Origin of the sequence: Chryseobacterium gregarium DSM 19109 (assembly GCF_000430845.1) — a bacterium.
In the GTDB taxonomy this organism is placed as follows: domain Bacteria; phylum Bacteroidota; class Bacteroidia; order Flavobacteriales; family Weeksellaceae; genus Chryseobacterium; species Chryseobacterium gregarium.
Genome location: NZ_AUMU01000010.1, coordinates 115,344 through 197,189 on the forward strand (window position 1 = coordinate 115,344; position 81,846 = coordinate 197,189).

77 protein-coding genes, 1 tRNA gene and 2 pseudogenes (1 of these 80 cut by a window edge) are annotated in these 81,846 nt (G+C 38.6%); 24 read left to right on the top strand and 56 right to left on the bottom strand.

From position 1 onward, the window contains the following. From ftsA to mraZ, 14 genes and pseudogenes are all read right to left on the bottom strand, one after another. A protein-coding gene (gene ftsA, locus H561_RS0112615; protein WP_027387344.1) for a cell division protein FtsA crosses the window boundary here: on the bottom strand, nucleotides 1–249 show its start. It extends 1,143 nt beyond the left edge of the window; 249 of the gene's 1,392 nt are visible here — the first part of the coding sequence; it begins with the start codon at nucleotides 247–249; the stop codon falls past the left edge of the window. An 88-nt stretch (nucleotides 250–337) separates the two neighbouring features. Next, entirely contained in the window at nucleotides 338–1,300 is a 963-nt protein-coding gene (locus tag H561_RS0112620; protein ID WP_027387345.1) for a cell division protein FtsQ/DivIB, read from the bottom strand. An 85-nt stretch (nucleotides 1,301–1,385) separates the two neighbouring features. Next, nucleotides 1,386–2,756, bottom strand: a complete 1,371-nt coding sequence (gene murC / locus H561_RS0112625; RefSeq protein ID WP_027387346.1) for a UDP-N-acetylmuramate--L-alanine ligase — start codon at nucleotides 2,754–2,756, stop codon at nucleotides 1,386–1,388. Between the two features lie 49 nt (nucleotides 2,757–2,805). Beyond that, complete coding sequence (gene murG / locus H561_RS0112630) at nucleotides 2,806–3,909, bottom strand: undecaprenyldiphospho-muramoylpentapeptide beta-N-acetylglucosaminyltransferase (protein ID WP_027387347.1); 1,104 nt, start codon at nucleotides 3,907–3,909, stop codon at nucleotides 2,806–2,808. A 10-nt stretch (nucleotides 3,910–3,919) separates the two neighbouring features. Next, on the bottom strand, nucleotides 3,920–4,162 hold the full coding sequence (locus tag H561_RS0112635) for a hypothetical protein (RefSeq protein WP_027387348.1): 243 nt from the start codon (nucleotides 4,160–4,162) through the stop codon (nucleotides 3,920–3,922). A gap of 11 nt (nucleotides 4,163–4,173) precedes the next feature. After that, nucleotides 4,174–5,412 (bottom strand): FtsW/RodA/SpoVE family cell cycle protein, encoded by a 1,239-nt coding sequence (locus tag H561_RS0112640; RefSeq protein ID WP_027387349.1) that lies wholly within the window; start codon nucleotides 5,410–5,412, stop codon nucleotides 4,174–4,176. Nucleotides 5,413–5,467: 55 nt separating this feature from the next. Then, nucleotides 5,468–6,805 (bottom strand): UDP-N-acetylmuramoyl-L-alanine--D-glutamate ligase, encoded by a 1,338-nt coding sequence (gene murD, locus H561_RS0112645; protein WP_027387350.1) that lies wholly within the window; start codon nucleotides 6,803–6,805, stop codon nucleotides 5,468–5,470. 77 nt (nucleotides 6,806–6,882) lie between these two features. After that, nucleotides 6,883–8,124 carry a phospho-N-acetylmuramoyl-pentapeptide-transferase gene (gene mraY / locus H561_RS0112650; RefSeq protein ID WP_027387351.1) on the bottom strand — a complete coding sequence of 414 codons (1,242 nt, stop codon included), beginning with the start codon at nucleotides 8,122–8,124 and terminating at the stop codon, nucleotides 6,883–6,885. Nucleotides 8,125–8,151: 27 nt separating this feature from the next. Beyond that, nucleotides 8,152–8,427, bottom strand: a pseudogene (locus tag H561_RS23645) (four helix bundle protein); the annotation flags it as partial. Nucleotides 8,428–8,585: 158 nt separating this feature from the next. Next, the gene (locus H561_RS0112665) at nucleotides 8,586–10,046 is read right to left on the bottom strand and encodes a UDP-N-acetylmuramoyl-L-alanyl-D-glutamate--2,6-diaminopimelate ligase (protein WP_027387352.1); all 1,461 of its coding nucleotides are present in this window, start codon (nucleotides 10,044–10,046) and stop codon (nucleotides 8,586–8,588) included. A gap of 75 nt (nucleotides 10,047–10,121) precedes the next feature. Continuing rightward, a complete protein-coding gene (locus H561_RS0112670) occupies nucleotides 10,122–12,113 on the bottom strand; it encodes a penicillin-binding transpeptidase domain-containing protein (RefSeq protein ID WP_027387353.1) in 1,992 nt (663 codons plus the stop codon). Continuing rightward, on the bottom strand, nucleotides 12,097–12,462 hold the full coding sequence (locus H561_RS0112675; protein ID WP_027387354.1) for an FtsL-like putative cell division protein: 366 nt from the start codon (nucleotides 12,460–12,462) through the stop codon (nucleotides 12,097–12,099). Before H561_RS0112675 ends, H561_RS0112670 begins: the two co-directional genes overlap by 17 nt. Before the next feature lie 64 nt (nucleotides 12,463–12,526). Next, entirely contained in the window at nucleotides 12,527–13,420 is an 894-nt protein-coding gene (rsmH, locus tag H561_RS0112680; RefSeq protein WP_027387355.1) for a 16S rRNA (cytosine(1402)-N(4))-methyltransferase RsmH, read from the bottom strand. Between the two features lie 42 nt (nucleotides 13,421–13,462). Then, nucleotides 13,463–13,921, bottom strand: a complete 459-nt coding sequence (gene mraZ, locus H561_RS0112685; protein ID WP_034762142.1) for a division/cell wall cluster transcriptional repressor MraZ — start codon at nucleotides 13,919–13,921, stop codon at nucleotides 13,463–13,465. Nucleotides 13,922–14,193: 272 nt separating this feature from the next. On the opposite strand from mraZ, the gene H561_RS0112690 reads away from it, so the two are divergent. The 3 genes from H561_RS0112690 to H561_RS0112700 all read left to right on the top strand — a co-directional run bounded on the left by H561_RS0112690 (nucleotide 14,194) and on the right by H561_RS0112700 (nucleotide 16,089). Next, nucleotides 14,194–14,955, top strand: coding sequence for an alpha/beta fold hydrolase (locus tag H561_RS0112690; RefSeq protein ID WP_027387357.1), 762 nt, complete (start codon nucleotides 14,194–14,196; stop codon nucleotides 14,953–14,955). Nucleotides 14,956–15,023: 68 nt separating this feature from the next. Beyond that, nucleotides 15,024–15,647 (top strand): ribosome biogenesis GTP-binding protein YihA/YsxC, encoded by a 624-nt coding sequence (gene yihA, locus H561_RS0112695; RefSeq protein ID WP_027387358.1) that lies wholly within the window; start codon nucleotides 15,024–15,026, stop codon nucleotides 15,645–15,647. Continuing rightward, nucleotides 15,640–16,089: a GNAT family N-acetyltransferase gene (locus tag H561_RS0112700; RefSeq protein ID WP_027387359.1), complete on the top strand. Its 450-nt coding sequence runs from the start codon at nucleotides 15,640–15,642 to the stop codon at nucleotides 16,087–16,089. Before yihA ends, H561_RS0112700 begins: the two co-directional genes overlap by 8 nt. A gap of 76 nt (nucleotides 16,090–16,165) precedes the next feature. Here the strand turns inward: H561_RS0112700 and H561_RS0112705 are convergent, their stop codons facing one another. From H561_RS0112705 to H561_RS0112775, 13 genes are all read right to left on the bottom strand, one after another. Next, nucleotides 16,166–17,008: a hypothetical protein gene (locus H561_RS0112705; RefSeq protein ID WP_228372267.1), complete on the bottom strand. Its 843-nt coding sequence runs from the start codon at nucleotides 17,006–17,008 to the stop codon at nucleotides 16,166–16,168. Nucleotides 17,009–17,076: 68 nt separating this feature from the next. Further along, nucleotides 17,077–18,417 (bottom strand): beta-carotene 15,15'-monooxygenase, encoded by a 1,341-nt coding sequence (locus H561_RS0112710; protein WP_027387361.1) that lies wholly within the window; start codon nucleotides 18,415–18,417, stop codon nucleotides 17,077–17,079. A gap of 4 nt (nucleotides 18,418–18,421) precedes the next feature. Next, nucleotides 18,422–18,829 carry a hypothetical protein gene (locus tag H561_RS0112715; protein ID WP_027387362.1) on the bottom strand — a complete coding sequence of 136 codons (408 nt, stop codon included), beginning with the start codon at nucleotides 18,827–18,829 and terminating at the stop codon, nucleotides 18,422–18,424. Beyond that, nucleotides 18,822–19,238 carry a DUF6804 family protein gene (locus H561_RS0112720; RefSeq protein WP_027387363.1) on the bottom strand — a complete coding sequence of 139 codons (417 nt, stop codon included), beginning with the start codon at nucleotides 19,236–19,238 and terminating at the stop codon, nucleotides 18,822–18,824. The genes H561_RS0112715 and H561_RS0112720 overlap by 8 nt, the downstream gene beginning before the upstream one ends. 2 nt (nucleotides 19,239–19,240) lie before the next feature. After that, nucleotides 19,241–19,462, bottom strand: a complete 222-nt coding sequence (locus tag H561_RS0112725; RefSeq protein ID WP_027387364.1) for a TM2 domain-containing protein — start codon at nucleotides 19,460–19,462, stop codon at nucleotides 19,241–19,243. Between the two features lie 3 nt (nucleotides 19,463–19,465). Further along, nucleotides 19,466–20,092, bottom strand: coding sequence for a PH domain-containing protein (locus tag H561_RS0112730; RefSeq protein WP_027387365.1), 627 nt, complete (start codon nucleotides 20,090–20,092; stop codon nucleotides 19,466–19,468). A 16-nt stretch (nucleotides 20,093–20,108) separates the two neighbouring features. After that, nucleotides 20,109–20,600 (bottom strand): SH3 domain-containing protein, encoded by a 492-nt coding sequence (locus H561_RS0112735; protein ID WP_027387366.1) that lies wholly within the window; start codon nucleotides 20,598–20,600, stop codon nucleotides 20,109–20,111. A 3-nt stretch (nucleotides 20,601–20,603) separates the two neighbouring features. Continuing rightward, on the bottom strand, nucleotides 20,604–21,674 hold the full coding sequence (locus H561_RS0112740; protein ID WP_027387367.1) for a type I restriction endonuclease: 1,071 nt from the start codon (nucleotides 21,672–21,674) through the stop codon (nucleotides 20,604–20,606). 2 nt (nucleotides 21,675–21,676) lie between these two features. Beyond that, nucleotides 21,677–22,018 (bottom strand): YegP family protein, encoded by a 342-nt coding sequence (locus H561_RS0112745; protein WP_027387368.1) that lies wholly within the window; start codon nucleotides 22,016–22,018, stop codon nucleotides 21,677–21,679. Between the two features lie 365 nt (nucleotides 22,019–22,383). Continuing rightward, complete coding sequence (locus H561_RS0112760; RefSeq protein WP_027387370.1) at nucleotides 22,384–23,049, bottom strand: response regulator; 666 nt, start codon at nucleotides 23,047–23,049, stop codon at nucleotides 22,384–22,386. Between the two features lie 124 nt (nucleotides 23,050–23,173). Beyond that, nucleotides 23,174–23,836: a DNA-binding response regulator gene (locus H561_RS0112765; RefSeq protein ID WP_027387371.1), complete on the bottom strand. Its 663-nt coding sequence runs from the start codon at nucleotides 23,834–23,836 to the stop codon at nucleotides 23,174–23,176. A gap of 16 nt (nucleotides 23,837–23,852) precedes the next feature. Further along, on the bottom strand, nucleotides 23,853–25,493 hold the full coding sequence (locus tag H561_RS0112770) for a tetratricopeptide repeat-containing sensor histidine kinase (RefSeq protein WP_155845789.1): 1,641 nt from the start codon (nucleotides 25,491–25,493) through the stop codon (nucleotides 23,853–23,855). Nucleotides 25,494–25,565: 72 nt separating this feature from the next. Beyond that, nucleotides 25,566–25,781, bottom strand: coding sequence for a hypothetical protein (locus H561_RS0112775; RefSeq protein ID WP_155845790.1), 216 nt, complete (start codon nucleotides 25,779–25,781; stop codon nucleotides 25,566–25,568). 397 nt (nucleotides 25,782–26,178) lie between these two features. On the opposite strand from H561_RS0112775, the gene H561_RS0112780 reads away from it, so the two are divergent. Beyond that, nucleotides 26,179–26,997 (top strand): hypothetical protein, encoded by an 819-nt coding sequence (locus tag H561_RS0112780; protein ID WP_027387374.1) that lies wholly within the window; start codon nucleotides 26,179–26,181, stop codon nucleotides 26,995–26,997. A gap of 79 nt (nucleotides 26,998–27,076) precedes the next feature. Next, on the top strand, nucleotides 27,077–28,867 hold the full coding sequence (locus H561_RS0112785) for a metallophosphoesterase family protein (protein ID WP_027387375.1): 1,791 nt from the start codon (nucleotides 27,077–27,079) through the stop codon (nucleotides 28,865–28,867). Nucleotides 28,868–28,988: 121 nt separating this feature from the next. Here the strand turns inward: H561_RS0112785 and H561_RS0112790 are convergent, their stop codons facing one another. Then, a complete protein-coding gene (locus tag H561_RS0112790; protein WP_027387376.1) occupies nucleotides 28,989–30,059 on the bottom strand; it encodes a phosphatidylinositol-specific phospholipase C1-like protein in 1,071 nt (356 codons plus the stop codon). A 326-nt stretch (nucleotides 30,060–30,385) separates the two neighbouring features. On the opposite strand from H561_RS0112790, the gene H561_RS0112795 reads away from it, so the two are divergent. After that, complete coding sequence (locus H561_RS0112795) at nucleotides 30,386–33,430, top strand: SusC/RagA family TonB-linked outer membrane protein (RefSeq protein ID WP_027387377.1); 3,045 nt, start codon at nucleotides 30,386–30,388, stop codon at nucleotides 33,428–33,430. A 16-nt stretch (nucleotides 33,431–33,446) separates the two neighbouring features. After that, on the top strand, nucleotides 33,447–35,213 hold the full coding sequence (locus tag H561_RS0112800) for a RagB/SusD family nutrient uptake outer membrane protein (RefSeq protein WP_027387378.1): 1,767 nt from the start codon (nucleotides 33,447–33,449) through the stop codon (nucleotides 35,211–35,213). Between the two features lie 79 nt (nucleotides 35,214–35,292). Here the strand turns inward: H561_RS0112800 and msrA are convergent, their stop codons facing one another. Both msrA and H561_RS0112815 read right to left on the bottom strand, forming a co-directional pair. Further along, the gene (msrA, locus tag H561_RS0112805) at nucleotides 35,293–35,847 is read right to left on the bottom strand and encodes a peptide-methionine (S)-S-oxide reductase MsrA (RefSeq protein ID WP_155845791.1); all 555 of its coding nucleotides are present in this window, start codon (nucleotides 35,845–35,847) and stop codon (nucleotides 35,293–35,295) included. A gap of 287 nt (nucleotides 35,848–36,134) precedes the next feature. Continuing rightward, nucleotides 36,135–36,329, bottom strand: a complete 195-nt coding sequence (locus tag H561_RS0112815) for a hypothetical protein (protein ID WP_155845792.1) — start codon at nucleotides 36,327–36,329, stop codon at nucleotides 36,135–36,137. A gap of 303 nt (nucleotides 36,330–36,632) precedes the next feature. Between H561_RS0112815 and H561_RS0112820 the strand changes: the two genes are divergently transcribed. Further along, complete coding sequence (locus H561_RS0112820; RefSeq protein WP_027387381.1) at nucleotides 36,633–36,908, top strand: hypothetical protein; 276 nt, start codon at nucleotides 36,633–36,635, stop codon at nucleotides 36,906–36,908. Between the two features lie 3 nt (nucleotides 36,909–36,911). On the opposite strand, the gene H561_RS0112825 is transcribed toward H561_RS0112820, so the two are convergent. The 9 genes from H561_RS0112825 to H561_RS0112865 form a co-directional block, all read right to left on the bottom strand. Beyond that, complete coding sequence (locus tag H561_RS0112825) at nucleotides 36,912–38,624, bottom strand: helix-turn-helix domain-containing protein (RefSeq protein ID WP_027387382.1); 1,713 nt, start codon at nucleotides 38,622–38,624, stop codon at nucleotides 36,912–36,914. A gap of 146 nt (nucleotides 38,625–38,770) precedes the next feature. Next, nucleotides 38,771–39,739: an ROK family protein gene (locus tag H561_RS0112830; protein ID WP_027387383.1), complete on the bottom strand. Its 969-nt coding sequence runs from the start codon at nucleotides 39,737–39,739 to the stop codon at nucleotides 38,771–38,773. Nucleotides 39,740–39,825: 86 nt separating this feature from the next. Then, complete coding sequence (locus tag H561_RS0112835) at nucleotides 39,826–41,037, bottom strand: PepSY-associated TM helix domain-containing protein (RefSeq protein WP_027387384.1); 1,212 nt, start codon at nucleotides 41,035–41,037, stop codon at nucleotides 39,826–39,828. A 48-nt stretch (nucleotides 41,038–41,085) separates the two neighbouring features. Next, the gene (locus H561_RS0112840) at nucleotides 41,086–43,203 is read right to left on the bottom strand and encodes a TonB-dependent receptor (RefSeq protein ID WP_027387385.1); all 2,118 of its coding nucleotides are present in this window, start codon (nucleotides 43,201–43,203) and stop codon (nucleotides 41,086–41,088) included. Further along, complete coding sequence (locus H561_RS0112845) at nucleotides 43,203–44,423, bottom strand: PepSY-associated TM helix domain-containing protein (RefSeq protein ID WP_228372268.1); 1,221 nt, start codon at nucleotides 44,421–44,423, stop codon at nucleotides 43,203–43,205. Before H561_RS0112845 ends, H561_RS0112840 begins: the two co-directional genes overlap by 1 nt. 17 nt (nucleotides 44,424–44,440) lie before the next feature. Then, on the bottom strand, nucleotides 44,441–46,609 hold the full coding sequence (locus H561_RS22445; protein WP_051349371.1) for a TonB-dependent siderophore receptor: 2,169 nt from the start codon (nucleotides 46,607–46,609) through the stop codon (nucleotides 44,441–44,443). Between the two features lie 149 nt (nucleotides 46,610–46,758). Further along, a complete protein-coding gene (gene secA, locus H561_RS0112855; RefSeq protein WP_027387387.1) occupies nucleotides 46,759–49,833 on the bottom strand; it encodes a preprotein translocase subunit SecA in 3,075 nt (1,024 codons plus the stop codon). Between the two features lie 123 nt (nucleotides 49,834–49,956). Continuing rightward, a complete protein-coding gene (locus H561_RS0112860) occupies nucleotides 49,957–50,178 on the bottom strand; it encodes a DUF2795 domain-containing protein (protein WP_027382805.1) in 222 nt (73 codons plus the stop codon). 142 nt (nucleotides 50,179–50,320) lie between these two features. Beyond that, nucleotides 50,321–51,343: a GDP-mannose 4,6-dehydratase gene (locus H561_RS0112865; protein WP_027387388.1), complete on the bottom strand. Its 1,023-nt coding sequence runs from the start codon at nucleotides 51,341–51,343 to the stop codon at nucleotides 50,321–50,323. An 88-nt stretch (nucleotides 51,344–51,431) separates the two neighbouring features. Here H561_RS0112865 and H561_RS0112870 point away from each other — a divergent pair, with 88 nt between their 5' ends. Together H561_RS0112870 and H561_RS0112875 are read left to right on the top strand one after the other, a co-directional pair. Continuing rightward, nucleotides 51,432–52,229 carry a DUF2797 domain-containing protein gene (locus tag H561_RS0112870; protein ID WP_027387389.1) on the top strand — a complete coding sequence of 266 codons (798 nt, stop codon included), beginning with the start codon at nucleotides 51,432–51,434 and terminating at the stop codon, nucleotides 52,227–52,229. Nucleotides 52,230–52,253: 24 nt separating this feature from the next. Next, nucleotides 52,254–54,929, top strand: a complete 2,676-nt coding sequence (locus H561_RS0112875) for a hypothetical protein (RefSeq protein ID WP_027387390.1) — start codon at nucleotides 52,254–52,256, stop codon at nucleotides 54,927–54,929. Nucleotides 54,930–54,946: 17 nt separating this feature from the next. On the opposite strand, the gene H561_RS0112880 is transcribed toward H561_RS0112875, so the two are convergent. Beyond that, complete coding sequence (locus tag H561_RS0112880) at nucleotides 54,947–55,291, bottom strand: hypothetical protein (RefSeq protein WP_027387391.1); 345 nt, start codon at nucleotides 55,289–55,291, stop codon at nucleotides 54,947–54,949. A 167-nt stretch (nucleotides 55,292–55,458) separates the two neighbouring features. Between H561_RS0112880 and H561_RS0112885 the strand changes: the two genes are divergently transcribed. Together H561_RS0112885 and H561_RS0112890 are read left to right on the top strand one after the other, a co-directional pair. After that, nucleotides 55,459–55,653, top strand: coding sequence for a hypothetical protein (locus H561_RS0112885; RefSeq protein ID WP_027387392.1), 195 nt, complete (start codon nucleotides 55,459–55,461; stop codon nucleotides 55,651–55,653). Nucleotides 55,654–55,780: 127 nt separating this feature from the next. After that, on the top strand, nucleotides 55,781–56,827 hold the full coding sequence (locus H561_RS0112890; protein ID WP_027387393.1) for a PA0069 family radical SAM protein: 1,047 nt from the start codon (nucleotides 55,781–55,783) through the stop codon (nucleotides 56,825–56,827). 96 nt (nucleotides 56,828–56,923) lie between these two features. Here H561_RS0112890 and H561_RS24180 read toward each other — a convergent pair whose 3' ends face one another. Next, nucleotides 56,924–57,088 (bottom strand): bacteriocin-like protein, encoded by a 165-nt coding sequence (locus H561_RS24180; RefSeq protein ID WP_170207314.1) that lies wholly within the window; start codon nucleotides 57,086–57,088, stop codon nucleotides 56,924–56,926. A gap of 656 nt (nucleotides 57,089–57,744) precedes the next feature. Beyond that, nucleotides 57,745–58,695 (bottom strand): isopenicillin N synthase family dioxygenase, encoded by a 951-nt coding sequence (locus H561_RS0112900; protein WP_027387394.1) that lies wholly within the window; start codon nucleotides 58,693–58,695, stop codon nucleotides 57,745–57,747. An 84-nt stretch (nucleotides 58,696–58,779) separates the two neighbouring features. Here H561_RS0112900 and menD point away from each other — a divergent pair, with 84 nt between their 5' ends. Beyond that, on the top strand, nucleotides 58,780–60,456 hold the full coding sequence (menD, locus tag H561_RS0112905; protein ID WP_027387395.1) for a 2-succinyl-5-enolpyruvyl-6-hydroxy-3-cyclohexene-1-carboxylic-acid synthase: 1,677 nt from the start codon (nucleotides 58,780–58,782) through the stop codon (nucleotides 60,454–60,456). Here menD and H561_RS0112910 read toward each other — a convergent pair. Together H561_RS0112910 and H561_RS0112915 are read right to left on the bottom strand one after the other, a co-directional pair. Continuing rightward, a complete protein-coding gene (locus H561_RS0112910) occupies nucleotides 60,453–61,079 on the bottom strand; it encodes an aminotransferase class IV (protein ID WP_027387396.1) in 627 nt (208 codons plus the stop codon). The two genes, menD and H561_RS0112910, sit on opposite strands and share 4 nt — an antisense overlap. Next, the gene (locus tag H561_RS0112915) at nucleotides 61,063–62,040 is read right to left on the bottom strand and encodes an aminodeoxychorismate synthase component I (protein WP_027387397.1); all 978 of its coding nucleotides are present in this window, start codon (nucleotides 62,038–62,040) and stop codon (nucleotides 61,063–61,065) included. Before H561_RS0112915 ends, H561_RS0112910 begins: the two co-directional genes overlap by 17 nt. A 46-nt stretch (nucleotides 62,041–62,086) precedes the next feature. Here H561_RS0112915 and H561_RS0112920 point away from each other — a divergent pair, with 46 nt between their 5' ends. The 4 genes from H561_RS0112920 to H561_RS22450 all read left to right on the top strand — a co-directional run bounded on the left by H561_RS0112920 (nucleotide 62,087) and on the right by H561_RS22450 (nucleotide 64,972). After that, nucleotides 62,087–62,809, top strand: a complete 723-nt coding sequence (locus H561_RS0112920) for a hypothetical protein (RefSeq protein ID WP_051349372.1) — start codon at nucleotides 62,087–62,089, stop codon at nucleotides 62,807–62,809. Between the two features lie 72 nt (nucleotides 62,810–62,881). Next, nucleotides 62,882–63,619: a hypothetical protein gene (locus H561_RS0112925; RefSeq protein ID WP_027387399.1), complete on the top strand. Its 738-nt coding sequence runs from the start codon at nucleotides 62,882–62,884 to the stop codon at nucleotides 63,617–63,619. Then, nucleotides 63,619–64,704 carry an AI-2E family transporter gene (locus H561_RS0112930; RefSeq protein ID WP_034762151.1) on the top strand — a complete coding sequence of 362 codons (1,086 nt, stop codon included), beginning with the start codon at nucleotides 63,619–63,621 and terminating at the stop codon, nucleotides 64,702–64,704. Before H561_RS0112925 ends, H561_RS0112930 begins: the two co-directional genes overlap by 1 nt. Nucleotides 64,705–64,717: 13 nt before the next feature. Further along, nucleotides 64,718–64,972 carry a DUF3820 family protein gene (locus H561_RS22450; RefSeq protein WP_051349377.1) on the top strand — a complete coding sequence of 85 codons (255 nt, stop codon included), beginning with the start codon at nucleotides 64,718–64,720 and terminating at the stop codon, nucleotides 64,970–64,972. 50 nt (nucleotides 64,973–65,022) lie between these two features. On the opposite strand, the gene H561_RS0112940 is transcribed toward H561_RS22450, so the two are convergent. The 4 genes from H561_RS0112940 to H561_RS0112955 form a co-directional block, all read right to left on the bottom strand. Next, nucleotides 65,023–65,400, bottom strand: a complete 378-nt coding sequence (locus H561_RS0112940; RefSeq protein WP_027387401.1) for a VOC family protein — start codon at nucleotides 65,398–65,400, stop codon at nucleotides 65,023–65,025. Nucleotides 65,401–65,443: 43 nt separating this feature from the next. Further along, nucleotides 65,444–67,435, bottom strand: a complete 1,992-nt coding sequence (uvrB, locus tag H561_RS0112945; RefSeq protein ID WP_027387402.1) for an excinuclease ABC subunit UvrB — start codon at nucleotides 67,433–67,435, stop codon at nucleotides 65,444–65,446. Between the two features lie 138 nt (nucleotides 67,436–67,573). Continuing rightward, nucleotides 67,574–68,995 (bottom strand): M56 family metallopeptidase, encoded by a 1,422-nt coding sequence (locus tag H561_RS0112950; RefSeq protein WP_027387403.1) that lies wholly within the window; start codon nucleotides 68,993–68,995, stop codon nucleotides 67,574–67,576. Beyond that, on the bottom strand, nucleotides 68,992–69,363 hold the full coding sequence (locus H561_RS0112955) for a BlaI/MecI/CopY family transcriptional regulator (protein ID WP_027387404.1): 372 nt from the start codon (nucleotides 69,361–69,363) through the stop codon (nucleotides 68,992–68,994). The genes H561_RS0112950 and H561_RS0112955 overlap by 4 nt, the downstream gene beginning before the upstream one ends. A gap of 107 nt (nucleotides 69,364–69,470) precedes the next feature. On the opposite strand from H561_RS0112955, the gene H561_RS0112960 reads away from it, so the two are divergent. Then, nucleotides 69,471–70,670, top strand: a complete 1,200-nt coding sequence (locus tag H561_RS0112960) for a PQQ-dependent sugar dehydrogenase (protein ID WP_027387405.1) — start codon at nucleotides 69,471–69,473, stop codon at nucleotides 70,668–70,670. 50 nt (nucleotides 70,671–70,720) lie between these two features. Here the strand turns inward: H561_RS0112960 and H561_RS0112965 are convergent, their stop codons facing one another. The 3 genes from H561_RS0112965 to miaE form a co-directional block, all read right to left on the bottom strand. Continuing rightward, nucleotides 70,721–72,097, bottom strand: coding sequence for a tryptophanase (locus H561_RS0112965; RefSeq protein ID WP_027387406.1), 1,377 nt, complete (start codon nucleotides 72,095–72,097; stop codon nucleotides 70,721–70,723). A gap of 87 nt (nucleotides 72,098–72,184) precedes the next feature. Next, a complete protein-coding gene (locus tag H561_RS0112970) occupies nucleotides 72,185–72,802 on the bottom strand; it encodes a DUF502 domain-containing protein (protein ID WP_034762155.1) in 618 nt (205 codons plus the stop codon). Nucleotides 72,803–72,810: 8 nt separating this feature from the next. Continuing rightward, entirely contained in the window at nucleotides 72,811–73,392 is a 582-nt protein-coding gene (gene miaE / locus H561_RS0112975) for a tRNA-(ms[2]io[6]A)-hydroxylase (RefSeq protein WP_027387408.1), read from the bottom strand. A 158-nt stretch (nucleotides 73,393–73,550) separates the two neighbouring features. Here miaE and H561_RS0112980 point away from each other — a divergent pair, with 158 nt between their 5' ends. After that, nucleotides 73,551–73,790 (top strand): hypothetical protein, encoded by a 240-nt coding sequence (locus tag H561_RS0112980; RefSeq protein WP_027387409.1) that lies wholly within the window; start codon nucleotides 73,551–73,553, stop codon nucleotides 73,788–73,790. A 10-nt stretch (nucleotides 73,791–73,800) separates the two neighbouring features. Here H561_RS0112980 and H561_RS0112985 read toward each other — a convergent pair whose 3' ends face one another. Both H561_RS0112985 and H561_RS0112990 read right to left on the bottom strand, forming a co-directional pair. After that, nucleotides 73,801–74,892 (bottom strand): acyltransferase family protein, encoded by a 1,092-nt coding sequence (locus H561_RS0112985; RefSeq protein WP_027387410.1) that lies wholly within the window; start codon nucleotides 74,890–74,892, stop codon nucleotides 73,801–73,803. Between the two features lie 112 nt (nucleotides 74,893–75,004). Continuing rightward, nucleotides 75,005–75,889 (bottom strand): neutral zinc metallopeptidase, encoded by an 885-nt coding sequence (locus H561_RS0112990; RefSeq protein ID WP_027387411.1) that lies wholly within the window; start codon nucleotides 75,887–75,889, stop codon nucleotides 75,005–75,007. 179 nt (nucleotides 75,890–76,068) lie between these two features. Here H561_RS0112990 and rplU point away from each other — a divergent pair. The 4 genes and pseudogenes from rplU to H561_RS24230 all read left to right on the top strand — a co-directional run. Further along, nucleotides 76,069–76,431 (top strand): annotated as a pseudogene (gene rplU / locus H561_RS0112995) (50S ribosomal protein L21); the annotation flags it as partial. A gap of 53 nt (nucleotides 76,432–76,484) precedes the next feature. Continuing rightward, entirely contained in the window at nucleotides 76,485–76,742 is a 258-nt protein-coding gene (gene rpmA, locus H561_RS0113000) for a 50S ribosomal protein L27 (RefSeq protein WP_027387413.1), read from the top strand. 662 nt (nucleotides 76,743–77,404) lie between these two features. Then, nucleotides 77,405–77,572: a bacteriocin-like protein gene (locus H561_RS23970; protein WP_155845794.1), complete on the top strand. Its 168-nt coding sequence runs from the start codon at nucleotides 77,405–77,407 to the stop codon at nucleotides 77,570–77,572. A gap of 106 nt (nucleotides 77,573–77,678) precedes the next feature. Further along, a complete protein-coding gene (locus tag H561_RS24230) occupies nucleotides 77,679–77,864 on the top strand; it encodes a bacteriocin-like protein (RefSeq protein ID WP_027387414.1) in 186 nt (61 codons plus the stop codon). Nucleotides 77,865–77,920: 56 nt separating this feature from the next. Here H561_RS24230 and H561_RS0113010 read toward each other — a convergent pair whose 3' ends face one another. Then, complete coding sequence (locus H561_RS0113010; RefSeq protein ID WP_051349373.1) at nucleotides 77,921–80,446, bottom strand: DUF5686 family protein; 2,526 nt, start codon at nucleotides 80,444–80,446, stop codon at nucleotides 77,921–77,923. Between the two features lie 295 nt (nucleotides 80,447–80,741). Here H561_RS0113010 and H561_RS0113015 point away from each other — a divergent pair, with 295 nt between their 5' ends. After that, on the top strand, nucleotides 80,742–80,972 hold the full coding sequence (locus H561_RS0113015; protein WP_027387416.1) for a hypothetical protein: 231 nt from the start codon (nucleotides 80,742–80,744) through the stop codon (nucleotides 80,970–80,972). 47 nt (nucleotides 80,973–81,019) lie between these two features. Here H561_RS0113015 and H561_RS0113020 read toward each other — a convergent pair whose 3' ends face one another. Together H561_RS0113020 and H561_RS0113025 are read right to left on the bottom strand one after the other, a co-directional pair. Next, on the bottom strand, nucleotides 81,020–81,649 hold the full coding sequence (locus H561_RS0113020) for an SOS response-associated peptidase family protein (protein ID WP_027387417.1): 630 nt from the start codon (nucleotides 81,647–81,649) through the stop codon (nucleotides 81,020–81,022). Between the two features lie 109 nt (nucleotides 81,650–81,758). After that, nucleotides 81,759–81,832: transfer RNA gene (locus H561_RS0113025), tRNA-Asn, on the bottom strand. Nucleotides 81,833–81,846 lie beyond the last annotated feature (14 nt).

Sequence of the window (81,846 nt, forward strand, 5' to 3'; positions counted from 1 at the left end):
TTTTCCTGCAATTCCTACCGTTACTTTACGGATCGGAACTCCTGCGCTGGTCTGTGCTTCAGAAACAGCCGCTTTGATTGAATTAATGGTCTGCGAAATGTTATTCACAATACCTTTGTGAACACCAAGACTCTTAGCCTTCCCTACACCGAGAACCTCTATTTTCCCGTGTGCATTCCTCCTTCCGACAATCGCGACAATTTTCGTTGTCCCGATGTCCAGACCTACTGAATACTCTTGATTTTCCATTGTTTATACCGATTTGATTTTTTATTCTTTTTTCAGATGTAACAGTCTATTGTCCTATCCTTTTTTAATTGTCCCTAACTGACAATTATTATTCAATCTTAACTTTTGCTTTTGTTTTCGGTTTTTCAACCGGTATTTTTTTCTCTTGTTTTTTTGTTTTCTTTGGCTTGACTATGGTTTTTGGTTTTTTTGAAATGGCAATCGGTTTTTTAGTCTGTTCTTTGACTTCAGTTGATTTCGGCTTATCTTCTGTTTTTTTCATAGGAATAAGCGGGACTTTCGCAAACTCTTTATTCCCCGCTTTTAAAATACTGTCATTATCCTTAAAATAAGGATTCAGCGTAGTGACAATCTGATTCTGATATTTTACGGATACCATATTGTATTTTTCAGGGTCCTGAAACACCAGATATTTTTCCACAAATGTTTTAAATCCTTTTACTTTAAATTCAATATTGTCTAAATCTCCTATTTCCACTTTATAATTTCCTTCACTGGTCAGAAGATTATAATCGCCGTTGTCTTTTGAAATCCCGATGAAATATTTTTTGCTGAAATCATCTTTATCGATTTTCTCAACGAGTTCAGCCAGCTTTTCATATTCATCTTTTTTTATATTCCCTGTTACCAGCATGCAGGGATGAGAATAGGTTTTCGAGATTGGAAATTCGGTTCCTTTTTCATCCACATAAAAATCCCTGCCGTTTGTATTTAACCTGAAAACCGGAACTCTCTGTATGATGTCGAGGTTTAATTTCCCGTTTAGGTTTAAATATACATTAGCACTGTCTACGGCCGGAAGTGCATTGATTTTCTTTTCCAGTGCGGGGATATCTAAAGCCCCGACTTTTCCTGAAGGGTTTTCTTTTTTTACAATTTCGCGGATATCTTTTTCATCAATAAAGTACACCGGCATCTTGTCACTCATTTTTACAGAAATTTTATCGTCCGTAATCTTCTGACCGCTGAATTTTTTCAGAGAGAAGCTCAGCAGAAACCCGAGAATGATTACTGTGACGGCAATTTTTAATATTCTGTATTTATTCTTCATAATTTATGTACGATTCTTCCGCGTACAAAGCATAATGTAATTTATATAATTTATTTCTTTCCGCTCCCGTACAAAATGTTTTTTTTTACAATGTACTCTCTGCGGAATTCAGCCATCCGTAAATAGGATCATACAGGGTGTCTATGTTTCCTGCACCTATCGTGAGAATGATCTCAAATTCTTTTTCTTTTATTTTACCGAAGGCATCATTTAATGAGGATACTTCCTTTTGGCCTAATGTTATTTTTTCGGATAACCATTCGGATGTAATACCCTGATAGTTTTCCTGAAGCTCGCGCGCCGGGTAGATATCCAGCAGAATCAATTCATCGGCCTGGCTTAAACTTTCTGCAAATCCGTCTGCAAAATCCCTTGTCCTGCTGAACAGGTGCGGCTGGAAAATCACCAGTAATTTCTTTTCAGGATAAAAAGTCCGGATCGAGCTTATGACAGCATTGATCTCTGTAGGATGATGCGCATAATCGTCGATATATATTTTACCGTTTTGGCAGTTGTGTTTTGTATATCTCCTTTTAATTCCTTTAAATCCGGCAATGGCTTTCTTCAATGTTTCAAAATCCACTCCCAGATTATGAAGAATAGCCAGCGCTACCGTTGCATTTTCAACATTATGGATTCCGGGAATCTCCCAGATAAAATCTTTTACCGTTTCTTCAGGGGTATGGAAATCAAAATAGATCTTGTCATTCTCCATCCGTAGATGATCAGAATAATAGTCGGCTTCTTCGTTCACGGCATACGTCAGATGAGGTTTTCCGATTTCAATTCCTTTCCTGACAAAAAGCTGCCGGTCATTCGGAACCAAGGCTGCAAATTGTCTGAAGCCCTCTTCAATGGTATCTTTATCACCGTAAATATCAAGATGGTCAGCATCAGTAGAAGTAATTACCGCCCAGTCCGGCAAAAGGCTCAGGAAACTCCGGTCGTATTCGTCCGCTTCTACTACAGCATATTCTGAGCCGTTATACAGGAAATTTGATTTAAAATTCTCAGAAATCCCTCCTAAAAAGCATGAAAAAGGCAGATCTGCTTCTTTGCACAAATGAGAAACCAAGGTAGACGTTGTGGTCTTCCCATGGGTTCCGGCAACGGCAATACAGTCTGTGTTCTCAGTAATCATCCCTAAGACTTTCGCACGCTTAAGCACTTCAAACTGATTTTCAGTGAAATAATTCAGGATGTCCAGCTTTTTAATGGCGGGAGTATAGATGACCAATGTGTTTTCTTGCTGAAGTGAAGTGATGTTTTCATCAATGACATCTTCAAAAACAATATCAATTCCTTCGTTCATTAAAACCTGAGTAAGCTTGGTATTAGTTTTGTCATAACCACAAACATTTTTGCCCGAAGCATGGAAATAACGTGCCAAAGCACTCATTCCGATACCTCCGATTCCAACGAAGTAAAAATTCTGATATGTTTCTAAACGGTTCATTATATAAATTCGATATTTTTAGATTCAAGATTTGAGAGTATTCCCTGTCTCATACCTTTAGGCCTATTTTATTTATGATGTCATCCACAATCTCTTTTGCAGCATCAGGCTTGGCAAAATAGGTGAGATTTTCAGACATTTCTTTTCTTATATTTTCATTTTCGCAGATTTCTGATAACGTATTCCAGAATTTTTCCTGCATTTCAGAGTCCTTTACCATTCGGGCGGCATCTTTTTCCACCAGATTCATGGCATTCTTAGTCTGATGGTCTTCCGCTGCAAAGGGGAAGGGAACCAATATGACCGGCTTCTGCGCTACGGTCAGCTCTGAAATGGCGATGGCACCCGCTCTTGAGACAATAACATCGGCTGCTGAATAGGCGGTTTCCATATCTTTGATGAATTCTTTCAGCTGGATGGATGCCGGAAGCTGCAGGCCGCAAGATAACTCATTATAGTCCAGTTTCCCGGTCTGCCAGATCAGCTGATATCCTTTTTCTTTAAGACGTTCAAGATTTTCTTTCCAGCCGTTATTCAATGTTCTGGACCCTAAAGAACCACCGACTGAAAGAATCGTCAGCCTGTCTTTATCAAGGCCCATTTTTTCTTTTGCCTGAGCAGTAGCCTGCATTCCTGATACAATCGCCGAACGGATCGGATTGCCCAGAAACCTTATTTTATCAGCCGGAAAGCCTTCAACTTCAGGATAAGCGGTAAAGACCGTTTTCGCTTTTTTACTTAAAATCTTATTCGTTACACCTGCATATGCATTCTGTTCCTGAATAAAAATAGGGATTCCCAGCCTGCTTGCTTCATATAATGCCGGTCCGCTTGCGAAACCGCCGGTCCCGATGGCAAAATCCGGAGCGAATTTTTTAATAATTCTTTTTGACCGGGATAAGCTCTTTAAAATTTTAAAAGGCAGACCCAGGTTTGAAAGCATATTTCCTCTGTTGATTCCTGCGATATCGATTCCTTCAATGGTATACCCGGCCTGCGGAACTTTTTCCATTTCCATTTTTCCGTTGGCCCCGATGAACAAAAACTCAGCATTCGGAAATCTTTTTCTGATCTCGTCTGCAATAGCAATAGCCGGGAAGATATGTCCTCCTGTCCCGCCGCCGCTCAATAATACTTTTAGTTTTTTATTCATTGTATCGGTTTTAAGCTGTAGGCTGATTTTCAATCAGATCAATAAATTCTACATCGACCAAAATTTCATTTTTACCATCAATATTCTTTTTCGATATAACTTTTACGGTATACATACCATCATTAAGCTCTATAACTTCGCCGACTTCCAATTTAAAAGTCTCAAGAAAACTGATGATATTTTCGCTGGTGTCAATCACCACCGGGTTTTCTGAATTTTTGTTATCGGTAAAAGTAATTTTTCTTATGTCCATTTTGTTTTTTTTTAAGCGATATCGTTTATTTCTGCAATGCTTTGTTTTTTGCCCATGCCTTCTTCATCGTAAATCTGTATTCTTGAGCTGATATTTAAAATAATTCCCAGCTGCAGATAGGTGACAAGCATTGAGGTTCCTCCGTAACTGATCAGGGGCAGCGGTTGTCCTGTCACCGGAATCAGATTAACGGCAACGGCAATATTGACCGAGAGCTGTATGAAAATCATCACACCGAGACTGAGTACCAGCAATGACCCGAAGAAGGCCGGCATTTTGCTGGCGATCATGACAATACGGATCATCATAATGAGATATAAGCTGACCAGGAATGCGGCACCGATTACCCCGTATTCTTCAACAATGACTGCGAAAATAAAATCGGATGCCGATTGCGGAAGCATCTGTTTCAGAGCGCTTTTTCCTGGGCCCATTCCTGTAATCCCACCATGAACAATGGCCGCTTTTGCCTGCATGACCTGATAATTCTTTGCTTTTAAGCTTTCATCGTCAACATCGGCTGTTTTTGCTTTGCTTGAGGTAAAAGTCTCAATACGGCTCATCCACGTGTGGACCCGGTTTCCGCCGATTAAATTGGTATTTAAGGCAATGATCAAGAACAATACAATGGCGATAAATGATGAGGAAATAAACCCTGCAATATATTTCCAGTGTAACTGTCCTACTATCAGGACGATAACGGAAACCAATAATATCATTAAGGCTGTGGAACCGTTATCTTTGGCAACCAGTACAAAAACCAGTAAAATAGGCCCGAAAATATACATAATGTTCTCAATCGGAAGCCTTTCCCGGGTAATTTTCTTTGTCAGATACCGGCAGAGATAAATAATCAACATTAAAAATGCGAAAGAAGACGGCTGGAATGAAATCGGGGTCCCGGGAATTTTCAGCCATCTCGAAGCACTGGCTCCGTCAATGGTCTGCCCGGTGAACATCGTGATGATTAAAAGCACAACCATTAAGCCGAGCATGATGCTGCTAAGCTTGCCGATGTATTCATATTTCACCATTCCGACTACCCTCATGATCGCCAGTCCCAGGACAACAAAGAACATATGCTTGATCACGTGACCGGTTGTGGTCCCGTTATTCACGATATATTCCAGATTTGAACTTGCAGAATATACCGGGAAGATAGAGAAAATGGAGATCACAAGAATGACCATCCAAAGTACTTTATCGCCCTTCAGGAATTCAAATCTGTTGTCTGTGTCTTGTTCGTTCATAATACTGTATTCATGTAAACTGTCAAAATAAATTGTATTTTTTACAACCGACATTTTACATTTCGCTTATTTTTGATACCTGCTCTTTAAACTGACGGCCCCTGTCTTCATAGCTTTTGAATAAATCAAAGCTGGCACAGCAGGGAGAGAGTAAAACGGTATCTCCTTTTTTAGTCAGCGATTTTGAGATCTTTACGGCTTCTTCCATGCTTGAGGTATCGTATATAAATTCTTTCTTATTCTTAAAGAAATCTATAATCTTCTGGTTGTCGATTCCTAAGCAGACAATGGCTTTTACTTTTCTTTTGACTAAATCTTCAATTTCGGTATAGTCATTCCCTTTATCCAGACCTCCAACGATCCAGACCGTCGGCGTCTTCATGCTTTCTAATGCATAATAGGTGGCATTGACGTTGGTTGCCTTACTGTCATTGATATATTTTACACCGTCGGTTTCGGCAACAAATTCCAGCCGATGCTCTACTGCCTGAAACGTCATTAATGAATTCCTGATGCTTTCATTGTTGATTTCCAGTATTTTACCGGCAATAGATGCGGCTAAGCTGTTCGCTACGTTATGGTTGCCCAAAAGAGATAATTCTTCCGCTTTCATGGAAAACCTGTCCTGCAGCTGTACCACAATCAGATCTTCATCGATAAAACCTCCTTCAGACAGTTTCTCCTTTGTTGAAAAAGGGATCATTTTTGCTTTGATTTCCAGCTTTTCCAGCAGGCTCTTGCTCATTTGATCATCCTTATTGTAGACGAAAAAATTATCATTTTCCTGGTTTTCCGTAATCCTGAATTTCGCCAAAGCATATTCTTCATAATTATAATTGTACTGATCCAGGTGATCCTGAGACAGATTCAGCAATAAAGAAATATAAGGCCTGAAATTCTGAATGTCATCCAGCTGGAAAGAGCTTACTTCCAGCACATAATATTCATGGTTTTCATCGGCAACCTGCTTTGCGAAACTGTAGCCGATGTTTCCGCCTAACCCTACATTAAGACCGTCATTTTTCAGAATATGATAGATGAGTGACGTTGTTGTTGTTTTTCCGTTGCTGCCTGTGATCGCAATGATTTTAGCATCTGTAAATTCAGAAGCAAACTCAATTTCAGAAGAAATCCTGATCCCCTGGTCATGAATTTTATAGATGATCTCCGCTTTTTTCGGGATTCCCGGACTTTTTACGATCCAGTCTGCACTTAAAATTTTTTCTTCGTTGTGATTCCCTTCTTCAAACTCAATGTCATTGTCAGTAAGAAACAGCTTATAGTTATCCTTAATGGCTCCTTTGTCTGAAAGAAAAACTTCCAGGCCCTGTTTCTTGGCCAGATAAGCAGCTCCGCATCCGCTTTCCCCTCCTCCTAAAACAACTATTTTCATATTTATTTTTGATTTAATGACTGAAAAATTTAAATGATTCAAAAATTATTAAATGCTTAAATATTTCAATTAATTTCTTATCTCATTTTTAATGTAATCAAACATACAATGGCCAGCATAACACCAATGATAATCATCCTGTTAACGATTTTACTTTCGTGAAAACCACCTTTCTGATAATGATGGTGCAGCGGTGACATTCTGAATAACCTGTTGCCCTGGGCATATTCTATCCCGAATTTTCTTTTTCTGTATTTAAATACAATAACCTGAAGCATCACAGAAACATTTTCTATCAGGAAAATCCCGCATAATACAGGGATCATTAATTCTTTTCTTAAAATAATGGCTAAAACGGCAATCACGCCGCCCAGCATCAAGCTTCCTGTGTCGCCCATAAAAACCTGGGCAGGATAGGTGTTGTACCAGAAAAAACCGATGACAGCTCCTACCATCGCGACCACAAAAATGGTGGTTTCCCCCATATTCGGAAGGAACATGATGTTAAGGTAATCGGCGAAAATAATGTTTCCTGAAAGATAGGCAAACAGACCCAGCGTCAGTAAAATCACCGTACTCGTCCCTGCAGCCAGACCATCAATCCCATCTGTAATATTTGCACCGTTGGAAACGGCTGTCACAATGAAAATAACAATCGGGATAAAGACCACCCAGGCCCATTCGTGAGCATCCTTATCATTCATCCAGAATAAAATCCCGCTGTAATCAAACTCATTGTTTTTAGCAAAGGGCACCGTAGAGACGGCAATTTTCTCCGTAGGCATAAAATTCTGCTCTACATTATTGCGGTTGACCACTTTTGCATCCGAATATTTTCTCTTTACGGTAATATCAGGATGGAAATACATCGTAATGCCTACAATCAGTCCCAGACCGACCTGTCCCACGATTTTGAATTTTCCGCTTAATCCGTCTTTGTTTTTCTTAACCTTTTTCAGATAATCATCAAGAAAGCCGATAGCACCCATCCAGATCATCGAACCCAGTAAAAGGACGATATACACATTGGTAATACGGGTAAACAGCAGAACGGGAATAAGCGTCGCTATAATAATGATGAGCCCTCCCATGGTAGGCGTGCCTTCTTTCTGCTTCTGACCGTCCAGCCCTAAATCACGAACCAGTTCACCCATCTGCTTTTTTCTCAGGAAGCTGATGATTCTTTTTCCGTATACCAAAGCAATGATCAGGGAAAAAAGCACTGATATGCCTGCACGGAAAGAGATGTATCTCAACAGCCCCAATCCCGGGACATGGATCCCCTGACTTGTTAAATATTCGTATAGGTAGTATAACATTTCTTTTGATTTGAAAATTTAATTTATTTAAAAATTTAAAGATTGAGGCCGCTCCATATTTTCACTCAAATATTTAATAAAATTTGAGATATTAGAAGAAATCTCTCTCGACAGATTAATTATTTCTTCGGCATTATTTTCATCTCCTAACTTTAATCTTTTACTTACAATCATCATACTTCTAACTTCGGCACAACTGCCTTTTGCAATTTTTAAATATCTAATAAACTGTCGGTTATTATTATATTCTGAGCCTTCCGCAATATTGTTTGATATTGAAAAACTTGCTCTTTTTATCTGGTTATTAAATTCAAATTATTTTTCAAGGCTTTTGTTATGAATGAACTGATAAACTTTTTCTATTAAATCTAAACTTTTAATGTAAACCGGGAAATTTTCAAAATTTTTTGTCATCATTAAATTTTTAATCTTTAAATCAATTCAATCCTTAAATCAAGCGTCTACTTACTCATTAATTTCCAAAGCTCATTGATGACTTCCTTATCATCAAAATGATGTTTCACCCCATTGATTTCCTGATAATTTTCATGGCCTTTCCCGGCTACCAGAACAATATCCTTCGGTTCTGCAAACTTTATTGCCATTTTTATGGCTTCTTTCCTGTCCGGGATTGAAGTGTACTTGCTGAAATACTGAGGTTCAACACCGGCTTCTATTTCCCTGATAATCTGTGCCGGATCCTCCGTCCTCGGGTTGTCTGAGGTAATGATGGCCAGTGTTGATTTTTTGCTGGCAATATTGCCCATTTCAGGCCTCTTGGCATGGTCCCTGTCGCCTCCGCAGCCAAAAACAGTGATCAGTCTTTCATTTTTTGTCCGGATATCATTAATGCTGTCCAGAATATTTTCCAGTGCATCCGGCGTATGTGCATAATCTACAATGAAGAAAATCCCGCCGTCTGACTTAAAGGTTTCAAACCTTCCGGAAACTCTTTTCAGCCTGCTGATCGCCTGAAGGATTTCTTCCTGTTCAAAGCCCAGCTCAGAAGCAATGCCGAAAACCAGCAATAGATTATAGACATTGAATTTCCCGGTTAGCGTGGTCCAGAATTCTTTTCCGTTGAAGTTCAGCAGCATTCCGTTGAAATCAACTTCCAGAAGTTTCCCGTGGTAATCTGCCATCGTTTTCAAAGCATAAGACTTTTTCGTTGCCTTAGTGTTCTGGAGCATGACCGTACCGTTTTTATCATCGATGTTTGTCAGGGCAACCGCATTTTCATTCAAGCCGTCAAAAAACCTTTTCTTGGTCTTTAAATACTCATCAAAGGTTTTGTGGTAATCCAGGTGGTCATGGGTAAGGTTGGTAAAACCTGCTATTTTAAAATGAAGCCCTTCGATTCTGTTCTGCGCGATTCCGTGGGAACTTACTTCCATGAAAGCAAAGTCACAGCTTTCTTCAACAGCCTGAGCTAAAATTTTATTAATCGTAATCACATCCGGCGTGGTGTGGGTGGCAGGAATTACCTGATCTCCGATCCGGATTTCAACGGTAGACAATAGAACAGACTCATAACCTAAATTTTTGAAAACATCGAAAAGCAAAGTGGAAACAGAAGTCTTTCCATTAGTTCCCGTAACCCCGATTAAATGAAGTTTTTCGGAAGGGTTCCCATAAAAATTAGAAGCTAACTGCCCTAAGGTTTTTGAAGAATCTTTTACTTTGATATACGTGATATTTTCATCCTGAGTTTTGGGAAATTCTTCGCAGACGATTGTTTTTGCCCCTTTTTCAACAGAAGCCGGGATAAAAGAGTGTCCGTCCGAAACCGTTCCTTTCATCGCAATGTAAAGACAATTCTCTGTGACCTTTCTGCTGTCAAATACCAATTCTGAAACCTCACGGTTGTCATCGCCTTGAATTTCTAAGACCGGAATTCTTTTTAGTAGTTCTGTTAATACCATTTTTATATGGATGGGATTTCTCCCGTTTATATTTTTATCAGGCAGGTTTCATGCTGCCATGTTTTCAACTTTATTTTAATTCTGCAGAGATAAATAAATTCTCTGGTTTTTACTGATGACGGTGCCTTCCAAAGGAAACTGCTCTGTGATTCTTCCAACCCCTTTGAAATCCACACGGTATCCTAAGTTTTCCAGCTGCGGAATGACATTTTTCCCAATCAGCCCGACAACGCTTGGCATCTGTTTATTATTAACTGCTACTCTCACATTGGGTTCAACCATTTTGTTCAGGTTTACCTTTCTGTCAACAAGCATTTCTTTCTCAATATTCTGAGGGGTTTTGAGGAATGTTTTTCCTGCAATCTCTTTAAATACCGGTGCGGAAACAGTTCCTCCGTAAAATCCCTTTGCGGTATTTGGCTCGCTGATCATTACATAACAGGTATACTTCGGCTTGTCGGCAGGATAGAAGCCGGCAAACGATGCACGGTACTTCATAGGGCCCGGAAGCCAGTATTCAAACCTTGCAGTTCCTGTTTTTCCCGCCATTTTCAGGTTCGGGGTGAAAATGCTTTTCCCGGTCCCTTTTTCTACGGCTTTTGTCAGTGCGCTGGTCATCATCTTAATTGCCTTTTCTGATGCCATTTTATTCACCATGACTTCGGGTTTGGCAGTGTACATCAGCTTTCCGTCCTTCATGATCTTATCAATGAATAAAGGCTTCAGCATTTTACCGCCATTCGCCACCCCGTTGTAGAATGAGGTTAACTGTAATAAGTTAATGTTTGATGAATATCCGTAGGCAATTGACGCTAAAGTTGCGGCATTCCATCTTTTATTTTCAGGCGTTACGATTTTCGGTTTGGTGATTCCCGGAAGCTCGATGTCCATTTTGTCAAACAACTTCCACCGTTTCAGGTGGTCGAGGAAAATCTGAGGTTTCTCTGCATAATATTTTGTAATCAGTTTCGCGGTTCCTACGTTGCTGGATTTTGCCAGCACATCACTGATGTCATAGGTACCGTGGCCGTGGCCGTCGGAAATTCTTTGCTTGGCATAGACCCAGACTCCGTTTCCTACGTCTACCGTGGTGTTTTCATCGATAAAACCGTCATCCATTGCCGCCAGGAGTGAAATGGTTTTGAATGTAGAGCCCGGCTCAATATTATCCTTTAAAGCATAGTTATAGGAATCTACAAAGTCTCCGTCATCATTGCGTCTCAGGTTTACCAAGGCGCGTACTTTTCCGGTCTCCACCTCCATTACGATTACAGTTCCGTGCTTGGCTTCGAAATTGATCAGCTGTTTCTCCAGAGCCGAATGGGCGATGTCCTGAATCCTAAGGTCTAATGTGGTATAAACATCTTCGCCGTCCACCGGTTCTTTTACTTTCCAGTAATCAATCGGCTTCCATTGGGAGGAGTTGATCCTCTGTTCCAGTCTCTTCCCGTCGGTTCCCCTCAGGTATTTTGAAAAGGCGCCTTCGAGCCCTGAGCTGTATTCGCCGTTGTCCATCCCGATGGTTCCGGCTCCGATTTCCGAAGTGGCAAGTTCCCTCTTGTAATTCCTATCTACAATAAACCCTCCTTTATTTTTTCCTCTTTTAAAAATCGGGAACTTTCTGATCCGGTCATACTGGTCAAAATCAAGGCCTTTTACCAGTGTGTAATACTGGTTTTTCTTTTTTCTCTGCTCGTCGAACTTCTTTCTGAATTCCGCCCGGGATTTTCCGAACATTTTGCTCAGGGAGTCGGTTAATGCCCCGATGTTGTTGGTATAAACGGTATCCTTCATGGTCTTGAAGTCAAGATAGATATCATACCGCATAACGGTTGTTGCGAGAATGGAGCCGTCTGAAGCAAAGAGGTTTCCGCGGGCAGCCTTTAAGGTTGCTTCCCGGTAATTTTTATTGATGTAATCATCTTTAATCTCCTGCACATTGGTATTCTGAAGAATGACAATCCTCGCCAGGAACATCACAAACACGCACAAAGCCACCACTGCGAAGAGGTAGCCCCATTTTAGCGTATTCTTACGCTTGTTGTCGTATTCATTTGTTTTTTGCATCTGTACTGTCCAGTTTGATTAGCAGTTTATGAGGATGGTTTTCCAGGGTCATCAGAGAGTCCCTCGCTACTTCTTTCCCCAATTGAGATTCCATTTTTACTTTGATCAGCTTACTTTGTGCGTAAGCGTTTCTTGATTTATATTCTTCGGTTTCTTCCTTTAACGCGTTGACGATTTCTATTTTTTTATTAACCAGATGGTTGCTGTAGATTATGGCCATCATCAGGACAAACAACAATAAAAAATACTTGTAGTGTATTTTTACCTCATCACGATTCAGGAAATTGCCTTTTACAATATCTATAAAAGTTAATTTCTTCTGAGGGCGGTATGTTGTTCTTTTTGCCAATGTATTTTATAGTTGATGATTGATCAATAACAGGTACCATCGCCTGTCATGTATTGTTAATCATTTATAGTTTTATTCCTGTTCTCATTTTTGCACTTCTGGCTCTTGAGTTTTCTTTGATTTCCTTATCATCAGGAATGATCGCCTTACTTTTTACCAGCTCAAATGCTTTTTTATAATTTCCGTAAATGTCTCTTTCCGGTTCGCCCTCAAACATTCCGTTTTTCAAAAACCTTTTGACCAGCCGGTCTTCCAAAGAATGATAGGAAATAACTACCAGCCTGCCTTCCGGCTTTAAAATATTATAAGACTGAACCAGCATTTCCTTCAGAGCTTCAAGTTCCTGATTAACTTCAATTCTTATCGCCTGAAACAGCTGGGCGTAAAACTTGTTTACCTTATGGGGCGGAAGATAATTGAATAGTTTTTTCAGATCTTCTGTGGTATTTATGCTTTTTATCTTTCTGTGGTACACAATATCCCTTGCCAGTTTCCTGGCTTCCCTCAGCTCGCCATAGTAATAAAAAATATCTGCAAGCTGTTCCTCATCATAATCATTGATTACTCTTTTGGCATCAAGCCCCTGCATAACGTTCATCCTCATATCCAGCGGTGCGTTGCTTCTCGTTGAAAAGCCTCGTTCTGCCTGATCGAACTGATGGGAAGAAACCCCTAAGTCTGCCAGGATGCCGTCTACCTGTGAAATCCCGTGCATCAGTAAAGAATTCTCCAGAAACCTGAAGTTCTGGTTAATCAATGTAAATCTGGGATCTTCGATCGTATTTTTAAGAGCATCCAGATCCTGATCAAAGCTGAACAGTCTTCCGTTGTCTGACAGCCTGCTAAGGATTTCCCTTGAGTGGCCTCCACCGCCAAAAGTACAGTCCACGTATGCTCCGTCCTGATTCGTCACCAAATCATCAACACTCTGTCTCAGCAAAACGGGGTTATGATACATGTTAAATTGTGTTTTTTCTTATTTTATTAATATTCAGCGTTTTTATTCTTCATTAAATGCGCCCATTACGTCTTCCGCAAGACCGGCAAAATCTTCTTCATTGGTAGCAATAACCTTTTCATACGCTTCTTTATCCCAGATTTCAAATAATTCTCCTGCGCTGGTAATCACAATATCTTTCCGGAGATTTGAAAAATGAGTCAGATCCTTGGAAATCTGCAGTCTTCCTGCGCTATCCAGTTCTGCTATTTTTACTCCAGCCGTAAACATTCTGATGAAATCAGCATTTTTTTTAATGAATCTGTTCAGCTTATTAATCTTACCCATCACTTTATCCCATGCATGCATAGGATACACTTCAAGGCAGGGTTGGAACACGGATCTTTTAACTACAAATGCCCTGTCATCGCAGTCTTCCATCTGTTTGATCAGAGATGAAGGAACTTTTAAACGGCCTTTATCGTCAATTTTACACTCATATGTCCCAATGAAATTCTTCATTTGGGACAAATTTATATAATAATTTCCAAAAGCTCCCACTTTTCCCCACTTTTTGCCTTAATGTTAATAAGTTTTATTATAAGATCATTTTATAAGGGTTAATAAATTGATCATGTGACCATTATAGAAGTTGTTATTCAGGTCATAACAAAGAATTCAATAAAAAAGCAAAGAAAAAAGAGTTTGGTATGTTATTTTTATTTTAAATTAGGGTTATCAAAATATTTTTGAGGTTTAATTTGTATTTTTGCAAGGCTTTATTAAGGCATTATATGATATTTAGTACGAAAAAAGAAAAGAAATATACCTTTGTTGAGGCGGGAGAAGGACATCCATTGGTGCTGCTGCACGGTTTAATGGGTGGTTTAAGTAATTTCGATAAGATGGTGGATTTTTTTTCTAACCGGGGATTCAAAGTATATGTTCCTCAGTTGCCGATCTACGATTTGCCGGTACTTAATACGAATCTGACAACAATTGCCAAATATATTATTAAGTTTTTAGAAAGTCATATTGAGGGTCCTGCTACCATAGTGGGGAATTCAATGGGAGGTCATGTGGGTCTTATTTTGACGCTGGCAAGACCGGATCTGGTTAATAACCTGGTGCTTACAGGAAGTTCGGGACTATACGAAAGGACTTTCGGTGACAGTTTTCCCAGAAAAAATGACCGTTCCTATATCAGAAAAAAAACAGAAGACGTTTTTTATGATCCTGCTGTCGCTACTGAGGACCTTGTTGATGAAGTTTTCGGGGTGGTAAATGACCGGATGAAGGGTATTAAAACGGTAATGCTGGCAAGAAGTGCCATCAAACACAATATGCTGCATGATTTGCCTAAAATTCTTACCCCGACATGTCTTATATGGGGTAAACAGGATAATGTAACGCCGCCTGAAGTAGCGGAAGACATGCATAAATTCATTCCGAACTCAGAACTGTTCTGGATCGATAAATGCGGGCACGCGGCAATGATGGAAAAGCCAGACGAATTCAATGAGATTCTTTACACCTGGGTAAAAGATAAAGTTTAAATAAAAATTAATATAAATAACCATTAAGAACTTCTTAATGGTTTATTTTTCTAAACATATTTCAAAAAATGGTTATTAAAACAGCAACGTTTGTCAAGAGCAGCGGAAGATGGCAGGACTGCCCTGAACCAGACCTTCCCGAGTATGCGTTTATCGGCAGATCAAATGTAGGAAAGTCTTCATTAATCAATGCGATGATGAACCATAAGGACCTGGCCAAAACTTCAGGAACGCCCGGAAAAACGCAGCTTATCAATCATTTTTTAGTAAATGAGAACTGGTACCTTACCGATTTACCGGGATATGGGTATGCCAAAGTTTCCAAATCCATCAGGAAAGACTTCGAGAAACTGATTACCAACTACATCCTGAACCGGAGAAACCTGGTGAACCTTTTTGTTCTGGTTGATTCAAGGCACAAGCCCCAGCTGATTGACCTGGAATTTATCCAGTGGTGCGGTGAAAGCGGAGTGCCGTTTTCTATTGTATTTACCAAAGCGGATAAACTGAAGCCTAATATAGTAATCTCCAATGTGGAAGATTATAAAAAAGAACTGCACAAGACCTGGGAAGACCTTCCGGAGCTGTACGTAACGTCTGCTGAAAAAAAGGAAGGCGGCGACGAAATCCTGAAATTTATCCAGAAGACCAATGAATTCCTAACATTAAACCATGTGACTTTTGATGAGTAATATGGTCTGGAAGATTAAGTCTTTTGATGAATTTACCGTTCCCGAATTATATGCTGTCCTGAAAGCTAGAATTGATGTCTTTGTTGTGGAGCAGAACTGTCCGTATCCTGATCTGGACGATTACGACCAGAAAGCGGTTCACCTCTGGGCGGAGGAAGATGGGGAAGTCCTGGCCAGCTGCCGGATTTTCAATAAAGGAGTCAAGTATAATGAAGCTTCTATCGGAAGGGTTTTAACTACAGAACAAGCAAGGGGCAAAAGCCTCGGGAGACAGCTGATCCGATATGCAGTAGAAACGATTGAAAATCGTTTTCATACTTCTGAAATCAGGATCTCCGCACAGGATTACCTGCTGAAGTTCTACAGCGATTTCGGATTTGAAGATACGGGAAAAAAATATCTTGAAGATGACATTCCGCACACGGAAATGCTTAGAACATAAAGAAAATAAAAGCGAAGACATGATGAATTCATTCTTCGCTTTTTTAATGATATATATGGAGTGTTTTTTGTGGTTTTTAGTTTTTATCTGAAATAGCCTTTAAAATAATAGGTTCGAGATTAGATGGTAGGTCAGCAGATTTTATCTGATAGTTTTTGATCTTCATTTCTTTAAACCAATTTTCCCAGTATTCTTTGATCACGGCTTCTTCAAAAGGGTTTCCTTTTTCAGGATTGATACCGAGCACAATAACTTCAAGATTATTCAGGTTATCATTGGCTTTTACGAAACCATATCCATTTTTTTCCATGTCTGTCTTAAAATTGGAAGTCGTAAGGTTATTGGCTTTGATCAATTTACTGGTGAGATAAGATGTTTTATAGGAATTCTTATTCTTTTCCTCAAATTTGGAATCTGCATGATACATATAGCCGTCGGTCAGGATGAAAAGGATATTCCTGCGGTCATTTTTAATACAGTAATCCTTCACTTTGTTTTTAAAAAATTTCCAGATATCCGAACCTATATAATTTCCGTCTTTAATGGCTGACTGATAAATGTATGAGGGGATTTCAGCATATTTCTTTTCAACTGATGTAAAATAATCTTTGGAAGTATTTTTATCAAAGGAAACTTTAAGGTCTTTCGTAAACTGGTTGATTTTCGGGTCGGAAGGTTCCGGGTTGAAAAATACCTGCATCTGGTCGTCATAGGTAATGATCTTTTTTGATTTGAGATGATCAATAAATCCTTTTTGGATAGCTCTGATGTATTCCATATCTCTCTGAAAATAGGGCATGGCAGGATTCGGATTGGTATCCGGGTCAATTCTGTCTGACAGGTCAATCAGAATACTGACATTGATGTTGTTTGAATCAACAATAACTGAATCCTTTTTTTTAGGATCTGTTTCATTCACTTTTTTATTACAACAAGACACTAAGCAAATCATAAAAAACAGGTAAAATATTTTTTTCATAATTCTGATTATAAGGATGATAAATACACTAAATTCTGATTGTTGTCGTTGGCTCCCACAATATCCAGATTGCTCGTATACGTGTCAATACAGCTGTCGATCATGGTCTGTTTTTCAATTCTTGAAACGGCTATTTTTTCACCGATGAACGTAATCCAGCCCTGGACATATTCCGAAGCGTACATTTTATAATCTTTTGTGGGAATAATCACTCCGTCAATGATATTCTGAAGTTCTTCAATCCTGCCCCGGGTTTTGATCACCGATTCTTTAATGCTGCCGATATTGGCCTTAATGTCCTCAATTTCCTTTTTCAGGGCATTGATCTTTTCTGTCAGGAACTCTACTTTCTTCTGCCTGATCTCCTGTTCGTTTTTAATCCGGTCTTTTTCCCGGTGCTCTTTCATCACAAAGTCAAATACGAGCCCCCAGATAATGTATACAATGAATCCGGCGAAAATAATACCCCAAAACTGGTTCTTGGTAAAAGCAATTTTAAGGTTAAATGGGGGAGACTCAAAAGTCTTGTTAAGTTCGTATAATTTAGATTCTATTTCATATGCTAAAATGGCATCGAAAATAAAAGTTACCACAAATAATAAACCCAGCTTTACGTAATTGACTTTTGTTTTATTTTCACCGAACATATGAATCAGAAATCCCAATCCAAGAAATACAAACGGGATTAAAGTAACAAAAGAAACTTCAATAAAGCCGTCAGCCCATGCTTTTGTCCATGCATTGGCATCCAAAACACTCTGTATGACTGTACTTTTTGCATCAAATGTTTTAAAAAAAGCAGAGTAGGATGTGGAAATATAAAATGTTGCCAAATATAAAGTTATCGGAACCAGAAGGATAGCACCGATCCAGAATTTTGTAGAGGCACCTCTTGTCGCTTTTACGTTGTACTTTTCAGGGTTTCTCGGCAGATCAAGGATTTCCGCTTTTAAAGTTTCAGCATTCTGCTGGTGGCTTTCAATTTCTATATTTTTATTTTTTGCCTGCTCTTCTTTGGTTTCTGCGGAAACAGTAAGTGCTTTGATTTCCGTTTCCCGGTTTTTCTGTTCATTGACATAGGATTCTTTCAGCTTCTGCTGTTTTTCCACCATTTCCTTTTCCTCATTCTGAAACCTGGAATATACCGCATCCAGGCAGATGGATAAAGTCGAATGGTTCCCGCTGGTTCTTGAACTGTCTCTGTAGCCTGATTCATGATAGGTCCTTTTCCTGCTTTCTTCTGGAGATTCTTCATCCGGGTTTATTTCTGTTTTCGGAAGTTCTTCCTGTATGGGTTCTGCCGGAAAGGATTTTAGTTTAAACAAATTTTTTATACTGGTCGTATCCATGGTTTTAGTGTTTTAATTCATATAAAATAGCATTCTTATTTTTGCCGGTTTGTACGGCTTCAATCAGGTAATCAACAATTGCCTGTGCATTTTCTTCTAAAAATCCGAACATGATCACGTACTTTTCCATTGCGGCATGTTCATTAGGAGTGACAATCCCGTCTGCCCACATCATTACGGTAAGATCGTATAAATAGTCTACTTTTTCTTCTATAGTTCGAGGAAGCAAAGACTTGATATTGATCGGGTGTGAAAGGATTTCATCTAAATTCTTCGGAGAAATTCCTCTTTCTTCAGCGCATGTATAGAGCATCTTCAGCTCCAGGGCACTGAAATCATCATCACAGATGGCCATCTGGTACAGCCTTAAAAAATGAGCTTTGAGGTTTTCGGTTATTTGGGTATTATCCATGATTGGTTTGTTCTTCTTTAGGGGGTCTGGGATTAATGATTTTGTCTCTTGAAACAGTTCTGTGTTGTACTGATAATGGATGTTCCGATGTATCTTCGGTAATTTCCTCTTCCTGTTTTTGGGCCGGCTTTTCTATGAAACTGATCAGCAGAAATAAAATTCCCGTGATGGTATCAACCGGAATCCATAAACTTTTCCGGTACAGGTAAATGGGAAAAACAGGGTTGAAAAGGATGAGGATAACAAGAAACACGATGCTGAAATAGTGTTGCTTAAAACTTACCGTATTGTATAAGACCATCAAAGCGCCGATGGAGACAAGAATCCTTAAAAAAGTATAATATTCTATAGGAAGCCTGAAGATACCGATGAAACAGCATAATGCACAAAAAATGAAAAATGGTTTCATAATTAATGTTTAAATCCTTTCTGAAAATTGTATTTAAAATTAAATCGGTCTTCTGACATAAAGATGAAGACAAAAAAATCGATGAGGGCTATCAGAGAAGGGATAAAGGTCCAGCAGAAAATAAGATAGAGTATTCCGGTCATGGTCTGTCCCAGATAAAATCTGTGGATGCCTAACCCTCCCAGAAAAAAAGCAAGCAGTGCGGTGGTAATTTTTGATTTCATAGGTTATACTCTGGATAAAATTTCGTTCTTCTTCTCTTCAAATTCTTCTTGGGAAATAATCCCGTTTTCCGCTAAACCTTTTAGCTTTTGCAGCAGGGCAAACGGATCTTCATTTTCTATCATCAATGGTTTTACCTGCTGAAAATGTTGTGGTGAAGTAATAATCGGTGTGGCATTATTTACGGTAACGCCTCCTCCTGCGGATGCCCTTCTGGTTTCCAGGTCTTTTTCCCTTCTTACGCTTCTCATGCGCTCTTCAATTTCCTGTGCATACTGATACAGTTTTCTGGCCTGTGCTTTGGGAAGGTAATCCATCATGTTGGTAAAACCCATGGTCGTTCTCATTATAAAAGTAGACCCGATAATTCCTTCTTTAATATGACAGTCTGCCACATCAACCCAACTATAGTCCTGGAAACCCATGGACAAACCGAAATTTCTGGGCCTGCAGAAAATAATTCTTCTGTTGGTAAGGGCAATGCAGTCTGAAGACAAATTGAGGACAGGTTTCTTCTGAACTGCAATATATTCTACACTTTCCTGAGAGGTGAGCAGGCTGTTGATTCTTCCCAAAAGCTTTTCGACGGCTTGAGGATCCTGCTCTTCATTTAAAAAATTCTTTATATTCATGTTATTTTGTTTTTGGTTATTTTACATCTTTATATTGTACATATCCTGTTCTACCGGATTTCTGCACTTTTACTTTATACCAGTCAGGTAATTTTTCAAGGCGGATTAATTTTTCGTTTTTCGCAACCTTTTCTATTATTTTAGACTTTACAGATGCCTTTTCGTAAATAAAGATTTTTGTAACACCAGCAATATACCGGTTATTGGAATTGATGTTGACATTAACCTTATCAATAAATACCTTTGGCGGCTTACGGGATTTTGAAGAGGTAGAAGATTCAGATCTTTTGTGTTTTTTAGGTTTGCTTTTACTTGATGAACTTCCTGAACATACGCCGCAGGTTCCTCCGGAACCGCAATGCCCGCACCGTGAACAGCTTGTGCAGGCAGAACAATACGCAGATCCTGTGCATCTTCCTTCATGTTCTATATTATCGTTGGCTTTAAAGCATGAATGTAAAAAGAGCATGCTTAGGATGGTTATAATGAATGGAATTAGTTTTTTCATAATTTAATTGTAATTTTCAAAGGTTTGATGAAGTTGGGTCCTATACTGGTAAATTTCATCCAGACTGCCTAATATTATCTTTTCTCCTGCATCTTTTCCGTTGTGAAATATCTCTATGTATTTGTTTGCTGTATTAAAATGCAGTCTGCAAATGGGTTTTCTATTATTGTTATCCAATAAAATCCCGAAATACGATAGGGTGTCCCGGTAGGCTATTCTTGAAGAAGGAATCTTTTCCCTTAAAATAGCTTTAACAATCTGAAAGCCTTCCAGCTCCTCTTCTGTCGTTACAATTTTAGAATCAGTGTTTTCATCAAGAGACTGTGCCGGTTTTACGTCATTATCCTGTTTTTCTATCTGTTCATTAATGCTTAAAGCCGATTTTAATCTGAAGCTGATAGATTCATTGATAGAAGTGGTTAATGCTTTTTTGGTATATTCCTTAAAAGGAACCATCCTATTGGCGGTAATCGATTTTTCAAAAAAGCGGCTCACTAAAAGTCTGACCAGTTCATCGGAAGGGTTTTCAATTTCTTTTTCAAACTCTTTTCTGATGGCTTTAATGTATTTAAGGGCTTCGGCAGAATCCAGGATTTCCTCAAGGTTGTAATCCTTTTTGGTGAACTTTTCCAGGATTTTAATGGAACTGTCTTTAAGGTCTTCAATATTAATCGTGAAAAAAGGTTTTTCATCCATAATATTGGGTTTCTCAAGATCAGTGTAAAAATTATAGACAATTCCGTTCGTCAAAACTCCGAATCTCGTTTTCGAAACATGATAGTATCGGTGGAGCTGAGAATTATGGGCATCGGCACTTTCTTTCCAGTGCTTGCATTCAATAATAAAAATCGGATTGTCATTATGACGGATTACGTAATCCACCTTTTCTCCTTTCTTGGTCCCGATATCACAGATGTGTTCGGGAATCACTTCTGTAGGATTAAAGATGTCGTAACCTAAAATCTGGATGAAGGGCATAACGAATGCATTTTTGGTGGCTTCTTCTGTCCCGATCTGGTCCTTAATGCCGATGACTTTTTGATGCAGTTGCTCAAGTTTGATTTTAAGATCCATAGTTATTGTTTTTTTAATGTCTCATCTATAATTTCTGCTAAAGGGGCATTGGACTGTACCGAATGGATCCCGCTTTCCATTGCTGCTTTTGAACTGTAGAGCTGGCTTTTCCCGATGATTTCACCGTTTCGGGCTTTCAGAAGAAAATATTCTTTTCCGTTGACGGCTGTTCTTCTGTCATACCGATAATCATTCTGCGCATTGTTTTTTACGGATTCTATTCCTTTCTGGCAGGAGGCTTTCTGAATATAGCCTTCACTGGTTAAAATAATTTCACCGTTCCCGGCTTTAAGACTGAACTGGTACTCATAATTGCTTCTCTGAGTAATGATAAATTTTCCCATGATGATTATTTATTTTGTATGGCACGCATTTGAACAATAATAACAACCATTAATGTTATATTTTCGATTTGGATATAGTCTTTTTGCTTCAGTTATCGCTTCCTGGCAAGATCCAAAGTAACCCAGGTACGTTCTGTTTTCGATTGAGGGTAAATAACTACATGAACTTTCGTGAACTTCATAATCTCCGTTAGATTGCTGATTGTTATTGATGTAATAATGTTTCATAATATTTGTTTTTATTTAACACTCCAAAAGTATCACCCCTCAATGAAAAATTTTTACGGGTTTCCGTAAAACGGGCAAAAATAAAAAAACCTTTCAAAAAAATTGAAAGGCTGAAGTACTGCAGTAATAAAATCATTTCAGATAATCCCGATATCTTTACAGAATGCCACCAGCTGTTCATTGCTGTTGACTTCAAGGTCTTCTTTCAGGCTGTTTAACCTTTTTTCCACGCTGCTCAGGCTGGAAGGCCGGATACTCCGTTCTTCAAGATGGACAGGAATGTTTTTTTGCAGGATTCCTTTCGAGAGCAGTGACACCAGCGTAATATCATAGGTGGAAAATTCATAATTATTGAACTTTTTCATCTCCTGCTTAAGGTCAAAAGAGAGATAACTTTCGCCGATGTATACCGAAGCGATGGATTTTTTCAGGTCTTTGGAATCATTTCTTGCTTTTTGCACGTATCCGTTGATGTGATAATCTGAAAACAGATTTTCAATGACTCCGGTTTTGCGTTCAGCTGAAAACACAATCACCTTCAGGCCAGACTGTAACTCTTTGGCCTTTCGGATGAGATCTTTCCCGTCCTGGAGGTTTTGGGCATGATGATCCTCCTCATAGTAAAGATCGGTGATCATCAGATCATACGGTTGCTGCTCTCGAAGGGCTTTCTGAATTTTTCCGATGGCATCATCGCAATAGTATACAAAATCCACGATGGGGATATTCAGGTCTTGAAGGGTTTTCTGTACGGAGATATTGATGCTTTCGTGATCTTCTGCTATTAAAATTTTTTTGAACATGGTTATATTGTTAATTGAAAATTAGGATTTTTCGATGTTTCAAAAGTATATCCCTTTATTTCTGAATCCTTACGGTTTCACGTAAAACAGCGAAAAAATGAATTCTGCTTGCTGCACGGATGAGCTATATAATGCCGATATCCTTGCAGATTACCACCATTTCAATATTGTTTTTGGCACCCACGCTTTCGCGGAGTTCATTCAGTCGCTTTTCAACGGAACGGATGCTGTGGGGCTTCATGCCATGCTCTTTAAGCCATGCCCCGATTTCATTTTGTCTGTAGCCCTTAGCCAGCAGTTCAAGCAGTTTGATGTCATAAGAATCAAACTCAACAGGCGTATTGCGTATCGCATTCAGGATTTCCTGTGAAATTACAATTTCACCAATAAAAACTTTCCTGATGGTGTGTTTAAGATCCTTTCCGTCATTTCTGGCTTTGCTTACAAAACCGTTGATATGATGTGTTTTATAAAGATCATCGATCACTTTAGCCCTTTTTTCTACAGAAAATACCACAATTTTTAAATCAGGCTGTACTTCTTTCGCTTTCCGGATCAGATCCTGTCCCGAACCTATATTCTGAGGGATATGATCTTTCTGAAAAGACAGGTCGGTAACTAACAGGTCATACGGAGTCTTTTCCAAAACGGCTGCTTTAATTTTTTCCAGGGCATCATCGCAATAATTTACAAAGTCAAAATGTATGATATTCAGTTCTGTCAGCGCATTTATAATTCCTAAGTTCATGACCTCCTGGTCTTCGGCGATTAAAATTTTTTTGAACATGGTATGGTCACAATATTTAAGAAGCAGGAACCGAAAGGTTGACTTTGAGCCCTTTTTCAATTTTTGTGTCAAAAGTAATGGTTCCGTTAATCGCTTCAATACGGGAAACCGTATTCCGTAATCCGTTGTTGTAGATCAGGTCCCCGGAAATGCCGATCCCATTGTCTTTATACTGAATATCAACAGAGTTATTTATTTTTTCAAACCGAAAAGCGACATTGGTTGCCTTGCTGTGCTTCCTCATATTAACCATCAGTTCGCGGATAATCTGGTATACTTCTTCTTGCACAGGCAGTGAAATGGTTTCCCAGAGTAAAGAGGTGTTACCCGCCGTATAGGTTTTTACTGTAGCATTATTGAAAGAAGCAATAAGTTCAGAAATTCTTTTACTGAATTCCTGTTCATCACCGTTTTTGTCATAAGAGATATCCCTGGATTTTTCGTAGACAAATTCCAGTTCATCCAATGCTTTATCCCTGTCAAAATGCTCCTGGTTTTCAATCTTGGTCATTACCTGATAAATGCCGTTGGCCACCACGTCATGTACTTTCTTGGATATCTTAAGCTGGGTGTTTTTTACTTCGAGCTCTTTTTCCTGCTGAAGCCTTTTCTTTCTTTTTTTGTACCAAAAGAAACCGCCAACTAAAAATAATGATAAAACTCCTATTCCACCATTTTTTCTTATCCTTTCAATCTCATTATCTGCTTTTAATTTTTGGTTTAGGGCATTTTTTTGTTCTACATCGTACCTAATCACTGCAAATTGATTTTTAGCTTTGCTTCTTGCAATTTGTACACTATCATTCAAAGTTTGGAATTCTTTAAAATAAATTAAATAGTTTTCTTTATCTAAATTAATTATTTTCTGTAATGCCTGTAACTTATCTTCTTTGCTATCATTTTTAATTGATATTTCTAACATTTTCTTTGAATAATCAAGAGCTTTTGATTTATCCTTATCAAAGAAATAATCAGCCAAAGTGGCATAACTTGAATTTTGAGCTAAAAGATCATTTTGTTCTTGCCTGATTTTTAAAGCTTTAAAAAACTCAGGAAGAGGGTTGTAATTTTTATTCTCATAATATTTAACTTTTGCTAAATTATTTAATGCTCTTACATAATTTTTTTTAATATTTGTGTCAAGTGCTAAATTAAAATTATATCCTGCTCCCTTATAATCTTTTAAAGACATTAATGCATCACCCAGATTATTATGATATAGTGCTATATCATCGGGCTTATTTGCGTACTTTAATGCTTCTTTGTAAAATTTAATGGCGTTATCAAAATCATAAAGATAAGATGAGGAAATTCCCATATTATTATAACTGGAACCTAATGATAATTTTATTATACTGTCATTGATATTTTTAAGAAATTTGTTGCCTTCAACAGATGTCTCGATGCTGCCGTAATAGTCACCATTATATTGCTGAATAATAGCCATATTTACTAATGACCTACCAACTCCAGAAGAATCTTTAATATCTAAATAGGAATTCTTTGCTAGATTAAAATAGTAAAAAGCAGAGTCATTATTAATTTTCTTTGCTTTCTTATAATAGTCATCAGCAATATTTTTATTTTGAGTAATTATTGTCTCTTTTTTGCAAGAAAAGCTTAAGATTAAAAGAATAAGTAAAAAATAAGTTTTCATAGTTTTATAAGTTTTCATTTCACAAAGTAAAGAAAAAGAGCAGATTTAAACAATCTGCTCAGACATAATTAATTATGGTTGTGTAAATGGAGGTGGATTTTGCCCTGTATTACCTCCGGTACTGCCTCCGCTACCTGGTCCACCAGTTCCGTCTCCCGGGTCAGTTCCCGTCCCAGGATCCGTTCCGCCGCCCGGATTCAAAAGTTGAGTGGTTGGCTGTCCGTTATTATCGTGATTACATGATGATGTATTTGCATTATTGTGCCCGAATGCTAAGCTTAGTAGCATTAAAAAGAATTGTATCATTTTGTCAAAAAATTTATTGTTAAAGCATTCGTGTTCTTCCCTGCGAAACCGATCGCAGACATTGGAACACGTTGAAAAAAATTTGAAGCGCTTCTTAAATTTTTTGGGAAGTAGGAACCTTCAAAAACGGAAGAGAAACATCTGCTTCCCAACCCGGAGTTTTCTTCCGTTTTATCTGGTGATTTTTGAAATCAAGGTTTGTTTTTATTTTTTTATCCCCTGATTTTCTTTTACAAATATCTGCGATAAATGGCTGAATCTACGGACAGACGATGGACAGATGGACAGCTTATAAATGTTTGATTTTTACGGTAAACCGCAATTTCCTTGTCAAAAAATTGTCTAATTTGGATAGTAAATAATTAATACCTGAAACGTTATGTATGAGAAGAAGAAATTTTTAGTAAAAACAGTGTTCGAAACCGCGAAAAATTCTCTCCCGCGCGGAAACAAAAGCTCTATTTCGACATATTTAAGTTCATTTTTAGAAGAACAATATGGTTTTGAAAGAGATGAAAGGTCTTACACTAGATATTATAAAAAATTAGTAGAAGAGAATACAGATTATAATATTGATGATCTCGCACTTCATTATTTAAGTAAATATATTGGATATGATAATTTTGAAGATTTTTGTGATAGAGTAGACTTAGGAAATGATGATTCAAAAACCTTTTCATTAAGTTTTAAGGAAATTTCTGAAAAACTTCAACAGATAATTATTACAGTATCACCAACTGTTTTATTACCCGATTTTATAAAGAAAAACGGACTGGGTATTGTGGAAATGACCTTTGTATTGCTTTTGGTTTCTGGAGGTGTTGTTTTTTCCAGTAGCAAAAAGGCACCTTTGGGAATTGCATCACTTTGGGGAATACCTGCCATTGAAAAACCTTATATGTTTTGGGATAAAGACCGCTACATAGCCAGCGACAGCAGTTATATAAATCCTCAGACTGATGTGGTGCCCATGGATCCAAGTAAATTTGTACATCAGAAAAAAATAACGCGACCGGATACCCTTACGATTGAAAACGCAGAGGGAAAAGTTTGGTACGATAAAAGTGATAATCATGTAGAGTTTTTTACCAATTATGGAGAACATCCGGAAAACGGAAAGACCTTAAAAGTAGCGACGGGGCATATTGTAGAAACCTATGGAGGCGCTAATGCTACGGAAGAACTGGCCGACAATTAAAATTTCTTTACAATGATTTAAACTTTACTTAAAACAATTCCCCGGATATTCCTTTACTTTCGTCTTATTTTTATTTTAGATGAATAAAGGAATATTCTCATTTTTACTCTTTGCGTTCACTGTATTATCCGCGCAGCAGAAGCCGGTGCAGATCGCTTTTCTTTCGGATGTGCATTTTCAGGATCTGTACGGGAGTTTTTCGGATCATGATTTTAAAGGGATTGTAAACCCCGGGACCGGGAAACCGACGATTCTGAGGACGATGGATTCACAGCTGCATTCCACCCGGATTTTCAATGAAAACTATTTTGCCTTCCTGAAAGCATTGGATGATATTGCCGCAAAGGGAATTAAGATGGTCGTCATGCCGGGGGATTTTTCTGATGACGGCCAAGCGTATAACCTTCGGGGGCTAAAAAAGATTTTAGATCAGTATCACCGGAAATACGGGATCAGTTTTTACCTCACGACCGGAAACCATGATCCGGTGGGCCCGTTCCGGCAGGATGCGGGAAAAGATGATTTCCTCGGAGAGAACGGAAATCCATTAGGCATTTACAGCAGAGAAAGCCTTGGGAAAACAAAAAATAAAGTCATTACCAAAGACATCGCAGCATCCGGATACCTTGAGATTTTAAATGAATTGAAAGACTTCGGTTTTTATCCGAAAAAGGAAAACCTGTTCTGGAGTACACCGTTTGATCCGGCTTCTTTCAAAAGCTATTCTTATGAAAAAGCCCTGCATCAGGCCGTTTATTCCAAAAGGATGTATGAAGTTTCAGAAGGGTTTTCTGTGCCGGACCTGAGCTATGTGGTGGAGCCGGTGAAAGGCATCTGGATGATCGCTATTGACGGGAATACCTACATTCCGAAAAATCCTAATGGACTTCCGGATGATCCGGGCAATTATAAAGGCGCAAGTATTGGCTACAATAATGTCCTGACCCATAAAAAATATCTGATTCAGTGGGTAAAAAAGATAACGGAACAAGCGAAGAGAAACAGAAAAACCGTTATTGCATTTACCCATTATCCGATGATTGATTACAATGACGATGCAACACGTGAAATTAAGGAACTGCTGGGAGAAAGTAAATGGCAGTCGGAGAGAATTCCGGAAGAATCCGTAGCACAGGCTTTTGCAGAAGCAGGATTGCAGGTTCATTTCGCAGGCCACATGCATATCAACGATACAGGAATCCGTAAAATAGGAGACAAAATACTGGTGAATATTCAGGTTCCTTCTCTGGCAGCCTACCTTCCGGCCTATAAAATCCTGACCATCCATTCCGCCGGTAAGATGGAGGTGCTGACAGAAGTTCTGGATACGGTTCCAGGTTTTGATGTTTTATTTTCTCTGTATGAGAAAGAATATGAAGCTTTACAAAAAGACAAAAACAGGATCCTCTGGAATAAAGATATTTTAAAATCAAAATCGTATCATGATTTCATGCTGTTTCATCTGAAAGAGCTGGTGCGGCTCAGAATGATTCCTGATGACTGGCCGAAAGATTTCGTTGAAAAGGCCCAGGGATTGAATGGTGAGGATATATTGCTGTTAATCGAAGATAAGAATCAGTTAAGGGAAAAAGGAATCAATGCAGAAGACTTCAGACAATGGAATTTTGAAGATTTGCTTTTGGATGTATATAAGTTCCAATCCGCCGATGAGCTTGCAAAAAAAGATATTCCAAAAGAAAGACAGCAGCAATACCAGACTATTGAGAAACTTATTCACAATCATCAGTCTCAGGATTCGTTCATGATACATCTGAAATCGGTTTTTACAATTCTTTCATTACTGTCAGATTCAGATCCTGCAAATCATTTCGAAATAGATCTGAAAAAACAGGAAATAAGAAGGCTGTAATTTTTAAAAGTCTGTATAAATCCGTGAAATCTGTGGGAATTTAAAGCAATCAGCCGAAACAGAAAAGACCATCAGAAACCTGACAGTCTTTTCCTGTAAAATCTAATCGTAAAAAATGTTCTTATTTTCCGTTCACCGGGTTTTTCCTTTCATAGGCAGGATCTTGATCAAAACTGATTTTGTAACCTGATTTGAAAAGTCTGCTGGGCTGATAATAATCTGTGGTAATCACCTGTGCTCCGCTTTTCTTGGCTTTTTCAAATCTTGAATAGTCCTCTTTTCTGGCTTCCACCGTATCGGCATCGGCTCTTGTCCGGACAATGTAGCCTTGTTTTACCCGGTCTGTGATCTCAGGGCCGGGATCATTCATCAGTAAGACGGCAGCCTCAGCGGTTCCGGGTGTTGAATTAGTGAAAACCATTCTTCCTTTCAAAGATGGATGGTCTTTCATGTACAGATCCCTGTTCTCGCTGTTGTTATCCAGTACAAAAAGGAACTTTCCCCGTGCTTCTTTCACCGTCGGCCAGTTTTGATGGGTGACTGCTTCGTTCAAAGTCTTATAGGAACCACGGATATCGTCCGGGGTAATGATTTTACCTTTCCCTAAATATTTTTTCAATTCCTGATCCAGTTCATCGAAAAGTTTTGCGGTATAATGTTCCGGCTCCGTCCCGAACTGATTGGCTTTTCCGTCTTTAGGTTCCAAAGTGATGAAAACGGGCGTGTGGTCAGGGTGGGCGTCAGACCATTTTTTCAGATCCCTGAGGCAATCTTCTAAAGTATAATACCAGGTCTGATAATCAATATCCGTAATATGGATCATCTTATAGCCCGGCTTTTTCATTTTACCTTCCGGATCAAAGGGTTTGGTGGTTTTTACCAGGTCCAGTATTTTGGGATGGGCATATTTTCCGCCTTTGCTGTCGGCATACACATCAATTTCGAGGTTTCTCAATCCCAGATCCAGCTGTTGGGGGACCGGGCTGTGTTCATACTGTATCCTCGGAAGGAAATTCAGAGAATCCTTTTTGGATAAATAGGCATAAACCTCCGGAAGAATGGCTTTTTTATAAGAGTTATGCGAACCGATCACCTGAATTTGATTGATCTTTAAATCCTCCAAATGGTGGGATTGTGACAGGTAAAGATTCATAGAAGATAAATACAGAGCTGCAAGAACTGCCTTTTTCATGACTTCATTTTTTTGTAAAGGCAAAATTAATGAGTCCGGACCGCAGAGCATTTACACAGTATGTTAAGTCTTTTTTACGATTTTGTGAATGCCCGAAAAAGCCGGATGGTAAGTGTTTGACCCTGTGTTGTATTGATTTGTCCGTTTTCAGGTCATTGACATATTTTTGATTTTAAGATAATATTAGGTTAAAATGATTCCCGTACAGATGCCTTTACTTTGTGCCCGAAATAAAAACTAACGTGCTTAAACGAAAACCGCTGTTGCGGGAACAACAGCGGCTTTTTTAAAGCAATGTAATCGTATGCAATTACTTACTTAATGATATGTACCACAAATTTAATTTTTTTAAGTTTAAAAAACTAATTCCTGTCGCATTAATCTTTCTTGTAGGCCATCAGGCTCATGCAGAAGGATTTACGGCAGCTTATTCTGTTTCTTTTCAAGTCGGTGAAACCATCACCGGAACCGTATCCGATCAGGAAGGTTCAGCGGTTGAAGGCGCTAAAATCACCGTTGTGGAAACAGGCGTTACTGCTGTTTCAGATGCATCGGGAAACTTCAGCCTCTCTGCCGTGATCGGACAGACCTTATCCGTTTCGTATGAAGGTTATGAAATACAGCGGATGAAAATTTCGGGAACTTCAGTTTCCGTTCAGTTAAAATCAAAAAAAGGAGCCACTTCCATTGAAGAAGTCACTTTGGTAGGGTATGGTTCCCAGAAAAAATCAGACCTTACCGGGGCCGTCAGTCAGCTGAAAGCGGAAAATTTCAAAGAGGGAATGAATATTTCCGTTGATAACCTGATGCAGGGGAAAATTGCAGGGGTCCGTATCGTTCAGTCAAGCGGTGAGCCTGGAGCGGGTGTCAATGTTTCCATCAGAGGGATCGGTTCAATCCGAAGCGGGAGCACACCTCTGTTCGTGGTAGACGGTGTTCCTTTGAGTAATGATGCCGTGAGTGCACAAAGCCCGAACGTAGGTTTGGGAAATGCGCAGGCAAAAAACCCGTTAAACTTTTTGAATACCAGCGACATTGAATCCATTACGGTTTTAAAGGATGCTTCTGCTGCGGCTATTTATGGAGCCAGAGGATCAAACGGGGTCGTATTGGTAACCACAAAAAGAGGAAGGAAAGGAGAGCCGATGTTTACCTATGATACCTATCTGGGCTTTTCTTCTGTAATCAAAAAACTGGATTTATTAACAGCGGATGAATACAGGGCTGCAGGAATCAATAAACTGTATGACCATGGCGGAAATACAGACTGGCAGGATGAACTCTACAGGAATGCAGTTTCATCCAATCACTCGGTTTCATTTTCAAAAGCCACGGAAACAGGGAATTATTTTGCCTCTCTTTCCCATATGGATCAGGATGGTATCGTGCTGAACAGCAGTTTTAAAAGAACAACAGCCCGTCTGAATGCGGAAGAATCTTTCTTTGATAATAAAAGATTGAAGGTCAAAGTAAACCTTACGGCCAGTGACATCAAGGAAACCGGAATTCCGAACGGGGGGAATGCAGGTTCGGACGGTCAGGTGATTATCCATGCTTTGATGGCAAACCCTACACGTTCTGTGTATGACGAAAACGAAAATTATACTAATTTTAATATGAATGCTCACTACAATCCCTTGTATTTGCTGAGTATTTATAATGATAAAACCAATACCTTCAGGGTACTGGGAAATACAGAAGCTACACTGAGAATTTTACCGGGGTTAAATTACAAATTCAACCTGGGGATTGACAAAGCAATGTCAGAAAGAAATACGACAATGTATCCGAATGTTACCGACAGATCAAAAACAGGATTGTATGTACAGGCCAATCTTGATTCTTATAATGTGCTTTTAGAACATTATTTAACGTATGATTTTAATTTAAATAAACATAATTTTAGTTTATTGGGAGGTTTCTCTTATCAGAAATTCAAATCTACAGGAACTTATTTCGGCGTAAAAGATATTGCCGCTCAGGGAGCGGGTACCGCTCCGGAAATTAATCCGGCGTATTCAGGAACGGCATTTATTCCGGCACCGGGTTATGCTCAAGAAAATGAACTGCAATCGTACTTCGGAAGGGTAAATTATAATTTTGATAAAAAATATTTATTAACGGCTTCCTTAAGAGCCGACGGATCCACACGTTTTGGAAAGAACAACAAATACGGATATTTCCCGTCTGTTGCAGTGGGCTGGACGGTTTCTAACGAAAATTTCCTGCAAGATTCTCAATTGATTAACGAATTAAAATTAAGAGGAAGCTGGGGGCAGACCGGAAACCAGGAAGTTCCGAACAAAATTACCCAGGCGAGTTCTTCTTTAACACAGGCTGCAGGATATTATTTGTATGATAATTTAAATCTGATCAATGGAGTTTCGATCAACAGAACTGTAAATCCTGATCTGAAATGGGAAGTTGTGGAACAGACCAATATCGGCGCAGATTTCAGTTTATTAAAAAACAAATTGTACGGATCATTGGAATATTATCATAAAACAACGAAAGATCCAATTTTAAATATTCCTTCAAGACCTCTAAGTCCGACCAGTACAGTCTGGAAAAATGTTGATGCGCAAATCGTCAATAAAGGTTTTGAATTCTCTTTAGGTTCAGAGATTATCAGAAATGAAAATTTCACATGGAATTTTGATGTGAATGGTGCAACGGTAAATAATGTAGTGAAAGATCTTCCGGTTTCTGCAATTTATTCTGGTGAGGTTTCCGGTCCGGGACTTTCCGGAGTCACGGCGAATATCTATAAAAACGGTTATGAAGCAGGATCTTTCTACATGTACAATTATTTGGGAGTAGATGCCAACGGAAAATACATCTATGAAGATATAAATACAGATGGAAGGATTGATCAGAATGACAGAAAGATTTTTGAAGGAGCTATCCCTAATTTCACTTTCGGGATCAATTCTTACATGAAATACAAAAAATTTGATTTTGCATTCTCTTTCATCGGACAGACCGGAGGTTATCTGGTAAACAATACGGCGTTGGATTTAAATATCAACAATTTAGCGTCAGACAGAAATGTTTTAAAAAACCTTTATGATTCAGGAGCAAGCTTCACCAACCAGCCGCAATTATCTTCTTTGTATCTTGAAAAATCTGATTTTATCCGTCTGAACAATGTAAGATTAGGATATAATTTCGATATGAGCAAACTGAAGTTTCTAAGAAGCATTAATCTGTATGTGAGCGCACAGAATCTATTGACCATTACAAATTACTCAGGATATGATCCTTTGGTGGATACCAACAAGCAGGTCGGAGGGAACCAGTCTTTAGGAATTGATTATACCACCTATCCGTCTGCAAAAACATTTGTTCTGGGTGCAACCGTTAAATTTTAATTAAGTTAAAGAAATCATGAAATATAATTTTTTACGTATTAACAGAATTGTTTTATCCTTTGCAGTAATGTCTTTAGTAGGATGTACCAATCTGGATGAAAAAGTGATTGATGAGGTTTTGGGATCTGAAGTTGCAGATCCTGAAGCTGCTCTAGCTGCGGCGTACAGCCAGCTTGGCGAGGGTACTTTTGTAGACCATGGAAGTGTTTTCGCTCTGCAGGAATATTCTACTGACGAGGCAATCTTGCCAACAAGGGGAAGCGACTGGGGAGACGGCGGGAAATGGAGGGCTATGCACGAGTTTACATGGGATGCCAACAGTGATGTGGTAAAAAATACCTGGAATCAATTGAATTTTGGGATTACAAAATCGCTAACGGCAATATCAAGCGCTAGTAAAAGTACAGGAACTAATAAAGCCCTATTTTTAGCTGAAGCAAAAGGATTATTGGCTTATTATACGTATACCACGATCGATTTGTTCGGCCAGGCGCCTTACAGGGATCCTGATAATATCAACGCACCAATTCAGATTAGAAAAGCTGAAACTACGATCGATGATTTAATCAAAGAAGTACAGGGGCTTATTCCGGATTTAGCAGATATTAAAACGCAGAATACGCACGCCGGAAGATTTACGAAACAGGCGGCATATGCGCTTTTGGCAGACATGTATCTGAACAGAGCAGTTCTGAAGAATAAAACGGCAAGTGATTTCAATTTTTTGGAACAGGCCGTAAGTGGAGGCGGAACGGATATGGATAAAGTAATCGAATATTCCAATTTGTTGATTAATAACCCAAATTTCAGTTTGGAATCAAATTATTTCCACAATTTTGATATTAACAATCATACGAGTAAGGAAATGATCTTCACGGTCGTTCAGAAGAAAATTGCGAATTCAGATAAAGGTTCGGACAATGATTTGGCGTATATGTCAATGGAAAGGATCCAGAAGCCTTCCCCTGATAACAGAGGTACGAATGCAAACTGTGTCACTCCCGAATTCTATTATTCATGGAATGGCAATCATAATGATCCCCGTTTCCATAGAACCTATCAGTATGAAGACCAAACCTGGTTCAGAAATGACGGAACAGACGTAAGTGTACCCTCAACCAGTAAGGTGGAAGGCACAGGAAAACCATGGTTTCATTTCAACAGGGGATTACAGGTAGGCCAGCAATACGGTCCTAAAATTCTTGCCAACGGAAATTTTGATATGACAGCAGACGGAAGGATTAAAGTATATAAATTATTTACAGAAAAAAACACCACGCTTGCGGCAGATTTCACTCCTGAACTGAATTTCGACAATCCTTCGGAGGCCGTGTTTACCCAGGCACAGATCAACAGAGGTGTAAGAAACTTTAAGTTTGAATTTGATCCTGGTTACGGAAACAACGGAACCAGCGGAATGGATGTTCCGTTATACAGATTGGGAACTATTTATATGATGAGGGCAGAAGCTTATTTCAGAAACGGAAATATATCGGCAGCTTTGGTTGATGTGAATAAACTGAGGACAAGCAGGACCCGTGAATCTTTATACAATAATGCTCCCGGTCTTGTTATCGCTTCTCTGGATGCCAATACGTTGTTTAAAGAGTCAGGATACGAGCTCTATTGGGAAATGTACAGGAGAAAGGCCATGATCAGATTCAAAAAATTTGATCTTCCGGGAACCGCAAAACCGGCTTCCCAGCCTTACCGGAGAATTTTCCCGATCCCTCAGGCAACAATTGATGCCTCTACAGATTTTACCCAAAATCCAGGATACTAAATTTTCTTCTTTATAAACGATTATTTTTTACGGCAAAAGCGAAGGAAGTCCTTCGCTTTTGTTTTTTTTATCATTAAAATTATTCTTCATTCAGCATTCCCAGTTCCCCGAAATGTTTTTTGAACTTCTGAATCTTTGGTCCTACTACAGCGCTGCAGTACGGCTGTGTCGGGTTTTCATGATAATATCCCTGATGATACTGTTCGGCAGGCCAGAATTTTTCAAATTTTGTAAGTTCAGTCACATAAGTTCCCTGCCATCTTCCCGATTGCTGGGAAGTACTGATTGCTTCTTCAGCTTTTGACTTTTCAGCATCGTTCTTATAATAAATAACGGAACGGTACTGGGTCCCGATATCGTTGCCCTGTCTGTTGAGCTGGGTAGGATCATGAAGGAAAAAGAAGACGTCCATCAGCTGTTCATAAGAAATCACAGACGGGTCATAGGTAATCTGTACCACTTCTGCATGTCCCGTTTCCCCAGTGCAGACCTCTTCATAAGTCGGGTTGTCTTTATGGCCCCCCGAATATCCCGAAACAGCAGATTTTACCCCTGTCAGCATGTTGAAACAGCTTTCCACGCACCAGAAACATCCGCCACCGAAAGTAATGGTCTCTAAATTATTGTTGTCCATTGTAGGTTGATTATTGTATGTATTATTTTCAAAGATTATTTTAATTGAAAAACTAATCAAAAATATGAAAAACTTTTTCAATTAATAGGTAATTCTGTCTTCCAAATACAAATCACAATGATAGATTTCACAAATATTGACAGGGAAAGAAACAAACAACTCCAACATGTGGAATTGTTTGAAACCGGTTTTTATTTTCTGATTAAACGCTTTAAAACTTTTTACATTATTATCTGAATGCTTCTGGTTTTAATAGAGAATGGGTTAACTAAATTTTGTGTAAAATCTTAACCGCCCATGTCGTTGACGCATTGGTTTTTGTGGCAATTCCAGCTATATCCTTCAGGGCAGCTGGTATCCCCTAAATAATAGCTGATCTCTTTGCAGTCAAAATTCTTATCTTTTACAATACCTCCCAGGATGTTTTTTTTATGCTCTCTGTTCAGTAATTTGATTCCTTTTAAATTTTTAAGATTTTTCATTCTGTTTAATTTTTTAGTAAATAATATCTCAAGCATTTTAAGACAATTGAGATTTTTGTCGGATGATTCTTGCAAGAAATCTTTGACAAATATTGAGTAATCTGACGGAAAAAAATGATGTACAAACTGATTTTATAGAAATTGTAAGTGACTATTTCTAAATAATCATTTATAATTTTTAATTTAATCAATTGAAATTCAGAATATTATTATGTATTAATTCTTTTTAAGAATCACATCTCTAAAAAAGCATAATTCTGAGGAAGTAAAATCTACTTTTACGAGTAATTAAATTTTATCGTAATGAATAAAAACAATTCGGATTTAAGCAGATTGCAACATGCATCTGTCTTATCAAGGGAAAAATGTTCAAAAATTATGGCCGGCTTACTGAAGAATGTACCGCTGACTCCCGCAGACGGAGGGCCTTCAGGTTCTGCTGCCGGAGGTGGGGGCGGATCCGGGCAGACGACCTGTGGGGTAGCCCCACCGATTGATGACCCGTTGTACCCGTTGTGGGTTCAGTGTATGTGGGATCGGGATCATCCGCTACAGGCCGGATATTGTGTTTTGCCTTAAAAATCATTCTTTGTTAAGCTGTTCAATAAACTGATACGGCGTAATGCCTTTTAAGCTTTTAAAAATTCTGGAAAATGAAGTTCCGTTTTTGTATCCGGTCATTTCTGCTAAAGACTGGATCGTATAATTACGGAACTTTTTATTTTCGATAAGTTCATTGACAATATGATCTATTCTCAGCTGATTGGTGTAATCTCCAAACGACATTTCTTTGTGTTTATTGATAAAGCTGGACAGGTAACTTGTATTGGTTCCTATTTTTTTGGCGACACTGTATTGATCATATTCCTGTTTCAGAAAATATTTTTCTTTTTCTAACCGGATAAGCCCGTCCTGTATTTTTTTTTCATTTTCGTCCGTTAGTATAATCGATGGCTTTGTATTTGAAAGAGAGTTTCCTGCAATACTTTCCATCGTGTTTTTCTCTTCATATTGTTCGATAATTTTATGAAAATTGGCAACTGTATTTTTCCTTGTTTTTATCTGATAATAAATAATTCCTGAAAGAACTGTCAGAATAATACAGGAAACCATAATCCAGAACAGGGTATTTTTTTCATGGGCATGTATCTTCTCCTTAAGGTTCATAACCTCGTCATTAATATCTTTCCTGTGCAATTCCCTGTAAAGGGTGGCCAGGTCATTTTTTTCATGGGCATTTTTTTTCTCATACAGGTTAATAAAAAGATCGGAATAATATTGTGCGGAATCTTTCCTGTCTTCCTTTAAATAGATTGCGGATAAAAAATTCTGGCTGAAGATATATTCATTGGTGATGATTGAATCCTTGTTTAAAGACTTCGTAAAATCAAGAAAATATTTTTTGGAATTTTTAAAATCATTGGATTCGTAGTACGTCGAAGCAATATTATACTTAAGCTGATTGATGTATTCCCTGAATTTCAGGCTGTCATATATTTTCAGGCTTTTGAAATAATAGTCGTTTGCTTTTTTATACTTTGATTGATGCTCATTCAGCGTTCCAAGCTTTAAGTAGGTTGTTGCGGTAAGGTTTGCGTTTCTGGTTGTTTTGAGAAGGGTATTGAAGTTAGACAGGGCACTGTCGGCATATTTTTTATAATGTGTCTGGTCTGAGATAAACGTATTCAAGTATAATAACCCCAGATTAGAAAAGTTATTTTCATAGAGAATCGGATAATAATCTTCAGGATATAAATTTTTATTTTTTTCTAAAAGCAATAAGACTTCTTTCGTTTCGGCAATAGCTTCGCCGGTTCGCTTTAAGTTGGTTTTAATGGTCGCCAGATTTCCTTTTACCTTGATGATCTGCTGAATATCTCTATTCTTCTGGGCGAATTCATGAGCTTTTATAAAGTTTTTTAATGCTTCTATGTTCTTCAGATTAACCTTATCTGTATTTCCTAAAATATTGTAGATATTAGATAAATCCCGGTAATTATTTTTATCAGCGGCTGAAACCTTTCTTAAAAAACGGTTGATATTGTTTACGTATTCTTTATCGTTAAAATTTGAATGGGTCACTGTTAATAACTGTCTTTTCGCGGTATACGCAAAAGCAAGGTCAATCGGCTCTTTTGATGAAAATATTTTATTTACATACACCAGAGCGCTATCCGTACCGATGGTAGGATAAAGAAAAAATTTGCTTTTATACAGTGCAATGTCTTGCCGGGTCTGTGAGAATGAAAACAAGCTGGTTATGGAAAACAGGAACGTAAGAAAAAATTTCATCATGGTTTGTTTCCGGCAAATGTAATAAAAATCATTCCTTGAAATAATTTAACCATTCATATTTATTGAAGGGACATAAAAATAAAAGGTTCAATGCATAAAAAAGCATCCTTTTTAGGATGCTTAATATTATTTAAATAAGTTTTCAGTTAATTTTCCCAGACCAAAGCACTTGCGCCTAAAATAGCCGCATCCGCTTCATCCAGTTCACTGAATACCAGTTTTACCTTATTTCTGAAGATCGGAAGGAGGTTCCTTTCCATATGCAGTTTGGTAGGCTTCAGAATAAAGTCTCCTGCCTTTATTACCCCGCCGAATAGAAGAATGGCCTGCGGAGATGAGAACATGACAAAATTGGCCAGTGCTTCCCCTAATTTCTGTCCGGTATACCGGAATACTTCAATGGAAATAGGATCGCCCTTTAAAGCGCATTCATGAACGGTTTTAGAATTGATTGACTCTTCCGGGAACTGGCTCAGCATGGATTCAGGAAATTCAGCACGCATTTTTTTTGCCGTGATGGCGATTCCGGTTGCGGAGGCGTAAGCTTCAAGGGAACCTTCAGATCCTGTGCTCCAGTGTTTCCTTCCGCCTGGCTTTACAATCGTATGTCCCAATTCCCCTGCAAATCCGTCATGTCCATAGATCAGCTTTCCGCTGGCAACGATTCCGCTTCCCACACCTGTTCCCAGGGTAATCATGATGAAATCTTTCATTCCTCTCGCAGCTCCGAAAAGCATTTCCCCGTAAGCGGCTGCATTGGCATCATTGGTTACCGTAGACCGCAGATTGAATTTTTCAGTCATCAGTTTCCCGAAAGGGATAACTCCTTTCCATGGCAGGTTCGGAGCCTGCTCAATGGTTCCCGTATAGTAGTTTCCATTGGGTGCCCCGATGCCGATTCCTTCAAACGTTCTTTCTTTGCTGTGTTTTTCTATCAGCGGATAAATATTCTCATACAAAGCATCGATATACTGTTCTACAGTTTCATAAGCATCTGTACGAAGATTTCCTTTTTCAAGAACTTCACCCCGGTGGTTGACCACTCCAAATTTGGTATTCGTGCCGCCTATGTCAATTCCTAGGGCAACGTTTTTTGATAAATCGATTAATGACATTTTCTATTCTAAAATTCTAAAAGGTTAAAATTATAAAAAAGATTGTATTAATGGATTATTAACTAAATAATTATTGAATTTTTTTTTCAGGCAGGTTTTACCGTTTTCTTTTTCCTTCTTCCCCACCAGATCAGAAATCCGGTTACTGGTAATGAGGCACATATAAGGCTTACGATGAAGGCGATGATCTTGGTAGGAAGCCCTAAGATAGACCCGACATGGATATCATAGTTGGCACCGACTGCTTTTTCACCGAAATTTTTATCCTTCATATCATGGGTGTGAAGCAGCTCACCGGAATTTTCATCAAAAATAAGGCTGCTGCTTTTATGATAAGAATAAGATAAATGTTTTACATATACCTCAAAATTCGGGTGCTCATGATCATCCATATGTGGATGGCCCAGATCAATGGAAAATCCATAGGAATCCGGATATTTAGCCTTTACCGTATTGCTGATTTTATCAAGCGTCCCTTCCGTTCTCAGTTCTATGGGTGCTTTGGTCTTAATCGATGAAAAGTCGGGGTACTGGGTTTTCCCGCCGGAGAAAATGAAGTAGATGGCAGCCTGAACCACAAAAAATGCATAGAATAATCCCGTAATGGAGAATACAAGTGCAAATATGGAAGCATAAAATCCTAAAACATTATGAAGATCATAGTTCTTCCTTTTCCAGCTTTTTACGTTCTGCCATTTGAATGAGAAGCGCTGTTTTCTTGCCGCTTTATTTTTCGGCCACCAGAGGATAATGCCGGAAATAAGCATGATCATGAAAATAATTACCGGAATTCCCACAAGATATGTTCCCCAGGACTGCTTCAGAAGATAGCTCCAGTGGATCATTTTTACGATCTGGAAGAAGCCGTTCTTTTCATCATAGGTCTCCAATACTTTTCCGCTGTACGGATTCACGTAAGCCACCTTATAGATCGGGAATTCATCAAAATAATTCCAGCCTTCCGGGTCATGCTCGTACCAGTAGAAAAGGTAAGACATCTTTTTATCAATCGGGATATTGACCCAATGGACAGGATATTTTTCTTTTACCTGCTCCACAACGGCTTTTTCCAGTGTGCGGATCGGAAGAACCTGCTTCTGATCGATATTCTGTTCATTATGATAGATAACCTCTTTTCTGGTAAAGTTTTCAATCTCGTCCTTGAAAACATACAAAGCCCCGGTAATGGAAATGATAAAGATCAGAAACCCGATGCCCAGCCCGAACCACAAATGCAGTTTTCCGGTCCACTTCTTAAATGCGCTGGGCTTCTTTTTATGGTGATGCTTTTTTCTCATGCTGATAAAAACTTTTGCAAAGATAAACTTTAATTTTATTTAGATTAATTAAAATCTATATTCAGCCATGAATGTGCCCCTGATGCCTAAGGCATTTGTGAAATCACTGTCTCTGGCCGCCCACCAGGCAATAGCCGGCTGGTACATCTTGTTGAAAAGGTTTTCAATTCCTATAGAAAATTTCCAGTTTTTATTGACTTCATAACTCGACCTCAAATTGAAAATGGTATAATCCGGGATTCTGCCCTCGCCGTACACATACATTCCTGTTTTTGCATTTGGTTCAAACCGGTCCTGTTCAAAAGCATGAAGCATATCCAGCCCTACTGATACATGGTCTGCAGGTTTTATTTGAATATAAGCCAGTACTTTAGGCGCGGAAATTCTGCTGTTGTTGATTTTTGTTGAATAATCGCCGTCGTCCTTCGGGGAAGTAATGCCTTCCATCCAGCTGTAGCTGCCTCCGAAGCTGAGCCATTCAACAGGTGTGAAATGCAAAAACCCTTCAACGCCGTACACCACTTCCGGTGCCCTCTGAATGGTTAAAGCTCTGTCCGGACTTTGGATGAAGGTGGCACCCAGTTTTGAAGTACTCACATAAGAAGTTAATTCATAATTGATCCAAGGGTTGATCTGCCCTGTTGCCCCAAATTCATAGTTATTGACGATGATAGGTTTTGTTTCAAGGTTGTTGATGGTATCAGAGGTTGAGGTCCTCAGAATTCTCCCGAGTTCATTGATGGAGTAGGCCTGTGAAAAACTCCCGAAAAGATTAACGGCAGGATTGATATTGTAACGGAATCCTATATTTCCCACCAGGGCATTGTATTCCAGATCGCCGCCTGTCACAAAAATACTTTTGGTAAAGGTTCCGTCATTTTTAATGGTGGAAAGGGTATTAAAATCGCCTACTTTTACTTTCATATTTTCATAGCGAAGGCCTGCTTTAAGGATTAATTTTTTAAACAGGTCAATTTTTACCAGCATGAACGGTGCTATATTCGTCATGTCCATATCCGGTGTCCAGTAGCGTCCGTCTTCCAGTTTCTGAACCGTCTGATCATTTAAGATATCAGCACCATAGATCACTTCAGCCTGGGAATTCTGTACGTTCCATAACTGGGTGTCAAAATTTATCCTGGCCCCTTTCTTCTTTGAAATCACGTTAGACTGGCCGCCGTTCAGGAAGGTATCGCTGTACCCGTAAACCGTCCGGAAGTCCTGAAGATAAAGGTTTATATTAAACGAGGTTCCTCTCCAAAGGTCCTTATGGTCATAGCTTATTTTAAAATTATGGTTCCTCGGAGTTCCCTGCGGCGTGGTTTCAAGGCTTTTTCCTTCGCCCTCGCCAACCGTTGGAATCAATCCGTATTTTCCTGTTTTCAGACCTAGATTTAAATCTGATTTTGAGGCATAGCCAATGTATGAGGCCTCAATCCTCTGATTATTGTTGATGGTATAACCCAGTTTCAGCATCCCGTTGTAATTATCCATCTTTGCCGGGCTGTAGGTAGGGCTTAAATAGGTTCCGTCAGCATCTTTCATATAACCTGTTCTTTCATAAGCGAATGAGGCTGTATAATCAAACTTTCCGGCAAAACTTCCTGAGAGCAACTGACTGGCTCTGAAACCCAACGTTCCGCCGTAAGGCTGTCCCGTAAGGCCAACCTGGGAAATCCCTGAAATTTTTTTATCGGAAGTATTCCTTCTCGTGATATAATTAATAATCCCGCCGTCTGCACCGTTTCCATAGATTGATGAAGCTCCTTTGATCACTTCAATCCTTTCAATGACGGAAGGATCAATCGCTCTGATATCTCTTGCGCCGTTACGAAGCGGGGTAGACTGCGGAACCCCGTCAATGAGAACCAATACCTGGCGGCCCCTTAATGTCTGCCCGGTATTGGAGGTCTGTCCTGAACTTGTCGCGAGACTCGGGACCGTATATTGTAAAATGCTTGTAATATCCGAGTTAACCGTTAATTGAGACTGAATCTGCTTTCTGCCCACAATTGTTACTGATCCCGGGATTTCCTTAATACTTTCTTTTTTTCTCGACGCCGTTAATACTACTTCATCTACATTTTTGGTCTGTAAACTGTCTGTAGCCTGAGCAAATGCAGTAACTGTTCCCAGACAAGCCACTGATAAAAGAGCCTTTTTCATTATATTTTTTTTCCTTGTTTTTTTCTTTTCCCCCACCAGACTAAAAACCCGGTTACCGGTAATGAGGTACAGATTAATCCTGCCATAAACCAAATAATCTTTCCGGTCAATCCGAAATAAGAACCGGTATGGATATCGTAATTGGCATTGGCGTACTTTTCTGCGGAAGTTAATTTCTGATGCGGTCTGTTTGCTAACAGTTTTCCTGAATATTTATCGAAAGCCAATTGGTTTCTTACGGCAAATTTCCCATCTTCTTCATAGACGGTGACCGGAATATTTTTTAATTCTTTTCCCTTCTTGTTTTTCCCGTTTAACGGAATCCTGAAACTTGAAGATCCAGAGTATAAAGTTTGGGTTTGCCGGGCTGCGAGATCATATACATTATTGTTTTTGGCCGTTAATGAATCCGGCGATTTAAATTCTTTTTCTTTCGGAAGCTCAACTGATCCGGATAACGTAAAATTGAATACGTTTTTTACCCACGGATAGGCAAAATAAATTCCCGAAAGGCTTATTAACAGACCAATGAATGAAGCGTAAAATCCTAAAACGTTATGAAGGTCATAGTTTTTGCGTTTCCACGTTTTTACATTATTCCAGTCAAAATAAAAGCGTCCTTTACGCATTTTTTTGTTCTTCGGCCACCAAAGGATAATTCCTGTAATCAGCATGATGATAAACAGGACAACAGGAATCCCGACCACATATTTTCCCCAGTCTGCTTTCAACAGTAAACTCCAGTGAATGGCTTTCAGGATAGGAAAGAGATCATACTTTTCATTATAAATCCCCTGGATCCGGCCGTTGTAAGGATTTACATATACCAGCTTATTGATCTTTACCTCATTAAAATAATTCCAGGCCTGTTTGTCTTTTTCATAATACAGAAATTCGTAAGATCTGCTTTTGTCCAAAGGAATTTCCACCGAGCTGACCGGAAATTTTTCATTGACTTCCAAAGCGACTTTTTCTTTAAGCACTTCTATGGAAAGCGGCGTCTGCGTAATCGTTTCAGCTTTTACATAAACGGCATCTTTTCTCAGAATATTCTGAACCTCATCTTTGAAAACATACATCGTTCCGGTCAGAGAGACAATAAAAACAATGATACCAACGGATAAGCCAAACCACAGATGCAGTTTGGCAGACCATTTTTTTATAAAAGAAGGTTTCTTTTTATGATGATGCTTCTTCCTCATACTGAAAAAGCTAGCCATTGGCTAGCTTTTGATTATTAAAATTTATATCCTACTGAAAGCCTGAAGTTTCTTGGAGCTTCTGCCTGATAGTAGTAATATGCACCATAGTTTGCACCTGAATATAAATATCTGTTGAAAACATTGAATACGTTCAGATTTACACGTATTTTTGAATTTTCCCATGAAACGCCTGTGTCAAATTTTAGATAATCGTTCATTGGCTTTGTTGTTCCTGTTGAATCCCAAGTCCAGGATGTTCTGTCAGCTAAATAAGTTCCACCAAAAGAAAGTCCGAATCCTTCTAAAGTCCCAGTTGTAAATGTATAATTTAACCATCCATTTACTGTGTGTTTTGCATAACCTGCAACTTTATCTCCTTCTTTGTGAAGTATGTCAATTGTGTTTGTTAGTGGATTGATATAAGTTATAGCTTCTTTGTATTCATTATCTGTATAGGCATAATTGAAGATCGCATTAAACCCTTTTACTATTTCTCCTTTTAAATCAAACTCTACACCTTTTACACCTGTTTTTCCGTCTAAAATTGAATATTTGTAGGTTTGATCTGTAGGATCGGCACTGACAGCATTATCTTTTCGGATATTGTAAATTGATAAAGTAGTATTCCATTTTCCATTTAACCAATCTCTTTTTAATCCTACTTCGTAACTGTTTCCAGTTAAAGGTTTTGCAGTAGATCCGTCTCTAAATAAACCGGATTGCGGAGTGAATGATTGATCATACAATGCATAAGCGGAAGTGTTGTCATCAATAGAATAACTTAAACCAACTCTCGGAGAAACTTTGTCTGCCTCGAAAGTATCTCCATAATTGTTTTGCTTGATATTAGTATATCTTGCAGCAACTGTCAAACGTAATTTGTCTTCTAAAAATCCTAATTCGTCTTGTAAATATACTCCAGAATAATTTTGGTCAATAGTTCCTCCTGGGTTTGCTCTTTGATTTAAAGGAGATCCGTTGATACGATCTATCCATTCTTCGTAACCATAACCATTTGTTACAGGTTGGTAAGTTAAAATATTAGTGTTAAATGGTGTTGAATCCAGAACATGCGAATAACCCCAATCTGCTAAATATTTTTTGCTCCCTAAATCTAAACCAGCTAAAATTCTATGCGAAATTTTTCCTGTCTTTTCATAACCGTTTAAGTAAACCTGTCCGAATCTCATTATATTTGAACCTTCCCAATAAGAAAGTCTTCTAATCATTGTTCCATCTGAATTTACAGCATCTGGCCAAATATCACTTGCATTAGTGTAATCGTTAAGATAAGTAACCTGAGCTGTTAATTTCCAGTTTTTATTAAATTGATGTTGCAAATTCACATTTACGGTATGGTCTTCTATATTTGATGGCATAATCCCCGGATCTGTATGTGTATAGTTTACAGGTCTTGTAGCATAACCTTTTGTAGAGAAAACATAAGCTGAGCCAACTTCGGACATTTTAGCTTTTTGGTAGATATATTCTGCAACTAAAGTTGTTTTATCAGTAAGCTCTACTTTTATTGAAGGATTTACAATATATCTATTGTTAAATTCATAATCTCTAAAGCTGTTTTTTTGAGAACCCATTAAATTTAAACGAACCGAAACTTTTTTAGAAATTCTTGTATCTAAATCCGTTTCTGCTCTATACATATCGAAACTTCCCAATGTAACTCTTGCCGAACCATTGAATGAATCTCCTGTAGGTTTTTTCGTTACAATATTATAGATTCCACTTGGTTCTCCAGCAGACATTAAAAAGCCTCCGGGGCCTTTTACAAATTCAATATGATCCACATAACTCATATCTTCGGATAGTGGGCCCCAGTTAGAAGTTACATTTACACCATTTAAAAAGGCCCCTGCTCTGGAACCTCTCATGTTGATTCTTGAGTACATTTCTCCCCAATGTTCTAATCTTTGAGCTCCTGCAACATTTCTTAAAAGGCCATCTGAAATTGTAGTAACCTGTTGATCTTCTAAAGCTCTGTTGGTAATTATTGAAATGTTTTGTGGAATCTTAATCAGTTCTTCATTCAAACGTAAGGAAGATGAGCCTTCCTTTTCTACATATTTTTTATAATATTTACCATTAACAATTACTTCTTCAATATCATTAGATTTGATAGTATCTTTCTCCTGAGCAAAGGTTAGCATGGAACCCAACATAGAGGCGCAGATCAGTACATTTTTCATGAAACGCTAATTTTTTTGCAAATATATTGTTTTTAATTATTCTAAATAAATTAATGAATTGATATTTATCATACATTTAATATCCGGTGAATAACAAAAAACCGCTCCAGACGGTACTAGAGCGGTTTTGTATATAAAAACAGTGTTTCTTAGGCTGGAATTTCTCCTTTATACAGGAATGAAATAAGTTCTTTGTTCAGTTTGTCAATCATTTCGCTGAATAAGTGGAAAGATTCCTGTTTGTAAATCACAAGCGGATCTTTCTGCTCATAAACCGCACCCTGTGAAGATTTTCTCAGGTCATCCATTTCGCGGAGGTGAAGCTTCCAGTTCTCATCGATAATCGATAGGGTGATGTTCTTTTCGAAATCATTAATCAGGCTTTCACACTGTGATTCGTATGCTTCCTTAAGATCGGTAACAATAGTCATTGTTTTGTGCCCGTCGGTAAAAGGAACCTGGATCATCTTAAACATCGATCCTTGATTCTGATATACGTTTTCAATAATCGGGAATGATTTTTCTTTCAGCAGGTTCAGCTTCATTTCATAATCTTCCTGCGCTGCCTTGAACAGGATGTTTGTCAAGTCCTGAACATTCTTGTTGCCGAAATCACTTTCGGAAATCGGAGAAGCCATGGTGAAGTGTTTAATAACTTCAAATTCAAAATCCTTATAGTTTCCGGTTGCTTTTCCTTTGGTGACAATCGAATTCGCAACATCGAAAATCATGTTGGTGATATCATATTTCAGGTGGTCTCCGAACAGGGCATTCTTTCTTCTCTTATAGATAACATCACGCTGTTTATTCATTACGTCATCATATTCAAGAAGCCTTTTTCTGGTTCCGAAGTTGTTTTCCTCTACCTTTTTCTGGGCTCTTTCAATCGACTTGCTGATCATGGAGTGCTGAATGACTTCACCTTCCTTATGACCCATTCTGTCCATCATTTTAGCAATTCTTTCCGAACCGAATAGTCGCATCAGGTTGTCTTCCAAAGAAACATAGAACTGTGAACTTCCCGGGTCTCCCTGACGTCCCGCTCTACCTCTCAACTGTCTGTCAACACGTCTTGAATCATGTCTTTCTGTTCCGATGATCGCCAGACCTCCGGCTTCCTTCACTTCTTTGGTAAGCTTGATATCGGTACCACGACCCGCCATGTTGGTTGCAATGGTTACCACACCCGGCTGTCCGGCTCCGGCTACAATTTCCGCTTCCTTTTTGTGAAGTTTTGCGTTCAGTACCTGGTGCTGGATTTTTCTTAACTGTAATGCTTTTGATAACAACTGGGAAATCTCAACAGACGTTGTACCGACCAATACCGGTCTTTTTGCTGCTGTTAATTTTTCAATTTCTTCAATTACGGCGTTATATTTTTCTCTGTTGGTTTTGAAAACCAAATCCTGTTTGTCATTTCTTAAAATCGCACGGTTTGTAGGAATTACCACAACGTCTAATTTGTAGATCTCCCAAAGTTCACCGGCTTCTGTTTCGGCAGTACCGGTCATTCCCGCAAGCTTGTTGTACATACGGAAATAGTTCTGAAGCGTTACGGTAGCAAAAGTCTGTGTTGCCGCTTCGATTTTTACGTTTTCCTTTGCTTCAATCGCCTGGTGAAGGCCGTCTGAATACCGTCTTCCTTCCATGATACGGCCTGTCTGCTCATCAACGATTTTTACCTCGCCGTCAATGACTACATATTCATCATCTTTCTCAAATAAAGTATAGGCTTTCAGTAGCTGGCTCATCGTATGAACGCGCTCAGACTTTTCAGCAAACTCTGCAAAAAGTTTTTCCTTAGCTTCAAATTCTTCTTCTTTAGATAAATTTTTGGCTTCAACTTCGGCGATTTCGGTCCCGATATCAGGAAGAACGAAGAAATTATTATCTTCATTTCCCTGAGACATGTATTCAACACCTTTGTCTGTAAGGTCAACCTGATTGTTCTTTTCTTCGATTACGAAATAAAGGTCTTTATCTACAATCGGCATATCACGGTTGTTGTCCTGCATATACTGAGCTTCGGTTTTCTGAAGCAAAGCGCGGTTTCCGCTTTCCGATAAGAATTTAATCAACTGTCTGTTTTTAGGAAGGCCTCTGTAGGCCTGAAGCAATTTAAAGCCTCCTTCTTTATTTTTTCCTGCCGCGACCAATTTTTTAGCTTCATTAAAAATCGCAGACACGGTTTTCTTCTGTACCTCAACGATCCTGTCGATGGAAGGTTTAAGAACATCGAATTCCTGTCGGTCTCCCTGGGGAACCGGACCGGAAATGATCAACGGCGTTCTGGCATCATCTACCAATACGGAATCCACCTCATCCACGATCGCAAAATTCAGTTCTCTCTGTACCAGTTCAGAAGGTGAAGTCACCATATTATCCCTCAGGTAATCAAATCCGAATTCATTATTGGTTCCATACGTGATATCTGAATTATAAGCGCTTCTTCTTCCGTCTGAGTTCGGCTGGTGATTATCAATACAGTCAATTGACATTCCGTGGAACTGGTACAATGGGCCCATCCACGCCGAGTCTCTTTTTGCCAGATAGTCGTTTACCGTTACTACATGAACGCCTCTTCCGGGAAGGGCATTCAGGAAAATAGGTAAGGTTCCTACCAGGGTTTTACCTTCACCGGTAGCCATTTCGGCAATTTTACCGCTGTGAAGGATGACCCCGCCGATAAACTGTACATCGTAATGCACCATATCCCACACAACCGGCGTTCCGGCAGCATTCCATGAGTTTTTCCAGACCGCAGTATCTCCCTGAATTTCAATGAAATCTTTTCCGGCGGCAGCCAGTTGTCTGTCCCAATCGCCGGCTTTGATACGGATTTCTCCGTTTTCTGCCCATCTTCTTGCCGTTTCCTTTACCAAAGCGAAAACTTCAGGAAGGATCTGAAGAAGGACTTTTTCTTCAACTTCGTATGATTCTTTTTTAAGAGATTCAATTTTAGAGAAAAGCGCTTCTTTTTCGTCAACGTTTTCTGAATTTTTTATCTGCTCCTGGATCTGTTTTATCTGAGCTGTGATTTTACTGGTTGCAGATTTGATATTTTCTTTAAACTCAGCAGTCTTCTCTCTCAAACCGTCATCAGACAATTGCTGAATATCAGGTTCAACAGCTTTGATTTTTGTTACAACTTTTTTTACTTCTTTTAGGTCCTGCGCTTTCTTGTCTCCCAAAAACCCTTTTAGAACTTTGTTTAAAAAACTCATAAATTTTTTGCTTTATGCTTAAAATGATATCCTTTAAGCGTTTTTAATAACACTTATCGTGTAAATTTGATATGTGAAAAGGGCAAAAAAGCTCTAAGCGAGGCTTAAAGCTTATTGCTTCCCTTAATATTCGTCTTCGTTCCAAAGATAATCTTCGTCCGTAGGATAGTCGCTCCAGATCTCGTCGATCGCATCATAGATTTCCCCTTCATCTTCAATCGCCTGAAGGTTTTCCACTACTTCCATAGGTGCACCAGTTCTAATTGCATAGTCGATAAGCTCTGCCTTAGTCATTGGCCATGGTGCGTCACTTAAATAGGAAGCTAATTCTAATGTCCAGTACATAATTTTCTAATTTTTTTTGCAAAAGTATAAAAATAGCTTATATTATTCGCTTTTTTATACCTGATTTTCAATTCTTTTTATTAATTTTTATTCACTGCCTCTCAGGGGTGTTGTTACAGCGGTGAAGCCCGGTCAATTGTTGTCATTTTCTCAAAAACCATTCCATAAATTTTTTTATGCCATTTTGGAAGTTGGTGTCAGGTTTATAGCCGATTAATGTCCTGGCTTTTGTAATATCGGCATTGGTTTTCAGCACATCTCCGGCCTGCATTGGCAGATTTTTTCTGATGGCAGATTTTCCCAGAACATTTTCTATGGTTGACAGCATTTCTTCTAAAGTGATAACCTGGCTTTCCCCAAGGTTCAAAATCTCATATACTTCGGAGTTTTCTTCCAGATATGTAATGGATTTTGTAATGCCGTCAATAATGTCATCAATATAAGTATAATCCCTGGCGGTAGTTCCGTCACCGTAAAATGGGATTTCCCGATCTTCCGAAATTAATTTCGTGAATTTATGAATGGCCAGATCCGGTCTTTGCCTTGGTCCATATACCGTAAAAAACCGCAGCTGGATCATATCAATATGGTATAAATGATGGTAGGCATGCCCTAAAATTTCACCGCATTTTTTGGTTGCGGCATAGGGGGAAATTGGATGGTCTACCGCATCGGTCTCAGAAAAAGGGATTTTTTGATTGTTCCCGTAAACACTCGAAGAAGAAGCGCATACAAATTTTTTTATATGGAAGTCTTTGCTTAACTCCCAGAGGTTCTGTGTTCCGCGGATGTTGACTTCCTCATAATCTAAAGGTCTTTCAATAGATGGGCGTACGCCTGCCAATGCGGCCAGATGGATGATTAAATCAATCTTGTGTTTTTTGAATATTTCCTCCAGTCCCTTTTTGTCACGGATGTCCTGATAATAAAGACGGTAAGATTCAGATTTTGTGAGGAAAATTAAATTTTGGATATCTTCTGCCTTATCAGAAAACTCAAAATCTGAAAAATGCTGAACAGAATCTAAGGTATTTTTAATTTTTATGCGATAATCATAGAAATCATCAAAATTGTCAATGTTAATGACAGAATGTCCTTTTTTCAGCAATTTTTCAACTAAGTGGGAACCAATAAAACCGCTTCCTCCGGTAACAAGATAATTCATCCGAATGTTTTTCTTCCCACAAAAATATAAATTACTTCGTGAAAAATATAATCAGTAAATTTACTTTAAAAAGTAATATAAAATTAATATGCAGTTTCAAGGGCAAATTTTAAAAATGACGAGCTTCAATGATGAACCGATTCAATATTATCTTAATCTTTCAGGAGACCTTATTCATATGAATGAACTGTTCGGAAAAGAAATGACGATAAGACATACCGGTTTTCAGTGCGTAAACTGTCAGGAGAATAAACCGATCTACAGAATGGGATTCTGCAAAAACTGTTTTTTTGAAAGCCCTTATGCAAGCGGGACCATCATCCGTCCCGAACTCTCCACCGCACATCTGGGAATTGCAGAGCGGGACCTGGAAGTGGAAAAACATATTCAGCTTCAGCCGCATACCGTTTATCTGGCTTACACGGGAGAAGTAAAAGTAGGCGTTACCAGAAATACGCAGATTCCTACACGATGGATCGATCAGGGCGCGACTTTTGCTCTGCCTATTGCAAGAACGGAAAACCGGTATGAAGCAGGGATGATAGAGGTGGCTCTTAAACAGCATGTTCCTGATAAAACAAGCTGGAAGAAAATGCTCAAGGATGATCTGGAAGATGACATCGACCTTGCCGACTTTCAGCGGAAAATTAAAGAATATTTCCCTGAAGATTTTCAGAAATTCTACAGTGAGGGCGAAAATCTCTGGAAGTTTGACTATCCTTTTGAAAAATCTGAGAAAGTAACTTCATTTACACTGGATAAAAGACCTGAATTTACCGGGACGCTTACCGGGATTAAAGGGCAGTATCTTGCTTTCGGCGGCGGCGATTTTATAAATGTAAGAGGGCATGAGGGATATGTAGTTGAATTAAACATAAAAAACTAAATTTTATTAAACACCAAATCACGGATGAAAAAATGGGTTAAAAAGATATACATCGGTCTTGGCGTTGTGCTTATCTTGGTCCTGCTGGCCAATCTCGGACTGAATATCTGGCTCAAAACCCAGCTCCCAAAATATATTAAGAATAATACGGATTATAAAGTTTCCTATAAGCTTATGGAGGTTGATCTCATGTCCGGGAATATTCTTTCAACAGGCATCACGGTAAACAGCAAAAATCCTCAGAATACTGATGTTATAGGTCTTCAGGGAACTATTGATACGCTGAAAATAAGCCGGTTCGGAATTTACGATGCTGTCTTCAATAAACAGATCAGTTCATCTGATTTGTTGCTTTCAAAACCTGATTTAAACATTATACTTGCCAAGCCGGCTGATAAAAAAACAGATCAAAAAAGAAATCCTTTACTCATTGAGAATATCAGGATCAACAAAGGGAATATCAGCATTTTCAGGCATACAAAACAAAAGCTCATATCCGTTGAAGATCTCGATCTTTACGTGGAAAATCTGCAGCTTAACGATGAATCGGGAGAAGATAAGCTTCCGGTTATTTTTGACAAGTACAGCATCAGAGGAAAAAATTTTTTTATACGTCCTGATAATGTATATGCGTTACGGATTAATTCTATACAGACTTCGAACGGGCAGGTGTCAATTAATGACTTCCAGCTTGTCCCGGTGCTTACCTTTGATCAGTTTAAAAAATATTATCCCAAGAAAACAAAGCTTTTTCAGTTTGCCGTTAAAAAAATGGAATTTCAAGATGTAGAACTGAAAAAGAATAAGGTAACGCTTTCCCATGCTAATTTTTATAATCCTGATTTTTTAGTATACACCACTAATGCAGCTCCTGTAAAAATTAAAAAACCTTCTGATTTTGAACTTGGCCTTGAAGATCTACGGCTTATCAACGGGACTGTTCAGGTAATGAAACCTGATGGAAAAAAGCTTTTATATGCTAAAAATCTTAATGTTAATGTCAATGCGCTGAGATTTGATAAAGAAACCAGGGAAGAACTTATTCCCGTAGACTATAAAAATTTCCAGGTATCAGGGAGTGATATTTTATATTCCAATCATCAGGATTTTAATATTAAAACCCTGAGTTTAAATCCTAGAAAAGGACAAATAAGGAATGTGACCATCATGCCCAATGGTTCTTCAGGAGGAAAAACATCAATGGATCTTACTGCCGGGTTTATTGGTTTTAATATCAATAAATGGGAGTTCATAGATAAAAAGCTCCATCTGGATGTCAAAGATGTCCTGGTTGACAGAGTTAAAGGAACGATTAAAGCAGGCGACATTAAAAACAATAAAAAGGGTGACCTCAGCGGAATACAATTTCCGGTCATTGTAAGAAAGGTTACTGTGAGGAATTCAGATCTCACATATGATAAAGATAACCAGCCGTTGAGCCTGAGCGGGCTTAATGCTACAGCTAATGACATCCGGCTTACTTCAAAAAAAGATAATTCGGGGATGGCTGTAAATGTGAAGAATTATCTTCTTACCACAAAAAACTTCCTTTATAAAACACGGTTTTACAAGATGTCTGCAGGCTTTTTAAAGCTTAATGAAAAAAATGCCCAGATCAGCAATTTTGCAATGATACCTGTAGTCTCAAGAGCCGAGTTTATCCGGATGATTCCTGTGGAAAGGGATCTCTATGATATCAAAGCCCGCCAGATTATTGCAGCCGGGAGATGGGATTTGTTTTCAGATCAGAAATCCATTAATGCTTCCCAGGTAACCATTCAGTCTGCCGATGCCAATATTTTCAGGAGTAAAATACCTAAAGACGATCCCAAAGAAAAACCGTTGTATTCAAGATTGCTCCGGTCCATTAAGATTCCGATGGTTGTCGGTACCCTTAACTTAAAAGATTCAAAGCTGGTGTATGAAGAGGATACTCCGGAAAGTGCAGGTCCGGGTAAACTTACATTTAGTAACTTTAATATGAATGTTAAAAACCTGAACTCCGCAAAAATGAAAGGCAAGCCGACGAGGGTTGATATTAAGATCAACTGTTCATTCATGGATCTTGCGCCGCTTACTGTAAACTGGAATTTTGATGTGGCAGACCAACGGGACGTTTTTACGATCTCAGGCAGAGCAACCAATCTTCCCGCACGGGGAATCAATCCTTTTATCCGTCCTTATCTGCATGTAACTGCTACGGGCACCATCCAGGAAATGCTTTTCAACTTCAGAGGTAATCCTAAAGGACTGAACGGTAATTTCAACCTTAAGCACAAAGATCTGAAAGTAACTATTCTGGATAAGGAAAACAATGGGAAAAATGGTTTTCTTTCAGCTGTAGCCAATTTACTGGTAAAATCAGATTCAGGAAAACTTCCTGAAGATGTGAAAGTGGAAGATGTGGAAAGGGATCCTACCAAATCATTCTTTAATATGTTCTGGAAAGGAATTGAGCAGGGATTAAAGAAAACTTTAATCGGAATTAATATAGAGGGGGCAAAGAAAACGGTTGATAATGCTAAGACCAAAGTGCAGGAGGCGAAAAAAGATGCCAATGAAGTAAAACAGTCTGTAAAGGAAATCGGTGATGAGATCAAAAAGAAATCGGAGGGAGAAAACAAACCGGCACAGCCTGCAGGGAAAAAAGGGTTTTTGAATAAAGTATTCAACAAAAAAGAAAAACCCGCGACTGAATAATCCCGGGTTTATATTTATTAATCAAAATCAAATTCGTCACTTTCCAGAATTGGAATTTTTCTTAGATATCCGTCAAACTCTTTTGGATAATTGCTTTCAGCTCCATATGAATCAATAATCATCCCCATGTTTCCACTGGTGTCTTTTACTAAATAGAGAACAGCATTATCGTCCGGGCTGCTGGGACCTTCAAAACGGTAGGTCTTAATAATAGTCAGTTCAGACGGTTCATATGTTTTATCAGAATTTTCAAGTTTCATTTCGCAATTTTCATTCATTCTGAATTCCCTGTGGATTCCTCTTTGAGCAAGTCTTGTCATAACCTGACTTAATGTCGTCATTTTATCGATGTGTCCTTCCATAATCTTATTTTTTTATTTAAGATACAATAATTAAACCAGATCCACCGTAATGTGGTATTTGTCTGTCATATTAATCCCGGCTCAATTGCGTGTTAACAAAATTTATAATAGCTGTCATCTGTTGGGTATGCTTTTTGCAATAGAAAAATTAATAAATCAGACGAAATATGAAAAAAGAAGTCGGAGTTTTACTGGCAGGAGGAGTCGGTCTTTTGGCAGTATTAAGCATTATCGGAATTAAGAAGATATTAAATAAAAAGGATAAGAAGTATAATGATACTTACTCGGATTATTACAGGCATTTTGATAAAGATTCCTACGAGGATGAATATCATGGAGTTGAGTTCTATGCACTGAAATAGCAGTAAGAAGAAATAAATAGGATCGCATTTTAGTCCACACCATTATGGTGATGGATTTTTTTTGTGGAAAATTTGATGTTAAAATGTATTGCTTTATAAATGTGCCTTTCTATCTTTACCTCTTTATATGCAGGATGAAAATATCATAAAAGGTCAGGGCGCTCAGCGAAATGTAGTCAACCGTTTCGAGCGGTATGCCTATGAGCCTGAAGATGAAGATTTTGAAACGGTAAAAACATCTTTCACCGAGGTGTTTCCGAAAACCATTGTCAATCAGGTAAAAAGCGGGGATTTGCCGATGGAATATTCGATGAACCCCTATCAGGGTTGTGAACACGGTTGTTCCTATTGCTTTGCAAGGCCGACTCATGAATACTGGGGATACAGCGCGGGAATCGATTTTGAAAGAAAGATCATGGTCAAAAAAAATGCACCGGAACTTCTGGAAAAATTTTTTCAGAAAAAGCGTTATCAGCCGGCCCCGATTTTACTTTCCGGAAATACCGATTGTTATCAGCCTGCGGAACGTCAATTTGAAATTACCCGCAATCTCCTGAAGGTTTGCCTCGATTACAGGCATCCTGTTCACATCCTGACCAAAAATGCTATGGTTTTAAGGGATCTTGACCTTTTAAAACCGATGGCAGAACAAAATCTGGTTTCCGTCTCTCTGAGTATTCCCACCATTAATGAAGAGCTGCGAAGAAAAATGGAGCCTAGAACAAGCTCTGCAAGAAATAAACTAAAAGCTATAGAAATTCTATCCGAAAACGAAATTCCGGTGAATGTTATGGTAGCACCGATTATTCCCGGGCTCAACAGTGATGAACCTTTAGCTATTTTAAAAGCGATTTCCGATGCAGGTGCACAAAGCTTCGGGTATACGTTAGTACGATTGAATGATACCGTTGAACCGGTCTTTGTCCAGTGGATTGAAAGTGCTTATCCCGACCGTGCCCAGAAAGTGCTGAACTTAATCTGCTCTATGCGCGGAGGAAAACTGGGGGAAAAAAGATATTTTGACCGGCAGAAAGGAGATGGAAATATCGCTGAAATGATCCATAATACTTTTAAAATCGGAAGAAAAAAATTCTTCGACAGCAAAGAGTTCCCGAAATTATCAACGGCCAATTTTACGGGATCAAAAGATCAGCAGCTAAGGTTGTTTGAATAATACCGATTCTCACAGATTATATAATTTTAATAAAGATATCTTGTAAACAAAAGCCGCTCCTTTTGGGAGCGGCTTTCTTATGATTTGCAGAACAGCTTATATGCTGTCATCCGGGCATTTGAAATCATCACTGCAGGTTGCACAGATTACTACGTTTCCGCATGCATACATACAAAAATCCGGTTCCGGAAGTGTTTTAATACCTCCTGCTCCTGTAATGGTTTTTAACTGGCTTTTGTTTAGCTTTTTTAGATTTTTCATATTGTTTTAATTAAAATTTTGATATTACTGTAAAGATAATTAAAAAAGGCATATGTCAAACTGTTGTGGTATATTTTTTAAATAAAATTTATTGATTTGAATATTTGGTGAATAAAATCAGTTAAAAATTTGATTGTTAATATGATATGTTTTAACTTTAAATAACCAGAAGCGTTATCCGAAAAGTTTACAGAATAAGGAATATTAAACATAAAAACTATGAAACATCACAGGAAGACTGTCAAGAGAAGACAAAAAAAGAATTTCAGCAGGTGATAATCCGGCATATTGTTTTGAAGGCGGAGGCCCGGGAACAGGCGGCTGTGTAGGTAATCAGATTTGTTCAGGCGGAAGATGTATTTCATATACCGATCCGGGAAATGGAGGAGGCGGTAACCCCGGCGGCGGAGCTTCTTATACGTGTATCTGTCCGTGGGGAACTATTATACAGTCAACTCCCTGTCCGGAATTTTACTGCATTACAGGTTAATAATAACCATTAAATAATATTGATGTTAAAAATTGAAAGATCTAATGCCGGTATAATGTATATTGTTTCTTATTACAGGACCTATCAGCCTGTGCTTTAAAATTAAAGTCAATAATTGATCCTTATCACTAAATAAACGATGAATCAATTATTGACTTTTTATTTATTATTTCTTAATCAGTCCCAGCTCAATTAACCGTTCATGCAGGAATGCTCCGGCGGTTGTATCTTCATACAGTTTCGGATGATTTTCGTCCACGCAGTTTTCCAGTGCATTTAATGACATAGAGCTTACCGGATGCATAAAGAAAGGGATGGAATATCTTGAAGTTCCCCACAATTCTTTCGGAGGATTAACGACCCGGTGGATTGTTGATTTCAGCTTATTGTTCGTATGCCTTGAAAGCATATCCCCAACGTTGATCATCAGCTCGTCCGGTTCTGCAATCGCATCGATCCATTCTCCTTTGTGGTTCTGGACTTGGAGGCCTTTTCCCTGAGAACCCATCAGAAGCGTAATGAGGTTAATATCGCCATGAGCTGCTGCCCTTACCGCATCGTCCGGTTCCTGGGTGATCGGAGGGTAATGGATCGGTCTTAAAATAGAATTTCCCTCTGCAATTTTATCGTCAAAATAAAATTCATCCAGCCCTAAATATAATGCTAAAGCTCTCAAAACATACTGTCCGGTTTTTTCCAGCATCTGATAGGCTTCTTTCCCTACCTCGTTGAACTTTGGAAGTTCTTCAACCGCTACATTGTCAGGATATTCTTTTTTGTATTTTGAATCCTCGGATACATACTGCCCGAAATGCCAGAATTCTTTCAGGTCTCCTTTTTTGAAGCCTTTTGCCGTTTCTTTGCCAAATCCTACATAGCCTCTCTGTCCTCCAATTCCTGGAATTTCGTACTTCTGTTTCGTTTCTGTGGGTAATTCAAAAAAGTTTTTAACTTCTTCATACAGTTCATCCACCAATCGATCATCAAGAAAATGGCCTTTTAAGGCTACAAAACCAATTTCTTCATAAGCTTTTCCGATTTCATTTACAAATTTCTGTTTGCGTTCCGGGTCACCCGAAAGGAAATCACGCAGGTCTACACTAGGTATTTTGTCCATTTATAGAAATTTTACGTAGTGCTAAATTACATTTTTTAAATTAAATTCTTTTTTATGTCAGGTATTATAAATTAAATTTGCCCTATGAAAAAATATTCTTCCAAAAGAAGTATTCAGATATTGGCACACCTTCTTCAGCAGTATGGAATTTCAGATATTATCATTTCCCCGGGATCCAGGAATGCCCCTCTGGCGATTCATTTTTCGGAAATCGATGGTTTCAACTGTTTCAGTATTGTAGATGAAAGAAGTGCGGCTTTCGTAGGAATGGGAATGGCAATGAGCCATAAAAAACCGGTGGCTATTACCTGTACCAGCGGTTCCGCGGCGGCCAATTATTATCCTGCAGTTACGGAGGCTTTTTATTCGAATATTCCGCTTTTGATATTAACTGCAGACCGGCCTGCTGATTATGTGGATATTTTTGACGGACAAACGATCAGGCAACAGAATCTTTTTCATCAGCATTCCTACGGGGATTTCCAACTGCTGGAAGACAGCCGGGAAAATGCAGAAGATCTTAACTTTGATACCCTTAAAAAAGCCATCGAGCTCTGTTTTGAAAAGCAGGGCCCCGTTCATATCAATATTCCTCTGGAAGAACCTTTGTATGAGCTGATTTCTGAGCTTCCGACTTTTCCTACCGTGGAAAAGACAATCAAACAGAAAGACTATGAAATCCCGTCGAACCTTGTAGCTGACTGGAATACGTCCCAGCGGATTATGATTCTGGTTGGAACCAGGGATTACAGTCCTGAACTGGAAAATCAATTGACCCAGCTGGTTAAAAACCATTCTGTTGTGGTCTTGAGTGAAGCCAATTCCAATCTGTATCATGAAAAGTTCTTCAGGCATATTGACCGCTATATTTTTAATTTTACAGAAGAAGATTACAGAACGTATGCGCCGGATTTACTGATTACGGTAGGGCAGAACGTAGTGTCTAAAAAAGTAAAGCAGTTTTTAAGAATTGCCAAGCCGAAACAGCACTGGCACCTGGATGAAGTCTGGCAGCCGGATACCTATTTTGCCCTGACCGAAAAAATAGAAATCAGGCCCGAAATTTTCTTTACTAAGTTATTGAAATTCATTAATCTGGAGCCGAGGCCGTATTTCAATCTCTGGGATGTTTTAAAAGATAAAAAAGATGCAAAACATGAACAGTTTTTGAATACTGTCGGGTTTTCCGATTTTTATTTCTTCCATAAATCTTCACAGACGATTCCTGAACATTATAACATTCATTTCAGTAACAGTTCAGCGATCAGATATGCCCAGCTTTTTGATTACGGCAAAAGAAAAATCTACTGCAACCGGGGAACGAGCGGAATTGACGGTTCAACTTCTACCGCCATGGGATTTGCCATTAAAAATGCTGACCCGACTTTGCTCATCACGGGAGATTTAAGCTTTTTCTATGACATTAACGGCCTTTGGAACCAGTATATTCCTCCGTTTGTAAGAATTATGATTTTCAATAACGGAGAAGGCAATATCTTCAAGATCATTCCGGGTCCGGGAAATGCCAACCCTAATGCGCTGGATGAATTTATCGCCACCAAGCATCACAAAAATGCAGAACATCTTGCCAAACATTTCGGATTTTCCTATACGAAAGTAGATGAAGAGGCCTCGCTAGACCGGGTTCTGGAAAATTTCTTTAAGCCTGATGTTCTTCCTAAAATATTGGAGATCAATACCTGCGGGAAAAACAATGCAGAAGTACAGAAAGCGTATTTTGAATTTATGAAAGAAAGTTAGAGGATAGAATATTCTTCATTTCCGGGCAGATTGATGATCTTATCAAGTGGATAAATAAAATTTTCATTGAAATCATTCATCGCGTTAATGATCTGAAAATGAGAAAACTGCTTGATGTTCTGTAAGCTGATTTCGGTTTCTTTGATTTTTTTCTGTTTCAGAAGGTGCTGCCGCTGCACTCCGTTCAGAAGGTAAGTGGACGGCGTATACCATTCTTTCCCTTTTAAAAACAGGAGATTGGAATAAGAAGTATCTGTAATATGGTTGTTTTTAACAATGATGATTTCCTCAGCTTTGGACTTCATTTTCATTTTTTCCAGTTCTTTCCGGTCTTCAAATTTGAAGGAATAGTCATAGCTGTTATTCTCCACTAGCTGGAAATCCTGTATTTCCGGAATGGCATAGGGAATCATCTGGGTACGCACTTTCTTATCAAGATCGTAAACAATTCTTAATTTGTAAAGTCCATCTTCATCATGTTCCAGATGTTTATAGATCTTGGCAAGGTCTATTGAGCCTTCTTTCCCGAAATGGGTGAAAGTCTGATCTACACGCTTCTGATGAAATCCCGATAAAAAAATTTCCTGATCTTCTACTTTAATGCTTTCAATAAATTGGGACATAAATTTTATTTTTCATTTCCTGATATTCGTCTTCTGACGTGCTCATATGGGTGATCCCGCCGCCGCTTTTAAAATAAAGTTCATCACCTTCTTTTTCTATAAACCGGATCATGACACAGCTGTCAACATTTTGGCCGTCAAACCAGCCACAGACTCCTGTGTAAAAGCCCCTCTCATATCCTTCCGCTTCCAGGATGATTTCAAGGGTTTTAGGCTTTGGAGCTCCTAAAATAGAGCCTGCCGGAAGAAGCTTCTGCATTATGCTTCCTATTTTCCCGTCAAATTCCGGTTTTATATTTCCTGAAATTTCCGAACTCATGGCATATAAATCCTTTTGCCGGGTTCTGATAAGCTCAATATGCTGGAATTTATCAACCTTTACCTCATCTGCCACCATGCTCAGATCATTTCGCAGCAGGTCTACGACAGTGTAGTGTTCTGCTTTTTCCTTTCTGTCGTTTTTCAGCGTTTCTGCAGCATTTTCAAGAGCGGCATCAATGGTACCCTTCATAGGATAGGTCAGGATTTTTCCGTCAATGATCTTTACAAAAGTTTCAGGAGAAAAAAATACAAAAAAATCTTTATAAAAAACTTTATATTTTGCACTCGAATGTAAAAATATTTCTTCAAGGGTTAAGTTCGTTTCAATCCTGGTTTTACGGGTATAATTGACCAGATAGGAGTTTCCGAGATGAATGTTTTTCTGAACTTTATCAAATCCTTCTCTGAACCTTTCCAAGGTTTCGGGATAGGATTTCCATTCAATATTTTTAAGCAGTGTATGCTGATGCTCTGCATTTGAAAAATTTTCAAAATCGATCAGTAAGCCGGAATCTGCAATTTCGTCTTGTCTGAAAATTTCAATATTTTCTGCCGGAAAATCGATGATGAAGAAAAAGGGAACCTTCTGCAGAGAAAGTTCGTCCATTTCAATAAATTTTTGTTGTTTCACTGAAAACATCCTGCAAAAGTAATTATTGATGATTACTTTTGCACAAAATTTTTTAATGGAAAACAGATACCCACAGAAACTGGGATTAGATTTTATACTGAAGCAGGCATTTTTCTATTGGAATAAGACGCTTATCTACCAGCTGATGTTTTCAATCATTTATTTTGCTATTTTTTTTACAGCATTTTTCTTCTTTGCTTCAAAATATGGAATCTGGGACCAACAGCATGAACTTGTTGAAGCTTTTCAGATAAGTACTGAAGCGTATATTGCAAAGGCAACTGCATTGGGGCAGACTGAAAACTCACAGTATTTCAGTTATGCATTTTTAGGGACGCTGGTTTTTTTATACCCTTTGAACCTCGGACTATTCCAGATTTTCAGAAAGATTGACCTGAATGAAAAACCGGAAATCGGGGATCTGTTTGTTGGGTACAACGGCTTTAACTTTTTTAAGTACGCTGCCTTTTATCTATTCTGGTTTATGGTTTATATGCTTACATTCAGATTGATCATATTTCCATTTATATGGGTCTGCATTACCATTTTCGTTGCACCAACCATGTTTTTTATGAACAAGACGATCTTTGAATCCATCTCTCTGAATTTTAAGGCATTAAAAATGTATTTCCTGGAGATATTTGTATGTGTGCTTGTAGCGGTGATCTTTAAATATATTGGGTTTGCTTTATTCTTTATCGGAGGACTGTTTACATTTCCTTTCTGGAATGCCATGATTTATTCACTTTATAAAACAATTTTTACAGAAAAGCGCTAAATTTTGAGTGTTTGAATGTTTTTTCTGCCAAAAAAAGTTAATTTTGGAAGGAACAACATTAAAATATACACCATGTCAGAATTTAACGAATTTGATCAGCAGGGTTCCGTTCCGGAAAGGAATACGGGTTCTGTTATTTCACATGCTTTTGAAATGTATAAAGGCGTTTTCCTTTATGCTATTGTCGCAATGGTTATCTATCTCATCGGAGGCTCCATTATACAGGCTTTAAGCGGATTTAATTCCATGAGTTTTTCTGAAGATATGAAAAGCTATGGTAATGATTTTTCCGGGTACAATATCTGGGCGGCTCCCGGGTTTACCCTGTATCTTTCTCTGTCCTGGCTTTTGGGGATTTTACTGGCTCCTTTGTATGTAGGTCTGATCTATATTGTTAATAAATACAATACCAAAACGCCTATTGGATTTTCTGATTTATTTATCGGTTACCAACAGAATTTTGTTAATATTTTAATCTATAGCCTGCTTTCGGGACTGATTACTTCAGTAGCGGCTTTTTTCTGCGTGATTCCCGTATTTTTTGTGTATCCTTTACTGATGCTGGGTTATCCCGTTTTGCTTTTTGAAAATGCTACTGCCATTGACGCTTTGGGAAAAACATTCAACATTGCCAAAGAAAATTACGGCACGTTTTTAGGCGCGACTGTTCTGGGAATCATAATTTCCTTTGCCGGAATTATACTTTGCGGAATCGGGATCATCGTTACCGCTCCATTTATTATGGTCGTAATGTATTCTTTATATTGTGCTTTCCTGGGAAGACCAAGACAAATAACATATCATAAATAATGAATAAGGAAGAACAAATAAGCAGTATTAAAATAAAGCAGGTAGCATTACTGGCTATTATTTTAATCATGGCAGGTTTAATCTGTTTTAATCTTGCGCTTTTCATACCCTCGGTATTAGGAGCTATTACCATTTACGTGGTCTGCAGGAAATATAATTTTTATCTGCAGGAAGAAAAAAAATGGAAGCCCTGGCTTGCTGCGCTTGTTTTAATGTTTGCCAGTCTGATTATCCTTATTCTGCCGATTTATTTCATCGGGGATTTATTAATCGAAAAATTTGGCAATGCACAGGTTTATATGAATAAGTTTAATGTATTCCTTGAAAAAATACATACCTATATTTATTCAAAAACCAAGTTTGATATCCTGAGCAAGGAAAATATGGGTAAGCTGAAAAACAGTGTCGGGCAATTTTCCACAAAGGCTTTGAGCGGAACGGTAAATACGCTTACCGTCATTATGTCCATGTATTTTATTCTTTATTTCATGCTTGAAAAGCCCAGGTTTTTTGAAAGAATACTGTCTTCATCCGCGCCTTTGAAAAGATCAAACGTTTCTATGATCGGTGAAAAAATGAGAAAACTGATTATGGCTAATGCGATCGGTCTTCCCGTAGTAGCACTCGGTCAGGGCATCGTTGCATTGATCGGCTATTTTATATTCGGGGCACCGAGTCCTATTCTGCTCTTTGCTCTGACTGCAGCAGCATCAATGATTCCGGTCGTAGGCGCGGCGATCGTATATGTACCGGTCTGTATATTCATGATTGCGGAAGGCAATACCGGTGCAGGGCTTGGATTAGCTGCTTACTGCGTGATTGTTGTCGGCGTAACGGATAATCTGCTCCGTTTTACCCTGCTTAAAAAACTGGAAGATATCCACCCTTTAAATACGGTATTCGGGATTATTATGGGAATGAACTTATTCGGCTTTATGGGACTGATCTTCGGACCTATCATGGTCTCTCTCACCCTGTTGCTGATTCAGGTCTACAGAAATGAATTTTCTGAAGACGACATTCCTGAATTAAAACTTTCAGATAAAGATGAAACATTAGAAAAGAAAATTGACTTAATACTATAACATGACAGAAGGAATAAACCCGGATATATTAAAGGAAATCTGTGTCGTTAAGATGCCTTTCGGGAAACATGAAGGAACCATTTTGGCAGATCTTCCGGTAAATTATCTAGAGTGGTTTCACCGTACGGGAATGCCCAAAGGAAAACTTGGCATGCAGTTATCGACCATTTATGAAATAAAAATAAACGGATTAACAGACTTACTGATTCCTCTGCGCGGAGGAACTGGGAACTATGCCAGACCTAAAACAAAGACGTATAAATTCTAGATATGATTTCGGCGGCATCGAAGATGCCGCCGAAACTTTTTTATTAATTTTTACTGCTTAGGCTCCCAAAGCTCCACTTTATTCCCTTCCAAATCCAGAATGTGAATGAATTTTCCGAAATCGTAAACAGCAATTTCGTCAAGGACTTCTACTCCTTCTTTCTTTAATTCTTCAACCAATGCTTCTAAGTCGGCAACCGTATAATTAATCATGAACTCCCTGGCTGAAGGGTCAAAATATGGGGTTGTTTCAGGCGACGGGCTCCATGTCAGTGAACCTTTCGGGTGGGCATCGGCCATGTCTTTCCAGTCAAAGGTTGCTCCGTATTCATTACCGTCAATTCCGAGATGGGTTTTATACCATTCTTTAAGCCCTTTCGGATCTTTGCATTTGAAGAAAATACCTCCGATTCCTGTTACTTTTTTCATAGGGATTCAGTTATAATTAAATTGTATTGCCAAAAATAATCGATCAGCTCTTCAAAGCGGCAATTTCATCTCTCAGCTTCGCGGCTTTAATGAAATCAAGGCTTTTTGCTGCAGCTTCCATTTCCTTCTGTTTCTGTCCGATGACCTTTTCCATATCTTCAGAAGTATAACTGGCTTTGGCTTCGGCAACTTTCTGCAGGATTTCTTTCTGGGTGTATTTTTCGTCCGGGAAATCTTTACTCCTTCCCACCATGTTTTCCGAAATCTTCTTATTTAAAGCCACAGGAACTTGCCCGTGTTCTTCATTATACTCTATTTGTTTAGCACGGCGGTACTCGGTTTCATCAAGCGTGGCCTGCATGGATTTTGTGATTTTGTCGGCATACATGATAGCCCTTCCGTTCAGGTTTCTTGCCGCACGGCCCACCGTCTGGATCATTGATCTTCTGCTTCTCAGCATTCCCTCTTTATCTGCATCCAGAATGGCCACCAGAGAAACTTCAGGCAAATCCAGTCCTTCTCTCAATAAATTCACCCCGATTAAAACATCAAAAAGCCCTACCCGCAAATCCTGCATAATCTGAATACGCTCCAGGGTTTCAACATCGGAGTGGATATACCTTGTCCTGATTCCGAATTTGGTAAAATATTTAGTCAGTTCCTCAGCCATTTTTTTGGTTAATGTGGTTACCAGAACCCTTTCATCCACATCAGATCTCTTGCGGATTTCTTCCATTAAATCATCAATCTGATTAATGGTCGGGCGGATTTCAATGATGGGATCCAGAAGCCCCGTCGGACGGATAATCTGTTCAATATAAGCTCCACCGGTCTTTTCCAGTTCATAATCTGCTGGAGTGGCGGAAACATAAATAACCTGATTCTGAATCGCTTCAAACTCTTCAAATTTCAGAGGTCTGTTATCCATGGCTGCAGGAAGCCTGAAACCGTATTCTACCAGCGATTCTTTCCTGCTCCGGTCGCCTCCGTACATCGCGTGGACCTGCGGTACAGTTACATGGCTTTCATCAATAACCATTAAATAATCTTTCGGAAAATAGTCAAGCAGGCAGAAAGGCCTGGTTCCCGGTAATCTTCCGTCAAGATATCTTGAATAGTTTTCAATTCCAGAACAGTAACCCAGTTCTTTGATCATTTCCAGATCCAGTTCCGTTCTTTCCTGTAATCTTTTGGCTTCTAAAGGTTTCTCAACAGAACTGAAAAAATCAACCTGCTTTACCAAGTCATCCTGAATGCTTCTGATGGCGCCGTTTAAAGTATCTTTCGAAGTTACAAAAAGGTTAGCCGGGTAGATCTGGATCTGTTCAAAATCGGCGGTAACATTTCCTGAAACCGGATCAAAGCTCTGGATTTTTTCAATCTCATCCCCGAAGAACTGAATTCTTACCGCGTTATCTGCATAGGCCGGAAATACATCAATCACATCACCTTTTACGCGGAATGTTCCTCTCTGGAATTCATTGAGGGTTCTGGAATACAGTGCATTAACCAAAGCATGTAGAAGTGCGGTCCGGGTTACTTTTTCACCGATGGCTATAGAAATTAACGACTTATGAAATTCTGTAGGATTCCCGATACCGTAAATACATGAAACTGAAGCCACGATCAATACATCTCTTCTTCCGGAAAGCAGGCTGGCCGTCGCTGACAGTCTCAGCTTTTCAACTTCCTCGTTGATGCTCAGGTCTTTTTCAATATAGGTCCCTGATGTGGCGATATAAGCTTCAGGCTGGTAATAATCGTAGTAACTTACGAAATATTCCACGGCATTCTCAGGAAAAAATTCTTTAAATTCCATGAAAAGCTGTGCAGCTAGGGTTTTATTGTGTGCCAGTACCAAGGTGGGTTTCTGAACATTATGCACAACATTAGCCACCGTAAAGGTTTTTCCCGAACCGGTTACGCCCAGCAATGTCTGGTACTTTTCCCCGATTTTAATACCCTCGGTAAGCTTTTCGATGGCTTGGGGCTGGTCTCCGGTCGGCTTGTATTCTGATTCAAGTTTGAACTGCATAAAAAATGTGATCTTGTATAACAAAAATACGAAAGAAATTCCTGATTCAGAATGTAATTTGCATTTAGGAATTCAGTCCGTCATTTTTAAATCCATTATCAATGTACAAAAACAGCACCTTTTCGGATGCTGCTTATTTTATTTGAATGACATGGTTAACGGGATTTTCAAAGTGTACGGAACCACCTTACCGTCTCGTTCTGCCGGTTTCCAGACTATATTTTCATTGGCTTTTTTGAATGCTGACAATGTTTCATTGTTGAAGACTTCATTGTTGCCTGAAATTTTAATGTCTGTTACATTGCCGGTTTCATTTATGGTATACGAAATGTTGGCTCTGCATAACTCATTATTTTTACCGGGGCCTATTTTAGAACCATCAAATGATTTTGAAATTTTATTCCTAAGCTCATTAATACCACCGGGGAATTGAGGAAGTACCGTATTGTCCTGTGCGGTTGGTGCATCTGAATTTCCATTTTGTGCAGCCTCCTTAGTAAAGTTTGTGTTTTTACCTTCCAGCGGGCGGATTGTATCCGAAATTTTTTTCTCATCAGATATGCTTGCTGACAATCCTTCCTGTTTCATTGCCTTTTCCTCAGAAAAAATGGCCTGCTCCGGTACCGGAATGACGACAGTACCGGTTTCTGCTGCTGGAGTTTTCTCCGGTTCTGAAATTCTCTCCTGTGTGTTTTGAATCATATGCTCAATATTGCCGGCATAGGCTTTCTGGGCAAATAATCCAAAAGCTGCAATCACTATCGGAATGCTTACCGCTTTTTTGAGGTGGGTCCATTTTGTTTTTTTGGTGTTCATCATAATAAATCGTTTTTTGGTATTTTTAAAATTAAAGGTATGGGTAAGGTTATAGTTTTGAGTTGAAATAATTTCTTTAAGAATTAAACGCTGATAGTCTTTTATATCAAAATCATTTTTTAAAACCGCTTCGTCTGCCAGGAATTCATGGTTAGTGACCACCGCTTTCCGGTAGAAATACACAGAAGGATTAAACCAGGTCATAATTTTTAAAATTTCGATACATAAAAGATCGATGCTGTGTTTTTGTTCCAGGTGAGCCTTTTCATGAAGAAAAATTCTTGCGTCTATTTTATTGTTAACAAGATAATTTTTCCCTAAATAAATGGTGTTCCAAAAACTGAACGGCGAAATATTCTCTTCAGTCAGCATCAGTTTTTGATTCTGATAGATCATTTTTTCACCCTTTAATCTTTTAATGCTCACGATTGAAAGAATGGCTTTTATTAAAAGGAATACAGCCACGCTTCCGTAAATAATCCAAATCAGATTGATCCGGGTAAAACTTTCATTTTCTGCAGTCAGGTTCAGTACCTGTTGGGTGGTTTCAATTACTTTCTGTGCGCTCCTGATCGATTTCGGGACTTCTGTGTTGACTGATATGAACGGAACCGTATAAGAAAAAAGCAGTGAAAACAGTAAGTAGAACCTGTTGAATCGGTACATCTTTTCCTTCTCCAGAAACAGATGGTAAAATGTGATGAGCAGTGATGAACACAGCACTATTTTTATAAGGATGATCATTTTTTGTCAATTTGCTGATCAATAATCTCTCTGAGGTCTTTCAGTTCCTTCTGCGACAGTTTTGCATTTGACGTAAAGAATGAGGCAAACTGTGTCACAGAACTGTTGAAAAAACGGTCAATCATAGAAGACATTTCTTCCTTGAAATATTCACCCTTCGCCACTTTTGGGAAATATTCACGTGAATTTCCATATAATTTGTAGCCGATCATATCCTTGTTCTGCATCCTTTTTAAGAGCGTGGCCACTGTTGTCGCCGCGGGTTTGGGATCAGGATAGGTTTCCAGAATGTCTTTCATGAAAATTTTTCCTTTTACCCAGAGAATTTCCATAAGATCTTTTTCGGCGTCGGTCAGTTTTTCTTTCATATTCTACAATTTTATACTTTGTTCTACAAATGTAGAATAAAAAATTGAATGGCCAAATTTTATGGCATTATTTTTCTATCTATTGTTATAACCTCTTAATTTTGATTATGAAAAAAATATTCTTACCCGTTTTACTGACTGCTGGAATGATGACCGTTTCCTGCCAGGGAAAAGGAAAACCCAGTGAGCCTTCCGCGCAGGAAGAAAAAGCCAATACCGATTATAAACCTGCTTTTAAAGGTCAGACAAGGATTGCTCCCGTAAAGACAACAACACCTTATACGGTAGAAGTTTTAAATAAAGACCTGGGCAAGCCCTGGGGAATTATTAATTTACCGGACGGCAGATTCCTGATTACGGAAAAATCAGGATTTATTAATGTAGTATCAGTTGACGGAAAACAGATTTCTAAAATTGAAGGTTTCCCTAAAGTGGATTCAAAAGGTCAGGGAGGAATGCTTGACGTCGCATTAGATCCTGATTTCAAAGCCACTAATATGATATATTTTGTTTTTTCAGAACCTTTTGGTGACGGTAATTTAACATCGGTAGGAAAAGGGAAACTTTCTGCAGATATGAAAAATATTTCTGATGTACAGGTAATTTTCCGCGCTACACCGTCTTATGACGGAGACAAGCACTACGGAGGGCGTCTTCAGTTTGATAAAGACGGAAATTTATTTGTGAGTACAGGCGAACGGTCAGATAAACAGACCAGGGTATATGCCCAGAAAACAGATAATTATCTGGGTAAAATTTTAAAAATCACAAAAGATGGCAAGCCGGCTGCGGGAAATCCGTTTATGAATAAGCCCGGATATAAGCCTGAAATCTATGCATTCGGAATCCGGAATCCTCAGGGTTTGGCTTTGGATGATAAGGGACAGCTTTGGGATATTGAAATGGGCCCGCGGGGCGGCGATGAAATTAATCTGATTCAACCGGGGAAAAATTACGGCTGGGGCGACGTTACTTATGGCATTGAATACTCAGGAGAGAAAATCAATAACGGGACCACACAGAAAGCAGGGACCGAACAGCCTGTGTATTATTGGGATCCGGTAGTTTCTCCAAGCGGCGTTACTTTTTACACCGGGAATATACCTGAATGGAAAAATAATTTATTTATTGCCTGTCTCAGCGGACAGCATATCAACAGGATTGTGATGAAAGACAATAAAGTAGTAGGGGAAGAGAGGCTTCTTCTGGATCAGAAAGAAAGATTCCGGGATGTTCTGAACGGAATGGACGGTAATCTCTATGGGATCACAGACAGTGGAAAACTCTATAAAATTTCAAAAAAATAACTTTAAATAAACAAGCGGTTTCAGAATAAATTTGAAACCGCTTGATTTTATTATGCTTCTTCCAATTGAACCGTGAAGTGTCTCAACAGATCCGGTTCCCATGTGATTTTATACCCTTTCGCAATTTCATCGCGTCTTTCATACACATTTTTAATGGCTGCTGCGATATAGTCCATATGATTGTTGGTATACGTTCTTCTTGGAATTGCCAAACGAACCAATTCCAACTTCGGATAACGGTTTTCTCTTGTTTCAGGATCTCTGTCGGCCAGTAAAGTCCCGATTTCTACAGTTCTGATGCCTGCTTCTTTGTAAATCTCAAGACCTAAAGTCTGGGCCGGATATTCAGCACGGGAAACTTTTGGCAGAAAGTTTAAAGAATCGATAAAAACGGCGTGTCCTCCGATGGGTTTCTGAACAGGGATGCCATATTCAATTAATTTATGCCCAAGGTACTCAACCTGGGAAATTCTGCTTTCCAAATAAGCAAATTCAGTAGCTTCATTAAGACCTACGGCTAATGCAGCCATATCTCTTCCGGCCATACCTCCGTAAGTTATAAACCCTTCATAAATAATTGTGAAATTGGATGCTTTTCTGAAAACCTCTTCATTATTCAAGGCGATGAATCCTCCGATATTTACCAGTCCGTCTTTCTTGGAGCTCATGGTCATCCCTTCGCCATAAGAGAAAATTTCTTTACAGATTTCCTTGATGGTCCGGTTCTCCTGGCCTGCTTCTCTTTTCTTAATGAAATAAGCATTTTCAGCAAATCTTGCAGAATCAAAAAATACAGGAACTTCATATTGGTCAGAAAGTGCTTTTACTGCTCTCATATTTTCGAGAGAAACAGGCTGTCCTCCTGAAGAATTACAGGTTATCGTAATCAGGCAGAAAGGAATATTTCCTTTGGGCTGGCTTTTATATACGTTTTCCAGTTTTTCAAGATCGATATTTCCCTTGAAAGGATGAAGGTCGTTAATGTCAAAAGCTTCATCAATGGTACAGTCAACGGCATGGGCTTTTCTGAATTCAATATGTCCTTTTGTGGTGTCGAAGTGAGAATTCCCGGGAATAACATTGCCCTCTTTTACCAGTACTGAAAACAGAACATTTTCGGCAGCTCTTCCCTGGTGGGTAGGTAAGAGGTATTTAAAGCCGGTAATTGTTTGTACCGTCTCATGTAATTCCTGGAATGAGCGGGAGCCGGCATAGCTTTCATCTCCTGTCATTAATGCTCCCCATTGTCTGTCAGACATGGCTCCGGTTCCAGAATCAGTCAATAAATCAATAAAAACCTGTGAGGATTTTAGGTTGAATAGGTTATAATTTGCTTCTTTAAGCCATTGTTCTCTTTCTTCTCTTGTTGATTGGCGGATTTCCTCAACCATTTTAATACGGAAAGGTTCCGCGTAAGGTAAATTCATGAGTAATTATTTATTAGATTGTTTGTAAAGAAAATTGTTTGAAAATAAATTCAAATTCATCATGTTGTATATTTCAAAGGAGGAAATCTATTCCGGTGCTTTGAAAATATTGTCGTCAGAATGGAAACCGGCAACACCGCCGCTTACGGCAAACTTCATAGCCGTAGCCGCCGTCATGCCGACAACAGGTTTGATGTTTTTTTCTTCAGTAACAATTACCCAGCCTGAAATAGCATAAGAGTGGGGAAGGTAAACCGCAACGTAATTGTGCTTTTCCACATCGGCCATTTCTTTCTGGGTTAAAAATCCGATCCTCCAGATTTCAGGATTTTCATTGGTTTTTACCCAGACAGGATCATTGAATTTTTTCTTGTCCCCGACGAATGAAGACATGACATCTTTGGTGGGAGTGTAAATATGCTTTACGCCGGGTGTTTTTTCAAGTAAACGGTCCATGGAATCGAAAAAGAATTTCCCCAACACGAATTTGTTGCCTAAAAAGCCCAAAAGTGCGGTGAATAAAATTGTTGAAATAAAAACCAGTCCCGGAATTTCTTTTGCGACCGATGGGATAATATTATCAATTGACGAAACCACATACCAGATCACAAAAATAGTCAGCCCGATGGGGCCGATAATGACTAATCCCTGAAAAAAGTTTTTCAAGAAGAAATTGGCAAGGTTTTCAAACGTCAGTTTTTTCAAAATAATTTTTATCCGTGTATGGTTTCTCCTTTTCCGTAAGACCGGATGATGGTGGCTTCATATTCCAGCCATTCTTCCCATCTTGCATTTACTTTATCGGGGTTGCCAAGCTGTCTTGCAAAACTGATAAAGGTGGTATAATGATTGGCTTCTGAGATCATCAGTTCTTTGTAGAACGTTTTTAGCTCCTCATCTTTAATATTTTCGGTAAGTACCTTAAATCGTTCACAGCTTCTGGCTTCGATCATTGCGGCAAAAAGCATCTTGTCAACAATCAGATCATCTCTGTTGCCTCCTTTCTGGATGAAATTTACAAGTTCGTTTACATAATCATCTTTCCTAGTACGCCCGAAAGCATAGCCTCTTTTCTTAATGATTTCATGCACCTGATTAAAATGGTCCAGTTCTTCCCGGGCAATAGCAAGAAGTTCTGTGACAATTTCAGGATATTCAGGAAGCATAGTGATCAGCCCGATGGCATTGGTGGCTGCTTTTTGCTCACACCAGGCATGGTCTGTTAAAATTTCTTCAATGTTTCCTTCCGCAATATTTGCCCACCTCGGGTCGGTAGGAAGTTTCAACTTAAACATGTTTTAAAATTTTCCGTAAAATTAAAACAATTTGTGATATTATATAGGTTTTATTTGTATTTACTGTTTTATATGGAAATTCATATTTTATTGTAACTTTTTAAATAGATGGTCCTTTTTTTGTTTATAAACTTAAAAATAACTTAAAAATTTAAACAATGGAAACCATTACTTTCTTTAAAAATAAAGCGAATGCTTTATTATCATTAGCATTTACGCTATTAATGTCTCTTACTGCTTTTGCCCAGGATACTGCCGGGGAATTGGTAACCAAAGAAAACAGTTCCAAAACGACAACGACTACTGAATGGTATGCAGATCCGATGTATATCATTGCCGGAGCGGTTATACTTATTATCATTATTGCTTTAATAACGAGAAGCGGAAGAAGAAGATAAATTAAGGCTGTTATTTAACAGCCGTTTTTATTCTCAGGAATTCCAATGCGTTCCAGCCCCATTCATCCACCTTTTTCAGTCCGCCGGAAATGATAAAAGCTAAAAGGATATTGGTCATGTAGATTAAGATCATTAATATCCACCAAGGCATATATTCTTTTAACGGAACGACCAGAAAATATACTAATGATGAACTTATTCCCTGGGCAAAATAAAAGAATATGGCATTCCTCCCGATATGGGTAACGAAACTCTCTTTTGTAATTTTTAATCGGTTATAAAAGACAAATAGGGTTACCAATGAAAATAAAGTCCATATAATATAAGGGATCTTCGGTGGAAACTTGTTCCTGTTGATCTTATAGAAAATTTCATTTCCGTAAAAGAAGAACATCCATACTAAGGCTAATGCTACAATGCCATACAAAACAGGAATTATCTTTTCCGGAATCTTTTTTCCTTTCACTTTATGGGCAGCCAGAAAAACAGTCATATAAAATGCTATATAACCTACCTGCCCTGTGGGATAAATTTCCGGGAAAATATTAAATATCAGCGTTAGAGCAACGCAGAGCCAGATGAACCAGTTGATGTGTTTCGGAAAGAATTTTAAAATCAAAACCCCGAAAACCGTTAGTATAAAATAAACTTTCAGATACCAGAAGCTTCCCATTACTACAGGGAAAGTGTCTGCATTCGTATACTGATGAAGATACCAGTTGCCGAGATTTTCCCATTGGGGAATTGCTGAAATCCCTGTGGCAGCATATTTTGATCCGAAAGTCGCATAAAAATTTTGAAGCCATTCCACGGAAAAGAATGTCAGCCCAAAGGCTTTAAAGAAATAATCCAGAAAAAACAGCAGGGTTACAAAGATCATATAGGTGATCTGAAGTTTTAATAATCTGTAAAAAGTTTTTTCAATATTCGGTCCTGAGGTAATTCCGCTTAAGGCATAGAATAAGGCTACATCAAAGACCAGAGAAAATACCCTCACTTCAGCCGGTATATAAAACTGTCCAGACCAGAAGGCCGTATGAATAAAAATAATCGAAAGGGTGGCTACTCCTTTTGCAAAATCTATGTAAAGGTCTCTTTTCATGTGAATGTATAAGGTGCATCAAAAGTAAATAAACTTTATGAATATTTTAAATAAAGAAAAGAGGCAAGACTTATGCTTACCTCCTGAAAATAATATCGAAAATGAATGAATGTTATTTAAGATCTTTAAATTCTTCCGCAGATATCTCTCCGCTCTGAATTTTTCTCAGCTCATCCATATATTGAGTCATATAAGCATCAACTTCAGGATATTGAGTGTTTTTCCCCATCTTATAGGTCCCGTTTAAAACGCCCTGATAATAATAGAAAAAGTTGTAATCAAAAGCAGCGGCCGTAAGGTCGTATTGCCCTAATAAAAAGCCCAGACGTACTGCTGATCTTCTTTGTGGCGGAGTGCCGTGGTGTCCCGGACTGGTCGTCTGGTAATCACCGATGCTCTGGGCAAATTCATAAGCTGTGGCAATCTGTGCAAAGGAAGTCTGGTTATAGCCGTTCGGTCTCCTCAAATAGTAGCCGGCAAATCCATCCGCTTCAAGCTCATTGGGTCTCGCAGTAGATTCATTTACCGTCGGCAATCCGAAAATGTACTGCAGCTGATGTCCGTATTCATGTGCTAGGATCATGGCATTCACTATATCACCGCCCGTATTTTTGGCATCATAGTAAATAGCATAGCCATAATAAATTTTCCCGGTGGAATAGGAAATCGCATTGTACGTAGAATTATAGTTTGAAGGATCATTCACGAATCTTAAGGTCGGGTTGCTTCTTCCCCACATGCTGGCAATTTTTGTCATTTGTGAATTCATGAAACTGGTATCTGTTGAATTCTGGAGAGAAGTGGTCAGGACTGCACTTGAACTCCAGTACTGATCTACGTAATAGCAGACCTTTTCCAGTGCATTCGGCTGTTCCGGTTTTAAGCTTTCTGTCTGTTGCTCCGGTGCAGGAGCTTCCATAGCGTCGTCATTACAGGCTGACAGGGATAGTGCAGCCATTGCTCCCACAATAAAGTGGAAATTAAAGTTTCTTTTCATATAAAATATTTTGGTTAACACGAAGTTATTACTTTTAACGAAAAATTTTATCACTTTATTGTGATAAATTATTCAGTGCATAGTTAAAATTTATATTTAAAAAAGATTGGGTTGAATTTGAGATGATTAAAAAATAATGCATATATTTGCACCTCGAAATAACTAAAAATCTATAAACAATGTTTGCAATTGTAGAAATAGCAGGGCTTCAATATAAAGTTGAGCAAGACCAGAAGTTGTTTGTAAACCGTTTGTCAGGAGACAAAGGAGTGAAAGTATCTTTTGATAAAGTACTTCTTACCGTAAACGGAGCAATCACTGTAGGCGCCCCAGCTGTAAGCGGAATCACTGTAGAAGCAGAGATCCTTGACCACGTAAAAGCTGATAAAGTAATCGTCTTCAAGAAAAAAAGAAGAAAAGGTTACCAGGTGAAAAACGGTCACAGACAATCTTTAACTCAGATTCAGATCACTGGGATTACAGGATTTGAAGGAGCTAAAAAAGCAGAAAAGCCTGCTAAGAAGACAACAAAAAAAGCGGATGCTGAAGCTGCTGAAAGCGCAGAATAATTTAAACCAAAAAACCTTAGAATAAAATGGCACATAAGAAAGGAGTTGGTAGTTCCAAAAACGGTAGAGAATCTCACTCTAAAAGATTAGGGGTAAAGATTTTCGGAGGTCAAGAGGCTATTGCCGGAAATATTATTGTTAGACAAAGAGGTACGCAACACCACCCGGGTGCAAACGTGGGAATCGGTAAAGACCACACTTTGTTTGCTTTGATAGACGGAAAAGTAGTTTTCAGAAAGAAAGCAAATAACAGATCTTTTGTATCTGTAGAAGCAAACGCATAATACCAGCGTTTTATAAAGACTTAAAATCCCCGGGAAACCGGGGATTTTTGTTGTTATATATAGGCAATATAATATTTTATATATTTAATCAGTTTGGAGTGAAATATTTTTATATATTTGATAATGCTCAAATTATGAGTCTATTGAAGAGGCTGATAGACATATAAAGAGACGACAAATCAAAACAAAATATTATGAAAAATCTAAAGAAACTGACAAAGGAAAATTTAAAAAACATCAATGGAGGCATTGGCTCTGATTGCCCTGTTCCTGCCACTTGGTGTGCAGAATGGTGTCAATGGACAGCTCAACAGAAGAGAAAGTGTATGAATATGGTAATTGACCAATGCGATACATGTCCATAAATTAAATCAATTCGAGTCGGAAGACTGATAAAGAAAGGATTGAAAAGCGCTACAGTCAATGCTGGGAATCCTTGGATTAGCCTACGGGTCTGAAATAGTAAATTGATCAATCCATATCACGACATGCCTTGTGGCTGTTAATATTCGCGTTGTGGTTATTATACTTTAATCTTAAGGTTCGCTGAGTTTTTTTTGCTACGAATATTATTGAAATAAATATTTATTGATTACCAAATAAAAATCAGCTGCGAATGCCGAAAAGCATATAGAGTAGGCAACAAATTAAAACAAAATATTATGAAAAATTTAAAGAAACTGACAAAGAAAGAATTAAAAACAATTGCAGGTGGATCTGAAAAATGTCCGGTTCCTTCTTCCTGGTGTACAGAATGGTGCACTTGGTCAGCATGGCAGAAGGCTCATTGCATCAATGCTGTTATTGATGAAATGCCTTGTAGCTGTTAAATCAGTAATTTATAAAGATAATAGGCCTTAGTTTCTCAGGGCTTATTTAAAATAATATTTTTACTGTTTCAGTGTTTTAATAATATGTATCAATAAAATTATTCTTATGAAAAATCTAAAAAAAATCAACAGACAGACCCTTAAAAACGTAACAGGCGGAATTGCTCCTGATAAAGGATGCCTTCCGTGTGATGTTTACTGTAGCATTCCTGAAGGGCAGAGGCCTTCCTGCAATATTGTATATATCGTGGCCCATTGTAATGGCTGTAAAGACTATCCTTTGGAATCATAGTTATACAACACAGCATATAAAAAAATCTCCTTCAAAACGAAGGAGATTTTTTCGTATCAGAATCCAAACTGGAAACCGGCCTTGATTCCGAATGTTGAAATATCGGGCCTGTCGAGGTAGTTTCCTCTCCAGTTAAAATCTACCCTGAAAATCCTGAGGTTTCCGAAGCCTATGTTTTCAATCCCGAATCCATATTCATAATATACATGCTCACTGGGTGCTGAATATTTAAATCCAGCTACATTAATGGCTTTCGATGCATCGCTTAAAGTACCGTAGGCTCCTCGGATGAAGGCTATTTCCCTTAGTTTTAATTTCTTGATCAAAGGGATATAAGAAAGTATTTTACCGTTAAAATGGTGTTCAAGGTGAAGTGTGGTATAGGTGTCGGCGACAAATTCATAATAATTAAGCTGTGCAAAAGTATTGGCCGCCAGACTGTAGGACTGGTTGCCCGGGATTACATTCTGTAAAGCCAATGGCACGGTATCGAAGTTTTTTCCGGCTTCAAAATTAACCAGGGTTTTACCCCAACTTCCGAGCAGTACCGGTTTATAAAACATAAACTGCAGTTTATTATAGTTAAAATCCGATCCGAATAATCCTTCAACCCCTCTTGTATATTTTAAAACAATCGTGGGTGCGAGTGTTCCGTGCTCATACCGGTCGATACCCGTCTGCGAGAACTTGGCTCCAGGCCTTGCAATCAGGCTCAGTGTAAAGTGAGAGTCATTGGTTGTTTTTCTCAGATCTCCGTTTTTATAATACATCAGGTTAAAACCTTCAGGATTTGCAGATTTAATGCTCTGCATGCTTCCGTCCAGCCGGATCTGGAAATTTTTCCATGGTTCAATCGACGTGAAAACATTGGTTTGGTTTAAAGAGCTTAAAGATGCGTTTTCTCCTCTTGCAAAAATAGTTGAGGAAGCAAAGGTCCTGGCCATAATTCCATCGTCATTGGTGAGCTGAACTCCCAATTGTAAAATGTCCCTTCGCGTTCCGGCTCCTACAGTGAACCTGTTCACCCGGTTGAACATAAATCTCGCTTCTGCACCGTATTTTAACTGCTGATCTTTAAAACCGTAAGCCGTATAGAACTGAACCCTCCATGGGTCATTTCTGGTAAAGTAAGTTCTTGCTCCCAATCTGATTCTGTCACCTTCTACTTCATTCTTTCCGTAAATGGAGAAAATCGGGCCTATATCAATACTTTTTCCAACGTTATAATATCCTGAACCGAGCGTTTCATATAATTTTACAAGCCGGTTGAACTTTGGGGTCTGCTGAAGCTTATCGAGCATATCATAGATTCCCTGCTCGCTTTTTGACAGCGAGTCCGGCCGGGCTTTCAGCCAGTAAGCATCATCTTTATCTACAAATTGATCATCATATTCTTCTTCTTTCCTTTTAAAAACTTTATCTTCAAGGGGTTTATTAAAATCATATTCCGAATAATCGACAGATCTTTTCGCGACAATACTTTTAGAGGTTTTCTTTTTTGAAAACGGGGTCATTTCAATTTCAGTAACAAATTTCCTGGGCAGAAATGTATTCTCATCAGGATTGTCATATTCCAGTTCCGTTGAAATGCCGTTAATAAAGTTGACATTGATTTTCTGTGTAGACTTTAAAGTAGCTCCTAATACGGCATAACTATCCGTATCAATATAAAGGTATCCCTGAAAAGCCAGTACTTCGGTTCTTTTCGGCTGATAACGGATCTTATAAGCATTTTCTCCCCGGATTGAAATCGTATCAATCAAATTATAATCATAGGTGCTGAAACCGGTTTCTCCCACAGGGCTTGGAAATCCGATATCAAAATAATTTAATGTATTATCATAAATATTGATGTCACGGTACAGGTTTTTAGCAGTCAGTGTAATGATCTGGTTATCCTGGAATCCGGAAGTTTTCTGGGCGACCAAAAGTCTTTTGTTTCTTTTTGAAGGCCTGTTTTCTCCGTAATTTTCGTAGACGGCTTCATTAAGGAAAAGGGGCAGCCCTATCTTCCCGCTCGCGGTAGAGTCGGTGTAGTCAAAAATAAAGTCAAGTTTATTGAAGATCTTTCTCTTCATAAAAGCGCTGTCCAGGTTATTGGCATCAAACTGGATTTTTTCATATTCTTTGTACGTATAGGTATCAAATTTATCCAGTCCGTTGTTTCTTTTTCGCTCCCAGACTTTCTGCATGATAGCATAGGCCGGGTTTTCCTTCTTGTTTTTATACTTAGGTTTTTCGTTATGGATCACTACTTCTTCAATACTGCTCACTTTTTCCTGGGAAAGCTTTACAAAAATATTAGAGGCCGTTTCCGGAGTGATCGTTATGCTTTCTAAAGAATAGTTTTTTCTTAAGAATTTTAATTTATAGATGATACTGTCAGACTGAACCATAAAATTTCCTGAAGCAGTGGTCAGAACAGGTTTGTCATTTTCATTGATGAAAACATCCACACCGCTGATCTCTTTATTGGTTTTGGCGTCTACAATCTTTCCGCTGGCCGTATTCTGGGCACAAACAGATTCAATTAAAAAAAGCAGAAAAAAGAGGGAATAATATTTCGGATTGTTAATTAACATTTGTTGTTTCTTCAAGCTATTAGCATAAACAAAAAGTATGCAGTTTTATTGTTGGTAATCAAAATAGTTCACCTGAATTTCAGGCTGAATATAAAACTGCAAATGTAATGAAATAACATCATGATTTTCTGGTGTTCGGACTGATGTTTAATTAAAAATAATAAATCTCGACCGTTCCTTTATAAAAAGTGAATTATGGCATAAATCTTAGTGTATGTTAGCGGGCAAGGATTAAGTAAAGTAAATCCACCGGCTGTATGAAAATAGTATATTTGAAAGAACAAAATATCTCAATATGAAAATAGAAATCAAGACTTTAATTGAAAAAGTTACACTGGAATTTGAAGACGAAGAATATTTCAGAAAGATCCATTCTGAAATAACAGAAGCCTTACTGGATGATTTAAACATTAAAGGCGTATTTTATGAAAAAGACGGTTCAGGTCTGATGCTGCCGGCTTTATTATTAAAGAACAGTATTATCTCGATACAAAAGAAAGCGGATTCTTCTCCGTTGTTTTCTTAAGAGCAAGCCCCGGTTATGGGGCTTTTATTTTTGCTTTCTTCTTCCGGTTAAAATAAAGTATCCTGTATTTTCTCCGGTTCCAAATTTACATATTCCAGATCGGGCGAATAGTTAGGAAATTGAAATTCCTCGATCGGTTCCTGGTCCAGAAAGGCTCTGCCCATCTTCGCATCGAGGGTAATGATCATCCGGTTATGGATTTCCGCCTGCACCGGGTTCGACAGAGTAGTTATCAGGCCGAAGCCCAGATTGCCGTCATCATATTCATCAAAATATCCGGCAATATAAAACTGCACTTTATCCTTCCAGAACATTTCATGTTTTACCTTTGCCGGGGTTTTCCTGCCCTGTACCGATACGGTCTTGTGTTCAAAATAGGAAGAGGCCGGGATCAGGCATCGGTTCTTTTCGATTTTCCGATAGAAAGTATGGGTGTTTTCTGACTTCAGGTTCTTTCCTTTTGTGGGAGCATCGGGATTTTCTTTTACGCCCCAGAAGGTATTCATGAGAACAATTCCGTTGTGGTTGACAATGGCCGGAACGGTTGGCGCGGTCTGTTGGGTAAATGCGTTGATGCTGCCCTTTAATTCAAACTCCTTTTCTTCGTATCCTTCTGCATTAAGGTCTTCCGCCGCTTTTTTAAGATTGACTTTTTTATTATTGAAGTTGTAGCACATATGATTTTTGGGGGAAAGCTTACAAAATGTATGCAAAATAGAGGGATCAGTACGGGTAATCCATTTTACACCATAAAAAAAAGACCTACATTTCTGTAAGTCTTTTCGGCTCCTCCTGCTGGGCTCGAACCAGCGACCCTCTGATTAACAGTCAGATGCTCTAACCAACTGAGCTAAGGAGGAATGTCCTTCGTTTT

Bases quoted from the DNA above. Each gene is read 5' to 3' on its own strand.
- H561_RS0112620 (WP_027387345.1), bottom strand. From the start codon at position 1,300: ATGAAGAATAAATACAGAATATTAAAAATTGCCGTCACAGTAATCATT.
- murC (WP_027387346.1), bottom strand. From the start codon at position 2,756: ATGAACCGTTTAGAAACATATCAGAATTTTTACTTCGTTGGAATCGGA.
- murG (WP_027387347.1), bottom strand. From the start codon at position 3,909: ATGAATAAAAAACTAAAAGTATTATTGAGCGGCGGCGGGACAGGAGGA.
- H561_RS0112635 (WP_027387348.1), bottom strand. From the start codon at position 4,162: ATGGACATAAGAAAAATTACTTTTACCGATAACAAAAATTCAGAAAAC.
- H561_RS0112640 (WP_027387349.1), bottom strand. From the start codon at position 5,412: ATGAACGAACAAGACACAGACAACAGATTTGAATTCCTGAAGGGCGAT.
- murD (WP_027387350.1), bottom strand. From the start codon at position 6,805: ATGAAAATAGTTGTTTTAGGAGGAGGGGAAAGCGGATGCGGAGCTGCT.
- mraY (WP_027387351.1), bottom strand. From the start codon at position 8,124: ATGTTATACTACCTATACGAATATTTAACAAGTCAGGGGATCCATGTC.
- H561_RS0112665 (WP_027387352.1), bottom strand. From the start codon at position 10,046: ATGGTATTAACAGAACTACTAAAAAGAATTCCGGTCTTAGAAATTCAA.
- H561_RS0112670 (WP_027387353.1), bottom strand. From the start codon at position 12,113: ATGCAAAAAACAAATGAATACGACAACAAGCGTAAGAATACGCTAAAA.
- rsmH (WP_027387355.1), bottom strand. From the start codon at position 13,420: ATGTATCATAACCCCGTTTTGCTGAGACAGAGTGTTGATGATTTGGTG.
- mraZ (WP_034762142.1), bottom strand. From the start codon at position 13,921: ATGAAGAATTTCATTGGGACATATGAGTGTAAAATTGACGATAAAGGC.
- H561_RS0112690 (WP_027387357.1), top strand. From the start codon at position 14,194: ATGATATTTAGTACGAAAAAAGAAAAGAAATATACCTTTGTTGAGGCG.
- yihA (WP_027387358.1), top strand. From the start codon at position 15,024: ATGGTTATTAAAACAGCAACGTTTGTCAAGAGCAGCGGAAGATGGCAG.
- H561_RS0112700 (WP_027387359.1), top strand. From the start codon at position 15,640: ATGAGTAATATGGTCTGGAAGATTAAGTCTTTTGATGAATTTACCGTT.
- H561_RS0112710 (WP_027387361.1), bottom strand. From the start codon at position 18,417: ATGGATACGACCAGTATAAAAAATTTGTTTAAACTAAAATCCTTTCCG.
- H561_RS0112715 (WP_027387362.1), bottom strand. From the start codon at position 18,829: ATGGATAATACCCAAATAACCGAAAACCTCAAAGCTCATTTTTTAAGG.
- H561_RS0112720 (WP_027387363.1), bottom strand. From the start codon at position 19,238: ATGAAACCATTTTTCATTTTTTGTGCATTATGCTGTTTCATCGGTATC.
- H561_RS0112725 (WP_027387364.1), bottom strand. From the start codon at position 19,462: ATGAAATCAAAAATTACCACCGCACTGCTTGCTTTTTTTCTGGGAGGG.
- H561_RS0112730 (WP_027387365.1), bottom strand. From the start codon at position 20,092: ATGAATATAAAGAATTTTTTAAATGAAGAGCAGGATCCTCAAGCCGTC.
- H561_RS0112735 (WP_027387366.1), bottom strand. From the start codon at position 20,600: ATGAAAAAACTAATTCCATTCATTATAACCATCCTAAGCATGCTCTTT.
- H561_RS0112740 (WP_027387367.1), bottom strand. From the start codon at position 21,674: ATGGATCTTAAAATCAAACTTGAGCAACTGCATCAAAAAGTCATCGGC.
- H561_RS0112745 (WP_027387368.1), bottom strand. From the start codon at position 22,018: ATGGGAAAATTTATCATTACTCAGAGAAGCAATTATGAGTACCAGTTC.
- H561_RS0112760 (WP_027387370.1), bottom strand. From the start codon at position 23,049: ATGTTCAAAAAAATTTTAATAGCAGAAGATCACGAAAGCATCAATATC.
- H561_RS0112765 (WP_027387371.1), bottom strand. From the start codon at position 23,836: ATGTTCAAAAAAATTTTAATCGCCGAAGACCAGGAGGTCATGAACTTA.
- H561_RS0112770 (WP_155845789.1), bottom strand. From the start codon at position 25,493: ATGAAAACTTATTTTTTACTTATTCTTTTAATCTTAAGCTTTTCTTGC.
- H561_RS0112775 (WP_155845790.1), bottom strand. From the start codon at position 25,781: ATGCTACTAAGCTTAGCATTCGGGCACAATAATGCAAATACATCATCA.
- H561_RS0112780 (WP_027387374.1), top strand. From the start codon at position 26,179: ATGTATGAGAAGAAGAAATTTTTAGTAAAAACAGTGTTCGAAACCGCG.
- H561_RS0112785 (WP_027387375.1), top strand. From the start codon at position 27,077: ATGAATAAAGGAATATTCTCATTTTTACTCTTTGCGTTCACTGTATTA.
- H561_RS0112790 (WP_027387376.1), bottom strand. From the start codon at position 30,059: ATGAAAAAGGCAGTTCTTGCAGCTCTGTATTTATCTTCTATGAATCTT.
- H561_RS0112795 (WP_027387377.1), top strand. From the start codon at position 30,386: ATGTACCACAAATTTAATTTTTTTAAGTTTAAAAAACTAATTCCTGTC.
- H561_RS0112800 (WP_027387378.1), top strand. From the start codon at position 33,447: ATGAAATATAATTTTTTACGTATTAACAGAATTGTTTTATCCTTTGCA.
- msrA (WP_155845791.1), bottom strand. From the start codon at position 35,847: ATGGACAACAATAATTTAGAGACCATTACTTTCGGTGGCGGATGTTTC.
- H561_RS0112815 (WP_155845792.1), bottom strand. From the start codon at position 36,329: ATGAAAAATCTTAAAAATTTAAAAGGAATCAAATTACTGAACAGAGAG.
- H561_RS0112820 (WP_027387381.1), top strand. From the start codon at position 36,633: ATGAATAAAAACAATTCGGATTTAAGCAGATTGCAACATGCATCTGTC.
- H561_RS0112825 (WP_027387382.1), bottom strand. From the start codon at position 38,624: ATGATGAAATTTTTTCTTACGTTCCTGTTTTCCATAACCAGCTTGTTT.
- H561_RS0112830 (WP_027387383.1), bottom strand. From the start codon at position 39,739: ATGTCATTAATCGATTTATCAAAAAACGTTGCCCTAGGAATTGACATA.
- H561_RS0112835 (WP_027387384.1), bottom strand. From the start codon at position 41,037: ATGAGAAAAAAGCATCACCATAAAAAGAAGCCCAGCGCATTTAAGAAG.
- H561_RS0112840 (WP_027387385.1), bottom strand. From the start codon at position 43,203: ATGAAAAAGGCTCTTTTATCAGTGGCTTGTCTGGGAACAGTTACTGCA.
- H561_RS0112845 (WP_228372268.1), bottom strand. From the start codon at position 44,423: ATGGCTAGCTTTTTCAGTATGAGGAAGAAGCATCATCATAAAAAGAAA.
- H561_RS22445 (WP_051349371.1), bottom strand. From the start codon at position 46,609: ATGAAAAATGTACTGATCTGCGCCTCTATGTTGGGTTCCATGCTAACC.
- secA (WP_027387387.1), bottom strand. From the start codon at position 49,833: ATGAGTTTTTTAAACAAAGTTCTAAAAGGGTTTTTGGGAGACAAGAAA.
- H561_RS0112860 (WP_027382805.1), bottom strand. From the start codon at position 50,178: ATGTACTGGACATTAGAATTAGCTTCCTATTTAAGTGACGCACCATGG.
- H561_RS0112865 (WP_027387388.1), bottom strand. From the start codon at position 51,343: ATGAATTATCTTGTTACCGGAGGAAGCGGTTTTATTGGTTCCCACTTA.
- H561_RS0112870 (WP_027387389.1), top strand. From the start codon at position 51,432: ATGCAGTTTCAAGGGCAAATTTTAAAAATGACGAGCTTCAATGATGAA.
- H561_RS0112875 (WP_027387390.1), top strand. From the start codon at position 52,254: ATGAAAAAATGGGTTAAAAAGATATACATCGGTCTTGGCGTTGTGCTT.
- H561_RS0112880 (WP_027387391.1), bottom strand. From the start codon at position 55,291: ATGGAAGGACACATCGATAAAATGACGACATTAAGTCAGGTTATGACA.
- H561_RS0112885 (WP_027387392.1), top strand. From the start codon at position 55,459: ATGAAAAAAGAAGTCGGAGTTTTACTGGCAGGAGGAGTCGGTCTTTTG.
- H561_RS0112890 (WP_027387393.1), top strand. From the start codon at position 55,781: ATGCAGGATGAAAATATCATAAAAGGTCAGGGCGCTCAGCGAAATGTA.
- H561_RS24180 (WP_170207314.1), bottom strand. From the start codon at position 57,088: ATGAAAAATCTAAAAAAGCTAAACAAAAGCCAGTTAAAAACCATTACA.
- H561_RS0112900 (WP_027387394.1), bottom strand. From the start codon at position 58,695: ATGGACAAAATACCTAGTGTAGACCTGCGTGATTTCCTTTCGGGTGAC.
- menD (WP_027387395.1), top strand. From the start codon at position 58,780: ATGAAAAAATATTCTTCCAAAAGAAGTATTCAGATATTGGCACACCTT.
- H561_RS0112910 (WP_027387396.1), bottom strand. From the start codon at position 61,079: ATGTCCCAATTTATTGAAAGCATTAAAGTAGAAGATCAGGAAATTTTT.
- H561_RS0112915 (WP_027387397.1), bottom strand. From the start codon at position 62,040: ATGTTTTCAGTGAAACAACAAAAATTTATTGAAATGGACGAACTTTCT.
- H561_RS0112920 (WP_051349372.1), top strand. From the start codon at position 62,087: ATGGAAAACAGATACCCACAGAAACTGGGATTAGATTTTATACTGAAG.
- H561_RS0112925 (WP_027387399.1), top strand. From the start codon at position 62,882: ATGTCAGAATTTAACGAATTTGATCAGCAGGGTTCCGTTCCGGAAAGG.
- H561_RS0112930 (WP_034762151.1), top strand. From the start codon at position 63,619: ATGAATAAGGAAGAACAAATAAGCAGTATTAAAATAAAGCAGGTAGCA.
- H561_RS0112940 (WP_027387401.1), bottom strand. From the start codon at position 65,400: ATGAAAAAAGTAACAGGAATCGGAGGTATTTTCTTCAAATGCAAAGAT.
- uvrB (WP_027387402.1), bottom strand. From the start codon at position 67,435: ATGCAGTTCAAACTTGAATCAGAATACAAGCCGACCGGAGACCAGCCC.
- H561_RS0112950 (WP_027387403.1), bottom strand. From the start codon at position 68,995: ATGATCATCCTTATAAAAATAGTGCTGTGTTCATCACTGCTCATCACA.
- H561_RS0112955 (WP_027387404.1), bottom strand. From the start codon at position 69,363: ATGAAAGAAAAACTGACCGACGCCGAAAAAGATCTTATGGAAATTCTC.
- H561_RS0112960 (WP_027387405.1), top strand. From the start codon at position 69,471: ATGAAAAAAATATTCTTACCCGTTTTACTGACTGCTGGAATGATGACC.
- H561_RS0112965 (WP_027387406.1), bottom strand. From the start codon at position 72,097: ATGAATTTACCTTACGCGGAACCTTTCCGTATTAAAATGGTTGAGGAA.
- miaE (WP_027387408.1), bottom strand. From the start codon at position 73,392: ATGTTTAAGTTGAAACTTCCTACCGACCCGAGGTGGGCAAATATTGCG.
- H561_RS0112980 (WP_027387409.1), top strand. From the start codon at position 73,551: ATGGAAACCATTACTTTCTTTAAAAATAAAGCGAATGCTTTATTATCA.
- H561_RS0112985 (WP_027387410.1), bottom strand. From the start codon at position 74,892: ATGAAAAGAGACCTTTACATAGATTTTGCAAAAGGAGTAGCCACCCTT.
- H561_RS0112990 (WP_027387411.1), bottom strand. From the start codon at position 75,889: ATGAAAAGAAACTTTAATTTCCACTTTATTGTGGGAGCAATGGCTGCA.
- rpmA (WP_027387413.1), top strand. From the start codon at position 76,485: ATGGCACATAAGAAAGGAGTTGGTAGTTCCAAAAACGGTAGAGAATCT.
- H561_RS23970 (WP_155845794.1), top strand. From the start codon at position 77,405: ATGAAAAATTTAAAGAAACTGACAAAGAAAGAATTAAAAACAATTGCA.
- H561_RS24230 (WP_027387414.1), top strand. From the start codon at position 77,679: ATGAAAAATCTAAAAAAAATCAACAGACAGACCCTTAAAAACGTAACA.
- H561_RS0113010 (WP_051349373.1), bottom strand. From the start codon at position 80,446: ATGTTAATTAACAATCCGAAATATTATTCCCTCTTTTTTCTGCTTTTT.
- H561_RS0113015 (WP_027387416.1), top strand. From the start codon at position 80,742: ATGAAAATAGAAATCAAGACTTTAATTGAAAAAGTTACACTGGAATTT.
- H561_RS0113020 (WP_027387417.1), bottom strand. From the start codon at position 81,649: ATGTGCTACAACTTCAATAATAAAAAAGTCAATCTTAAAAAAGCGGCG.